Origin of the sequence: Gordonia sp. SMJS1 (genome assembly GCF_029866425.1) — a bacterium.
Classification (GTDB): domain Bacteria; phylum Actinomycetota; class Actinomycetes; order Mycobacteriales; family Mycobacteriaceae; genus Gordonia; species Gordonia hongkongensis.
In genome coordinates, this window is the sequence record NZ_CP123381.1 from 1,320,656 (window position 1) to 1,435,998 (window position 115,343).

The window sequence follows — 115,343 nt, forward strand, 5'->3', positions numbered from 1 at the left end:
GATCGTGCTCGGGCTGATCGCGGCGGGCGGCCTCTACTTCGTCGCCCTGCTGTTCGGACCCGGTCGCGTCCTCGAACACGAACCCGGGGTCGACGAATTCGCGGCGGCCGCAGAATCGGACAGGGCAGAACCGGACAGGGCCGAACCGGACAGAAGCTAGTCGAGACCTTCCTGCGCGCCTCGATCACCGCGTCGGACACCGGCGCGCTGGACGAGGACGATCGTCGTCCCGAGCAGACCGACGGCCAGGCCCACCAGGCAGACCGGCAGCGCGCGGTCGCCACCGAGATCGGTCAGGGCGACGATCACCGTCGCCACCACCCACCCGATCATCCCGACCACGATGACCGGCTCCGGGGCGCGCAACGCGCGGGGGAGTTCGGGGATCTCGAGTGTCGTGGACATGGACAACAGGGTAGCTTTCGGAACGTGCCACACGATGAGCCGAGTGAGTCTCGCGATCTGAGGTCCTCCGACACCCCGGGTGCGGACATGTCGAAGGGGAACCTCCCCACGGAGCCCGACTTCCCCGCGACCACCCCGGGGCCGGATTCTGCGGTCCCGCGCGGCCCGCTCGACCGGTTCTTCAAGATCTCCGAACGCGGTTCGACGATCAACCGCGAGTTCCGCGGTGGCCTTGTCACGTTCTTCACGATGGCCTACATCGTGGTGCTCAACCCGATCATCATCGGCGGTATCCCGGGCGGGGACAAGAACACCGACGTCCTGGGCAACGTCCTGCCGCTGGCGCAGGTCGCCGCGGTCACCGCGCTCGTCGCGGGCGTGATGTCGATCCTGTTCGGCCTGGTCGCCAACTATCCGTTCGCGATCGCGGCGGGTCTCGGCATCAACAGCCTGCTGGCGGTGTCCATCGCGCCGCAGGTGACCTGGCCCGAGGCAATGGGTCTGGTGGTCGTCGACGGCATCATCATCGTCCTGCTGGCCGTCACCGGATTCCGCACCGCGGTGTTCAACGCGGTGCCCCCCGAACTGAAAGCCGCGATCGCGGCGGGGATCGGTCTGTTCATCGCCTTCATCGGTTTCGTCGACGCGGGATTCGTCAAGCGCATCCCCGATGCCGCCGGCACCACCGTCCCGGTGCAGCTGGGCAGCGACAACTCGATCTCCACGATCCCCACACTGATCTTCGCGGTCGGGGTGCTGCTGATGGGCGTCCTGGTGGTGCGTCGGGTCCCCGGTGGCCTGTTGATCGGTATCGCCATCACGACGGTGCTGTCGATCGTGCTGGAGCGGATCTTCGATTACGGGTCCAGCGTCGACAGCCCCTCCGGCTGGGGTCTCAGCGTGCCCGACATTCCCAGCGCCCTCGGCGGTCTGCCCGATCTCAGCCTGGTCGGTGACGTCGACCTGTTCGGCGCGTTCACCCGGATCGGTGTGCTCGCGGCATCGGTGCTGGTCTTCGCGCTGGTGCTCTCCAACTTCTTCGACGCCATGGGCACGATGACCGGCCTCGGCAAGGAGGCCGGGCTCGCCGACGAGAAGGGCAACCTGCCCGGTATCGGCCGAGCGCTCGTCGTCGAGGGGACCGGCGCCATCGCCGGCGGTGCCGCCTCGGCGTCGTCGAACACGGTGTTCGTGGAGTCTGCGTCCGGTATCGCCGAAGGTGCGCGCACCGGCCTCGCCAACGTGGTGACCGGAATCCTGTTCCTGGTGGCGATGTTCCTGACACCGCTCTACGAGGTGATCCCGCTCGAGGCGGTCGCCCCCGCGCTGGTGGTCGTCGGCGCCATGATGATCGGCCAGCTCACGTCCATCGATTTCAAACGGCTCGACTACGCGCTGCCGGCCTTCCTGACGGTCGTCTCGATGCCGTTCACGTACTCGATCGCCAACGGTATCGGCATCGGCTTCATCAGCTGGGTCGTGATGGCGACCGCGGCGGGCAAGGCCCGCACTGTGCATCCGTTGCTCTGGTTCGTCGCCGCGATCTTCGTCGCCTACTTCGCGCGCGGACCGATCTCCGACCTCATCGGCTGACGAACTTGGTCGTCTGTCCGGGTTTGCCCGTTTCGGTGTCGTCCACCCGGTTCAATTTCGTCGCGGACGGGCAGCGAGGCCGATTTCCTGGCCTACGATTTGGCAATGCATGCACCTTGTGGTGACGGAAGTCTGTCCGGCGACCTGTCCCTCGCCGTGGTGCGCCTGGCGCGCCGACTCCGAGGTCGGCGGGAGAACAAGCTGGTCTCGCTCACTCAGCTGTCCGCCCTCAACACGCTGCACCACGAGGGCCCGATGACACCAGGTGCGCTCGCGGCCGCCGAGCGGGTTCGCCCGCCGTCGATGACCAGGGTCATCGCCTCGCTGTCGGATCTCGGGATGATCAAGCGCGAACCCCATCCCACCGACGGCCGTCAGGCCATCGTGACGTTGTCCCCGGAAGGCGTCGAAGTCGTGACCGACGAACTCGCCGCCCGCAAGGCATGGTTGAGCGACCGCCTCGCGGAACTGTCCGCCGAGGAGCGGGACATCCTGCGCGAGGCCGTGCGCATCGCCAACAAGATCCTCGGGCAGGCCGACACCGACGTCCCGCGCTCACGCGCGATCTAATCCCGCTCCCTGAGGAGTCCCGGAGCTTGCGGAGGGACGTCTCTCCGCTCCCTGAGGAGTCCCGGAGCTTGCGGAGGGACGTCTCACCGCTCCCTGAGCCTGAATCTTTCACGGGTGGGTAGGGTTTCGCCGATCGGTTGTCGGTGTCGCCTTTTGATGGTTGGTGCTGGTGTGTGGGCAGGGTGGATCGCCAGCGTTGGGTTCGCTGGTTGTTCGGGTTCTGAGGTGGGGTGGGCGGCGGTGACGGGGCGCGGTGACCGAGGGGCTGGTTAGGCGGTGAGGCGTTGCCAGCCGTGGCGTATGTGGTGGTTGTAGGGCCAGTCGGTGGGTAGTCGCAGGGTGGTGGTGCGGGCGTGGGTGATGATCTTGCCGCCGACGGTGAACAGGCGGTGGCGCAAGCGTTTGGGTTCCCAGCGGCGGATGGGGTCGTGGCGGTGGTAGCCGAGGGTTTGAGTCCAGGCAATGAGGTCGGAGGCCAGGGCGACGATATCGAGCCACAGTTGGTTTTTGGCGAATGAGTCGAACGGTAGGTTGGCCATGCCGGTGTCTTTGAGGCAGCGGATACGGTCTTCGGCGCGGGCACGTTGACGGTGACGCAGTTCCAGGATCGGCAGTGTCCAGCCGCGGCCGCGGGTGTTGGTGGCGAACACGGTGTAGCGGCGGCCCTCGATGTCGGTGATGAGGTGTTGGGCTCCGTTGTGGGGATATTCGCGGCGCGCGATCAGCCGCATCCCGGGTGGCCAGGGCTCGTAGGCGGTTTCGGTGTCACGGACCGAGCGCGGCATGTGGTCGGTGATCTCGGCGACCTGGGCATCAGCTCGTGGATCGGCGTCGTCGGTGTTGATCGCGGTCACCCAGGCGGCCTCAGGCAGCACGTCCAATGCGTCTTTGACCAGTTCGGAGATGGTGAACCCGACCGAGTACTGCAGGCGTTGCTCGGCCAGGTGGGCCAGGAACTTTTTGGCACACCCGGCCGAATCGGTACGTATGAGCACCTGGGCGCGTTCAGCGGCGGGCAGCTGGGCCAACGCCGCCTCGAGGGCCGCGATGTGCATGTCCGCACCTTTGGGTGAGGCACCTCCACGCCGCAGGTCCAGGTTCAGTGTTTCCCCGGTGCCGAAGGCGCTGAACCGCCCCGGGTCTGTCGGAGGCTCTCGAACCTGTGAAGGATGGAGAGCATGGCAGCACCACGCAAGTACAGTGAGGAACTCAAGGACCGGGCCACCCGGATGGCATGTGAAGCGCGACAAGATCCCGATTCGTCGAGAGGTGCGATCAAGCGGATCGCCGATCAGCTCGGAGTCCATCCCGAGGCGTTGCGCAATTGGGTTCGTCAGGCCGAGATCGACGGCGGGGTCCGCCCGGGCACCACGAGTGAGGACGCTGACCGCATCGCGGCGTTGGAGCGGGAGAACCGTGAACTGCGGCGAGCGAACACGATCTTGAAGCAGGCTTCGGCTTTCTTTGCGGCGGAGATCGACCGCCCACAGCGCTGATCGTGGAGTTCGTCGCGGCTCACCGCGATGAACACGGAGTCGATCCGATCTGTGCGGCATTGCGCGATACGTCCGCCCAGATCGCTCCGTCCACGGTACGAGCCCACCTGAGCCCCCAGAAGACCGAGGCGCCTCGTGTGGTGCGTGACCGGGAGCTCCTTACCCAGGTCCGCGCGGTGCATGCCGACAACCTCGGCGTCTACGGTGCCCGCAAGGTGCATGCCCAATTGCGCAGACAGGGCCATAGTGTTGCCCGCTGCACCGTCGAGCGATTGATGAAAGCCGATGGGCTGCAAGGGATAGCGAGACTCAAGACACGCAAGACCACGCGCAGCGAGGGAGCTGAAACACCCCGGCCGGCTGACCGGGTCAACCGTCAGTTCACCGCGGCGGCACCGAACGCGTTGTGGGTGGCGGACCTGACCTACATCCGCACCCACTCGGGCTGGGTGTACGCGGCGTTCGTCCTGGACGTGTTCTCGCGGATGGTCGTCGGCTGGCAGGTCTCGACCACCATGCACACCGACCTCGCCCTCGACGCCCTGAACATGGGATTGTGGGCACGGTCGCGTGCCGGCCACGACGTGGCCGGGCTGATCCACCACTCCGACCGCGGAGTGCAATACCGAGCCATCCGCTACACCGAACGACTGGCCGAAGCCGAAGCGGTGACATCTGTTGGCTCCAAGGGGGATTCATACGACAACGCGATGGCTGAGGCGTTCAACTCGCTGTTCAAAGCCGAATGCATCCGTAACCCCGTGATGCGCCCGCGAGGCGGCTGGGCAGGTGTGGGCGAGGTCGAGATCGCCGTCGCTGAGTACGTCGAATGGTTCAACCACCGCCGCCTGCACGGCGAGATCGGACACGTCCCACCCGTCGAGTACGAGAGCGCCTACTGGTCGACCCACACCGTCACCAGCTACCGTGAGAACCCGGTCCCCGCAAACGCTGGAACCAACTAACCGAGCCTCCAGCAAACCCGGGGCGATTCACGCCGTGGTCGACGAACGAACACATCGGGGAATGCCCGAACACCCGCTTATACGTTTTCTGGGCCTGTTCTTTGGCCGAGCCGGCGGTCACGGTCGTGGCATCGAGATCAACGATCACCAGCCCGCCATCGATGCTGCCCGCAGTGCCCTCCAACGGGCGGGCAATGCCCCACACCCGCTCCCGCGCCGCGGCGCGAGCCGCGCTGATCGCGGTACTGACCGCCTCGACATCGGTAGCCAGCCTGCTGATCACCCGCGAAATCGTCGGATCAGAGGCCACCTGCCCGTACAACTGTGGCTGAGCCCGGACTGTGGCCACATCGGCCACACAGTCACCACCGGTCGCCAAGGTGAGCGCCAGATCCAGCACGATCTTGGCCGGATCATGGACCGTCGCCGCGGTCCGCCACGGCGCCATCGCCGCGGTCAGCTCGGCTCCCAGGCCCGAGACCTGCACGGTTTTCGTCAGCAACACCCCGCCCGAGGTCGTCAGCACCGACTCAGTGCGCGTAGGGTCCACCATCAACTCGGGATACACGTTATTCTTCACCTGCGAGGTGCCTTTCTTCTTGTGACTATTTGTTTGTGGTGAATCAATAATCACAAGGCAGACAGGCACTTTCGCGTATCACACGCCGAACACCAGCAACATCAGTGAAATATCCAGGCTGAGGAGTCCCGGAGCTTGCGGAGGGACGTCTCGAAGGGTCAGAAGAACGTGCCCGAGAAGGGGGCGCGGTCGGTCATGAACGCGTGGTCCAGCGCGCGCAGCGTCGCCGGGGAGTCGACGCGCAGGCGTCCCGCCGCCGCGAAGGCCGAGGGTCGGATCCCGCCGAGGTAGATGCTCGACAACACCGAGATGTCGAGCGAGACGGTGGGCGTCGCTCCCGACTTCGCCGGCGCGACGATCGCCCCGCCCTCGCGTACCGAGATGTCGAAAACGCCTCCGTGTGCGCGGAATTCGTCGGTCACCTCGATCACGGCGTCCAGGTCGGCGGCATAGTGACGGGCGCCGAGGGCGGCTGGGACGTCGAGGATGCGCAGCCACATCGTGTCGGCGGTCCCGGTGACCGACACCGACCGCGGATTCACGAGTTTCTGCGACAGCGGGTCGTCGACCGGGATGGTCGCGGTGAGCGAGGGAATGAGGTCGAGGCTGATCAGGACGCGCCACAGATCGGTGTGTGCGTCGTCGGTGACCGCGAAGACCTCGTTGACCTCGCCGCGCACCGCGCCGGTCTCGTCCTTGTAGATGCGGTAGCTCGCGTAGCCGTCGGCGTGCAGCAGGTAGTGCAGACCGCTCGCCGACAGCGGCCGCTCCGACGCCCGGTCGGCCAGGATGGGATTCCACCAGGCGGGGGTGCGGGTGAGCGCGCCCGGGGTGGTCAGCGTCCACCGTGCGTGGAGGTCGGGGATCGCGGCGGCCACCGCGTCGGCGTCGGCATACCGGACGGTGGCATCGTCGGGCTGGGCCGCGCGCATCTGGGCGCCCGGGCTCAGCGACACCGAGTTCGCGAAGCATGCCGGTCCGAAGCCGAAGCGTTCGTAGATGGTGCCCTCACTCGCGGTGAGGATTCCGAAGGTGTACTTCTCCGATTCCCACTGCTCGACGAGTTCGGTGAGCATGCGGCGGAGGATGCCACGCCGCCGGTGGGTCGACGCCACCGAGACCCACGACAGTCCGGCCGCGTCGGACACGCCCCCGCCGGGCAGTGACATCGACATCCGGTAGAACATCGCCACCCCGACGAGGGGCCGCGTGTCCAACCCGGTGTCGCGCACCAGTACGACGTCGTCGTCGGCGACCTTGCCGCGCAGATCGGCGACCTCGTCGTCGGGCAGCGGGTTGCGCATGGCGAACGCGCGGGCATCGGTGGTGATGATGTCGGCCCAGTCCGCGTCGGTGGCGCGGGCGAGGGACAGACGTGACATCGGAGTCGAATCGCTGGTCACGCCCTCCACAGTTTCACACCCGTGCGCTGCCGGTTTCGTCCGGGTGGCAGACTGTTGCGGTGCCCGGGCTCGCAGTGAACGTGATCGACATCGACGACTCGGAGGACCCGCGCGTCGACGACTTCCGCGACCTCAACTCCGTCGACCGACGGCCCGATCTCCCGGTTCTGCCCGGCGGCGCCCGGGCCGTGGTCTGGTCATCGCCGAAGGTGTTCTCGTCGCCCAGCGGATGATCGCGTCACGGTTCGCGACCCACGCCTTCCTCGGTGTCGCGAAACGCCTCGAGGAGCTCGACGCCGATCTCCGTGATCCCGGGCTGGCCGGTGTCCCGTTCTTCCGCGCCACCGCCGAGGTCATGGCCGAGATCGTCGGCTTCCACCTCAACCGCGGCGTGCTCGCCGTGTCGCGCCGACCGCCCGTGCTCACGGTGCCGGAGGTCCTCGAGAGCGCGCGGACCGTTGCGATCCTCGAAGGTGTGAACGACCACGAGAACATCGGGTCGATCTTCCGCAACGCCGCCGGATTGGGCGTCGACGCAGTGCTTTTCGGTCAGGGTTGCGCCGACCCGCTGTACCGCCGATGCGTTCGGGTATCGATGGGCCATGCACTGCTCGTGCCGTTCGCGAGATTCGACGACTGGCCGCGCGGCCTGGACCTGGTGCGGGAACGTGACTTCCGGCTGGTCTCGTTGACGCCCGATCCCGCCGCCGTGACCCTGGCCGAAGCCGTCACCGCCGAGAAGGTCGGCTTCCTGGTCGGTGCGGAGGGCCCCGGTCTCACCGCGTCGGCGATGGCGGCCACCGACGTGAAGGCGCGCATCCCGATGAGCCGGGGCACCGACTCGCTGAACGTGGCGACCGCTGCGGCCGTTGCGTTCTACGAGCGCGCCCGGTCGGGCACCATGGGATCGTGACCGTCGAGCGGGAGGGTGTCGAACCGACGCCGTGGGCCCTGGGGCTGATCGTCGGTGCCTCGTGCGCGCTGTTCGCCGCATTCGTCTTGGTCGGCGTCTACCTGCTCATCGGCGAGATCCTGCGGTTCCTCGGAATCGCCGCCGTATTGGTCGTCGCAGGCGGACTCGGATGGACCCTCTGGGAGTTCCGGGCGCGGCCCGTGTGGCGGTGGGTCGTGTGGGGACTGCTGCTCGGCTTCCTCGCCGGGGTCGCGTCGTCGATCGCGCTGCTGGCGATGGGACGCCCCGCACCCTAGAACCCGAAGTACTCGCGGATACGCCCGCGCTTGCGAGCGTCCTGACCCGGCGATCCCGTCCGCTCCCGGGCGCGCGAAGCCGTTGCGGCGCGGTAGTTCTCGTAGTCGGCCGCGGTCGGTTCGTATTCGGCCGGGTGTAACGCGAAGCAGGTGACGGTGATCTGGGCCGGGTCGAGATCGGACTCCGCGAGCGGGTGGGTGTAGCGGAACCCGAGCCACGCACGGTTCGATTCCTCGGCGAGGTGCGCGGGATGGAAGGGGAGCGACATGGGTGCGGTGGGCACGCCCTCGGCGTGGCTGAGCGGGTGTTCGCCACCCCAGAACGGCTTCTCGAACGTGAACGGCAGGCCGTGGTCCTCGTGGATGGTGACCGGGTCGGCGGCGAAGGAGCGTCGGAGCGTCCCCGACTCCCACCGGGCGAACACTCCGAGTGAGGAGTCGGGCTCGGTGTAGAGGAGGGTCGTGGTCGCGCTGGGACGGATCCGCGCGAGCGCGCGGGTCAGCGTCGACGGCGTGGTCGTCTCGAACAGCGAACACGACACGACGGCGAGCGGGCCGTAGAACCCGGCGTAGACGTGGGTGTCGCGGACCGCGGCAGCGGACGCGAGATCGGTGTCGACGAGCGGGACCAGGACGCTGTCACCGAAGACGGTCGTCGCGACCTGCTGGGCGTGCTGGGAGTCGTTGGCCGGACGCGAGCGGAGAATCGCGGCCGGGTCGTCGGTGTCGATGAACCAGACCGTCGCCGCGCGCGCGGAGGACACTCAGCTGTTCCCGTTGCTGCGCACGCCGAGCAGGACATCCTCCCACGCCGGGACCGCCGGTTTACGTGCCTTCTTGCGGCGCGGACGTTCGGGGCCGGACGACGGTGCGGGCACCGATTCGTCGGCGTCGGCGTCGTCGGCGTTGGAAGTGGCCGCCGCGTCGTCCGTGTCCGAGGCTTCGGCGGTGGCGGCGGACGGCTCGTCGTCGAATCCGAAGTCGAACGGCACGGCGCCGTCGTCCTCGGCCGCGGTGCGGCGGTCGTGCCGGGCGCGCTGCGCACCGATGATCGAGGCTGCGTCGATGGTGACCTCTTCGCGTCCGTCCGGGGTCGTCTCGACAGCGACTTCGGGGGTGGCGACCGGGGTCAGCCGACGACGGGGCGCGATGGTCTCGGGATGGGTGAGTTCGTCGGCCAGGTCGTCGAGCGGGTCGACGCTGCCACCGTGCGATCCCGGCTGGTAACGCCAGTGCGCCAGGTTGTCGGTGCGTCCGACGCTCCACGCGACCTGGACCACCCAGTACCCGTCGTCGCCCTTCCATGCGTCCCAGTCGGCGTCGTTGGGATTCTGGCCGTAGGCGAGAAGTCCCTCGGCGACCGACTCGACCAGTGTCGCCACTGCCGGGCCGTCATGGCGGATGGGATGCGCGGCGCCGGCGAGTTCGGTGGCGCGGCTGCGTTCGAGGAGCACCGGGTGGGCGAAGCGTTCGATCTTGTCCACACCCACCCCGGCTGCGGCCGCCACCTCGGCGACGGTCGCACCCGCTCGGATTCGTGCCTGGATCTCGCGTGGCCGCAATGCACTCTCCATCTCGATCTCGATCTGTCCCAGTCGTGAGATGTCGCCGCGGGCGGCGGCGCGGAGGCGTTCGTCGGAGGCGATCCGGAATTTCTCGCCCGATTGCGGGTCCTGGCAGATGACATGGGAGCCGTCGGTTTCCACCCCGACGACGCGGAGCTCACGCATCTGCTCCTCCTCCGGTCGGTGCACGCATTGGGGTCACATTAACTCACCGATCTGCCGGTTCACTGTGGGACACGCGGCAAAACCGCAGTTCAGCACGCGTGGGGCGCAAGCGACGCCAGCGATCGATGCGTCGTATGTGGTCTGTGGGAACCAGGCTACCGGTTCGGTGAAGCACCACCGGCGCGCCGCAACGATCTGTGCGGCGCGCCGGCGGCGAGGTGTCGAGCAGGGGATCAGAGGCGCTCGACGATGTAGTCGATGCACTGGGTGAGCTTGCTGACGTCCTCCGGCTCGATGGCCGGGAACATGCCGATGCGCAGCTGGTTCCGGCCGAGCTTGCGGTACGGCTCGGTGTCGACGACCCCGTGCGCGCGAAGGATCTCCGCGACGGCCGCGGCGTCGACATCGTCGTGGAAATCGATGGTGCCGACGACCTGGCTGCGGTTGGCCGCTTCGGTGACGAACGGCGTCGCGAAGTCGCTGGCCTCGGCCCACTGGTAGAGACGCGAGCTGGAATCGGCGGTGCGCGACACGCACCAGTCGAGGCCGCCGTTGTTGTTCATCCACTCGATCTGGTTGGCGAACAGCAGCAGCGATCCGACGGCCGGGGTGTTGTAGGTCTGGTTCTTGCTGCTGTTGTCGACGGCGGTCGGCAGCGACAGGAACTCCGGGCACCAGCGATCGGTCTCGGCGATCTCGGCGATGCGTGCGAGCGCCCGCGGGCTCATCAGTGCGACCCAGAGCCCGCCGTCGGCGGCGAAGCACTTCTGCGGCGCGAAGTAGTAGACGTCGGCGTCGGCGACGTTGACGGGCAGGCCGCCCGCACCCGAGGTGGCGTCGATGGCGATGAGCGCGTCATCCGAACCGGCGGGACGGACGACGGGCACCGCGACGCCCGTCGAGGTCTCGTTGTGGGCCCAGCCGATGAGGTCGACGCCGCCGAAGTCGTCGACGGTCAGCGCGGCCGGGTCGGGCGCGGTGCCGGGGTCGGTCGAGATGACTGCGGGGGAGTCGAGGAAGGGGGCCTTCTTCGAGACCGTCGCGAACTTCGACGAGAACTCGCCATAGGTGAGGTGCAGCGAACGCTGCTTGATCAGGCCGAACGCCGCGGCGTCCCAGAATGCCGTGGTGCCGCCGTTGGAGATCACGACCTCGTAGCCCTCGGGCAGCGAGAACAGGTTCGACAGCCCCTCGCGGATCGAGCCGACGACGTTCTTCACCGGTGCCTGACGGTGGCTGGTGCCGAACACCGACGCGCCGGTGTCGACGAGGGACTGCAACTGCTCGGGGCGAACCTTCGACGGCCCGCAACCGAAGCGGCCGTCCGACGGCAGCAGGTCGGCGGGCAGGGTGATGGATGCGGTGGCGGCTTCGCTCATGACGGCAATTCTAGGGAGTGGCCCTCGCCACCTGTGGGGGCGCCTCGGGTTAGGTGTCGGCAGCCGGGTGGTGCAGCGGCGATCTCTGCGCCGGTGGCCCCATGCAGAATCGCTGTTTCATCGAAAGGTGCGCTACCTGGAAGTAGCGCACCTCTGGGTCGAGTAGGGCTTCTGGGGCGGGCACGTCAGACGAGTCCCGCATCGCGGAGGGCACCTGTGATGAGGCCACGGAAGTGATGCGGGTCCAGGAGGTCCTGCCACGTCCACCGCACGACGAGCCGCCCCGTTCGCCGGATGGCGTCCTCACGTCGTTTCTCGTCGACCACCGTTTCCGACGCGGGCGTGCCGAACTGTCCCGAGTACTTGACCTTGCCGTCGAACTCGCCGATGACCTTGTCGTCCCAGCCGAAGTCGCCGCGGGCAACGAACCTGCCGTCGCCGTCGAGGATGGTCACCTGGAGGTTGGGGAGCGGGAGTCCGACGGCGATCATCGTTGCGCGGCTGAAGGATTCGCCTACGCTTTCGGATCGTGCGTCGGCCATCGAGAGCGCCTGACGCAGTTGTCGGATGCCCTTCATCTTGATGCTCGACGCCACGACGGCCTGGATCTCGGCGTGTGTGATGCCGGAGCGGAGACCACTGTCGAGGCAGCAGACTGCCTGTTCGAACGTCCCCAGGCGGGCCACGTCGGCGACCGTGCGGGCCGGCGTCGTCACCCGGACGTTGTCGACGGACATCACCTGCTCGTCCGGCAGGTTGTCGCGGTGTATGTGGATCTTGTCCCCGGTACGACCGGTCTTGGACGAGGTGAAGTGGACTGTGGTCATGTCCGGTCGGAGGAGGGGGATGCCGTGGAGCGCGGCGGCGGACTCGTGGCTGACCACGCGTCCGTTCCCGCCGACGGCCACGGCGCCGCGGATCTTCAGGCGATAGCGTTCGAGCTCGTCGTCGGGCGCGGGTCCGAGGTGCACCGCACCTCGCCATACGCTCCGCAGCGCGCCAGTCTCCTGACGCAACCGGATCTCGTCCTCGCCGAGACGGGCTGCGAGAGCGGACCGTCGGATCACGTGATTGTCGGGCATGCGCTCGATGGTGAGGCCGCCCCGGTCCGATTGCGGGTGCCTCGGCGTCCCTGTGGAATTCACTCAGACGTTGTCCACAGCCGATTGGCCTCCACAGGGTCGCTACCTCGACCACAGATTCGCTATCTGTGAATAGCGAATCTGTGGGGGAAGTAGCGATTCTGGTGGAAGGGACCTACAGGCCCGGCTTCACCACGTCGCCCCAGCCCTCGACGTCTTCGGGGCGCCGGGGGCTCGGACCGGTGTAGATCGCGGCCGGGCGGACCAGCTTGCCGAGGCGCTTCTGCTCGAGGATGTGCGCACACCAGCCGGCGGTCCGGCCGCAGGTGAACATCGCCGGCATCATATGCGTCGGCACCTCGGCGAAGTCGAGGATGACCGCCGCCCAGAACTCGACGTTGGTCTCGATGGCGCGGTCGGGGCGTCGTTCCCGGAGTTCGGTGAGCGCGGCCTGCTCGAGTGCGGCGGCGATCTCGAAGCGGGGGACGCCCAATTCCTGGGCGGTGCGGCGGAGCACGCGGGCACGCGGGTCCTCCGCGCGGTAGACGCGATGCCCGAAGCCCATGAGCTTCTCCTTGCGGTCGAGGATCCCCTTTACGAGTCCCCGTGCGTCACCGGTGTTCTCGACCTCCTCGATCATCGGCAGCACGCGTGCGGGGGCGCCGCCGTGGAGGGGGCCGGACATGGCGCCGATCGCACCCGACAGCGAGGCCGCGACATCGGCTCCGGTGGAGGCGATCACCCGTGCGGTGAACGTCGACGCGTTCATGCCGTGCTCGGCGGCGCTGACCCAGTAGGCGTCTATCGCGGCGATGTGACGCGGATCGGGGTCGCCCTTCCAGCGGGTCATGAAACGTGCGGTGACGGTGTCGCATTCGTCGATGACGTGCTGGGGGACCGCGGGCTGGTGGATGCCGCGCGCGGACTGCGCCACGTACGACAACGCCATCACCGACGCGCGGGCGAGGTTGTCGCGGGCGGTTTCGTCGTCGATGTCGAGCAGCGGCTGGTAACCCCAGATCGGGGCGAGCATGGCGAGCGCGGCCTGGACGTCGACGCGCACGTCACCGGTGTGGATCGGCAGCGGGAACGGTTCGGCCGGCGGTAGGCCGTCGCCGAACTTGCCGTCGACCAGGAGGGCCCACACGTCGGCGAAGGTCACCTTGTTCTCGACCAGGTCCTCGATGTCGACGCCGCGGTAACGGAGGTTGCCGCCGTTCTTGTCCGGTTCGGCGATGTCGGTCGTGAAGGCCACCACGCCCTCGAGTCCGGCGACGAAATCCTCGGGAACTGTGTTGGCCATGGCAACCCACCTCACTCGACGTCCGTGTCGTGCATCCACGAGGATGCAATCCACGACGAACTGTAGATCAGCACGACGCCCCGCGTGTACCCCGGAGTAACGAGCACGGTCGGAGTAGCGTCAGGAAAGTGCTGGACGAGTCGCGCGACCCCATCGACCTGCCGAACATGCGCGTCGGATACGGCGGCGGCATCCCACCGAACATCGGCGAGGGCGACCGCGCCGCCGGTGCCGACGGCATCCGCGAGAACCTCGACCCGAGCTGGCTGCGCGGCGACCCGCCGTGGCTCGATCTCTTCCACGTCTGGCTCCGCGAAGCCGTCGACGCTCGGATCGCCGAGCCCAACGCGATGGTCCTCGGCACCGCCGACGCCGAGGGCAGGCCGTCGACCCGCACCGTCCTGTGCAAGGGGGTCGACGCGAACGGCGTTGTCTTCTTCACCGGGTACGACTCCGACAAAGGCCGACACCTGGCCGCGAATCCGTATGCCTCGGTGACGTTTCCCTGGATCGCGCTGGAACGGCAGGTGCACTTCCGCGGACCGGTCGAACACGTCAGCGCCCTGGAGATCCAGGCGTACTGGGAGCTTCGACCCCGCGGGTCGCAGCTCTCGGCGGCCGCGTCCGAGCAATCACGGCCCATCGGCAGCCGCGTCGAACTCGAGCAGAAGGCCGCCGAACTCGCCGAGGCCTACGGCGGGTTCGACGAGGGTGCCGAGGTCCCGGTCCCGTCCGATTGGGGTGGGTACCGCATCGTCCCGGTCGAGGTCGAGTTCTGGCAGGGGCGAGCGAACCGCCTGCACAACCGGGTTCGGCTGACCCACGTCGATCACTCCTGGCGGGCCGAACGGCTGCAGCCCTGAGCGTCGACACCCGTTCTGCGGGCCGTCAGCGGTAGTCGAGGCGGTTCGGGTCGAGTCTGGCGATACCGCACTGCGCCTGGGCGAAGATCGGTGCCCGGTACACATGGTGCGCGACGCGTACGCCGTTCACCCAGATCGTGCAGCGGGCATAACCGCCCCACGACGTGATGTTCGCGGCTGTCTGCTGTCGCTGCTTGTGCGAGGTGAAAGTGGTTGTGGTCGACCACAACCGGGTCTTCGGATCGTAGTCGCGCAGGCTCATGCCCACGCGGCCCCCGCGAGGTGACATCCGGTTGTGACCGTCGACCCACCAGAAGCCGTACGCGCTCTGCTGATCCGACGCGACCTGCACCGTGATGCGATCGCCGGCCGTCGGATACCGCGGACCGGCCTGTGCCGTCCCCGGAACCGCGAGGCCGAGTACGACGGCCACCGCGACCGTCACCACCGTCATCCAGCGTCGAACACCCATGTGCATCCCCTTCTCCGAGCCCCGACCAAGGTGCAAGGTGCGCCTCGGGCGGAATGACCATAGCGGAGGGCAGCGACCACGCGACGGCACTGTCCACAGGCGGCCTTGTGGAGTGCCTGCGTGGCCGGACGTCGGCGGGCGGTCCTAGCATCATGGAAATGCCCCGCCTCCTCGCCGACACCGCGCCGCTGCGCAACCAGTACTTCCGGCGACTGTGGCTGGCGAACATCGTCACCGTCATCGGCGCGCAGTTGAGTGTGGTCGCGGTGCCGGCCCAGATCTACGAGGTCACCGGTAGCTCTGCCTACGTCGGACTGACCGGTGTCTTCGGCCTGGTGCCGCTCGTCGTGTTCGGGCTCTGGGGTGGGGCGCTGGCCGACGTCGTCGACCGCCGGACCCTGCTCATCATCACGACCGTCGGCCTCATCGTCTGCAGCGCCCTGTTCTGGGCGCAGGCCGCGGCGGGTGGGCAGAACGTGTGGATCGTGTTGGTGCTCTTCGCCGTTCAGCAGGCGTTCTTCGCCGTGAACCAGCCGACGCGGACGGCGGTGCTACCGCGGCTGCTCGACGCCAAGGACCTGCCCGCCGCGCTGTCGCTGAACATGACGGTCATGCAGGCCGGCGCCATCGCCGGGCCACTCGTCGGCGGCGCCCTGATCCCCGTCCTCGGCTATTCGCTGTTGTATTTCGTGGACACGATCTTCCTGCTGCCGACGCTCATCGCCGTCGCGATGCTGCCGTCGCTGCGGCCGGAGAGCGATGCCGCGCCCAAGGTGGCCGGCCTGCGTTCGGTCCTCGAAGGGCTGCGGTATCTCGCCGGGCACAAGATCCTCCTGGCGTCGTTCCTGGTCGACCTGATCGCCATGATCTTCGGCATGCCGCGGGCGCTCTTCCCGCAGATGGCCCACGAGAACTTCGGCGGCCCCGAGGGCGGCGGCATCGCCTTCGCCCTGCTGTTCACGGCGATCTCCGCGGGAGCCGTCGTCGGTGGGATCTTCTCGGGCTGGGTCGCCCGCGTGCAGCGCCAGGGCCTGGCGGTCATCGTGTGCATCATCATCTGGGGTCTGGCGATCACCGGAACCGGGATCGCGGTGTCGTTCGCCGACGGCACAGCCATGCCGATGCTCCTCGTCGCGGTGGTGTTGCTGATGATCGGCGGTGCGGCCGACATGGCGTCGGCGGCGTTCCGGCAGTCGATCCTGCTCACCGCCGCGACCGACGAGGTCCGCGGCCGACTCCAGGGCGTGTTCATCGTCGTGGTCGCCGGCGGGCCCCGGATCGCCGACGTCGCCCACGGCGCCGCGGCCGCCTCGATCGGGGTCGCCGCCGCGACCGCGTTCGGCGGTATCGCGGTCGTCGTCGCGACCATCATCGCGGCGTTGCTGATCCCCGCCTTCGTGCACTACCGCGCCGGTCAGCGCACCTGAGAACGGGTTCCGCCGACCAGCGCGGTCTCGCGATCGGTGCCACCATGGACGCCATGACCGCCGCCGCCACCGGATTCGACGTACCGCTCATCGACATCTCGCCGTACACGCGGAACGGTGACCCGGCCGATCGGGCCGTGGTGGCGGCCAGGTTCGACGACGCGGCGAGTTCGGTCGGCTTCATCCAGGTCGTCGGGCACGAGATCCCCGCCGCCGTCATCGACGAGTTCACCGCCGCCATGGACGTCTTCTTCGCGCTGCCACTGGAGCTGAAGAAGACCTACCGCACGCCGCCGGAGATCAATCGGGGATACGCGCCCCCGAAGTCGGAATCCCTGTCGTTGTCGCTGGGGGTCGAGTCCGCGGCACGCATGAACGACTTCTTCGAGGCCTTCAACGTCGGCGTGGAGGCGACGCAGTACCCGGAACTCGATCTACCCGCCGACCACTACGCGACGAACACGTGGCCGGCCGTCGAGCATTTCCAGGCGGCGGTGTCGGCATACTTCAACGAGGCACGACGCGTCGCCCACACGCTCACCAGGATCTTCGCCGATGCCCTCGACCTACCCGCCGACTTCTTCGAGGGATTCACCGACCATTCGCTCGACGTGCTCCGGATGAACAACTATGCGCTGCCGCCCGGTGAGATCGAGCTGGACGGCGATCCCACCGGCATGGGGGAGCACACCGACTACGGCATCGTGACCGTGTTGTGGGCCGACCAGGTCAAGGGTCTGCAAGTTCTCGACCAGCACGGTGACTGGCACGACGTGAGTCCCGCCGACGGTGCGTTGCTGATCAACCTGGGTGATCTGATGGCGCGCTGGACCAACGAGCGGTGGATGTCCACCTTGCACCGGGTGAAGCCGCCCGTCGTCGACGGAACGGTGGAGCGGCGTCGTTCGGCTGCCTATTTCCACGACGGCAACCTCGACGCGATGATCTCGACCCTGCCGTCGTGCGTGGGGGCGGGCAGCCGCTATTCGCCGATCACCGTGGGCGAACACATCGGTGCGAAGCTCGCCGGCTCCCGAGCGGGCCGTCCGAACCCGCACGCCCCTCGGGAGGCCGGACGTGTCCGGCAGGCGATGCGCCGAAGCCAGGGGCAGCAGTAGTCGTTCGGGCGTATGTCAGTCCGCGGTGAGCACACCCGGGTACGACGCCCGCCGTGCCGCGGTCACCGGGCAATAGTGCATCGGGTTGCCGCGCTCGCTCTGCGGCGGGAGATTGCGCGTCGGCGTGTGCACGATCGGTGCATCCACGGCGACCTTGCCGTGCACGCGATCCCACGCATCGCGCGGTCGGGGGTGGCGCAGCGCCCGCTTGGGTAGGAGCTTGTGCATCACGAGGTTGATGCCCTGACCCACCAGACGGAATAGACGTTCGTCCTTGTCGGTCCACTCGAGCCCGAGGATCTCGCGGATCGGCTCGTCGTAGAACCCGGTGGTCAGCCACATGAACAGTTTCTGGTTCTGCGGCACCAGGTACCGGTCCCACAGCCACGTCGGGATGAAGCTCAGGAACGGCGGGGGCGGCAGTTGGGTGATGTCGAGGACCGTGCGGACCGATACGTGATCACGAAGCACGTTGCGGCACATGTGGTCCCAATACTCCAGGAAGTCCTCGTAGGTCTCCGGGACGGGACGCATCGAGACGCCGTACTGGGCGTACCAGGCTTTGGACTCCTCGAAGAGCTGCCGCTTCTGGTCCTCGGTGAGGAAGGGTCCGAAGCGTTCGCACAGTCGGACGTTGCCGTACCAGAACGTGGCGTGGGCCCAGTAGAAGACGTCGGGATCCAATGCGTGATAGCGGGACCCGTCCTCCATGGTGCCCTTGACGGCGAGGTGGTAGTCGCGCACCTCTTCCCCCGTCCGGGCACCCGGGATGACGGAATCGAAGACGACGCCGCTGATCGGATACAGGGAGCGCATCAGGCGCTGCCACCGTTCGCCGAAGAAGTCCGAATGGTCCCACACCGCCGCACCCAGCTTGGGATGCATGTTCTGGATCGACCCGGCCCACAAGCCCTGGAACATTCCCGTCCAGGTCCCCCAGATCTGCCAGGTCAGCGAATCCGGGCCAAGGGGTTCGTACCCGTGTGTCGCCGACGACGCCGCGCCGGCCGGGCAGGTGGCCTCGGCCGACGCGGCGTCGACGGGACAGGTGTCCTGGGAAGCGTGCAGAACCTCGGCCATGAGACGAAACGATAGGTTCGTCTCACTCGGGTGTCAACCGAGGTCTGCCGGGAGTCACTCCGGATTCTCGTGGGTCACCGCCCGGTACCCGCGCGCTCCGGCGCGGTCGACGGCGGCGCGAACGAGACCGAACACGAGTCCTTGCAGCGCGGCGGCCACGAGAACCTCGGTGTTGCTGCGCTCGAGATCCTTGGGATCGGGCGCCGACTCGTCGTCGGAGATCCGCTTCCAGATCTGCCCGAACACCGCGCCGGCGGCGATACCGCCGAGCACGCTGGTCGCGAGGGACATCGGTTTGTACATCGCCTTCGATACGGCACTCATGACAGCTCCTTGTTCTTGGCTCGACTACAACCGCCCGACGGCGGCCTCTCAGCGACGACGGCCGGTCAGCGACGACGGCGGCGGATCACGATGAACGCGCCCAGCGCCACCACCGCGGCGACGGCCGCACCGATCAACACGGTCTGGTTCTCCTGGGCCTTCACCTGCGCGGTATGCGCGGTTTTCGACGCCGCCTCGTTCACCCGTGCCGGGACATCCAGCTTGGCCGCGAGAGCGTCGACCGTCTCGGCCAGCTCCTCCCGCTGTTGTTCGATCGGCGGCGGATTGTCGGTCGGATTCTGGTCGGGATGTGTCTCACTCATCTACAGGTGCTCCTTCACAGTCGCCACGTCACGCTGGACACTCTCGACGGTTCGCTCCGGTGCCGGGGGCACAGCGGATTTGGCGCGCTTGGCGCCGATCGCCGCGGCGGCCCCGCCGATGACCAGCAGCACGACGCCGACGATCACCGCTGCCAGCCACGCCGGCACGGCGTTTGCCAGTCCGAGCACGGCCGCCGCGACCAGCGTGCCGAGCCCGAACAACACCAGCAGCGTGCCCGCGCCGGAAATCCCCGCACCCACCCCGATGCGGGTGCCCTTACCCTTCATCTCCGCGACGGCGTGCTGCAGTTCGGTCTTCACCAGGGTCGTCGTCTGCTGTTGCAGACGTTCGACGAGTTGCACGGTCGACAAGTCGTTCACAGACGGATCACTCACGCTCGTACCTCCTATCGGGACGCTCGTATGCGTTCCCGCGGCCGTCGAATCCGAAACGTCGGATTCAGCGCGATCAGCATCGACGGAATCGGATCTCCGATCAGCACCGACGAAATCGGATCTCCGATCCGGGTACAAGCTGCGCGGCCAGGTCCACCGCGCCCGCGGCGAGGACCGCCACCACGGGGTAGCCGCCGGTGACCGGGTGATCGGCGAGGAAGATCACCGGACGGCCGCTGGGCGGGACCTGGACCGACCCGTGGGCGATCCCCTCCGAACGGAGCTCGGCGGCGCCGGCGCGATGGGCGAGGAGCGGCTGCGCCGACCCCTCCGCGCGGTCGATCCGCACCCCGACCCGGTTGCTGTCGGACCCGACCAGCCACGTTCCGACGAACAGATCGGACGGCGACTCGAGATGCCCGGCCCGCGGACCCTCGTGGCACTCCAGCACGACGACAGGCGGGTGGTCGCGGTCCGCGGGGGCGGACAAAGCGGTGGGCCAGTCGCCCGCCGCATGGCCCACGGGCAGACGGTCGTCCGTGCGGAGAGGTGGCGGTCCGAGCCCGGACAGCGTATCGGTCGACCGGGAACCCAGTACGGGCTCGACGTCGATCCCACCCCGCACGGCGATGTAGTTGCGCAACCCCCAACCGGGGGTGTCGAGGGCCAGCTCGTCACCGGCGCGCAGCACCAGTGCCGCGGCGAGCCCCGCGGGGACCCCGTTGTGGCGCACCACGGTATCCGCCCCGGTGACCGCGACCAGGACGTCGGCGTCGACGCGTGCCCGGAACCCGCCCATCGTCGTCTCGACGACTGCCGCCCACTCCGCGTTGCCCACAAGGCGATTGGCCAGCGCGAGGGCCCCACGATCAGCACCGCCGGAACCGGGGACACCGAGATCGGCGTAGCCGGGTCGGCCGTGGTCCTGAACAGTCGCGAGGGGTCCCGTCGCGAGAACGGTCAGCGAGGTCATGTGTCGTCGCGTCCGGCGTCGACGAAGCGGACCACCCGGCCCGCAGCGAGCCGGGCGGGGGGATCGGCACCGGCATCCCACAGCCGAACATGGGTGCGGCCCAGCAACTGCCACCCGCCGGGACTCGACCTCGGGTACACCGCGCTGTACCCGGCGGCAATCGCGACCGACCCCTCCGGAACATTCGTGCGGGCCTCCCGGCGTCGGCCGACGGCGTCGAACGGATGCGCTGCCTCGTCGTCGGCGACGAGATACCCGAAACCCGGTGCGAAGCCCATGAACTGGACGCGCCATCGGGTGCGACAGTGCAGCCCGATCACCTCGTCGGTCGTCATCTCCAGTGCCGCAGCGACATCCGGGAGGTCGGCGCCGTCGTACGCTACCGGGATGACGATCTCGTCGGTGCTGTGGGTGTCGGGATCGGCCGCGCTCTTCCGACGCCGGAGCGCCCGGCGGACACCGAGTTCGTCCAGCCCGCGGCCGGGACGGGCCTGGACCAGGACGGTGTGCGCGCTGGGCACGAGGTCGGTGACCTCGGGGAGTTCACCACCCCGGATCGCTTCGCGGAGCGCCGCGACCGCGCTGAGTACCGCGGCCGACGGTGAGTCGTCGGCCGAGAAGTCGAGGACCACCGCGTCGGGGCCCGCCGGCAGCTCGTGCATCCAACGAACTTACCCCGCGCGACACGGTGTCCCACCGATTGAACTCGGGCGGAGGGGCCTGCGTCCGGTGGCAGACTCAGAGAGGACGGGCGCGGGATGGCCGACGCGGAACGTGAGGAGAGACAGTGAGAGAGATCGTCGTCTGCGGTGAGGCGCTCGTCGATGTCGTACAGCAGGGCGGTGGCCGGCACGACACGACCGCCGGCGGTCTGGCGCCGTTGCAGCCCGCCCTCGGTGGTGGCCCGTTCAATGTGGCAATCACGCTGGGACGGTTGGGGAGTGCGGTCTCACTGCTGTCCGCGGTGTCCACCGACACCTACGGCGATGCGGTCCTCGACGCACTCCGGGCCGCCGGCGTGGGAACCGCGTTGGTCCAGCGTCGTGACGAGCCCACCTCGTTGGCCCTGGCGACCATCGCCGACGACGGTTCGGCGCACTACTCCTTCTACGTGGAGGGCACGGCAGATCGTGCGATCGACGATCCCGGCGCACTGCCGCCGACCGTCGCGGCGGTGACCTTCGGGACCCTCTCGCTGGTCCTGGAACCCGGTGCCACGGTGTACGAGAACCTGATGCGCAGATGCCGGGCCGAGGGCCGAGTCGTGGTGTTGGACCCGAACATCCGGCCCGCGGTCATCGCCGACCCCGAGGCCTATCGACGGCGCTTCCGGAGCTGGATGTCGTCGGTGGACGTGGTCAAACTGTCCGACGAGGACGCGGCCTGGCTCAACAAGGGGTCCGCGGGGAGTTCGACGACAGACTGGCTGGCCGACGGCGTCGCCGCGGTGGTCACCACGGCGGGAGCCGCGGGCATCACCGTTCGCACCGCGGCCGGTGAGGTGACCGCACCGGCTCCGGCCGTCGATGTCGTCGACACGATCGGCGCCGGGGACAGCGTGCTCGGGGGCCTCGTCAATCACCTGGACCGGCGTGGTCGACTCACGCCCGGAGCAGTGCGTTCCCTGACCCTCCAGCAGTGGCGGGAAGCGGCTGAATTCGCAGCTCACGTGGCTGCGGTGACGGTCTCGAGGCCCGGCGCCGACCCTCCGTGGGCGGGCGAGCTGAGAAGCGACTAGGTTGTACCTGTGTGTCCTACCCGGTCACTGTAAAAATCTCTGATCTGAATAAGGGGTTCGTGTGTCTGCTGAAACAGTCCCAGCCGACCAGGCGTCCGACACGGCCTCAGCGACCTTCACCTACCCCGGTGGACAGCTGGAGCTCCCGATCCTGAAGGCCACCGAGGGCACCGACTCGGTCGCGCTCGGCAAATTCCTGGCCGAGACCAATCTGACCACCTTCGACGGTGGCTTCGTGAACACCGCGTCGACCAAGTCGGCCATCACCTACATCGACGGTGACGCCGGCATCCTGCGCTACCGCGGAATCCCGATCGACCAGCTGGCCGAGAAGTCGACCTTCATCGAGGTGAGCTACCTGCTCATCTACGGGGAGCTCCCGACTCCGTCGCAGCTCGAGGACTTCACCACCAAGATCCAGCGCCACACCCTCCTGCACGAGGATCTCAAGCGCTTCTTCGACGGATTCCCCCGCAACGCGCACCCGATGCCGGTGCTGTCGAGTGCGGTCAACGCGCTGTCGGCCTACTACCAGGACTCGCTCGATCCCAAGGACGACGAGCAGGTCGAGCTGTCGACGATCCGCCTCCTCGCGAAGCTGCCGACCATCGCGGCGTACGCGTACAAGAAGTCGGCGGGACAGCCGTTCCTGTATCCCGACAACTCGCTGAGCCTCGTCGAGAACTTCCTGCGGATGACCTTCGGCTTCCCCGCGGAGCCCTACGAGGTCAACCCCGAGGTCGCCAAGGCCCTCGACATGCTGTTCATCCTGCATGCCGATCACGAGCAGAACTGTTCCACCTCGACCGTCCGCCTGGTGGGCTCGTCGCAGGCCAACCTGTTCACGTCGATCTCCGGCGGCATCAACGCGCTCTGGGGCCCGCTGCACGGCGGCGCCAACCAGGCCGTGCTCGAGATGCTCGACGACATCCGGGCCGACGGTGGCGACACCAAGGACTTCATGAAGCGGGTGAAGAACAAGGAGGCCGGCGTCAAGCTGATGGGCTTCGGTCACCGCGTCTACAAGAACTACGACCCGCGCGCCGCCATCGTGAAGAAGACCGCCGACACGATCCTGGAATCGCTTGGCGTGCAGGACGACCTGCTCGACATCGCCAAGGGTCTCGAAGAGGTCGCCCTCAACGACGACTACTTCATCGAGCGCAAGCTGTACCCGAACGTGGATTTCTACACCGGTGTCATCTACCGTGCGATGGGCTTCCCGACGCGCATGTTCACCGTGCTGTTCGCGCTGGGACGCCTGCCGGGATGGATCGCGCACTGGCGCGAGATGCACGAGGACCCGACCACCAAGATCGGCCGTCCGCGTCAGCTCTACACCGGCTACACCGAACGCGACTACGTGCAGATGGGCGATCGCTGAGCGACCGTTCCGACGCACCGCCTGACCGCCGAACACCCGACTCAAAGGAGAGTCCAGTGACCAGCACCGAGAAGCCAGTGGTCGAGTTCCAGGCGGGACCCCCGCCGGCCGACCTCACCATCTCCGACCTCATCGTCGGCGAGGGCGAGGAAGCCGCTCGCGGCGGCATCGTCGACGTCCACTACGTCGGGGTCGACTACGAGACGGGCGAAGAGTTCGATTCGTCGTGGGATCGCGGCCAGTCGGCCAACTTCCCGCTGGACCGGTTGATCCCGGGCTGGCAGGAAGGCATCCCCGGGATGAAGGTCGGCGGACGCCGCCAGCTGACGGTTCCGCCCGAGCTGGCCTACGGCTCGGCCGGTGCCGGACACCGTCTCTCGGGACGGACCCTCGTGTTCGTCATCGACCTGCTCGGAGTGGGCTGACGTCCGCCACCGAACTGGTCTGGCTCAGGCGCGATCTACGCCTGAGTGACCTCCCGCCGCTCGCCGCGGCCGCCTCGAGGACCGATTCGTCGGTCCTCGTGTGCTTCGTGGTGGACCCGCGGCTGGAGAAGTCCGCGGGCGAGCGGCGGCTCGCGTTCCTGTTCGACTCCCTGCGGGAACTGGACGACAAGCTCGACGGCAAGCTGCTCGTCGTGCGGGGCCGACCCGAGGTCGAGATCCCGAAGCTGGCCCGGGCGGTCGACGCCGAACGGGTGCACATCTCCGAGGACTTCGCCCCGTTCGGCCGCCGACGCGACGAGGCCGTCGCCGACGCGCTCGGCGACATCGAGCTCGTGGCCACCGGGTCGCCGTACCTCGTCTCACCCGGTCGTGTCACCAAAGACGACGGCGAGCCGTACAAGGTCTTCACCCCGTACTTCAAGCGGTGGCGTGACCACGGCTGGCGTGCGCCCGCCGACTCGTCGGTGCCTGCGAAGAAGATCGTCGATCCGTCCGAGCTGACGAAGACCGGGCGCATCAAGATACCGAAGTCGCCGACCGGGTTGTCGTTGCCCGCCGGTGAGGACGCGGCGCTCGAGCGGTGGGCCGAGTACGTCGACGACGGTCTCGCCGACTACGACTCCGGCCGCAACGATCCCGCGGGTGACAGCACCAGCCGGATGTCGGCGTATCTCAAGTACGGCAACATCCATCCCCGCACGATGGCCGCCGATCTCGGCAAGTCTGGTTCTGCTCCCCGAGGTGCGAAGGAGCGCAGCGACGGAGCCTCGAGGGGGCCGCAAGCGTATCTACGCGAACTCGCCTTCCGCGACTTCTACGCCGACGTGCTGTTCCACTGGCCACATAGCTTGTGGCACAACTGGAATCGACAGTTCGACGGCATCGACCTCGACACCGACAAGAAGGCCTACGAGCGTTTCGACGCGTGGAAGGCAGGGCGTACCGGTTTTCCGCTCGTCGACGCCGGGATGCGTCAGCTCGCGGAGACCGGGTACATGCACAATCGGGTGCGCATGGTGACCGCGTCCTTCCTCGTCAAGGACCTGCACCTGCCGTGGTGGTGGGGAGCGGAATGGTTCCTCGAGCAGCTCATCGACGGTGACATGGCGTCGAACAACCACGGCTGGCAGTGGGCCGCCGGTACGGGAACCGATGCGGCGCCGTACTTCCGGGTGTTCAACCCCGAGGCGCAGGCCAAGAAGTTCGATCCCGACGGCGAGTACGTCCGACGCTGGGTCGGTGACGTCGAAGCCGACGACTATCCCGAGCCGATGGTCGATCACAAGGCCGAGCGTGAGGAAGCGCTCCGCCGTTTGGCCAGATCTAGCTGATCTCAGAGGACGAGTCCGTCAGAATGGTGGCGGGTTCTCGAGGAAGTCGCGACGGTCGGCTTCGAGTTCGGCCTCGCGTCGTTTCTTGTTGCGGGCGCGTTCTTGTCGCCGGCGGGCCAGTTTGGCGTCCAGTCGGCTGTGTGTGCGCTCTGGGTTGTCGGTGGTGATCACCCGTGGGGTGGGTGGGGCTTGGGCGGCTTGTTCGAACCGGATCCGCCGAAGGTTCGCCGAAGGTGTCTTCGAGGGTTTCGGCGTCGCCGGGCAGGGTGACCCCTTCGGGGGTTTCGTATTCGGTGACCAGGCGACCGTCGTCGTCGCGGTATTGCACATCGACCCAGTCCCCGTGGGTTTTGAACAGGTGACCGGGGCGGCATTTGGCGTTGAGGTTCTCACTCGACGTTGCCCCACCCCGGGCGGGGTCGGTGTGGTCGTACTCGGTGACGTGATCGAGATCGCACGCGAACGCTGAACGGGTGCAGCCGGGTTCGGTGCAATATCCGTCCCGCACCCGCACGAAATCAGCACACGACGCGGTGGGCCGATACCCGTTGCCGGGGTGCGTAGCCGGATACACCACCGCGACACTCGCGGTGGTCTCGACGGGTCGATCGGGTTCGGCTGCGTCCGTTTTATTTCCGCCGCGGGTGCCGGTCGTGGCGTCGTCGGCTCGGGTGTCCTCGGCTGGTGCCGGGCGCTGGGCGGTCCGCCGCTGGTCATCGTCGTTGGTGCTGGGGGCGGCGTAGGTGGGTTGGGTGCGGGCGGGGGTGACCGGGGACAGCGTGGCGTCCGGGCGGGCGGCGAGGTCACGGACGTGTTCGTCGCTGATGATGCCGTGTTCGTCGAGGAACCCGACCCCGGGTGCTCCGGCCAGGGTGGAGGCATCGGTGACGACATGGATCACGACCTCGGCGCGGACCGCGTCGAGGACGCTTTGCGGGTCCGGGATGTCGGCGGTGCACGGCTGTTCATCGTCGCACTGGCAGTCGAAGCTGGTGCGGGTCAACAGCGCGAACATCGCATCGGATCGTCGTATCCCCTGGGTGCGGCCATCCCGCTTACAGACCGTGTCGGCGAGGATGGCGACGGCTTTGGCCGAGATCCGCACGTTCTCCGCCGACATCACGGCGGTGAGTTCGGCGGTGCCGTCGGGCAGTTCGTGGGTCCACACCCCACGTTGATCCATCGCGTCTTTGCGGCGTTGGCGTACCGCGTCGGGGTCGTGGCGGAACACGAGGCGGTCGACCATGTCGCGCAGGCGCGCTCGGTCCCACACACCTGTGCGGCGGCGCACGGTGTCGGCGATCTCGGCATCCAACGCGGGGGTGATGGGGTCATCGGTGGGGATCAGTTCGGTGCGGGAGATGACCAACCGGATCTGCCACTGCGACAGGACCCCGTCACGCAGCGTGTCCGCTACCTCGGGTAGCCGATCGCGCAGTGCGATGGCCTCGTCGATGAGGGTTTCGGCGTGGCGGCGGGACACCCCGGCTTGGCGGGCGATGCGGGCGACGCAGTCAGCATGGCCGTCCATGACGAACCCGGACGCGCTGGTGGTGATCAGGCGGTCGGTCATCGCCGCGATCGTCTGATAGCGGTGCCAGGCGAGGTAGGACTCGCCGCGTCGTGTGGCGTCGAGGCCGGCCATCAACATGACCATGTCGGTCTCGGCGGCGTGGGCAGGATCGACCCCGGCGATGTACTCGCCCGGTAGATCGGTCCAAGCCTTCACAACGCCCCCCGACGCTTGTTTCGTCACCCGCCCCGAGCTGGGTGAGCTGTTACCAACCAATCTAAACCCGACCACCGACAAAACCTGGATGAGTCTCCACAGCAGATGACATCGTCGTAGACGAAATGTGCGCTGGGCGTTGCGGTATGGTGCCGTCCGGGTCGGTGGTGGCTGAGATCGTCGGGTCGCCAGGTGGTTTCGACACGGCGACTCGCCTAGCGGCTCGTTGCCGGCTCAACCAGCGGGGGGCGACTCGCCTAGCGGCTCGTTGCCGGCTCAACCAGCGGGGGGTGGGCGACTCGCCTAGCGGCTCGTTGCCGGCTCAACCAGCGGAGGGAGGGGCGCCTCAACCAGCGGAGGGCGCGGCGAAGGGTCCTGCCACGCATCGCAACAGGACCCTTCGTGACGCTCGCAAGCTCGCTCCTCAGGGATCGGAGGGTGACGCTCGCAAGCTCGCTCCTCAGGGGCCGGAGGGTGACGCTCGCAGGCTCGCTCCTCAGGCTCAGCGGGCGAGCTTGAGTACCTCGCCCCAGCCGATCCGCGAGCCGGTGCGCAGGATGGACCGCTGGTAGATCCGCGCGGCGATCCAGGTGGCCGCAGCACAGGCGGCGCCCATCAGGCCGAAGGTGACGATGATCTGGACGGCATCGGTGTCGCCGGTCGCGATGCGCATCGGCATGAGCGCCGCGCTGAACGGCGGTATCCAGCTGAGCACCTCGATCAACGTCGAATCCATCGCCTGCACACCGAAGATGCCGGAGTACAGCACCGCCACCGCGAGGAACGTCAGCGGCGCGGACGACGAGTTCAGCTCCTCCTGCCGGGAGACGATGGCCCCGGTTGCCGCGTAGAGCGAGGAGAAGAACAGGAAGCCGAGGAGGAACCAGGCGATCACCGCCGCGAACATCCCGATGGCGGCGCCCGGAAGGGTGAGGATTCCGGTCGCGGTGCCTGCGATCAGCGCGGTGGCACCGAGCAGTACCACCTGCCCGAGGGCGACCACACCGATGCCGATGATCTTGCCCCACAACAGATGCAGCGGCTTGATGGTCGCCAGGAGCAGTTCCACGACGCGCGACGTCTTCTCCTCGACGACGCCGACGGCGACCATCGTGCCGCCCATCATGATCGCGGTGACGAGCAGCACCACGCCGACCATCGCGATGAGCAGGCGCTGTCCCTCGTCTGGGTTGTCCGGTTCGGTCTGCGAGACCGAGATGTCCACGGTCGGCAGGGCGGCGGCGTCGACACCGCGTTCGGCCAGTGCCGCAGAGAGATTCGCCTGCGACACCGCGGTGCGGATCGGGCCCTCCACAGCCGGTTCGAGGCTGTCCTTGGTGATGATCACATACGATCCCGGCGTCTCTCCGGGCACCAGCGCGGCCTTCACGTCGCCGCTGTTGACCCGATCGCGTGCCTGTTCGACGGTGTCGGCCGGCTCGGTGGCGATCGTCGTGCCGGAGGCCTCACCGACGGAGACGATGGATTCGGTGACGGCGGCCGGCTGACCCACGACGGCGACCTTCTCGACGTCGTCGCCGCCGGAGAACAGGTTGATGATGATGGACCCGGCGACGATCACGATCATCAGCAGCGCGGTACTGACGACGAAGGACTTGGTCTTGGCGCGCGTGGTGATCTCGCGGCCGGCGACGAGTCGGATCGCCTGTGCGGCAGATGCTCTCGGATCGGAACCGGTGGTGGAAACCGGGGTGTCGGGTAGCGTGGTCATGCGGAAACCACCTCTCGGAACAGGTCGGTCAGGGACGGGGTCGAGGTCGCGAACCGGTGCACCGGCCCGTTCTGGAGGGCGGTCGCCAGGATCAGCTGATCGTCGGCGATCTCAGGGTCGATCAGCAGGCGGGTCGTCTCGCCGTAGTCGACGCCGCGGACACCGGGCAGGGAGTCGGCCCACGCGACATCGGCACGCGGCCCGGTGATCTCGAGCGTGATGCCCTCGCGTGCACGCAGGTCGTCGACCGTGCCGAGGGCGCGCATCTCACCGCGCGCGATGATGCCCACCCGGTTGCAGAGTCGCTGCACGAGGTCGAGTTGGTGCGAGGAGAAGATCACCGGGATGCCCTCGGCAGCCTTCTCTTTGAGCACGTCGCTCATCACGTCGACGGCGACGGGGTCCAGGCCCGAGAACGGCTCGTCGAGCACCAGAACGCTGGGATCGTGGACCAGGGCGGCGGCGAGCTGGACCCGCTGCTGGTTGCCGAGGCTCAGGTCGGCGACGTTGTCGTCGTAGCGGGCGCCCACGCCGAGGCGATCGGTCCACCGCTGGACGGAATCCTGCGCCTCGGCCGCCGACATCCCGTGCAACCGGGCGAGAAAGGTGAGCTGTTCGCCGACCTTCATCTTGGGGTACAGACCGCGCTCCTCGGGCATGTACCCGATCCGCCGACGCAGGTCGAGGTCGATGGGCTGTGTGCCCAGGCGAACCTCTCCGGCGTCGGCGGCCAGCACGCCGAGGATGATGCGCATGGTGGTGGACTTGCCGGCGCCGTTGCTGCCGACGAACCCGAAGATCTCGCCGGGGTCGACGGAGAAGGTCATGTCGCGCAGCGCGATGAGGTCTCCATACCGTTTGTGGAGCCCGTCGACGATCAATGGTGCGGTCATTGCGCGCTCTCCTCACTGGGAATGGTTGTCGTATCCGATGGCAGTGCTTCGAGATCCTCGGGGTCCGGATCCGCCATCCACCACGCGGTGAGCATGGTGGGCACGCAGATCGCGGCGAGGACGAGCGTGATGAGCAGGATGGCCGATCCGTAGACCGCCTGGCCGGACACCTGGTCGTCGAAGCTGAGGACGACCAGCACCGCGTACGGGATGAACATCAGGCTGTACAGGACGGTGAAACCGATGGAACGCGCCGAATTGCGTTGCGCCACCTGGATCTCGTCGAGAGCGGTGACCGGCGTGTCGGCGATCGACCCGGTGACGATCCGCGTCAGGTACAGGGTCGTGATGATGCCGGCGAGTCCGACCAGGAAGGGCACCAGGAAGATTCCGGTGTCGAAGAACGCGAGAGTCGAGCTGAGGATCAGCAGGATGGCGAAGAACGCCTGCACGAGCACGAGTCGTCGATAGGTTCGCCGGGTGCGCCACGAGGTGAGGCGGTGGGCGTTCTTGTCGTTGAACTCCTGGTGCCGGCGGCCCCGCCACTCCTCGTAGCGGCGCCAGAGGGCGGGTGTGGCCTCCTCGGGGATGGCCGAATTGGGGTCGTTCATCGTTCACCTCCGGACTCGTCGGTGTGGGTGGCTGGATGCAGGTCTTGACGTGGCGACGATTGGCGCCGGTACAGCGCCGACGACATCGCCCCGAATTCGTGCCGGCTGAACACCGCCTCCACCGGTAGGTCGAAGACGTCGCAGATGCGGAACGCCAGGTCGAGGCTGGGGTAGTTGTCGCCGCGCTCGAGTGCGCCCACCGATTGGACGTTGATGCCGACGACTGCGGCGAGTTCGGCCCGCGACATCCGACGCTCCGCCCGCAGCACGCCGATGCGGTTGTAGATGGGGAGCTTTTCCCCACGGCGTATTGGACTCACCTGACTCAGTGTTGTGAAAACACAACAACTTGTCAAGTGGTGGCAACTACGCCGTGTTCCCAGAAGAGCGTGAGGGCACCCCGAGCAGCTCGGCCGCGACCCGTGCCGCCTCCCGCCCGGCGCGATTGGCCCCGATCGTCGAGGCCGACGGGCCGTAGCCGAGCAGTTGGATCCGGGGATCGGCGTCGACGACCGTCGCGAGGCGGCCGGACATCGTGATGCCGCCCCCCGGCGCGCGCAGGCGTAACGGGGCGAGATGGTCGATGGCGCTGCGAAAACCGGTGTTCCAGAAGATGACGTCGACATCCAGGTGCTCCGGGACGTCCGGGTGATCGGGGGAGTCGCCGGATGGTCCGTCGCAGTCCCAGCACACCCCGGTCTCGGTGATGCGGGTGAACATCGGACGCCACGCGAGGATTCCGTCGCGCTGCGCGGCCGCGATCGCGGGGGTGAGTGCCAGCCCGGTCACCGACACCACCGAGGTGGGCGGGAGCCCGGCGCGCACCCGCCGTTCGACGCGGGCGACGGCCTCGCGCCCCTGCTCGGGGGTGAACGGTTCCGGGTTGAAGACGGGCTCGCGCCGGGAACACCAGAACGTCTCGCTGCCGGGCGCCTCCCGGGCGATCTCGATCAGCAATTGGACGGCGGAGATGCCCGCGCCGACGACCAGGACCCGCTTGCCCTCGAACTCCGCGGGCGATGTGTAGTCGTGCGTGTGCAGCTGCCGGCCGCGGAAATCGGCGGCTCCAGGGATATGTGGGATGAACGGACGGTCCCAGGTGCCGGTGGCGTTGACGATGAGTTTCGAGGTGACCGACCCGCCGACGCCCAGCTCGGCGCGGAAGCCGTCGTCCTCGCGGCGCACGGCGCGCACGTGCACGGGTCGATGCACGGTCAGACCGAACTTCTCCTCGTACCGCCCGAAGTACTCGGGGACGGCGGTGGCCGCCGGGAGCTCGTCACAGTCCAGGCCGAGAGCCTCGACGAGGCCCCACCCCGGCAGGTCGTGGACGCGGTTGGCGGTGGCGAGGGTGAGCGTCGGCCACCGGAACTGCCAGGCCCCGCCGGGCCCGGGGGCGTGGTCGAGCATCTGGTAGCGATCGCCGAGGCCGAACCGCTCGAGAAAATAGGCCGCCGACAGTGCGGCCTGTCCGCCGCCGATGATCAACACATCCGAGTGCGGTGCGGGCGCTGCGCCGGCCGGGGAGATCTGCACGTCCCCACCTTGTCACGACGTGTCGAATGGGTGCGGTGGGTAGGTTGGGGCCCATGATTCACTCCACTACCGACGGGGCGGTCGTCACGATCGAGCTGGACCGGGCCGACAAGCGCAACGCCCTGAACGACGAGATGCTCGCGGGCCTGTCCGATGCGTTCGACGCCGCACTCGGGTCCGGCGCACGCGCCATCGTGGTGACCGGGCGGGGGCCGGTGTTCAGTGCCGGCGCCGACCTGTCCGGTCCCGTGTACGAGAAGGGCTTTCTCGACACCCTCGTCGGGACACTGAAGAAGATCGAGTCATCCCCGGTGCCCGTGCTCGCGGCGCTGAACGGCTCCGCGATCGGCGCAGGATTGCAGCTGGCGATGGCCGCCGACCTCCGGGTGATGGCACCGGATGCGATCGCGGGCATACCGGCGGCGAAACTCGGTGTCGCCGTTGACGAATGGACCATCCGACGCCTGGTGTCGCTGGTGGGGGCGGGGCAGGCCCGGGGGATGCTGATCGGGTGCGATCCGCTGACCGCCGACCGTGCGCACGCACTCGGGTTCGCCAACCGCATCGGCGACCTCGCCGACGCGCAGCACTGGGCGGAGACGATCGCCGGCCTCGCCCCGTTGACGCTGCAGCATTACAAGCTCGTCCTGAACGGCGACGGTGCGCGCGACGCCGCGCCCGAGGATCGGGCGGCGGCATGATGCGTGCGTGGGAGAGCGACGACCTGCGGGAGGGCCGCGCGCCCGGGCTGAGAAGCGTCCGCCGCGGTTCACCGGGTCCTGACCCGGAGGCCGACGCTACCGGCGGTGGATCGGTCCGTCGCCGGCGTGCAGCGGTGCGCCGGTGGCGCCGTGCCGCTCGGCGATGAGTTGCGCCGCGATGGCGACTGCGACCTCGCCCGGGGTGTGCCCGCCGAGATCGAGGCCCAGGGGTGAGCGCAGCCGGTCGAGTCGGATGTCGTCGACGCCCGCCTCGCGGAGGCGTTGGTCGCGATCGGCGACCGTCCGCCGCGACCCGAGTGCACCGACGAAGCCGAGTTGCCGGCAGCCGAGTGCCACCTGCAGGGTCGGTACGTCGAATTTCGGGTCGTGCGTCATCACGCAGACCGCCGTCGACGGACCCGCCCGGCCGTCCCGGATCTGTTCCGCCAGATAGCGATCCGGCCAGGAGACGACGACCTCGTCGGCGTCGGGGAAGCGTTCGGGGGTGGCGAACACCGGTCGTGCGTCGACGACCGTCACCCGCATACCGAGACCGGCCCCAATCGAACTGAGTGCACGCACGAAGTCGTTGGCGCCGACCAGGATCAACCGGGCCGGCGGCCCGAAGGTCTGCACGAAGGTCCGGGGACGTTCGTCGGACGGGGCATCGCAGTCGTCGATGCCGATGAGGCCGCTCCGGCCGGTGGCGAGGAGGTCGGCGACGTCGCGGTCGAGGCGGCGCCACGGCTGCTGTGAGGCGGCGGTGGCGAAGTACCAGTCGGTCTCGTCGGTGAGGGTCGTGGCCCACGAGACGGGTTCGCCGGCGTCGATCGCCGCCGCGAGTCGGTCGAGCTGGCCGCGCCGACCGCTGCTCGGTGCGACACGTTCGACGAGAACTTCGATGTGCCCGCCGCAGGTCAGACCCGGCGCGGGACTGTCGGGATCGTCGATGCCGTACTGTTCGACGATCGCGACCCCGTCGGCGAGGACGTCGCGGGCGGTGTGCACGAGAGCGGATTCGACGCAGCCACCGGAGACCGAACCGATCACGGTGTCGTCCTCGGTCACGATCATGGCCGCGCCGAGCTCGCGGGGTGCCGATCCCGACGCGCCGACGACCCGGCAGAGTGCGACCGGACGCGCGTCGTCGCCGTCGAGGAGTTCGGTCAGGGACCGCAGGACGTCGCGCATGTACTCCAGTGGACCAGATCTCCCCGACTGCGGCCACGTGGGCGGCGGCCGGCCGACGTCACGACTTCTCGATGATCCCGGGGGCGCTGGCCGAACCCGCCGCACGGTAGCCGAACATGCGGCTGAGATCGTCGGCCGCAGAGACGACGGTCGCGGTCAGCTCCTCCGTGTCGTCCGGGTCGAGCCGATAGCGCGGGCCGGAGACGCTCAGGGCCCACACGATGGTGCCCGTGTGATCGCGTACCGGTGCGGCAATCGCCACCAGGCCGACCTCGAGTTCCTCCACCGCCATCGCCCAACCTCGGCGCTCGACCTCGCGCAGGTCGGCGACGAGGTCGTCGATGTCGACGACCGTGTGGTCGGTGAACCTGGTCAACCCGCCCGCGAAGGTCTCGCGAACCTCGTCTTCGGACAGACCTGCGAGCAGGACCTTCCCCGAGGACGTCGCGTGAGCGGGGGAGGCCTGGCCCACCCAGGTGCGGAGGGCGACCGCGGACGGCCCTTTGGCCTCGACGACGTTGATGGCCTGCGACTCGGCGAGGACGGCGAGATTGGTGGTCTCACCGGTCTGCGCGGCCAGCGCGTCACAGGTGTCCTGCCCACATCTGGTCATGTCGAGGGTTGCCATCGTCGACCCGGCGAGGCGGACCACCGTGAGGCCGATCCGGTACTTGCGACCGTCCGGTACCTGCTCGACGAAACCGCGTGCCTCGAGTGACGAGACGATTCGGGAGACGGTGGATTTGTGAACGCCGAGCTCGAGGGCGAGTTCGGTGATGCCGGCCGACCCGGCGGACCCGATGAGCTCCAACACCTGCAGTGCCCGATCGACCGCGCCCCCCGGACGTTCGGTCTCCGCTCTCTGCTCAGTCATCGCAGCGCCCAGGGTACCGGTCGGGGCGGGTGGGACCGGAACCGCGTCGCGAACCGCGGCAAGCCGTCCCGGGCGGGTCACGGGCGTCGGTGGGTACCCGGAACCGCTCATCTCCGGATCCGGGTCATCTGGGGATCGACCACCGGGTCGGCGATGACGACGGCCGTGTGATGGGTGGTCTGGTAGGCGACGTCGACCGAGGTGTCGTCGGGGAGTTCGGCGGGCAACCAGGCGTAGGCCAGGCACGCGCCGACCGTCGCCGACCACCCGGCGCTGGTGACGTAGCCGACGACCCGGCCGCCCATCGATACCGGCTCCTTGCCGAGGACGACCGCCGCCGGATCGGTGAAACGCAGGGTGCGCAGCGTGTTCGGCGCATCACGCTCGGCCAGGGCGGCGCGGCCGAGGAAGTCGTCCGCGGTCTTGCGGATGGCGAAACCGAGCCCGGCAGCAGCGGGCGTGTGCTCGGTGGTCATGTCGGAACCGGCCGCCCGGTAACCCTTCTCGATCCGCAGGCTGTTGAAGGCGATCCGGCCGGCCGCGATGATGCCGTGGGGATCGCCCGCCGCTGCCACCGCGTCCCACAGCGCCGGTCCGTCGGCCGCGGAAGTGTAGATCTCCCAACCGAGTTCGCCCACGTACGAGACACGCATCAGGGTCACCGGGATTCGGGCGACGGTGGTGGTGAGCGCACGGAAGTAGCGGAGGCCGTCGTTGGTGAGGTCGGCCGGCGTGAGCGGTGCCAGCACGTCGCGCGCCAGCGGGCCCCAGAGACCGAGACAGCAGGTGGCCGTGGTGATGTCGCGCAGGACGACCGAGCCGTCCGCCGGGAGGTGCCGGCTGATCCAGTCGAAGTCCAGCGGACCGTTGGCGCCCACCTGGAACACGTCGTCGGCGAGCCGGGCGACGGTCAGATCCGAACGGATGCCGCCCTTCTCGTCGAGCATCAGCGTGTAGGTCACCGAGCCGACGGACTTGTCCATCTTGTTGGTGGTGAGGTGTTGGAGAAGGGCGAGCGCACCCGGACCCGACAGCTCGAACCGGGTCAGCGGGGTCATGTCGTACATCGCGACGTGGCTGCGGGTGTGCGCCGCCTCGGCGACGGAGACAGGCGACCAGTGCCGGGCCGACCAGCTGTCGCGCTCCGGTACGACGAGCCCGTCGGCGAGCTTCTGATCGAGCAGCGGACGGTTGGCCTCGTACCAGGCGGGTCGTTCCCAGAGTCCGCTCTCCCAGAACTCGGCGCCGAGTGCGGCCTCGCGGTCGTGGAACGGGCTGAGACGCACGTTGCGCGGGGCCCTGCGCTGATCGTGCGGGTGGATGATGTCGTAGACCTCCACGAAGGCCTGCGAACTCGTGGTGAGGATGAAGTCGTCGGTGAGTGCGTCGTCTTCGAAGCGGTACAGGTCGGTCTCGTGGACGTCGACACCGGGAGTGCCGTCGATCATCCACTCCGCCATCGTCTTCGCGACGCCCGCCGAGTGGGTCACCCACACGGCCTCGGCGACCCAGAAACCGGCCAGGTCGCGATGTTCGCCCATGACCGAATGGCCGTCGGGGGTGAACGAGAAGATCCCGTTGAAGCCCTCCTCGACCTTGCCGTTGCCGAGTTCGGGTAGCAGGGCCACCGAGTGCTGCCACGCGTCGTCGAAGTCCTCCGGGGTGAACATGAGCTTGGAGGGCATGTCCGCCAATGTGATCGCGGTGTCGTGGTCCAGATCGCCCACGTCCGAGGGCATCGGCCGGTGACCGTAATAGCCGATGCCGATCCGGTCGCCGTGTTCGCGGTAGTACAGGTCGCGGTCCTGGTGGCGCAGGATCGGCAACGTCGCCTCGGCCAAAGCGGAGTTGACGCCCCTGCGAGAGGCGACGGGGGTGGTGATCGCGTATTGATGGGCCATCGGTACCAACGGGATGGTCAGTCCCACCCGGCGGCCGAATTCGCGGCCCCAGAAACCGGTGCAGCACACCACGATGTCGGCGTCGACGACTCCGGTCGAGGTGCGCACCCCGCGCACCTCGCCGTTGGCCTCGACCACGTCGATGACCTCTTGTCCGCCACGGAACTCGGCGCCGCGCGCCATCGCGCGGCGGGCCTGGGCCTCGACCGCGCGCAGCGCTTTCGCGAGGCCGTCGTTCGGCGTGTGCAAGCCGCCGAGGACGGCATCGCGTTCGAGGAGCGGATGCATCGCAGCGCATTCCGCGGGGTCGACGAGTCGGTGTTCGATGCCACGAGCGGCCGCCCACCCGGCCTTGCGATGCAGGTCCTCCCACCGTTCCGGGGTGGTGGCCACTTCCAGTCCGCCCACCGGGTTGAAGCACCAGCCGTCGGGATGAGCGAGCGCGGAGAACTTCTCGATCGTGTAGGAGGCGAGCGCGGTCATCGTCTTGGACGGATTCGTCGCGAAGACGAGGCCCGGCGCGTGCGAGGTCGACCCGCCGGTGGCGAAGAGCGGGCCGCGGTCGAGGACGGTGACGTCGGTCCAACCGCGCTGGGTGAGCTCGTCGGCGAGTGAGGTACCGACGATGCCGGCGCCGACGATCACGACTTTCGGTGCAGCCATGGGGAACAATCCTTTTCGGGCAGGTGTGGGTCAGGGCTTGGTCAGGTGAAGACCACGGTGCTGGTCCCGTTCATCAGCACCCGGTACTCGCTGTGCCACCGCACGGCGCGCGACAGGGCCAGCGCCTCGGCGTCGCTGCCGACAGTGGCGAGTCGGCGCGGATCGTGGGTGTGGTCGATGCGGATGACCTCCTGCTCGATGATCGGGCCCTCGTCGAGGTCGGGGGTCACGTAGTGCGCGGTCGCGCCGACGTACTTGACTCCGCGCTGATGTGCCTGGTGATACGGCTTGGCGCCCTTGAAGCCCGGCAGGAACGAGTGGTGGATGTTGATGGCCCGGCCGCGCAGTGCCGAACAGGTCTCGTCGGAGATGATCTGCATGTACCGGGCGAGGACGACCAGATCGACGTCGTAGGACGACACCAGGTCGAGCATCGCGTTCTCGGCCGCCGGCTTGGTCTCCGGGGAGACCGGTAGATGGTGAAACGGAAGGCCGGCCGATTCGGTCATCGGGGCCAGATCGGTGTGGTTGGAGGCGACGGCGACCAGCTCACCGCCGAGGGTGCCCGAACGCCAGCGGAAGATCAGGTCGTTGAGGCAGTGCCCCAGTCGAGAGACCATCACCAGGATCCGCTGCGGTGTCTGGTCGTTGATCGAGTATTCGGCGCCCAGACCGGTGGCGAGATGATCGAAAGCCGCCGACAGCTGCTGTGAGCCGGACTCGTGGGCGGACGCGAATTCGGTACGTACGAAGAGGGTGTGGGTCATCGGGTCGTCGTACTGCTGATGGTCGAGCACCTCGCAACCGTGGCTGTAGAGGAACGAGCTGATCGCGTGCGTGACGCCGCTGCGCGACGGGCATCGCAGGGTGAGGGTGAATCGATGAGACATGGGGTTCCTCTACGGCAGCGGGGAAGGAGCGGGCACGATGGCGTACTCGGTGGCGGCGTCGACGAGCCACGCGGCGAGGTAGTCGGCGTAGGAGCTGCGGACGAGGACGGCGAATCCGTCCGGAACGCGATGCACGATCACCGCGGCCTGGGCCAGCAGTGTCTGGGCCACGTCGTCGGGCCCGAAGCTCCTCGGCGACAGATCGATCGCGCAACCGTGGGCGAGGATCGTCTCGGCGTGCGGGCCGCCGAGGACCAGGCGGGTGCGCTGGCCGGAGGCATCGGCGACATACGCGCCGCCCTGCGCACGGTCGGCCATCGCCGCGGCGAACTCGTGCGGTGCGATGCCGGCCGCGTAGGCGAGATACTCGTCGGGACCCAGCCAGACGACCGTGGTGTCCCCGTCGCGCGTCATCCGGCAGGCGCCGGGCAGGTCGAGCCGCTCCGCCGCGGCGGGTTCGGTCGGTCGGATCACCGTCTGCGCCACCGGGGTCGGGCGCAGCAGTACGGCCGGGGCCAGTTCGGCGAATCGCGCCGACCAGTTCTGCAACGGTGGGACCGGTTCGAGCGCGCCGGTGTCCGGCAGAGAATGCACGGTGGTGTCAGCCATCGCGTCGGGCTCCTTCCGCGTCGACGAAAACGGTTGTGGTGATCTCGACTTCGCACAGCGTGTCCCCGATGGGGACATCGAGCCGGCTGCCGATGAGGTCGCGACCGCCCTTCACCAGCGCAAGGGCGAACGGGCGGTCCAGCTCGGCGCTGCGGTAACTCGACGTCACGTGCCCCAGCATCGGCACCGGCGGCGGTGGCAGGGTGCGGTCGACGCGGTGGGAGATGATCTGCGAACCCTCGGGGAGCCGGGTGCTGCCGTCGACCGGCAGCAGTCCGACGAGGTGCTTGCGGTCGGGTGCCGTCGCGGATTCACGCGCGAATGATCGCTTGCCGATGAAGTCCGGCTTCTTCTTCGAGACCGCCCAGCTCATCCCGAGGTCGTGGGGCGTGACGGTGCCGTCGGTGTCCTGGCCGATGATGGGATAGCCCTTCTCGGCGCGCAGGACGTGCATCGTCTCGGTCCCGTAGGGGGTGATGGCGTGCGGTTCACCGGCGTCGATGAGTGTCTGCCACACCGCCTGGGCATAACCGGCCCCGACGTTCACCTCGTAGGCGAGTTCCCCGGAGAAGCTGATCCGCCCGATCCGCACGGGCACGCCGCGAAAGGTGGTGTCCCGCCACGTCATGAACCCGAACGCATCGTTCGAGACGTCCAGATCGGGGAACACGGTGCCCACCACGTCGCGCGAGCGTGGGCCGACCACCGGGAACGTGGCCACCTGGTCGGTCAGCGAGGTCATCCACACCCGGAGGTCCGGCCACTCGGTCTGATGCCATTCCTCCATCCAGTCGAGGACGGCCGCGGCGTTGCCGGTCGTGGTGTACAGGGTGTAGCGGTCGTCGGCGATCCGCATCACGGTGCCGTCGTCGAACACCATGCCGTCCGCGCCGCACATGACGCCGTAGCGGACCTTGCCGACCGCGAGGGTGCTCATCATGTTGGTGTAGAGCAGGTCGAGGAAGGCCGGGGCGTCGGGACCGGCGACATCGATCACGCCGAGGGTGGAGCCGTCGAGGATGCCCACTCCCGTTCGCACGGAGGCGCATTCGCGGAGGGCCGCGTCGTGCATGTCCTCGCCGCCACGCGGGTAGTACCGCGGCCGTTTCCACTGGCCGACGTCCTCGAAGACGGCGCCGCGCTCGACGTGCCAGTCGTGGATCGGGGTCCGCCGCACCGGGTCGTACCGGTCGCCGCGATCACGTCCGGCGAGCGCGGCGAAGGTCACCGGGGTGTACGGAGGACGGAAGGTGGTGGTGCCGGCGTCGTTCACGGGGATGCCGAGCATCTCCGCGACGATGCCGGAGGTGACGATGCCCGAGGTCTTGCCCTGGTCGTGCCCGGTGCCGATGGTGGTGTAGCGCTTGACGTGTTCCACCGATCGCATCCCGGCACCCAGCGCCCGGGCGATGTCGGCGACGGTCGCGTCGCGCTGGAGGTCGACGAACGAGAGGGTGTCGTCGTCGGGACTGCCGGGCACGTACCAGCAGACGGCCGGCGCGGCCGGAATCCGCTCGGTGACGCGCGGGATGGCGCGCAACTCCGGTGGCGCCATACCGAGTCCGGCGAGGGTCGCCACCGCGCCGCGTCGACCGTCGGCCAGGCTGTCGCCCAAGGTGGTCGAACCCGCTGCGGCACCGACGATCTCGGTCTTAGACACGGTTCCCGTGGGCAGGAAGGTCGCGGCTCGGTCGTCGAAGGCGATGGTTCCGCGCAGTTGACTCCAGAGGTGCACCGCCGGATTCCAACCGCCACTGACCAGGACGGTGTCGCAGACCAGGGACGAGCCGTCGCTGAGGTCGATCCCGGTGACCGCATCGGTGCCGTGCGCTCGGATCACGGTCGTACCCGCGAGGATCGGGATGCCGCGCCGGCGGGCGTTCTCGCCCAGGTCCGCGCTGACGGCCGGGCGGACGTCGACGACGGCGGGAACCGAGACCCCGGCGTCGACGAGCGCGAAGGCCGCGGTGTAGGCGGAATCGCATGCGGTGAAGACCACGGCCGTCCGGCCGACCCGGACGCCGTAGCGGCTGAGGTAGTCACCGCCGGCGCCGGCCAGCATGACCCCGGGCACGTCGTTGCCGGCGAAGACGATCGGTCGCTCGTGGGCGCCGGTGGCGAGAACGAGACGACGAGCCCGGATACGGTGCACCCGTTGCCGGGAGAGGTGTGCGGGGGCGTCGCTGCCGAGGTGGTCGGTGCGGTGCTGGACGGCCAGGACGAAACCGTCGTCGTAGGCACCGAACGCAGTCGTACGGGTCAGGTGCGTGACGTGCGGGTGCGAATCGAGTTCGGCGACGGCTTCGGCCACCCAGCCGACGCCGGGAGTACGGCCACCGGGTTCGCTGCGCTCGTCGACCAGGAGAACGTGGGCTCCGCCACGGGCGCAATTGAGGGCCGCCATCAGGCCCGCGGCGCCCGCACCGACGACGAGCACGTCCGGATGGTGGTGCAGCGAGTCGTATCGGGCGTCGTCGACGGTGCTGCTCAGCTTTCCCCAGCCCGGTACCCCGTGGGCGACGAGGCCGGGACACAGGGCGACGGTGGTGGCCGGCACCATCGGTTCCACGAACGGGGCGTCGATGCCGACCTGCGCGGTGGCGTCCTCGGCCCAGGCTCCGGTGACGCCGCGCGGGCGCCCGAGGTTGACGCTGGTGGTGACCACCCGCACCCCGTTGGCGAGCAGGGCCGACGCGAGGGTGTCGCCCGCGTAGCCGCGGTAGGTGACCCCGTCGAACACGAAGTCGATCGGCGTGCTCCGGTCGATGCGTCCACCGGCTCCGGTCCGGAACGGCTGAGCGGGAGTGGATTTCGGGTCGGTGGTGCTCATCGGGCTGCTCCGGGTTCGGCGGGGGAGGACGGCGTGTCGGCACGGGATCGCGAGGGAGCCGATTCGTCGGTGAACGCATAGGTGAGGGTGTCGCGCCCGACGGTGAACCACTGGCGGCACCCGGTGGTGTGGCACCACCGTTCGGTCATCGACCCCTTGGGATTGGGCCGGAAGAACAAGTAGTGTGCCCACGCGGTGTCGTCGAGGTCGGCGGGTCGCTCGGGATAGGCGACACCGGCCGCGGCACCGTAGTGGAACTCGGTTTCCTCGCGGGGCCCGCAGTGCGGGCAGCGGATCATCTGCATCGTGGTGTCCTCGGCGGTGGCGGGTTCAGTGGGCGACGGCGGCCGCGCCGTGCTCGTCGATGAGGCGGCCGGTGACGAACCGGTCGAGGGTGAACGGTGCGTTGACGGCGTGCGGGCTGCCGGTGGCGATCGTGTGCGCCAGCGCCCAACCGACGCCCGGAGTCGCCTTGAATCCGCCGGTGCCCCAACCACAGTTGAGGTAGAGGTTCTCGTACGGGGTGGCACCGACGATGGGCGAGGCGTCGGGGGTGACGTCGACGATCCCGCCCCATGTCCGCAGGAGGCGGGCCCGCCCGAACACCGGGAACAGCTCCACCGCGGCAGCCATCTGACGCTCGATGATGTGGAAGGCGCCGCGCTGCCCGTATCCGTTGTAGGAGTCGACCCCGGCGCCCATCACCAGCTCACCCTTGTGGGCCTGGGACACGTAGACGTGCACCGCGTTCGACATCACCACGGTCGGGTGGATGGGCTCGAGGAGTTCGGACACCAGGGCCTGCAGCGGATGACTCTGGATCGGAACCCGGAAACCGAGCTGGTCGGTGAGCGTCGAGGTGTGTCCGGCGGCGCACAGCGCGACGGTGCCCGCAGCGATGCGGCCGCGGGTAGTCTCGACGCCGACCACCCGGTCGCCGTCGGTGACGAACCCGGTGACCTCGCAGTTCTGGATGATGTCGACGCCCGCATCGCTGGCGCTGCGGGCGAAACCCCAGGCGACGTAGTCGTGTTTGGCAATGCCGCCACGGGGTTGAAAGGTCGCGCCCAGCACCGGATAACGGATGTCGGAGGAGGTGTTGACGATCGGGCACACCTCCGCGACCTGCTTGGGATCCAGCCATTCGGCATCGATGCCGTTCAGCCGATTGGCCTCCACCCGCCGGATGCTGTCGCGCACATCCTGTTCGGTGTGGGCGAGGTTGAGTACGCCGCGCTGGCTGAAGAGGATGGGGTATCCGAGCTCGTCCTCGAGACCCTCCCACAGCTTCAGCGAGTGCTCGTAGATCCCGGCGCTCTCGTCCCAGAGATAGTTGGATCGGATCAGGGTGGTGTTGCGCGCCATGTTGCCGCCGGCCAGCCAACCCCGTTCCAGGACGGCGACATCGGTGATGCCGTGGACGCGGGCGAGGTAGTGGGCCGTGGCGAGACCGTGGCCGCCGCCTCCCACGATGACGACATCGTAGGAGGACTTGGGTTCTGGTGCGCGCCAGAGGAACTCGGGGTGGTGGGGGAGGTGGGCGCCCGGGGGCGCCAGGCCCGCGGGACGCGGTGTCTTCTGGCTTGTCATCGTCGGGTCTCCCTCAGAAATCGATCACGACCGGGGACAGGGGTTCGGCGCAGCAGAGCAGGATCTTGCCCTGCGCGATCTCTCGTGGGCGGATACCGCCCTGGTGGTTCATGACCACGTCGCCGGAGACCTTGCGGACCTTGCAGGAACCGCACAGGCCCACACCACACGTCGATGGCAGGGTGACGCCCGCTTTGGCGGCGGCGGCGAGGATCGTGGTGCCGGGACCCACGGTGACCCGCCGGGCGCGTCGGGAGAAAGCGACGACCACGCCGGTGTCGGACTCCGACTCGTCATCGGTGGGCAGGCTGAACCCGAAGCTCTCCTCGTGGATCCGAGCGAGAGCCGAGCCGGCCGACACCAGTGCGCCGCGCACCTCGCTGCGAAAACGCCCGGGCCCGCAGAGAAACACCTCGCGGTCACCGAGGTCGGGGCAGACCCGTTCGAGCATCGCGCGGTCGATGCGCCCGCGGTGTCCGGTCCAGTCGGGGAAGTCGCCGGCGGCCATGCGCGTCGCCGCGAACGCCAGTGTCACGTTCGGATGCCGACGGGCGAGTTCCTCGAGTTCGTCCCGGAATGGGATGTCGTCGACATTGCGCGCACTGTGCACGAAGGCGATGTCGAGCGGGGACTCGCTGTCGGTGACCGATCGGAGCATGGACATCACCGGCGTGATGCCACTCCCGGCCGAGACGAACAGGTACTTCTCGGCCGGACGGGCGGTGTAGGTGAATCGACCCAGCGGTCCGGAGGCGGTGATCATCATGCCTTCGACCATGTTGTCGTGCAACCAGTTCGAGACGTGACCCCCGGCCACGCGTTTCACCGAGATCGACAGGCCCCCCGGCCGGGTCGGGGGTGAGGAGATGCTGTAGCAGCGCTGGACGGGCCGGCCGTCGATCTCCACGGTCATCGCCAGGAACTGACCGGGGGCGAAGACGAAGGTCCGGTGGTCGTCCGGGTCGCCGGCCGGATCCCCGGCAGCGGAGCGCGACGGCGACCCGCCCGCGACCCGGAAGGTGAACGTCGCCATGTCCCGGGTGGTGTCGGTGCGGGACACGCACTGGAGGAAGATGTTGTCGGCCATGGTCGCTCTCAGGCTCCCGCCGCGTCGAAAGGGCCGTCGGCGGCCGGGATGTCGAGTCGGCGGCGCAGCATCGTGACATACCAGTTGACGAAGGCCTCGACCTGGATCTCCGACGTACTGTAAGGGCCGGGAACGTAAGCGGGATCGCTGATGCCGCTGTGCGCGAGCGCAACGAGGTCGGCGTCCTGCTGATTCGTCTTCTCCCAGACCCCGGTGAGCTGGTCGAGGTCATAGTCGACGCCCTCCACGGCGTCACGATGGACGAGCCAGGTGGTGCGCACCAGGGTCTGATCGGCGGAGACCGGGATGACCGCGAAGAGCACGGCGTGGTCGCTCGTCACGTGCAGCCACATGTTGGGCTGCAGGTGCATCGACAGCCGGCCGAGTCGCGCGTCGGGGATGTCGGTGAGGAGGCGGCCGCAGGCCGCGGAGCCGTCGAGGGTGAACGACTCGCCGGCGAGGTCGAGTGCGTCGCGCTCGATGTGGAATCCGGTTGCGCGCGTGTCGAGTTCTACGACCCGGGTGTGGGGTAGGCCATGCCGGTCCCAGATCTCGGTCTGCTCCGCGGTGGCGCGGTGGAACCGGTCGAACGCCGGCGCCAACCGGCTGGGGATGGCGTCGGTGTCGCTGTATCCCCAGGTCGGGAAGAACACGTTGAGGAGTTCCGGATGGCCACCGCAGTGGTAGCACTCGCGGTTGTTCTCCATCGTCAGTTTCCAGTTGCCGTCTTCGACGATGTCGACCTGTTTGGCCACCTTGGCCTCGGCGAGACGGTGTGGCGTCAGATAGGGCTCGACGACGGCGGCGACCTCGTCGATGTCGGCCGGCGGGTCGTCGGCCAGGCAGATGAACACCAGGCCGCCGATCGTGCGGACATGTACCGAGCGCAGCGAGTAACAGGACTTGTCGAAGCCGGGCGCCTGGTCATCGGCGAACTCGAGGCGCCCGTCCATCCCGTAGGTCCACGAGTGGTAGGTGCACACCAGGGTCCCGGTCGATCCGCTGGGCTCGGTGAGCAGGCGGGCCCCTCGATGCCGACACACGTTGTGGTGGGCCCGGACCCGGCCGTCGTCGTCTCGGACGACGATGACCGACCGGGTCGAGAAGGTGATGGTGACATAGTCACCGGGATCGGTGATCTCGGCTTCGGTGGCCACGAAAATCCATGACCGAGAGAAGATCTCGTTGACATCGAGGTCGAAGAACTCCCGGCTCACATAGAACTCCGCCGGCAGGCTCTCGCCTGCGCGGCGGTCGGCGATCAGAGCGCGGGTGCCGGTTTCCGGTGCCCTGGTGGCGGCATGCGCGACGAATGGTGCAGTCATCAGCAGTGCGGGCCTCTCTGCACGGTCGGTGACGGATCTGTCGGGATGGCGGTTACATCGAGATCAACTGCATTGCAGTCGATCTCGAGACAGTCGGACGGCACGTGGATTCGGCCGGGCCAAGCTGGGGGAGTGTTGATTTGTTGCGTCATACGCAACGACGCGCATGCTATGCAACAAGTGTGCGTCTCGGGTCTTGCGGTGTCAAGCGGGACGTGCGACCGTTTCTCCACGAGCCACACAGGCGTCGAGGGACCGTCGCGAGCCAGGCTCGGCCGCTCTACCCGACAGGGGTCGCATCATGACCGTGCGCGAACGACATCGGTTGCCATCCGCGGGTCATCCGTCCGCGGCACCCGAACGCGATGGAACTGCGGGCATCCACTCGGGGCGGTGCGCGACTGCCTGCTGAACGGTATTACTCGGTCGGCGGCGGTTTCGTCGTGACCGACGCGAGTCCGACAATCCGTCGGTCGGTACGGACGTACCATTCGGCAACGGCTCCCGACGACGTGACCGTCCGGTTCCTGTTGGCCGCGGGTGCGATCGGCGGGCTCATCAAATCGGGGGCGTCGATCTCGGGTGCCGACGTGGGTTGCCAGGGCGAGGTGGGTTCCGCGGCGGCGATGGCCGCCGGTGCACTGGCCGAGATCCGCTCAGCGTGGTGGAGTGCTGAAGCCGGACGCTAGTCGCCCAGCACCCGCCGCAGGTAGTCGTTGGCGAACACGCGGGACGGGTCGTATCGGTCCCGGACGGAACGGAATTCGTCGAACCGTGGATAGACGCCGCGTAGATACTCGGCGTCTCGGGTGTGCATCTTTCCCCAGTGGGGCCGGCCGCCGAGACCGGTGAGGATGGCTTCGACGTCGGCGAAGTAAGCATCGGAGTCGGCGGGATCGTCGCGGTGATAACGGTGTACGGCGATGTAACCGCTGGTGCGTCCGGAGGCGGTGGAGAGCATGAGGTCATCGGCCGCGGCGGCGCGGACCTCGATGGGGAAGCTGACGAGGTGGTCGCGCCGGTCGAGGAGGGCGCGGATCTCGCGCAGCGCCGCCGGCACGGCCTCGAGGTCGACGGCGTACTCCATCTCGCGGAACCGGACGTCGCGGTCGGAGACGAAGACCCCGGTGGAGGAGTCGGTGAACTCGCGCGCGGAGAGCGCGCGTCCCGTGACCCCGTTGATCGTCGGCACCAATCGCGGTGCGCGCGCACCGATCTCGCACAGCAGACGAAGGGCCTTGTTGCTCAACAGTTCGTCGTCGATGTAGCGCTTGACGCGCGACGGCCCGGTGACCGGGGCGTCGGGACCGACCCGTGTGTTCGTCTTCACCAGAGCGCAATTGGTGTGCGGGAACAGGTAGAACTCGTGGTGGTCGGTGGTCGCGACGCGCTCGTGGAAGGCGGCGATCGCCGCATCGGCCGTCTCGGGACCCTCGACCGCGTGCAGCCGGAACTCGTCGACACAGTCGATGGTCAGTTCCACAACGACCCCGAGCGCGCCGAGGCCGAGTGCGACGGCCTGCATGTCGGCGTCGTCGGCGGTCACGGTGACTATCTCGCCGGAGCCGGTGACGATGGTCGCGCCGACGATCTGGGTGCTGATGCCGCCGAAGGCGAGCCCGGTGCCGTGGGTTCCGGTCGAGGTGGCGCCGGCGATCGTCTGACGATCGACGTCGCCGAGATTGGTCATCGCGAGTCCGAAAGGTGCCAGGATCCCCGGGATCTCGTGCAGGTGTGTGCCGGCGCGCACGGTGACTCGGTGGCCGTCGGCCGCGACTAGACCACGCAGGCGCGACAGGTCGAGTTGCACGTCGTCGGCCACGGCGATGGGGGAGAAGCTGTGTCCCGCGCCGACAGTCTTCACCGTGCCGCCGCGCGCGGCCGTCTCCCGGACGATGTCGGCGATCTCGGCGGCACTCGCCGGGTGCCGCACCCGGTTCGGCGTGCAGGCCGCGGTGCCGCCCCAGTTGCGCCAGCCGGGCGCCGAACGCGCAGCGGTCCTGCTCACAGGAAGCACCTGCCCTCTCCTCGGTAGGTCGGTACGACCTCATCGACCACTGCGTGCCCGGCGTCGTCGCGGCCGATGATCGCGACCTCGCGCGCTCGTTCGCACACCTCGCCGGACTTGGTGTGCCGGAACCACACCCGACTCCCGACGGCGATCTCGTCCGCGACCGCACCTCGCAGTGGGGTCTGCACCTCGCCGGCGGCCTCGGTACCGACGTAGGTGAGTCCGTGCGGCCACACGGGTGTGGGCAACCGGTCGGCAGCGGGCGGGCCGGACGCGATCCAACCGCCGCCCGCGCAGGTCACGACGCCGGGCGCCGGGCGGCGGACGACGTCGAGACCGAAGGACAGCGCGGGGGCGGGACGGAACCGCGCGTACCCGTCGAACAGATGGCCGCCGAACAGACCGCTGCCCGCGGCGATGTCGGTGACCGAGCGGTCGCGCGCGGTCTCCTCCAGGGAACCGGTGCCGCCTCCGTTGACGAACTCCAGGTCGGCGATCCGGCGCACGTCGTCGATCACCTTGCCGCGGCGACGGCGCAACTCGGCCATCGAACGTCGCTGCATCGCGCGAATCGCCCGGTTGGCCAACGCCTTACCGGGCGCCGCATCGGCCACCCCGGCCACCTGCGCCTCGTAGGACATGACCCCGACGAGATCGAAGCCGGGACGTGCCACGATGATCCGTGCCAGCTCCAGTGCGTCACGACGGGAGTGCACCGGCGAGCGGCGAACCCCGATGTGCACCCGCCCGCCCAGTAGGCGGTACGACGCGTCGAGGTCGATCGCGACGCGGATCGGCGGCCGGGCGGACGGAGGCACGACGGCGTCGATGAGGTCGAGTTGGTCGACGGAATCGACGAGCACGCTCACCCGACGGGTCGCGACCTCGTCGGCGGCCAAGGCCGCCAGCGCATCCCGCCGCACACTGGGGTATCCCATCAGCACGTCGTCGATCCCCGAGGTCGTGGCGAGCCAGTGTGCCTCGGCCACGTCGTAGGCGAGCACCCCCGCGAAACCGGCGCGCGCGGTGATGTCGTCGATGACCGAGCGGACACGGACGGATTTCGTGGCCAGGCGGATCGGGACACCCGCCGACCGACGGGTGAGATCGGCGACGTTGTGCTCCAGGGCGGCCCGGTCGAGTGCGAGGACCGGTGCGTCGAGTCCCGCATCGGCGACCGCTTGATCAATTGCCGCCCAATAGGATTCGGGATCACTCAGCCACGGCGCGGGCGTCGGCGTCACCGGTGCCGCGTCGGGCGCCTCACCCGAAGCTGACATGGGTCATGAGCTGATCGGTGATCGAGCGGATGATCGCGTCGACGACCTTGTCGTCGGCGGTGCTGAGGTAGACGAGGGTGATCGAGTTCGTCGCCGCGATGATCAGCGGACCGAGGTCCTCGACCGGCGTGGTCCACTCCATGGGCGTCAGGTCGGCCATCGACCGCAGCCCGGCCGAGGCCACCCGGTAGAGCTGCTCGTACATGTGCTTGCCGACCTGCTGCAGCTCCGGGTGATTGTGCGCATAGATGCCGAGCGCGATGGTCGCCTGCATCCGGCCGGGATCGGCTTTGAGCAGGTCGTAGAACGCGTGGAACTGGCTCACCATGCTCGACCGCATCGTCTCCACGCCCGGCTCGGGTCCGTAGTCGGCGGCGGGCAGCACCGCGTGCAGCATGCGCTCGATGTCGGTGGGGACCGCCGTCTCCATGACCGCGCACAACAGTGCGGTGCGACTCTCGAAGGCATAGTGGAAACTTGCGAGCGGCATGCCGGCGTGGGCGCAGATGCGACGCGTGGTCGCGCCCTCGACCCCATGGTCGGCGATCACACGGTACGCCGATTCGAGAAGCGCGCTTCGACGTTGGTCGACGGACATCCGTGCCACTGCGGTATCTTCCTGACCACATGCGCCGGCGCATGCTCGGGTGGACAATATCGCCGCAGCCTATCAGTGCCGGTGAGGCGCACAATGCCGTTCACCCGGAAGAAATCGCAGATCACACCGGGGACACTCGGGAGGCGTGCACCGCGCGGCGCGACCGCCGTCTGCCCGGGGTGACGCCACCGAACGCACTACTGTGTGAACGTGACCTCCACGACCGGTAGAAAAGGCACCAACGACCTGCGCCGCGACGTCCTCGCGCGTGCGGGTTCGGCGGGAGTGGCGGTGGCCGACGCCGTCGTGGCGCGGCTCGCCGCCGAGGGACTCGGTCCCGCCCGCGCGCTGGGCGCCTCCCGCGACCAGATAGCGCCGCACGTGCGGCGGAGCCCGCATCTGCGGAACGGCGCCTTCGTCAACCCGGAACCCCCGTCGATCGCCGATCCGAGCCTGCAGGTCCTCACCGACATGGCCCGGCGGCCCGGCCGGCCGCGCCGACCGGTCATGGTGACGGTCCCACGCTTCGAGGCCCCCGGCGACCTCGCCGTCACCTGGCTCGGCCACGCCACCGCCGTCGTCGACATCGACGGCGCGCGGGTCATCACCGATCCGGTCCTCAGCCGCCGCTGCTCGCCCAGCCAACTCGTCGGGCCCGGACGCATGCACTCCGCCCCACTGGCGCCGTCACAGTTGCCGCCACTCGACGTCGTCCTGATCAGTCACGACCACTACGACCATCTCGACATGGACACCGTCGTCACGATCGCCGACACCCAGCCCGACGCGGTGTTCGTCACGACGATCGGGGTCGGCGCGCATCTGGCCTCCTGGGGGATCGCGGAAGATCGCATCCGGCAGGCGGATTGGTGGGATGAGGTGGTGGTGCCGACCGGCGCGGGCGAGCTGCGGTTCACCTGCGGTCCGGCGCGACACTTCTCGGGCCGGTGGCTGGAGCGGAACCTCACCCAGTGGGGCAGCTGGGCGATCACCGGACGGGATCACAAGGTCTTCTTCTCCGGGGACACCGGACACAGCGAGCGCTTCGCCGATGTCGGCGACCGACTCGGCCCGTTCGACCTCACCCTCATCGCCGTCGGCGCCTACGACGTGATGTGGCCGGACATCCACGTGAACCCCGAGGAGGCCCTGTCGATCCACCGGATGGTCTCGCCCGGTACCGGATCCGACTCGGTGTTCATCCCGATCCACTGGGGCACGTTCAATCTCGCGCGCCATCCCTGGGGGGAGCCCATCGCGCGGTTACAGGCGGACGCCGGGCCGGACAAGCCGACGATCCTGGTGCCGCAACCGGGCGGTTCGATCGACCTGACAACGCGGACCGGTAGCGGTGTGGCACAACCCAATTGGTGGGAGGCTTCGACGTGAGCTCGCCGACGGAGATCGCGGACGCCGGCCTGACCGCGGCCGAGGTGGCGCAGCGGGTCGCGGCCGGCCAGGTCAACGCGCTGCCCGACCGGTCCGGCCGCAGTGTGGCCGACATCGTCCGCGCGAATGTCTTCACCCGGATCAACGCGATTCTCGGGGTGCTGTTCGCGATCGTGGTGTTCACCGGATCACTCATCAACGGCCTGTTCGGACTGCTGATCATCGCCAATTCCGGGATCGGCATCATCCAGGAGGTCCGGGCCAAGCGGACGCTCGACAAGCTCGCGATCGTCGGCCAGACCCGACCCCGAGTCCGGCGCGACGGCGAGGTCACCGAGGTACCGCCGGACGAGGTGGTGCTCGACGACATCATCGAGATCGGTGCCGGCGATCAGATCGTCGTCGACGGCGAGGTCGTCGAGGCCATCGCCCTCGACGTCGACGAGTCACTGCTCACCGGCGAGGCCGACCCCATCGACAAGGACCCGGGAGACGCGGTGCTGTCGGGCAGCTTCGTGGTCGCCGGCGGTGGCGCGTACCGCGCCACCAAGGTCGGCGCCGATGCCTACGCGGCCCAGCTCGCGGCCGAGGCGTCGAAGTTCACGCTGGTCTCCTCCGAGTTGCGCTCCGGCATCGACCAGATCCTGCGGGTGATCACCTGGTTGCTGATCCCCGCCGGCGTCCTGACCATCGTCAACCAACTCTTCGTCAGCGACAACGGGTTGCGGCGGTCCCTGCTCGGCATGGTCGCCGCGCTGGTGCCGATGGTGCCCGAGGGGCTCGTCCTGATGACCTCGATCGCCTTCGCGGTGGGTGTGGTGCGGCTGGGTCAGCGGCAGTGTCTGGTGAACGAACTCCCGGCCATCGAAGGGCTCGCGCGCGTCAATGTGGTCTGTGCGGACAAGACCGGCACCCTGACGGAGAACGGGATGCGGCTGGCCGAGGTGCGTTCCCTCGGGACGGTGCCCGCCGAGACCGCGGGACAGGTGCTGGCCGCGCTCGCCGCCCACGATCCGCGGCCCAACGCCAGCATGATCGCGATCGCCGAGGCACATCCGATCCCACCCGACTGGTCGGTGGCGGCCATCAAACCGTTCACCTCGGCCACCAAGTGGAGCGGGATGTCGTTCCGCGGGAGCGGGTCCGGCCCGACCGCCGGCACCGACGACGGTCACTGGCTCATCGGTGCGCCCGACGTCCTGCTGGACCCGGAGGGCGAGACGGCCCGCCTCGCCTCCGACATCGGCGCCGCCGGACTCCGCGTGCTGCTGCTGGCCTGCACCGACGTGGCCGTGGACACCGAACCCGCGCCGGGTCAGGTCGCTCCGGGAACCGTCTCGCCGGTGGCCCTCGTGGTCCTCGAACAGCGGGTCCGGCCCGATGCGCGCGACACGATCGACTACTTCGGACAGCAGCACGTCGCGGTGAAGGTCATCTCCGGAGACAACGCCCGGTCGGTGGGGGCGGTCGCCGCGTCGCTGGGCCTCGGATCGGCCGAGTCCTCGGTCGACGCGCGCGAGTTGCCCTCGGAGACGGGCGAACTCGCCGACGTCGTCGAACGGGGCGTCACGTTCGGGCGGGTCCGGCCGGATCAGAAGCGGGCCATGGTGAAGGCGCTGCAATCGCGGGACAACACCGTCGCGATGACCGGCGACGGAGTCAACGACGTCCTCGCGCTCAAGGACGCCGACATCGGCGTGGCGATGGGCTCGGGCAGCTCGGCCGCCCGGTCGGTGGCGCAGATCGTGTTGCTGGACAACAAGTTCGCGACCCTGCCGTATGTGGTGGGCGAAGGTCGGCGTGTGATCGGCAACATCGAGCGCGTCTCCAATCTGTTCCTGACCAAGACCGTGTACGCGGTGTTGCTCGCACTGTTCGTCGGCGTCGGCGGACTTCTCGGCGCACTGTTCGGGTCCGACCCGCTCAGTTATCCGTTCCAGCCGATCCACGTGACGATCTCGGCCTGGTTCACCATCGGCATCCCGGCGTTCGTCTTGTCGCTGGCCCCCAACAACGAGCGGGCCCGGCGTGGTTTCGTACGGCGGGTGCTGCTCAGCGCCGTGCCCAACGGCATCATCGTCGGCCTGTGCACCTTCGTGACCTACGTGATCGTCAACCCCGGCGGCGCCGGCGTCGAGGTGGGTGGTGACGCCGTCGAACTCTCGCAGCCTCAGACGCAGGCCGCCACCGCGGCGCTGATGACGCTGATCGCGATCGCGGTCTACGTCCTCGCCGTGGTCGCCCGTCCGTACAACTGGTGGAAGGCGGTGCTCCTCGCGGTCTCCGCCGCCGCATACGTGCTGATCTTCGCGTGGCCGTTCACCCAGGACCTGTTCCGGCTCGACTCGTCGAACTGGGGGATGAACACGGTGGCCCTGCTCTCGGCGGCGGTCGGCATCGCGTGTGTCGAGGTCGTCTCGCGGGTGGCGCCCCGATGGGTCGCCACGCATGACAACGATCAGCACGGGGACGAAGCGCAGGTCAGCGGGGTGCTCACGTCCGACCGATAGAATCTGCGGCAAGTGGCCGGAAGGTGTCCGGCACGTCGATCAGAGGAGACGTCATGGATCTCAAGGGACTCGTCAACAAGGCCAGGGCCACGCTGCAGAAGAATCCGAGCCTGATCGAGAAGGGCGGCGACGCCATCGACAAGGTCACCAAGAACAAGTACTCGGGTCAGGTGGACAAGGCGCAGGACGCCGTGCGCAAGGCCGTCGGCGCGCCGGGACAGGGAAACCCGGGACAGACTCCGCCGACCAATCCCACCAACCCCGGGGAGCCGCTACCGGGTCAGCAGAGCCCGCAGCCCCAGAATCCCCGGCCGCAGAACCCCCAGCAGCCGCAGCACCCGCAGCGGTAGTCCGAGTAGTTCTCAGAGCTGCGCCCGCGGATGTCGGCGATACGCCGACACCGTGGGATCGGCGTCGATCCAGAACCGCCACGCCAGGTCGGCAGCGCGGCGGACCCCGACCCGAGGCCCCGCGACGACGCGTTCCCCCGGACGCGGTGCCCCGGGGTCGAGGGTGACCGGGGTCGACGGGTCGGCGAGATCGGTGTCGAGGTCGGCCATCGTGAGCCCGAGGGCACGGCACAGGTTGCCCGGCCCGCTGGCGAGCTTGGCGTCGGGGACCGGCCCCGAGCGCGTCGCACCGCGCCGGGCGCGTGCGAGGTCGACGCCGTCGACCACCGCGCCCGCGCGCAGCAACACCGCAGCAGCGGGTCCCGGCCCGGCGACGACGACGTTCGCGCAATGGTGGCCGTGGATGCGATAGACGTACAACCGTCCCGGGGGCCCGTACATGATCTCCGAGCGGGCGGTTCGGGTGTAGGCATGCGACGCCGGGTCGTCGGGACCGGCGTACGCCTCGACCTCGGTCAGCCGGATCGTCACCCCGTGCCCGGTCACCCGCGAGCCCAGCAGCGAACGTGCCTGTTCGGCGGCGGAGGCGGGGGCACTACTCTCTTGGGTCATGGCGAAGACGAGTGACTCCATCGGCGTTGATCTGTCACCGGAAGATACCTGGGCCGCGGCATCGGATCTCTCGCGGTACAGCGAATGGCTGGTGATCCACGAGACGTGGCGCAGCCCGATCCCAGCGTCCGCCGACCTTCGCAAGGGCACCGAGGTCTCCTCGATCGTGCGGGTCAAAGGCACCCGCGTCCGCTTCGACTGGGTGGTCGAGAAGTTCGAGCCGGTCTCGCACGTCCGCCTCAAGGGCAACGGCAAAGGCGGGGTCAAGGCGAAGCTGGATCTGGGCATCGCTCCCACTTCCAGCGGATCGGAAGTAACCTTCACTGTTGATCTGGGTGGGCTGCCGCTGATCGGGCCCGTGGGTAAGACCGCGGCCATGGCGGTGTCGGGGGATCTGCGTAAGTCGCTGCTGAAATTCCGCGAGGTGTTCGGCTGAGCCACGCGTGAACACGCGGGCCGCGACCGCCGATGCGTCGATGCGTCGTGCGGCGACCACGCGAGAGGCGGGTCTGCAGACCGCCGCCGTACGAGGGGAACGGGAAAAGAACAATGGGGCGTCACAGCTCCGGCGCCGATCGCGCCGGAAACGAGTGGAACGGGAACGACCGGTCGGGTGGGGCGGTTCCGCCACGCGCCCAGACTTCATCGGACAGAGGCAGGTCGAACGATGCCCGGTCGGGAAGCGATGACGACTTCGGCTTCGAGCACCGCAACACCGATGGGGGCCGCCGCGGGGGATGGCTGTGGGCGGGTGCGGTCCTGCTGGTCGTCGTAGCCCTGGTCACCGGCGTCATCATCTGGCAGACGGGTGCGGGTGGCTGCGCGGACCGGACCCGGGTCGCCGTCGCGTCGGACTCGGCGATGACCGGTCCGCTGCGCGAGGTGGCGCGGCAGGCGTCCGCGGACTCGTGTTTCGACTACGACGTGCAGACGGCCGCGGGTGCGGATGTGCCCGGCCTGCTCACCCAGGGTGCAGCGGCTCCGGACCTCTGGGTCGCGGACTCGCAGGTGCAGGCCCGCCGGGTGACGACCCAGGTGCGTCGTGACCTCGATATGGTGTCGCCGTCGATCGCGTCGACCCCGACCGTCGTCGCCGGCACCGACGTACCCGAGCTGGGCACCTGGGTCGAGGTCATGAAGTTGCCTGATCTGCGAACCGGCAGCCCGGTGGACACCAGCACCGGCGACGCCCCGATCATCGGTGCTCTCGCCGCGGTCGACTCCGGCGAGCTCGCCGACCAGGACTTCACCGAGGCGATGACCATCCTCGCCATCCAGCAGAACAATGCGCGCCTGGCCAACGACAACGAGGGCACGCGTCTGAACCTGGCCAACACCTCGGGCGTCCCGGTGGTCACCACCGAGCAACAGTTCGATCTGTTCATGCGCACGCACCAGGGTTCGCAGTTGACGTCGACGATCCCCGCGGCGGGCACGGTCATGCTCGACTATCCGCTGGTCAACACGGCTCCCGCGGCGCGCCAGCAGGCGGCCGCCGACGCCGGGGCGGCCCTCGTCACCGCGCTGAACACCGATGCCGGGCGCGCAGCGCTGGCCGACTCGGGATACCGCGACGCCGACGGAAACGGCGTCGGTCAGCCGGTCAAGGAACTGGAGCTGCGCGACCCGTCGTCCGTCGACAAGGCATTGCGGCAGTGGCAGGTACTGGGTGTGCCGATCCGCTCGCTGATCGTCCAGGACACCTCCGGCTCGATGGAGACACCGGCCGGCGGCACCACCCGGGCGGGCCTGCTCATCGACGCCTCTCAGACCGGACTCAAGCTCTTCCCCAACAACACGATGATCGGCGGCTGGGCGTTCAGCGTGAACAAAGGCGGGCCCGGACAGGACTGGGAGGAGCTCGCCCCGATCCGCCGCCTCGATGCCCGCTCGGGCAGCGGTACGCATCGGGACGCGCTCGGCCGGGCCGTCGAAGAGGGGTTGTCGGACCTCGGGGGCGGGACGGGTCTCTACGACACGACCCTCGCCGCATTCAAGAAGGTGCAGGACACCTACGACCCGAACTACTCCAACAGCGTCATCATCATGACCGACGGACAGAACGAGGACCCCGACAGCATCACGCTCGACAATCTGCTCGCCGAACTGAAGCGCCTGGAGGATCCGGCACGACCGGTGCTGGTGCTGACGATCGGTATCTCCGACGACGCCGACTCCGATGCGCTGAAGCAGATCGCCGAGGCCACGGGTGGCACCACCTACGTCGCGGAGAACGCGGCCGACATCCGCACCGTCTTCGTCGACGCCATCCAGGCGAGGGTCGCAGCCGCGGGACGCTGAGACCGTTCGGAACGCCCCGCGGCCGTCGCCGGGACCAATGGCCGCGCAATCGGCACAATTGGTGCATGACGCACACCCCAGAGCCAACCGAGACCCTCGACCCGAGCACGATCGCCGAACCCGGCCCCCGTTCTTCGCGCCCGTCCCGCAGCCCGCGGGGATCGTCCGTCCTCGCCCGCACCGGCGGGGTGGTCGCGGCGATGGCGGTGGTCGGACTCGTGGCTGGCGCATGCTCGTCCGAGGACTCCGGGTCAAACGACTCGGCCACCGGCACGACGACCGGCGCCGCGACGGGCAGCTCCGCTGCCACCGAGGCCGCCGACGCGGGCTCCGGCGAGTACGAGGACGGCGAGTACACGGCCCGCGGTGAGTACATCTCGCCGGGTGGTCCGCAGAGCGTCGGGGTCACCGTCACGTTGTCGAACTCGGTCATCACCGCCGTGTCGGTGGACACCAGCCAGACCAAGGGCCCGTCGCTCGAGTACCAGGGCAAGTTCGCCGGCGGCATCTCCGACGTCGTGGTGGGCAAGAACATCGACGAGATCGAGGTCGACAAGGTGTCCGGCTCGTCGCTCACCTCCGGCGGTTTCAACGAGGCGATCGAACAGATCAAACAGGAGGCGCAGGCCTGACCTCCGTCGGCACCGGGCACCACTGGGCGTTCGAGGCGATCGGCACCCGGTGGACGATCAGCACCCCGGAACCACTCCCCGCCGATGTCGTCGACGCGGTGAACACCGAGATCGACCGGATCGACCGGGCCTGGTCACGGTTCCGGGACGATTCGACGGTCGCGCAGATGGCCAGGGAGGCGGGGCGATACCCGATCGCCGACTCCGACCAGGCGCTGGTCGACTGGTACCGCCGTCTGTACGGCCTCACCGGCGGCGCGGTGTCGCCGTTGGTGGGGCGCACGCTCGCCGAGGCCGGTTACGACGCGGCGTACACGCTCCGCGCGTCGGCGCCGGTGCCGACGGCGCCGGCCTGGGAGGCGGTGATCGGTGAGCATGTCGGTGCGCTGGAGATTCGCGAACCGGCTCTGCTCGACGTGGGTGCGGCCGGAAAGGGATTCGCGGTCGACCGGGTGGCGGAGATCGTCGGCGGCCACGTCGACGACTTCGTGGTCGACGCAGGTGGGGACATGGTGATATCGCCGCGTTCCCGCGGACTGCGGGTGGCGCTGGAGCATCCGCTGGACACGACGAAGGCGATCGGCGTCGTGTCCGTTGCCGGCGGCGCGATCTGCGCCTCGGCGAGCAATCGGCGGGTGTGGGCCGACTGGCACCACATCGTCGATCCGCGTACCGCCTCGCCCGCGCGGGAGGTGCTGGCGACCTGGGTGATCGCGCCGTCGGCGATGGAGGCCGACGGCTTGGCGACGGCGCTGTTCTTCACGCCCGCGGCGTTCCTGCGCGGCGATTTCGACCATCACCGTGAGGGCTTTCATCACGTGACCATCCGACGCAACGGGAGTGTCGAACACACCGCCATCCCCGGATTGGGATTGTTCCTGTGACAACGCTTCTGCCGCAGCTGCTCTCGCCGATCGACGCGGCCCGGCGGCACCTGACCCCGTATCGGGCGGTGCTCTGCGGGCTGGTGGTGCTGGCCGCAGTCGCTTTCGTCGTCTCGGCGACCGATGCCGACTTCGGTTACGGTCCGGACGAATTGGCGGTGTGGCTGGTCGTCGCGGTCGGGGTCAGCGGGGTCGTGAGCTACGTCTGCGCCGGAGTGCTGCGGGTGCCGCCGAACTCGGATTCGTGGCTGATCACGGGACTGATTCTGTTCTTCGTCCTGCCCGGCGGCTCGGAGGACACCGCCGTCGCCACCGTCGCGGTGGGCACCGCCATCGCCGCGGCGTCGAAATATGTTCTCGCATGGCGTCGTCGGCTGATCGTCAATCCCGCGGTCGCGGGTGCGGTCGGTTGTTACGCGCTGGCATACGCCGGTGTCGAGGGCATCAGCTTCCCGTTCTGGTGGGTGGCCGCCGATCCGCTGTTCGTCCCGATGGTCGTGATCGGTGCGGTGGTCGTGACGTTGATCCGCGAGTGGCGACTGGCCCTGGTGTTCATCGGCGCCTCCCTTGTCACGATCGGGGTCGTCGAACTGGTACGCGGCGGCCAGGATCTGTCCACATGGGTGGTGTCGAGTCCGATGCTGTTCGTGGCGGCGATCATGCTGCCCGAGCCGCTGACGTCGCCGGCCACCGAGCTGCACCGACTGGTGTATGCGGCGTTGGTCGGTGTGCTCATGCACTGCCAGTACACGATTGCGATCACCGACGCGTACACGTTGGCGTTCGTGCCCGAGGTGGCGTTGCTCGTCGGATGCCTGTACGCGTTCCTCGTCCGACTGGTGTCGGGCACTGCGCGCCGGGTGCCGCTCGACGTCGTCACCGTCCCGGTGGCCGACCGAACCTACGTGGTGCGCGGTGAACCGGTCGGTGGCGCAGCGGTGTTCCGGGCGGGGCAGTGGTCGAGTGTCAGTGTGCCGCGGTGGTCGGCGCCGGTGTGGTCGGGTTCGCGGCGGGTCTTCTCGTTCGTGTCCGCGCCCCGGCAGCAACCGGTGGAGTTCGGCTTCACCGTCGCCGCGGCGCTGTCGACCTACAAGGCAGCGCTGGTCGACGGCAGCGTACGCCGGGTCTACGTCGACGAGATCGGTGGGGACTTCGTGCTGCCGCGGTCGTTTCCGGCGACCGGATCGGTGGTGTTGATCGCCTCCGGGATCGGGATCACTCCGTTCGTGTCGATGGTGCGGGAGCTGGTGCAGTCGGGCCACGATCTCTCCGGCCTGACCATCGCGCACGTGCTGCGAGATCAGGGGCGTGCCGTATACGCCGATGACCTGGAGAGCGCCCGGGCCGCGAACGCGCGCATTGCGACCGTCGAGGCGCCGGAACTCGCCGACGGGATCGACGATCCCGCCCGGCTCGCCGAACTCATCGGTCCCAGGGCTGCCGGCGCCCACTACTACGTGTCAGGTACGCCTGCGTTCGTCGAACGGACGTCGGCGGCGGTCCGCCGCCTCGACGGTACGACGCGGTCCCGGCCGTGGCGTGTCCACACCGACTCGTTCTCCGGATACTGAACGCGGCTGATGGAGTTCGAATACCACTGCGACATAGTCACATTCGTCGTCTCGCCGAAGCACGCCTATTTCGGTAGGCCGAAGGACGGCCCGGCCGACGAGGTCGAGACCCGCACCCCAGCCTCGGTGGAGATCGTCGCCGACAAGGGGATTCGTGGTGATCGCTTCTACGGAATCCGGGCCCACACCGAGGCGGCCGTGACGTTTCTGGCGCTCGAAGCATGGATGGCGGCGGCGGCTGACGCCGATCCTGTTCTGGCCCGCCGCAACGTCGTCGTGCGTGGTGTCGAGCTCGATCCCTTGCGGGGACGGGAGTTCGAGCTGGACACCGGGTCGGGTCCGATCCGGTTCCGCGGCGGACGCCCTGCTCATCCGTGTTCGTGGATGGACACCGTTGCCGGGGACGGGGTGCGCAAAGCTCTGATCGGACGTGGTGGACTTCGGACGCAACCGCTGACGTCGGGGACGCTGAGCGTCGGCCCCGCGGTCATGCGCACCGACGTCGAACTCGACGCCGCCCGCGCCGCCGACCAGGTGCGGCGGGCGCAGCCGATGTAGCGAGGGGCGACGATGGTCTGCCCCGCGGACTCCGTTCCCCTCTACATGTGGAGGGGAACGGAGCCGACTGCTATGTCTCTGTGGAGTTGTCAAGGGACGGATGCGGTCCCGGGCGGGCGCCGGGTGCGAAGGTGCTACGCGAACGCCTGGTGGTCTGTCGCGGCAGCGGTCAGGCGGCGTCGTCGAGTCGCATGGTGCGTCGGTTGTAGGCGGGTAATGATCGGCGCTGTGGGTCGATGGTCGCGGGTGGGACGAGCCAGGGGTGTCGGTCGAAACCCATGACAATGTCCCAGCCGTGGTGGTGGACTTGGGTGTGGCAGCGTTGGCAGAGCAGGCAGCCGTTGTCGAGGTCGGTGGGTCCGCCGTCGGCCCACGACTTGATGTGATGCACCTGCGTATGGGACGGCGGTGCACCACATTTGATGCAGCAGGCGTCGCGGACGATGATCGCTTTGCGTAAGTGTGACGGATACAACCGGCGGGTGTGACCCATCTGTAGTGGTACGCCCTCACTATCGAGGATTATCTCCGTGAGCGAGCCGTCGCACGAGACCTGTTTCGCGGTGGCTTGGCTGACCGATCCGGTCCACGGCAGCGTTGCGAGGTCTCCGGTCGCGGGGATCGTCAGCATCAATTGAGTGCGCGGGGAACCAACGGTATCGACGGTAGCGCCGATCGCGGCTTGGTCGAGGATCAACTCGAAGGCGTCGGCGCGGCGTTGCTCGGCGGTGCGTCGATCTTCGGAGCCGTCGGGTTCGGGTCGTGGGCAGGACCGTTCGTCGATCATCGTCAGGAACTTCTCGCCCACGACCTGGGTGAGGTCGGCGCGGATTTCGACGCGGCCGTCGTCGGTGGTGTGGGCGTTGACCGCGTTCAGCGATGTGTCGTCGGCGGCGGCGAGGCCGGCCTCGGTGTCATCCACCAATGTGTTGCCGATGGCCCGCGCGTGCTTGCGCACGTCTGTCGGCGTCGCACCCGAGAGCGCTTGGGCAATCAGTTCGATCTCATAGCGAGAACGTTTATCCTCGGAAAAAGCGTCGCCACAGTGCTTCTCGATTTCATTCATGCCTCGCACGATGGCATCGACGATCTCGCCGGATAGTCGCCCATCGGCGGCGTGACGCGCCACAGCGGGCAGGTTGGGTAGGGCGTCGACACTTCGCATGGTGCGAAGAGCGGCGGCAGGTGCATGTCCTGACTCGATCAGCAGCTTCTTGGTGGTGCTGCCGGTTTTCTGTGCGACTCCGAGGGCGTCGAGTTGCGCTGCGTGGGTGACGATCTGGTGGTCGACGGTGTTGCGGATCAAGCGCAGCGTCTCGAGCGCGTCGAATGGTGATCGGCCCGTGGGGTCGTCGGCGGGTGGGGTGGTCTCGATGAGTTGATCGAGGAGAGTGGCTAGCTCTGGCATGAGTCCAAGATACCGGAACATTCGTGGCTCTTCTGACCCTGAAGTGGGCTACTTTTAGCGAGCCTAATGCACGCAACGCCCAGTCTCGCTTAGGTTTTGACTTGCGAAGAAAAAGACCTAGAGGAGTGGGCGTTGCGCACTGTCAGAGTACTGCAGAAGTTGCTTGGAATCGAGCGTGCCCGTGTCGTGGGTGTCAGGTTCGATGAGGATGATCGCGGGCACGTCATGGTGGCGACACTAGAACTGCACAAGAACGCACGATCACGGTGTCCGCAGTGCAAGAAGCGCTGCCCGGGTTACGATCAGCCGCCGGCACCGCGGTTGTGGCGGCATCTGGATATGGGCGGCTGGCGGTGTTTCCTCGAGCTGCCCGCGACGCGTGTGCGGTGCCCTCGCCATGGTGTGAAGACTGAGTTGGTTCCGTGGGCACGTCCGGAAGTGAAGATGACCAGGGCGTTTGACGACACCGTCGCGTGGATGTGTGCGCACGCCCCGATGACCGCGGTGAGCGCCTACCTGCGGGTCTCCTGGCGGACGGTGTCTCGTATCGTCGAGCGTGTGGTCGACGATCATGTCGGACTCACCAAACGCTTGAACGGGTTGCGGCGCATCGGTATCGATGAGATCGCCTATCGCAAGGGCCGCCGGTACTTGGTCGTCGTGGTCAACCATGACACAGGGCAACTGGTGTGGGCTGGTGAGGGCGCCAAGAAGGCGACCATCGAGCGGTTCTTCGATGAACTGGGTGATGTGCGAGCCGGCGAGATCACCCACATCAGTGCTGATGGCGCCGAGTACATCGGTGCGGTCCTCGCCGAGCGGGCGCCGGGAGCGTACTGGTGTATGGACCCATTTCATGTGCTGCAGTGGGTCAATCAGGCGCTGGATCGATGCCGGTCTCGGGTGATGAGCCGGATAGCTGGCTTGTCAAAGGTGGAACGCGGCCGATTGAGGTGGGCGTTGTTGAAGAATCCTGACAACCTCACCGAGAGTCAAGAGCGGCTGCAGTCCATCGTGGTCGCCGATGCCAACAGTGTGCTGGCCCGTGCGTATCAGATGAAAGAAGAAATAAGGCACATACTTTCAGGTGCGTACTCCTCATGTTGGGCGCCGTTGCGGCGCTGGTTGAGGAAGGCAGAGGCCTGCGATATACCCGAGATTCGCACCTTGGCGCCGAGTATCCGTAAACGAGAGGTGCAAATCTACAACGCGGTCACGTGTCAGATGAGCAACGCTCGAGTCGAGGCGACGAACTGCCATCTGCGGTCATTGACAAAGCGGTCATACGGATTTCACACTCCCGATGCTTTGATCGCGATGGCCAACCTCACCAGGGGCGGCGCATGCCCGGAACTCCCACATCGAAACTGACCGAAAACCGCCCACTTTCAGGTCAGGAGATCCACATTCGTTCGATTTCGAGGGTTTTCCACAGGCGCGAGACGCGCGAATTCGTCCGCTGTGCAGTGTTTTTCGTTGACAGTGCGTCGATTCGCGTTGACTGTGCAGCAATCGTCGACAGTGGTCGCACTTCAGTCACGCATGATCTCGGATCCTGGCTAATATTCGATCGAGGCAGTCCGAGGGGATTCGGGCTGAGTTTCGTCGCGCGCCGGCGGTGAGGCGCTGTCAAGGAGCGCAGTCGACCTCAGCCGGTGGGACTGTCTGGCGTATCTGCCCCGAGGTGCGGTCGCCGGCCCACCGCTCTCAATAGTTGCCTGCTCGACCCGCGGGGCGGCTTTCCGCACTCCGGCAACCGCAGATCCAGCGGTTCGGAACAGGAAGCAGTGGCCCACTGCCGCACCGTCGACGGGTTGGGGGCCTCACCCGGCCAGCGCGCGCAGAAAGAACCCCAGGTTCGCCGGACGTTCGGCCAGGCGTCGGACGAGGTAGCCGTACCACTGCTCGCCGTAGGGGATGTAGACCCGGACGCGTGCGCCCGCGGCTGCCAACCGGCGCTGCTCGTCGGCCCGTATTCCGTACAGCATCTGGTGTTCCCAGCTGTCCGGCGCGCGACCGAATTCGTCGGCGAGGATTCTCGCGGCGTCGATCATCGTGGGGTCGTGGCTGGCGACCATCGGATAACCGGAGCCCTTCATCAGTATCCGGAGGCACCGCTGATAGCTGTCGTCGACCTGGCGGCGGTCGGTGAACGCGACCGCGGGCGGTTCGGCATAAGCGCCCTTGCACAACCGGATTCGGGCGCCCGACGCCGCGAATTCGGCGCAGTCGTCCTCGGTGCGGCGCAGGCAGGCCTGCAGCACGGTCCCGGTCTCCGGGAACTCGGAGCGCAACGACCGCACGATCGCCAACCGCTGGTCGACGGTCGTGTGATCCTCGGCGTCCACGGTGACCACGACGCCCAGGCCCTCGGCCGCCTCGACGATCGTGCGCGCGTTCTCCTCGGCGATCTTCGCGCCGTGCTCCGGCAGACCCAACCCGAGCGCGGTGAGCTTCAGCGATACCTCCAACGACCCGGCTGATGCCGAGTGGCAACTCGACAGCGATTCGAGCAGAGCCAGATACGCGGTCACCGTGGCGTCCGCCTGGGATTCGTCGAGGGTGTCCTCGCCCAGGAAGTCGACCGAGACGGAGAGTCCGTCGGCGAGTTCGGCTCCGACGGCGGTCATGGCGGCGTCGAGCGATTCGCCCGGCACGAATCGGCGGACCACTCGTTCGGTGATAGGCCACCGCTGGGACGCGTCCTTGATCCGCTCGCTGCGCGATGCGGCGACGATCGCGGGCCGCAGCACCGTGTCGAAAACGGACCCCATCACAGCGCCGTCCAGTCGGCGACCATGTGCGGGTACGACGAGGTGGTGGGAGGTGAGAACGTCTCCTTGATCGTGCGGGTCGAGGTCCAGCGCATCAGGTTCTGCTTCGACCCGGCTTTGTCGTTGGTTCCCGACGCCCGGCCGCCGCCGAAGGGTTGCTGCCCGACCACCGCGCCGGTGGGCTTGTCATTGACATAGAAGTTGCCCGCCGCATTCCGCAGCCGGTCGGAGGCAAGGGCCACCGCGGCGACATCGGTCGCCATGACCGACCCCGTGAGTGCGTACTGCGCCGTCGAATCGACCAGGCCGAGAATGTTCTCGTAGTCGGCGTCGTCGTAGACGTGAACCGCGAGGATCGGACCGAAGTACTCCGTGGCGAACGCCTCGTCGGTCGGGTCGTCGGACACCAAGACCGTGGGTCGGACGAAGTACCCCTCGGTGTCATCGCAGACGCCGCCGACCGCGACGGTCAGCGACGCCGACGACTTGGCCCGGTCGATGGCCGCGACCTGCTTGTCGAACGCGCGTCGATCGATCACCGCACCACCGAAGTTCGTCAGATCTCGGACGTCGCCATAGGTGAGTTCGTCGGCCTCGCCGAGGAATTCGTCACCCATCCGCTCCCACACCGACCTGGCGACGTACGCGCGCGACGCCGCTGAACACTTCTGTCCCTGGTACTCGAAAGCGCCGCGCGTCAACGCCGTTCGCAACGCATGAGGTTCGGCCGAGGCGTGCGCGACGATGAAGTCCTTGCCACCGGTCTCGCCGACGAGGCGCGGATAGTTCCGGTAGTGCTCGATGTTGGCACCGACCTCACGCCACAGATGACGGAACGTCCTCGTCGACCCGGTGAAATGGATCCCGGCCAGATCCTCATCGGCGAGAACGACATCCGAGACCGCGGCACCGTCGCCGTGGACGAGGTTGATCACCCCGGGCGGCAATCCGGCGGCCTCGAGCAGCGCCATGGTCAACTGCGCCGAGTACGCCTGGGTGGGGGAGGGTTTCCAGACGACGGTGTTGCCCATCAACACGGGGGCGGTGGGCAGATTGGCGGCGATGGCGGTGAAGTTGAACGGGGTCACGGCGTAGACGAACCCGTCCAGCGGACGGTGGTCGAGCCGGTTCCACACCCCGGGCGACGACTCCGGTTGCTCGGCGAGGATCTCACGCGCGAAGGCGACGTTGAACCGCCAGAAGTCGACGAGCTCGCACGGGGCGTCGATCTCGGCCTGCTGCACCGACTTCGACTGGCCGAGCATCGTCGCCGCCGCGATCCGCTCGCGCCACGGCCCGGCCAGCAGCTCGGCGGCGCGCAGGATCACGGCCGCGCGGTCGTCGAAGCTCGTGTGAGCCCAGTCGGCGGCGGCGGCGCGGGCGGCGTCCACCGCGGCGCGGGCGTCGTCGTGGGTGGCATTGGTGATGAAGCCGAGTACCTCGCGGTGTGCGTGGGGCTGGACGACGTCTATCTCCTCACCCGCCCCGAGGCTCAGGTGGCCGCCGATGATGTGCGGGAACTCGCGGCGGCCGGCATGCGACTGTAGCGCCAGCTCGTCGACGATGCGCGCACGCTCGGGCGAACCGGGGGCATAGCTGTGGACGGGTTCGTTCGACGGTCGAGGGGGAGTGGTGATGGCATCCATGACCTCAGTCCACCGTCCCCTTCGACGTCGCGATATGGCCGATCAGCCGAGGTGGGGCTCGTAGTCTTGTCCGTATGGACAAGACTGCCGGTATCGCGCTCGGGCGGTTGGTCCTCGCCCTTGACCAGACCGTCGCGACCCTGGTCTCGTCGCCCCGCGGTCTCGACGCGCCGGTGTCGACGATGGCGATGGTCGACGCCGACGACGTGCACTACGGGCTCGGGCATGCCGCCCGATCGGCCGACCTGTTCCTCCTGGTCGGACTCACCGATGACGTCGTCGTGGAGTGGCTCGGCGGCCTCGGCGCGCACCGCCCGGTCGCCGTACTGGCCAAGAACCCCGCACAGACCCTGGTCGGCCTCGCCGATCGACTGGGCATCGCGGTCATCGCCATCGATCCGCACGCCCGCTGGGAACGCATCTACAACCTCGTCACCCGGGTGCTCGACGCGGCACGCGGCGCGGTCGGGAGCGGCGAGTCCATGGAGTCGGGAAGCACCGGCGACCTGTTCGAGCTCGCCGCGGAGGTCGCCCGCCGGACCGGTGGTCTGGTCAGCATCGAGGACGAGCACGCGCACGTCCTCGCCTACAGCTCGGCCGGTGAGGAGGCCGACGAATTGCGCAGACTGTCGATCCTGGGCCGCGAGGGGCCGCCGGAGATGCTGGCCTGGTTGCGGGAGTGGGGCGTGATGGACGCGGTCCGGAAGTCGTCCGGAGTCGTGATGGTCGACGCACGCACCGATCTCGGACTTCGGCCGCGTCGCGCGGTCGCCATCCGTCCGGCGTCGGGCCCACCCGGCGATCGCTCCGACGTCCTGATGGGGGTTGTCTGGCTGCAGGAGGGGTCGCGCCCGCCGGCCCGCGACACCGACGAGGTACTCGTCGGCGCCGCAGCTGTTGCGGCCCGGGTGATCTCGCGACGGCGTTCGGCAGGCTCCGACCACGATCAGCGGGTCCGGCGACTCCTCGGTGTCGGCGGAGTCCCGGTCGACACAGACCACCTCGCCGCCCAGCTCGGCATCGCGCCGACCGCCACGGTGACGGTCGTGGGGTTCACGGCCCCCGACGGCATCCGCGCCGGGCAGGTCTCGGCGCTCATGCTGCACGCCAGCGCTTTCAGTCCGCTGTCGGTCACGGTCACGATCGGTGACCGCGCGTACGTCGTGCTCCCCGGCGTCCCGCTCGACGACGCCGTCACGTGGGCGCGGATCTCCGTCGACGCCGCCGACCGCCAGTTCGCCGTATCGGCACGCGCGGTCGTCGCCGGCCCCGACACCATCGCCGCCGCAACCGATCTGCGTTCTGCGATCGATCGTGTCCTCGACGCCGCCGGTCGCGACGCCGACCTGATCGACGACGTCACCACCGTCGAGCGATCCCGCACCGGGGTGCTGCTCGCCGAGATCATCGGATTGCTCTCGGAGAACCCCGATCTCGTCGACAGCCGGGTCGCCGGGCTCGCGGATCTCGACACTCGCAGCGGCAGCGAGTTCACCGCGTCGTTGCGCACCTACCTCGACCATTTCGGTGACGTCCGCGCGGCAGCGGCGGCGCTGCACGTCCATCCGAACACCTTGCGCTACCGCATCCGTCGCGTGCAGACCCTGACCGGGATGGATCTCGACGACCCGGCGACGCGTCTCGTCGTGGCACTGTCCCTGCGCGTTCGGTGAGAGTCGCTGCGCCCCCGAGTCCCACCGCCGGCCGAGTGCCACCCCGCCCGGTCATCCGGTGGGTACCGTGGCGCCCATGCCCTCATCGTCGAAGTCCCTGTCCGACCTGACCGGCTCGCGGGTCGTCGTCACCGGTGCGACGAACGGTATCGGGATGGCCACCGCCCGCGCGCTCGCCCGGGCCGGTGTGCAGGTGGTCCTGGCCGTCCGCGACACCGATCTCGGCGCCCGGCGCGCACGGGAATTCGGCGGTGACTGCGAGGTGATCCGGCTCGATCTCGCCGACCTCGCCTCGGTGCGGACCTTCGTCGAGGAACTCGACGGCCCGATCGATGTGCTGGTCAACAACGCCGGCATGTTCCCGCATCAGCATCGGACGACGCGGGACGGATTCGAACTCGGCATGGGCACCAATTTCCTCGGGCCGTTCGCCCTGACCAATTTGCTCCTGCCGCGCATCAGGCGGCAGATCGTGTCCGTGGGTTCGGAGGGGCATCGCCGAGCACGTATCGATCCCGCCGACCTGGACCTCCGACGCGCCCGGTGGTCGTCGCCGCGGGCCTACACCGGGTCGAAACTCGCGGTGATGCTGTGGGGCCTCGAACTCGACCGACGGTTGCGCGACGTCGGGTCGCCGGTGACCTCGATGCTCACCGATCCCGGCTGGGCCGCGTCGAACATCTCGAACAAGCCGGGCCTGGGCGTTCTGCACCGCGCGGCGCAGGGCCTGGCGGGTGTCGTCGGCAACGATCTCGACGCCGGCGCGGCACCCACCCTGCACTGTCTGACCGAGCCGATCCCGCCGGGCAGCTACGTGGGGGTCGACGGACCGTGGGGACTGCGCGGCTGCGGGGCGGCGTCGGCCGTCGGAATCGCCCGACGCCCGCGAGGGTGGGTGACCCCCTCCGCGACAGACGTTTCCGTTACCTCACGAAAGTCGAGACGCCGATGACGGCCGAGGTGCTGACTCCTGCCCGACAACAGTCGGTGCTGGCGACCCTGCGCTCCCCGCGGCGCCTGCGTACCGAGGTCCTCGCCGGTCTCGTGGTCGCGCTCGCGCTCATCCCCGAGGCCATCTCGTTCTCGATCATCGCCGGGGTCGACCCGCGGTCGATGACGTTCGGCGCTGTGGTCGTCGAGGCCGACGATGGTGGCGGTCTTGCCCTTGGCTGCGTACTTGGTGGTGACGGCATCGAGCGTAGCGACCGTCGACGCGTCCCAGATGTGTGCGCCGCTCATGTCGATGACGACGTCGTCCGGGTCGCCGACATAGTCGAACTGGTACACGAGGTCGTTGCTGGACGCGAAGAACAACTCGCCCAGCACCGCGTAGACGCGGGTTCCGGGTTCGGGATCGGCGACATCGACCACCTCCGTGAAGTGGGCGACCCGGCGCGCGAACAGGACCATCGCCGTCAGGACGCCCACGATCACCCCGTACGCGAGATTGTGGGTGGCCACGGTGACGACGACGGTCGCGAGCATCACGGCCGTCTCGCTCTTCGGCATGCGCCGCAACGTCTTCGGGTTGACGCTGTGCCAATCCATGGTGCCGACCGACACCATGATCATGACGGCGACGAGCGCGGCCATCGGGATCAGCGCGACGATGTCACCCAGCCCGACGACCAGGATGAGCAGGAAGAGTCCGGCCAGAAACGTCGAGATGCGGGTGCGGGCCCGGGACTCCTTGACGTTGATCATGGTCTGGCCGATCATCGCGCACCCGCCCATGCCGCCGAAGAGACCGGTCACGATGTTGGCGATGCCCTGACCGGTGGCTTCACGCGTCTTGTCGGAGTGGGTGTCCGTGAGGTCGTCGACGAGCTTGGCGGTCATCAGCGATTCGAGGAGGCCGACGAGTGCCATGGTGAAGGCGTAGGGAGCGATGACCGTCAACGTGTCCCAGGTCCACGGAACGTCGGGGATGAACAGGCTGGGCAGACTGTCGGGCAGGTCGCCCTCGTCGCCGACGTCGGGGACGGAGAACCCGACGGCGAGTGTGACCGCGGTGAGCAGCACGATCGCGACGAGTGGTGATGGGATCGCCGTGGTGAGCCGCGGCAGACCGACGATGATCGCGAGCCCCGCCGCGACGAGGGGATAGACCAGCCACGGCACCCCCAGCAGGTGGGGGAGTTGAGCCGTGAAGATGAGGATGGCCAGTGCGTTGACGAATCCGACCATCACGCTGCGCGGGATGAACCGCATCAGACGGGCGACACCCACTGCGCCGAGGACGATCTGGATGACCCCGGCGAGGAGCACCGCGGCGATCAGGTGATCCAGGCCGTGACTGGCGACCAGGGGCGCCACCACCAGCGCCACCGCCCCGGTGGCGGCGGAGATCATTGCCGGACGGCCGCCGACGATGGCGATCGTCACCGCCATCGTGAACGAGGCGAACAGGCCCACTCCCGGTGCTGTCGGGCCGGTCGCTCACGGCGTGCGACTACGAACTGGCCGGTCGACTGTGGACGGAGGCCGAGGCCCGCACCGGTACCCGGTGGCCGCTGGGGTAGTGCTTACGTCGCCCTACCGGCGGACGCGGGATCGGTCAGTCGATCCGACAGCTGGGCGGTGAGTTCGTGCGCATACTCCAGTTGCCGCTCGAGCTTCTCGCACGCCAGTCGTGCGCGCTGCCGGAACTCCGCGACCTCCTCGAGTGCCGCCCGCCGGTCCGCCGGCGCCGCGTCGGAGTCGTCGAGGACACTCTCGGCGTGCAGGAGTGCGCGCATGTCGTCGAGGGTGAAACCGAGAGGCTTCATCCGCCGGATCACGAACAGCCGATCGATGTCGGCCCGGGTGTACAGCCGGAAGCCCCCGGCCGAGCGGGCGGACGGGACGACCAGACCGACCTCGTCGTAGTGGCGGATCGTCTTGATGGACAACCCGGTTTCCGTTGCCACCGCGCCGATCTGCAGGTGCTCGGCGGTGTCGGTCCCGTCGTCGGTCACGACCTGTCCTCTCTGCCCGGTCAGCCCTCGCCGCCGAGCTGCCCGCTGAGACGAGGACGGACCAACTCTACCCTCACGGGAGGGTAGAGATGCTAATGCGGGTGCGCGGATGGGCGTCACGCCACACAACTCCAGGCGCGCAGCAACACGCCCCCTGCGCGATGCGCAAGGGGCGTGTCGACGATGCGGGATCAGAGAATCGTGAGCATCTCGTTGTAGGTCGGCAGCGGCCACAGATCGTCGGCGACGATGGACTCGAGGGTGTCGGCGACCTCGCGGACCGCGGCCATGGCCGGGACCAGTTTTTCCAGCGCGTACTTCGACTCCTCGAAGGTGGACTCGCCGTGCATGCCGGCGATACCGGCATCGAGGGCCGTCAACCCGTCGTGCAACGTGCTGATCAGTCCGGTCAGTTCCTCGAGCAGCGGTGTGGGAGCCTCGATTCCGGCCATCTTGAGCGACGCCGCGGTCCCGGCGAGCTCACCCTGGTACCGGATCGCGGCCGGCATGATCATCGTCTTGGCGATCTCCGCGGTCTCCTTGGCCTCGACGAGGAGGGTGAGCGCGTAGTACTCGAAGATGACGTCCTCGCGGGCCTCGAGCTCGCGGGCCGACAGCACGCCGTACTTCTCGAAGATCTCGACGACCTCCGGCGAGGTGTACTCCGTCACCGCGTCGACCGTCGTCCGCAGGTTCTTCAGTCCGCGGGCGGCGGCCTCTTCCTGCCATTCGTCGGAGTAGCCGTTGCCGTTGAAGATGACCGAGCCGTGGGCATTGACGATCTCCTGCAACACCTTCTGGACGGCGTCCGCGAGTTCGAGACCGTCGGCGAGGAGCTTCTCGAGGTCCGAGGCGATGAAGTCGATGGAGTCGGCGAGGATCGTGTTGATGGCGACCATGGGATCGGAGATCGACTGATTGGAACCCGGTGCGCGGTACTCGAACCGGTTGCCGGTGAACGCGAAGGGGCTGGTGCGGTTGCGATCCCCCGGATCGGCTTTGAGGGGCGGCAGGGTGTCGACCCCGAGTTCGATGACCCCCGCGGCCTTGGAACCGGTGGCGCCGCCCTTGGCGATCTGCTCGAAGACGTCCATCAGCTGGTCGCCGAGGAAGATCGAGATGATCGCCGGCGGAGCCTCATTGGCGCCGAGACGATGATCGTTCGACGCCGACGCGACCGCCGCGCGCAGGAGCCCGCCGTAGAGGTGTACCGAGCGGATGATCGCGCCGCAGAAGGTCAGGAACTGCATGTTCTCGTGCGGGGTGTCGCCGGGATTGAGCAGGTTGCCCTGATTGGCGTTGCCGAGCGAGAAGTTGACGTGCTTGCCCGAACCGTTGACGCCGGAAAACGGCTTCTCGTGCAGCAGGCATTTCATACCGTACTTCTCGGCGACGGCCTTCATCGTGGTCATCATCAGCTGCTGATGATCGTGGGCGAGGACCGACCGCTCGAAGACCGGTGCGATCTCGAACTGGCCGGGCGCGACCTCGTTGTGCCGGGTCTTCGCCGGGATCCCCTGCTTGAACAGCTCGCGGTCGAGTTCGATCATGAACGACAGCACTCGTTCCGGGATGGCACCGAAGTAGTGGTCGTCGAACTCCTGGCCCTTCGACGGCGGTGCGCCGAACAGGGTTCGGTTGCAGGTCATGAGATCTGGTCGCGCATAGAAGAAGTGCTCGTCGATCAGGAAGTACTCCTGCTCGGCGCCGGCGTAGGAGACGACGGTGTCGACGTCGTCGTGGCCGAAGAGGCGGAGCAACCGCATGGCCTGCTTGCTCATGGCCTGTTGGCTGCGCAGGAGCGGGGTCTTCTTGTCGAGGGCCTCGCCGGTCCACGAGATGAAGATCGTCGGGATGCAGAGGGTGTTGCCGTTCGGGTTCTCCAGGATGTACGCCGGGCTGGTGACGTCCCAGCCCGTGTAGCCGCGGGCTTCGAAGGTGCCGCGCAGACCGCCGTTGGGGAAGCTCGACGCGTCGGGCTCGCCCTGCAGCAGCGTCTTGCCCGCGAACTCGGCGAGCGATGCACCGGTGGAGTCGGGTTCGAGGAACGAGTCGTGTTTCTCGGCCGTGAAACCGGTGAGCGGGTAGAAGACGTGGGCGTAGTGGGTGGCGCCCTTCTCGATGGCCCAGTCCTTCATGGCCACCGCGACGTAATCGGCGAGGGTGGGGTCGAGCGCGCACCCGGTGTCGACGGTCGCGGCGACCGCCTTGAAAACGTGCTTGGGCAGCCGCTTCTTCATGACCGACAGGCTGAACACATTGCGCCCGAACGTGTCTGCGAGGGGTTCGGTGAACCCCGGCGCCGACACGTCGTAGGTCGTCACGGCCTCGATCGCCTGTCGGCGGGACATGCTGCCACTCATGGACACTCCTGGATGATCTGGGCCCCCTGTGCGCGGGGGCGCACGACGACGTCGCTACACCGTTTGTCGCAATTGCGAGCGCTTCGACGCTATGAGCTGGGTGTATGCGCCCGATTGCCCCCATGTGACGCCGAGGAAAACTAGTGCCCCTCGGAACCGATCGGAGCAACGCCGTTTTCCGAGAACCCGTGGCGCGACGGTCTACCGCAGCGTCGCGTTGTCGCCCATCACCGCGCCCTCGCGGCGCGGATCGGCGCCGCCGATCCAGCCGCCGCCTTGTCGCAGCAGGGCGCTGAGCCCGCTCGACTGTTCCTCGACCGACACCTCGGCTCCGCGTTCCCGGAGGCCGCGGACCAACGGATCGTGTGCGCCGTCGTCGGTGGTGTCGACGAGCGGGTGTTCGCCGCCGACGTTGGAGGTCGGGGTGTTGGCCGAGCCGAAGTCGATCATCGATACGGCCTGCTGGGGATCGAGGCCCCAGTCCAGCATCCCGACGATCGTCTTGATGACGAACTGGATGATCACCGACCCGCCGGGGGAACCCAGGGCCGCGACCACCTCGGCGGGCGCTCCGTCGGCGCCGGGCTGCAGAACGAGTGTGGGCGCCATCGACGAGCGCGGCCGCTTGCCCGGCGAGACCCGGTTGGCGAGCAGCGTCCCGTCGTCGTCGCGGGGTTCGGCGGAGAAGTCGGTCAACTCGTTGTTGAGTAGGAACCCGTCGACCATGTGGTAACTGCCGAAGGCGGATTCGATGGTCGTCGTCATCGTGGCGACGTTGCCGTACCGGTCGGCGACGGTGATGTGACTGGTTCCGTGTTCGGTGCCCGGGTGCGACCCCAGGGGCACCGGTCCGAGGTCACCCGCCGGCGCCTCGCCGAGCGAGGAGTCGGGTGAGATGAGCGCTGCCCGAGACCGCAGATAGGCCGGATCGAGGATGGTCGCGACCCCGCGCCCGGGCAGCGGGACGAAGTCCGGGTCGGCCACATACTTGTCGCGATCGGCGTAGGCGAGGCGTTCGGCCTCGGTGACGAGGTGCACGGCGGCTGGGTCGGGACGCCCGCCGTCGGCGTCGAGATCGGACGGCGGCATCGACGGCAGATCGAAGTTCGCCAGGATGCCCAGCGCCGACGCGACGGCGATCCCGCCGGACGACGGTCCGGGCATGGCCACGATCTGTCGCCCCCGATAGGTGGTGACCACCGGCTCCCGGGCGATGGCACGGTAGTCGCGTAGATCCTGCTCGGTCATCAGGCTCGGTGTCATGCCGCCCGCGGTGCTGCCGGCCTCGGCGACGATGGCTCGGGCGAGCGGCCCGTCGTACATCGCGCCCGCGCCGTCGGCGGCGAGGGTGCCGAGCGTCTTGGCGTACGCGGGGTTGACGAGCCGGGCGCCGGCCGGCTTCGCGGCGCCGTCACTCCCGAGGAAGTAGGAGCGGGCCTCGTCGTCGGCGCCGAGTTCGGCCGCCGACGCGGCGATCGCGGTCGCCAACCGCGGGCTGATGTCGAACCCGTTGTCGGCCAATTCGATCGCCGGATCGAACAGATCTCGCCACGGTTGTCCGCCGAAGTCGGCATGGACCATCTCGAGCATGCGCAGCACGCCCGGCACGCCGATGGACCGTCCCGAGGCGCGGGCACTCGGCACGGGTGGGGTGGGATCGTCGGGGGCGATCCGGGTCAGGTAGGTCTCGGTGGCCGCCGCCGGCGCCGTCTCGCGACCGTCGAAGGCCCGCACGCTCTTCGACCCCGCGTCGTAGTAGAGCGCGAAGGCGCCTCCGCCGATCCCGGAGGACTGCGGCTCGACGAGTCCCAACACCATCTGCGCGGTGACCAGGGCGTCGGCGGCCGTCCCGCCGTCGCGCAGCACCTCGCAGGCCGCGCGGGTCGCGAGCGGATTGGCGGTTGCCGCTGCGTAGGTGTCGGTGACGACCGGTCTCATCCCTGTTCGGAAGCCGGACGCGACTTCCGGTCTGGTGGCGATGTCGGTGGGTGCGTCCGTCATCGTCTGGGCGTCGATCATCTCGCCGTTGGGGATCTCGGCGCAGGTGACCGGACTCGCTTCCGGCTCGGCTGGATCCGAGCCGCAGGCAGTCGCGAGGAAGGTGGTGGCCGTCGCGACGACGAGGACACGTACCACTCGAGAGACTCCGGACCCGGCCGTCATCGGCCAAGCGTACTGACCGAGTGGCCGTTCGCGACGCGAACTGGGTCGAATGTTCAGGACAGCGGCCGTGACCGCATAGGGTCGAGGCGGAGGGCCGCACCGGCATGGTCGGCCGGACGAGACGAACGGGGAGAATCGTGGGAGTGGTACGGCATCAGGCGAAGATCGACAGGCCGCGCGAGCGGGTCTTCGACTACATCGACGGTTACCAGAACGTCCCGGAGTACCTGCTCGGGGTCACCCGGTTCGAGCCGACGACGGAGAAGACCAGCGGACTCGGCGCGAAGTTCGCGGTCTCGATGGACGTCGGGCCGAAGACACTGAAGTCGGTGGTCGAGTGCACCGAGTACGTCGAGAACGAGCTCATCGAGTTGAAGGCCGTCGAGGGTTTCGACGCGAACACGACGTGGCGGTTCGCCGACGCGGACGGTGGATCGGGCACCGAACTCGACGTCGAGATCAACTACAACCTCCCCGGCGGTATGGCGGGCAAACTCCTCGGCAAGGTCGTGGGACCGTTCGCCGCTCAGGCGGTGCGGCACACAGAAGCGACGATCAGGAAGAAGATCGACTAGGAGCCGGATTTCGGCTCGGGCTCGGCCGACTGCCGTTCGAGCGCCGGGCCGGGTTCCGGTATCCGGTTGGGCAGGTGCCGCGAGAACAGCAACGCCAGCACGAGCAGGCCGAAGACGACGAACAGCGACTGCTGCAGGGCCGCGATCTGCGAATCCGAATAGGCCTGTGACACCGCCTGTGCGGACTCCTCCGAGCCGCCCGCGTCGAGGACGAGGGTGCGCGCCTCGTCGGCGGAGATGATCGGCACTCCCTGCTCGTCGACGGCGGCGATGATGCGTTGTTGGTCGGTGGGGGAGAGGTTCTCGGCGTCGTTGACCGCCGACACGAAGCCCGACGACAGCATGAGCAGGAAGACCGATCCCGCGACCGCGGTGCCGAACGACGACCCCAGGTTCTGGAAGGTGCCCTGCAGGCCGCCGACCTCCGAGGTGTCCTTCTCCTCGACAGCGGACATGTTGACGTTGCCGAGTTGTGAAGCGAGCAGACCGAAGCCGGCACCGACCACGAACATGCCCGCGGCGAAGGCGGCGTTGCGCAGATCGATTCCCACCGAGGCGATGACGAGAAGCGTCCCCAGCGCCATCGTGATCTGTCCGCCGCGGGCGATGAACCGTGCGGAACGCCGTGCGGTGAGCCAGGATCCGAGGATCGAGAACAGGACGAGCCCGACCGAGAGCGGCAGGATCTTCACCCCGGTCTGCAGTGCATCGCGTCCGAGCATCGTCTGCAGGTACACGGGAACCACGAAGAACAGGGCGGCGATCGCGAAGTACTGGGCGAGGAAACCGCCGAGTCCGCTTCGGAGAGCAGCGATGCGGAAGAGTTCGACACGCAGCAGCGGTTGGCGGCCGGACGTCGCCAGGGTGCGCTGCCGCAGGACGAACAACCAGAGCACGACGACCCCGGCGAGCAACAGGTACGCCACGGGGGAGACACCCAGCGGGGCGATCTCGTCCCCGCCGAGCTCCGGCGGATGCTGCGGCTTCAGCCAGCCCCACGTCTTCGATTGCAGTACGCCGTAGACGATCAGCGACAGCCCGCCGGCGGATGCCACGACGCTGAGCGGGTCGATGCGTACCTCCGGGTCGCGGGGTACGTCACGAATCAGCTTGGCCGCGAACAGGACCGCCACCATGACGACGGTCTCGGCGACGAACACGTAGCGCCACGACAGATAGGTGGTCATCACGCCGCCGAGCAGCGGGCCGACAGCGGCGGCCAGTCCGGTGACCGCGCCCAGGATCGAGAATGCGGTGACCCGGGCCTTGCCCGTGTAGTTGATGGCGGCCAGCGATGCGATCGCGGGGATGACGAGCACCGCGCCCAGCCCCTCCACGAGTGACCAACCGATGAGCAGGACGGTCAGGTTGGGACTCAGCGCCGTGGTCAGCGAGCCGATGCCGTAGATGACCGCACCGATCTTGAATGCTCTTGCGCGCCCCATCAAGTCGCCGAGCTTGCCTCCGGTCAGCATGAAGGCGGCCATCGTCAGCGCGTAGAAGGTGATCGCGGCCTGCATGCCGGTGATCGAGGTCCCGAGGTCGTCGGCCACGACCGAGATGGACACGTTCATCACGGTGCTGTCGAGCACCATCACGAACTGTGAGACGGCCAGGATGATGATCACAGACCAAGAGCGCATCGTCAGTCTCCTCAGATGTGGTGAGCGCTCTGATCTTTACAGGTTCGGCGGTTTACTGCGCGGGATTGAGCATCGGTACGAGGAACTGGCGCGCCACCGTGGCGAGCTGCGCGTCGTCGGTGATGTCGACGACGCGGCTGGGCACGGTGAGGAACGACGCGGAGATGCGGACCATCATCTCGGCCACGAGATCGACGTCGAGTTCGTCGGAGATGTTGCCCGCCAGCTGTTCCCGGCGCAGCTGGGCGGCGACGAAGTGCTGGACCGTCGCGAGCAGCATGCCGTCGCCGCCGATCATCGATTCGATCAGCATGCTGGGCTCGGCGTCGCTGATCTCACCGATCAGCGGGTTGCCGGAGATCGCCCGCAGCGAACCGACGAACCCGACCACGACGCGGTCGGCCACGGTGTCGGCGCGGGGGATCTCCGCGCGGAACCGGTCGAAGTACCGACGGAACTCGCGGAGCACCACCTGGTCGACCAGGGCGTCCTTGGTGGCGAACTTGCGATACAGGGTGACTCTCGTGACGCCGGCGCTCTTCGCCACCTTCTCCATCGGCGTCCGTTGCACGCCCAGCCGGCAGAAGAGTTCGAAGGCCGCGTCGAGCAGACGTTCGGCGGTGGGATCGGCGGCCTCGTCGGATTGAGCCGCGGATTCGAGAAACGCCCGCTGGAGAAGCGAGCTGGACAGCGAAGCGCCGGACGGCTGCGTGGTCACTCGCCTCACCCCCTTCCTCACATCATGACCGCATGAGCTTCCATGATCGCAAATTTCGCGAAAGAGGTGTGTTCTGGACCACGCGGTGGTAACAATGATACAAGGATACGTTGTTTGTCACATTGATACATGGAAGTGATGGGACGGGGTCATGGAAGATCTGAACAGGCGGAACCTGATACGCGCGGGCGGTGTCGTCGGCGCAGCCGGTGCGGTCGCGGCGCTCTCGCAGACGACGCCGTGGACGTGGTCGCCGGCGAACTCGGTGCCCGGCCGCGGTCGCGGCGCGGACCCGCGGCAGCTGTGGGACGACGAGGCCGACCCGGTGATCGCCAAGGTCATCGACAGCGGGCAGGTGCGCAACGTCAATCGCCTGCTGCGCACGTGGCATCGTAACTCGCAGCCGCTGCCCGCCGGGCTGCCCTCGGAACTGCGCGACTTCATGGAGCACGCTCGTCAGCTGCCCGCGTGGGCCGACCAGGCCAAGCTGGCCGACGCGGTCCGATTCAACCAGAAGCGCGGAACCTACCTCGGCGTCCTGTACGGCTTCGCCAGCGGCATGATGAGCACCGTCATCCCGCGCGAGGCCCGGTCGGTCTACTACTCCAAGGGCGGATGGGACCTCAAGGACCGCATCACCAAGACCGCGAAGCTCGGATACGACATCGGATCGCTCAACGCCTATCAGCCCGGCGGCGAGATGATCGTGACCTGCGTGAAGACCCGTATGGCGCACGCCGGCGTGCGACACCTCCTGCCGCAGTCGCCGCACTGGGTGCACGGCGCGACGGAGAAGAAGCCGATCAGTCAGGCCGACATCATGGTCACCTGGCACAGCCTGCCGACGACCGTCATGCGCAACTTCGACATGTGGAACGTCCCGATCGCGGCCGACGAATCCGCCGGATTCCTGCATTCGTGGCAGATCACCGCTCGCCTGCTGGGCGTCCAGGACGAGTACATCCCCGCCTCCTGGGCCGCCGCCGACTCGCAGGCGCAGCAGGTCCTCGACCCGATCCTGGCGCCGACCCCCGAGGGTCGCAAGCTCGCCGACATGCTGCTCGACCTCGGCATGAACCTCGACCTCTCGCTGATCTCGCGCGGCGTCCTGGGGGCGCTCACGCGATTCGTGCTCGGTGACAAGGTCGCCAACTGGTATCAGATCCCGCGGGAGCCCGTGTGGAGCCCGCTGCTCGAGACGGCGTGGGGTCCGTACGTACAGATCCGCGAGGGCCTGCTCAACGTCGGCATGCCGCGTGAGGCGTACTGGCTGTTCGACGAGTTCCTCCGCCAGTTCGTGCTCTTCTACATGTCCGAACTGCGGATGCCGATCAACATCGAGATCCCGGTGATCAACAACCCGAAGTACAACTAGCCAGAAACTAGCCGGCGGACTCCTTCTCAGCCCCCGCCGACTGACCGACTTCCACCGCCCGGTTCTGCTTCTTCTTGTTCCGCTTCGGCAACAGGGGGATGCGGGGCCGGGCGGTGAGCCATTTGCTGAACGGTAGGCGTAGGAGGACGTCGACGAGCGCCAGCGAGGCCGTCAGTACCAGCACGACCAAGATGATCGAGCGCAGGATCGCCGAATGCGGGAACCAGTCGAAGAGGCCGCTGAGGAATCCGACGCGTCCGAGGACGTCCAGGATCAGCGGGTGTACCGCGAAGACCCCGAAAGCGCGCAGGGTCGCCTGGGAGACCAGTTTTCCGCCGGCGGGCCGGCCGGCGGCGCGTCGGTCATCCCAGACGAGGCCGATCAGCCACAGCAGGACGAAGCCGCCGATGAACCAGGGGAGCGACACCGGGTTCCAGGCGGTGTTGGCCTTCCACGGCACGTTGCCCGGCGATGTCGCCAACAGGTATCCGGCAACGGTGAAGGCCGCGCAGCCCGCCGCGACCAGGACGACCATCGCCATGTGGTCGCGGAGCCAACGATCGACCGCCTCGCGATGCTGCGCGGCCAGCACGCCCATGGTGATGAAGAGCGCGTACATCGGCAGCGTCTTCCACAGGTGCTGGTAGGCGACGTCCCACACCTGACCCGACGGTCGGGGCAGGTACTGGTAGATGACGAACACCAGGAGCTGGATCGCGGTTCCGCCGGCCAGCATCAGCCACGGTCGGCCGCGGCCCCGCTCGAACAGCCACGAGATCAGTGGGAAGAACAGGTAGATCTGCATCGAGATCAGCAGGAAGTACAGCTGGTACTTGCCCTCGCCGACGAGGAGGTCGTGCGCGAGGCGCGGCGCCATCTCACTGATCGGCGGGAACGGATTGTCGGCGATGATGATGTGGTCGGTGATCGTGTAGATCAGCGTCCATGCCAGGTAGGGGCCGACGACGAGCCCGAAACGACGCCGCCAGAACTGCCACGGCGACATCTCCCGACCCTGCATGCTCAGCACGAGGACGTAGAGGGTCACCGCCACGAAGCCGTATCGGGTCAGGTGGCACAGGGTGCCGACGAGATTCGCGCCCCTGATCTCGTCGGCACCGCCGTTGATGGCGTTGATGCTGTGCGCGACGACCACGAAGGTGAACAGGACGACCCGGACGAAGTCGGCGGTGTGCGCCCGACCGCGGGGCTTGGTCGTGGGCGCGGGAGGGGCCGACTCGGCGGGACGGGGTGCCACGGTGGCGGAGTCCGGCGACTCGACAGCGGTGGCCGTGGTCTCGTCGTCGTCGGCGGTGCGCGCCGATCCTGATGCCGCGTGCACCAACGAAAAGACCTCCCCGGGTGAAACGGTAGAACGTATGCGGTAGGCAGTGTACGGACACAGGCTGGCAGGAACCTCAACGCCGGGGTGTCCTCAGTGGTGACGATCACAGCCGGAAATGTCCGGTTCGCACCCGGGTTCGATCGTACCGGCGCTCGCAATGCGACGCCGGGCGTCACACATCGTCGGGGATGTCCCGGCGGCTCCCGATGCCGAGCTTGCGGAAACTCTTGGCGACGTGGTTGCGCACCGTCGTGGTGGCGAGCCCGAGTTCAGCGGCGATCTCTTCGGCGGTGAGTCGTCTCGCGTACATCCGCAGCACCTCGCGTTCACGACCGGTCAGGCCGGCGACCCGGGGATCCGAGGATCTGCGATCGCGGAGCTGCCGCACGATCCGCGCACGTGCCGGCGTGGCGGTGGCGGTGTGGAACGCGGCGAGGTGGCTCGGCGGCGCCGCCAGTCCGGCGACCACCCACAGCGACACCGGATCGGCGATCCCGTGCCGTGCCGCCCGGTCGTAACCGGTGGCGACCCATTCGGCAGCTGTTCGGGGTCGGCCGCGGTCCCATTCGATCAGAGCGCGGGCCGCGTCACCGTGGTGGTCGCCGATGACCGCGGCCGCGGGCAACCGTTCGGCATCGACGAGCGCGACCTCGGCATCGTCGAGGGCGCCGGAAGCCGCCAGAGTCAGCGCGAGCCAGTGCCGGGCGATGCGTTCGTCGCTGCGGTGTCTGCTCCTGGCGAGCAGGCCGGCGGCCCGCCCGGCCTGAGTCGCCGCGGCGGGGAAGTCCGCGTCCTCGAAGTGCAGCTCGGAGCGGATGGTCGCGAGCCACGCGCGCATGCGGAGGTCGCCGAGTGATGTCGTCGACGCGGCGAGCGCGAGTTGCCGCCTCGCCGGGTCCGGGTCGCCGCTCGAGAGCAGGGCGCGGGCGCGCATCGCGTGGAGCTGCGCGTCCGCCAGCCCTTCCGCGGCGATTCGCCCGGAGTCCGGCAGCCGGGTGGCGAGGTTCGGGTCTCCGGCCAGATCGGACGCGAGGAACCACGCGGCCCATGCGGCGCCGCGCGAGACCGGGTCGGCGCTCTCCTGCAGTACGTGCCAGGGTGTCGCGGCGTCGGCCGGCCCGTGTAGGTGTCCAGCAGGGCTGCCGCCACCTGGCCGAGCGGATGGTTCTGTTCGCTGATCGTCCGCAGTTGTCGTCTCGCACCGTCCGGATCGGCATCTTTCAGAAAGGTCGAGACTGCCGCGGCGACGGCGATCGAGGGCGTGTCGAGTGGAGAGGTCGCGCGTATCCCGGCGAGTCGGGACCGGATCTCGTGGCCGGGCCGAGTGCCGAGCGCGAGTGCGTGCGCCCACGTGAACCCGGTGTCGGGGGTCGGATCCGACGCCCACGCGGAGCCGGCGAATCGTTCGGCCGCGTCGGGATCGCCGGATCGGAGGTGAAAAGCGCTGGCGGCCAGGAGGTCTGCGGAGGTCACCGGTTCGCCGACGACGAGGCCCCAGGTGGCACGCATGACGGGTGTCGTGGCGGCGGCATGAAGACGTTCGGCGAATCGCCGACGGCGTGCGGGCGTCACCGACCGCTCGACCGCGCCGGCGACGAGCGCGGAGATCGGGTGGGCGCCCGTCGCATCGGTGACGACGAACTCGTGGTCCTCGAGGAGGGTGATCGAGTCCAGTGCGTCAAGACGGGCGATGCACTCCCAGTCGAGCAGACCTTCGAGGACGACGAGCGCGAGGGTGTCGGCGCAGTCCCGGGGGAGAGCGGACAACCGGCGTCGAACGGCATCGACGACACCGCGTCCGGGCACGTTCTCGCGCGCCAGGGCGCAGATCAGCTCGGGGTTCCCCGCCGCGGCCGCGACGTCCGATCGGGCGCCGACCATGCGTCCCAGGACGGCCGCGGCCGAACCGTCCAACGGCCCCAACGCGAGGTTCGCCCATCGGCTGGTCCGCAGATGCCTCGTGATCGAGCCGGGCACGGCATCTTCGGTGGGCGCGGCAGCGAGGAGTCGTACCGGGCCCAGGTCGGTGAGTGCCATCAGGAACTCGAGGACGGTGGGGTCGGCGCGGTGGATGTCGTCGGCGATCACGAGGGTCGGCAGCTGTTCCCCGGCGATCAGGTCCCGCCGAAGCGCCTCGACGGGATCATCTGCGCCGGAACGAGCGTGGAGCGCGTGGAGTGACGTCGGTACGGTCACGATCTCGCGGCGCCATGGCTGCCTGCCCCCGAACTCCGCGAGGAGCCGGGATTTGCCGACGCCGAACGATCCGGTGACGAGCACCGCATCGTGTGTGTCGAGCAGACGGGTGAGCTCGTGGATCTCCGCGTCGCGCCCGACGAACGGCGGCGGAACGTGACCGGGGCCGGCCAGCCCGGCGAGGCGGATGCGACCGTCGGTCTGGTGCAGGCAGTCCGCGGGAAGGCGTTCGCGGAGGCGACTGAGGACGGTCCGTAAAGCGGCGTCGGGGTGTTGCGGCCTGGTCATGGGCCAGATCCCGGCAACCAGGTCCTTGCGGGTGATGCCGGTATGCCGGTGCCGGAGCAGCAGGACGAGCGCTCGATGTGCGGCGGGGCGTAGCGGAACCGGCCGGCCGTCGGCGTCGAGCAGCGTCACGACCGGCATCGTGCTGAACGCGACGGCTCGGCGATCGGCGTCCATGGGTGTCCGTGCTCCTCGAAGGCGTTTCCGATTCGGGCTTCTGGTTGATCAACAATTGATCATGACACCCGTTCCGCCGTCCAGCAGGGTGACCGGCATGAAGAAGATGATGATTCTCATGGTGTGTGCCGGGCTCTGCGCGATCGGTTGCATCGTCGGCGCGGGACTGGCTCTCACCTGGAACACCGGGCAGTCGGCGCTGATCGCCGGGGTCGGTGCGCTGGCGGCGGGCGCGCTCGCGGTCGTGTTCGTCGGTCGGGTGCGGGCCGAGAACCGGCGCCAGGGGACGAACTACACGATCTTCACCATCTGAGGTGTGTGGTGTGGCCGGGTGAGGTCGCTCGCGTAGACTCCCGCTGTCGGGGAGCCGCGCCACCGTGGGCTCTTCGCGGTCCGCCTTCGTAGCTCAGGGGATAGAGCAACCCTCTCCTAAAGGGTAGGTCGTAGGTTCGAATCCTACCGAGGGCACCAGCCTGGCCGTTCCACTGCGCGAGTCCCGTCTGGCGGGGTTTCGGCTAGGAACTCGCGCCGGATTTCGCGAACCGCCGACGGTAGACGAGTGGTGAGACGCCGACACTCGCGGCGAAATGGTGTCGCAGCAGCGTCGCCGACGTGAAGCCGACCTGGCGTGCCACCTCGTCGACGCTGGCGCTGGTCGTCTCGAGCAGGTTCTTCGCCGACAGCACTCGCTGTTCGGTCAGCCAGCGGCGAGGCGAGATGCCGACCTCGTCGACGAAGCGACGCGCAAAGGTACGTCCGGACATGTGCATCCGGGACGCCATGTCGTCGATGCTGATGTCGCGGTCGAGGTTGGCCGTCATCCACGCCAGGAGCGATCCGAAGCCCTCGTCGGTGCACGCCGGCATCGGGGCCTCGACGAACTGGCGTTGTCCGCCGTCGCGGTGTGGCGGCACGACCATGCGCCGCGCGATGCGGTTGGCGACGGCCGGTCCCCAGGATTCGCGGACCAGATGCAACGACGCGTCGATCCCGGCGGCTGTGCCGGCGCTCGTGGTCACGGGTCCGTCGTCGACGAAGAGGACGTCGGTGTCGACCTGCGCCTGGGGGAACATGCGCGCGAGATGGTCGCCGTAGCGCCAGTGGGTGGTGCACCGACGGCCGTCGAGGAGTCCGGCCGCGCCGGCGACGAACGCGCCCGAGCAGACGGTGAGGACACGTCCGCCGTTGTCGACGACCGCACGGATGGTGTCCAGGATCTCGGCGGGGTAGTCGCCGCTGACGCTTCCGCCGGGGATGACGACGAGATCGACGTCGCGGCACTCGTCCAGAGTGTGCGACACCTGGATCGACACCCCGTTGCCGACGGCCAGCGCGGTATCGGGGTCCGGTGTGGCGACCCGGAAGTCGAAGGCGGGGACGTCGTCGTCGGTGCGGTCGAGGCCGAACACCTCGTGCACGACACCGAATTCGAAGAGCGCGACGTGTCCGTACAGGAGGACACCAACCGAATGCAGCACCTGACCAGTATGGCAGATAATTTGCGAACATTGGCTATGCTGCCACTGGTGGCGGAATCGATGTGAGCGAAGGATAACTGCCATGATCACTGCATTCGTCGTTCTCGCCGTCCTGCTCACGCTGTCTGCCGCGGCCCTCACCTACGTCCAGCGACGCACGCCCGCGGGATGCCGCACGCCCGTCCAACGTCTGGTCGACTGGCTCGGTCGCACCCCCGACCGGCCCTACGGTCCCGACACCGAGCGTGTGGCAGCAGAACTGAGCATCCTCACCCGCCGCTACGACAAGCTCATCTGACCCGTCGGCCGCTGCGCTACCGTTGCGGGCGTGAGTTCACAGACTGTCCTCGTGACCGGCGCGACCAGTGGCATCGGGGCCGAGGTCGCCCGCCAGTTCGTCGCGAGGGGACACCGCGTCTACGGCACCACCCGCAATCCGGATTCCGTACGCAACCCGATCCAGGGCGTCACCTACGTCCGGCTCGACAACGCCGACTACGAATCCGCCGAGTCCTGCGCGGCCCTCGTCGGCGACGTGGACATCCTGATCAACAACGCCGGCGAGTCCCAGGCCGGTGCGCTCGAGGACACCTCGATGGCGGCCGTCGAAGATCTGTTCCGGGTCAACGTCTTCGGGCCGATCGCGCTGACCAAGGCGGTGTTGCCCGGCATGCGTCTCCGGCGCCGGGGCACGGTCGTGATGGTCGGGTCGATGTTGTCCAGCTTCCCGGTCGCCTTCCGGTCCAATTACGCCGCGACCAAGTCGGCGCTGAAGGCCTTCGCGCTCGCGTCGCGACGCGAGTTGGCGCCGTACGGGATACGGATGATCAGTGTCGAACCCGGCACGATCGCCACCGGCATCGGTGATCGCCGCAGCATTCACATCGGCGACGACTCGCCCTATCGCGCCGAGTACGAGACGCTCGCCGCCGCCACCCGGCGCAACGAGGACGCGGGCATCAGTGCGGCGAGCATGGCCACCCAGATCGTCGACGCCGCCCTGGCTGAGCATCCGAAGCCGTTCTACGCCAAGGGCAATCAGGCGGGGGTGGTCTTCCTGCTCCGGCGGCTCGCGCCGCGACAGCTGATCCTGGACATGACCGCGCGCAAGCACGGACTCCCGAAGGTGAAGATCTGACCGTGCGACTCACCTTGCGAGTCATCGGGATCGGGCCCGGCGGACCGCGTCAGATCACGCTGCAGGCGATCGACGCGATGGCCGACGTCGATGCCTTCCTCGCGCTGGAGAAGGGCACGGCGAAGAGCGGCCTGCTCGACGCACGCCGCGCCATCCTCGACGAGCATGCGCGCCAGGGGCATTCGCTGGTGGAGATCCCCGATCCGCCACGCGACCGGGAGCCGGCGGACTACGACGCCGAGGTCCGGCGCTGGCACGCCGCGCGCGCCGAGCTGATCGCCGGCGCACTGCGCGACGAGGTCGGCGACGGGGGGGTGGCCGCTTTCCTCGTCTGGGGCGACCCCGCCCTCTACGACAGCACGCTGCGGATCGTCGACGATCTCGCCGCCCGCGACGACCTCGAACTCGCTGTCGAAGTCATCCCCGGCGTGACCAGCGCGAGCGCGCTCACGGCGGCCCACGGCATCGTCGCCAATCGCGTCGGCGAACCGATCCACACGACCACGGGCCGACGCCTCGCGGAGACGCCCGCGGGCGCCGACGCGAATCAGATCGTGATGCTCGACGCCGACCTCACCTTCCGGCACACCGCCGACCCGGACGATCACATCTGGTGGGGCGCCTACGTCGGTACCGAGGACGAGATCCTGATCAGCGGCGAGGTCGGTGAGGTGACGGACCGGATCGTCGAAGCGCGCGCCGAGGCCCGGGACCGGATCGGCTGGATCATGGACATCTATCTGCTGCGGAAGAGTCGCCGCTAGCTGGGAGCGGGAGTGCTCACAGGTGTTCTCGCGCCACCAGTTCCACCGTCACGAGCATCGCGATGGAACTCACCGCGAGCAAGGCGATCAGCACGAACATCTGCATCGCCGCGGCCGCCCACACCGACGCCCCGCCGAGGACCATGCCGACGAACGCGCCGGGGATCGTGACGAGTCCCACCGACTTCGTCTGATCGAGGCCGGGAACGAGCGCGGTCGCCGAGGGCGGCCCGGCGATCTCCATCCGAGCGTCCCGCGGGTCGAAGCCGAGCGACAGCGCGGCTTCCACCTCGCCGCGGCGGACCGACAGCTCGTCATGCGCCCGGCGTCCGGCGAGCGAGGCGGTGACCATCGCGCCGCCGAGCATGATGCCGGCGGTGGGGATCACGGCGATGCCGCGAGCGGGAAGCACACCGACTGCCACCAGAGCGGTGACGATCGCGATCGTCGGCGCCGCCACCGGCCCGGCACACCACGCGGTTCCCGCCAGGCGGGGACCCCCCGGTCGCACGCGTCGGGCCGAGGTCGAGGACGCGGCGGTCGCCATCACCGCGACGAACAGCGCCGAGGCCCACAGGTGGGGGATGACGGCGGCGAGCACGGCAGCCAGCGCCGCGAGTTGCGCGCCGGCCCGGAGCGTGGCGACGACGGTCTCCCGGGCCAATCCGCTCCGACGGTTCACCAGCACGGCGACCACGGCCAACAGGACGACGGCCACCACCAGTGCAGGCCCGATGCGCACCACCGCGTCGCCGATGCCGTTCACCGGTTCAGTTCACCAGATCTGACGCAGCGCGCCGAGCATCTCCTCGCGGATCTCGCTGCGGCAGATGACGAAGTCCGGCATGTACGGATGCCGGTTGTTGTACACGATCTCCGACCCGTCGAGGCGACTGCAGTGCAGTCCGGCCGCCAGCGCGACCCCCACCGGCGCCGCGTTGTCCCACTCGTACTGACCGCCGGCGTGGACATAGGCATCGGCATCGCCGCGGACGACGGCCATCGCCTTCGCGCCGGCCGAACCGACCGGCACCATCTGCAGACCCAGTCGGTTCGCCACGTAACTGGTCTCATACGAGCCGCCCCACCGGGAGGTGACGAGACGCCGGGTCAGTTCGCCGGTGGTCTCCGCGACGGTGTCGGAACGGAACAGTTCACCCGTCGCGGGCAGCGACACCGACGCCTCGGTGACGATCCCGCTCTCGGTCAGCGCGACGTGTACGGCCCAGTCCGACGAGCCGCCGGCGAATTCCCTTGTGCCGTCCAGGGGGTCGATGATCCACACGCGCGACGCGGTGGCCCGGTCGCCGACGTCGGCGGCTTCCTCGGACAACACCGCATCGCGTGGCCGGTGTTTGCGGAGCACCGTCGAGATCCACGCCTGCGCAAGCGCATCGCCCACATCGCCGAGCATCGCGCCGCCGAGCAGGTCGCCCGAACGGATTCCGAGGAGTACTTCGCCGGCTCCCTGCGCGATCCGGGCGGCCAGCTCGGCGTCGGAAAGTCGGGAGTTCATCCCACAACTAGAGCACACTGGTGGCATGCCTGAGCTCCCAGAGGTGGCCGCCATCGCCGACTACGTCGACGGCCGTGCGGCCGGACTGCCGGTCCGCCGGGTCGACGTCGCGTCGTTGTCGGTACTGAAGACCGCGGACCCGCCCTACACGGCGCTGATGGACCGGATCGTCGAATCCGTCGGCCGGGTGGGGAAGTACCTGGTCATCCGTACCATTCCCGGTTCGGCGGCCACTGTGTCAGAGCCGTTGCTGCAGCTGGTCATCCATCTGTCGCGGGCGGGCTGGGTGCGGTGGAGCGAGGACCTGTCGCCCAAACCCCTGCGGCCGGGCGGGAAGAGCCCGATCGCCCTGCGCGTGCACTGCGGCCTACCCGGTGAGGGGTTCGACGTCACCGAGGCCGGGACGCAGAAACGACTCGCGGTGTGGCTGGTCCGCGACCTCGCCGACGTCGAACGGATCGCCGGTCTGGGACCCGACGCGCTCGAGCTGACGTCCGAACAGTTCGCCGAGATCCTCGCCGGCACCACCGGCCGGATCAAGAACGTGCTCACCGACCAGCACACCATCGCCGGGATCGGCAACGCCTACTCCGACGAGATCCTGCACACCGCACGCCTGTCGCCGTTCGCGTCGTCGAAAACACTGAAGGCCGACCAGGTCGCGACCCTCTACGACGCCATGCGCGGCGTGCTCACCGACGCGACCGGGCGTCTGGAGGGGCAGGCCGTCGCGCGGCTGAAGTCCGAGAAGCGCACCGGTCTGCGCGTGCACGCCCGCACCGGCCTGCCCTGTCCGGTGTGCGGCGACATCGTCCGCGAGGTGTCGTTCGCGGACCGGTCCTTCCAGTACTGCGCCACGTGCCAGACGGGCGGGAAGGTGCTGGCGGACCGTCGGATGTCGCGGTTGCTGAAGTAGGTCGCGCCGGGCGACCGGGAAGGCAGAACTTACCGGCCGGTAGCCTGATCCTCGTGACGACACGGCAGAGGATTCTCATCACGGGTGCGAGTTCGGGGCTCGGGGAAGGCATGGCCCGACGATTCGCCGCCCAGGGACGTTCGCTCGCCCTCGCGGCGCGCCGCCGCGAGAAGCTGGACGCGCTGGCCGGCGAACTGCGGCCCACCGCCGCACAGGTCGAGGTCGCGACGCTCGACGTCACCGACGTGGACGCCGTCCCCGAGGTCTTCGGGAGGCTGGCCGACGGTCTGGGCGGTCTCGACCGGGTCATCGTCAACGCCGGACTCGGCAAGGGCGCACCCCTCGGCACCGGCAAGGCCGCCGCGAACATCGAGACGGTGCAGACCAATCTCGTCGGCGCGCTGGCCCAGGCCGAGGCGGCGCTGGAGATCTTCCGCGCGCAGAACGCCGGGCACCTCGTGCTGATCAGCTCCATCTCGGGTGTTCGCGGCATGCCCAAGGCGCAGGCCGCCTATTCGGCGTCGAAAGCCGGGCTGACGGCGCTGGGGCAGGGACTCCAGGCCGAGTTCGCGTCGTCGCCGATCACGGTGTCGGTGGTCGCGCCGGGTTACATCGAGACCGATATCAACCGGGGCGTGAAGACGTCCCTGATGGTCGAGACCGACAAGGGCGTCGACGCGCTGGTCAAGGCGATCGAGGCGGAGAAGGACTGGGCCCCGGTGCCCGCGTGGCCCTGGACACCCATCGCGGCCGCGCTGAAGTTCCTGCCGGCGTCGGTCAGCCGCCGACTGGTCTGACTTCTGTGATTCGTTCAGACAGCCGATGTTTCGCGTTCGACCCGCGGGCTACCGTCACGGGATGCCTGTTCACCGATTGCCGCGGCTGACGGCTGTCGCCGTGGCAGGTGTTGCGGGGTTCGGCTTGCTCGCTGGTTGTGCTCCGTCGGTACCGGTCGATCGTGACCCGATCCCCTCGGTGTCGACGTCGGCGCCGGCGTCGACCAAGATCGTGACCGCCGGACCACAGCGCGACGAACGGCCGGTGATGAGACGGTTCCCGCTCCTGCTGGGGTCGGGGGTCGAGGGCTGGGCGGCCGGCACTCTCGGGGACGACTCATCGGACAGAGTTCCTGGACCATCCACGTACTGGTTCGACGCGGTCGTGCACGTTGGTACCGAGCGCGCGGCAGAGTGGGCGGGGCGGTACGGCGCCGACCCGGTGGCCCCGCCTGACTCGGTGGCGGGCGCGTTGCGCGACCTGGTGCCGCCCGGCGGCTTTCTCGGCGGGCCCGCCCTCGACCGTGCGTTTTCGTCACCGGAGTGGCGCGCGACGGTGTACCTGTCGCTGACGACGGGTCACGTGGTCGTCCTGGGTATCGACGACTGACCTGCGTAAGGTGGCCGTCGTGGCGAACAAGCAGGGACAAATGGTGGCCTCTGGCGCGTTTCAGGTGTTCGGCGCTCGACAGCGGGATCAGGTCGGCGAACTGCTCGGCGAGATCTTCGACCGCACGGACATCGCGGCGATGGGCTCCGACTGGCGGGGCATCGTCTACTTCACCCTCACCGACGACGAGACCACCGCCGCCGACACGGTTCTCGGCTTCGACCCGTCGAGCGGGACCTCGGGTGAGCTGGCCACCGTCGACGAGGTGTCCGAGGCCGTCCGGACCGGTGAAGTCGCCGAGGCCGTCGACGTGGCGAGCTTCGATGCGTGGCGGGAGGCGACCGGTACCCGCGCCCTGGACATGGGTGGCTGCGTGCCACCCGCCCTGTATGAATTCCTCGGCGGTGATCCCGCCGAACGAGACGTCGAGCCAACCGATCTCGTCACCTACGTGGCGACCGCGGCCGCCATCATGGGCCGCATCCAGTCGCTCGGCGTCGAACCCGGGGACGAGATCCCCGATGCGGTCTTCGACGAGGAGTACTGGACCTAACCGCCGGTTGAGCTTGTCGAAACCCTCAGACCGCGCGGCCCCGTCGTTCCCGGTACCACGTGACGAGGGCGTCGGTCGACGAATCGTCGTGCGTGTCAGGCGCTTCGGGTCGGGTGATGGTGCCGAGCAGTTCCTTGGCCTGGGTCTTGCCGAGTTCGACACCCCACTGGTCGAACGGGTTGATGCCCCAGATGGCGCCTTCGACGAAGACCTGGTGCTCGTAGAGCGCCACGAGCTGGCCGATCACCGACGGGGTGAGCTGGGGGGCGAGGATCGAGGTGGTGGGGCGGTTGCCCGGCATCACCTTGTGGGCCACGACATGTGCGGGTACGCCCTCGGCGGCGATCTCGTCGGCGGTCTTGCCGAAGGCGAGCACCTTGGTCTGGGCGAAGTAGTTGCTCATCAACAGGTCGTGCATGGAACCCGAGCCGTCGGGAGCGGTCGGCAGGTCGTCGGTGGGTTCGGCGAAACCGATGAAGTCCGCGGGCACCATCCGCGTGCCCTGGTGCAGCAGTTGGTAGAAGGCGTGCTGGCCGTTGGTTCCCGGTTCGCCCCAGAAGATCTCGCCGGTGTCGGTGGTGACGTGGTGGCCGCCGGCGGTGACCGACTTGCCGTTGGACTCCATCGTCAGCTGCTGCAGGTAGGCGGCGAAGCGGGCCATGTCGTTGCTGTACGGGAGCACCGCGCGAACGCCGACATCCCAGAAGTTGTTGTACCAGAGGCCGATCAGGCCGAGGATGACCGGCGCATTGCGTTCGAGGGGCTGGGTGCGGAAGTGCTCGTCGACCCGGTGGAAGCCGTCGAGGAACTCGGCGAAGCGTTCCTTGCCGATCGCGGCCATCACCGACAGCCCGATCGCGGAGTCGACCGAGTACCGGCCGCCGACCCAGTCCCAGAAGCCGAACATGTTGTCGGTGTCGATGCCGAACTCGGCCACTTCGGCGGCGTTGGTGCTGACGGCGACGAAATGCTTTGCCACGGCGTCGGAGTCGGCGTCGAGCGCCTGCAGGAGCCAGGTGCGTGCGGCGGCGGCGTTGGTGAGTGTCTCGAGAGTGGTGAAGGTCTTCGAGGCGATGATGAACAGTGTCGTCTCGGCGTCGAGGTCGGCGAGGGTGCCGACCAGGTCCGCGGGGTCGACGTTGGAGACGAAGTGGCAGCGGATCCCGGCGTCGACGTAGTGCCGTAGCGCCTGATAGACCATCACCGGACCGAGGTCGGAGCCGCCGATGCCGATGTTGACAACGTCGGTGATGGGTTTTCCGGTGTGGCCCTTCCACTCTCCGCTGCGGAGGCGGTCGGTGAACTCGCCCATCCGGGTGAGGACCTCGTGTACGTCGGCGACGACGTCCTGGCCGTCGACGGTCAGTGTCGCATCGGCCGGCAGGCGCAACGCGGTGTGCAGGACGGCGCGGTCCTCGGAGGTGTTGATGTGGGCGCCGGCGAACATGTCGTCGCGGATCTCCTCAAGACCGACCTCGCGGGCCAGGCTCATCAGGAGTTCGAGCGTCTCGCGCAGCACCCGGTGTTTCGAGTAGTCGATGTGCAGATCGCCGACGTCGACGGTGAGTTCGCGCCCGCGCGTGGGATCGATCGCGAACACCTCACGCAGGTGCATGGCGTACACATGCGGCTGATGAGCCGCGAGCGCCTGCCAGGACTGCGTCGCGGTGATGTCGCCGTGGTCGGTGCCGGTGAAGTCGCTGCCAGGTGCCTGGGTGCTCATGACCACCAACCTTATGTGCTCGGCGTCGTGCCCGCGACGGTCGTCACACGTGGCGCGCAGGCGTCACCGGATCACCGCGTCGTCGGTGTCCCGGGGCCGACAGGTCAGCGGCCCAGTGGCCCTCGCCCCAGACGCAGCAGCAGCATCGCGAGGGTGTGCCCCTCCTGGCCGAGATCCTGGAAGCGCTCGAGCACCTTCACCTCGCGGCTGTGGACCAGGCGAGGGCCGCCGGAGGCCATGCGTGCGGCACCGATCTTCTTCGACACCGCCGACCTGCGCTTGATCGCGGCGAGGATCACGGCGTCGAGCCGGTCGATCTCGAGCCGCAGCTGGTCGATGTCGTCGGGCAGGTCGCCGACCTCGGACGAGAGCTCGTACTTGTCGAGGTCGATCGAGTGCTCGAACGACGTGCCGCCGGACGGGCGGGGGTCCTGAGCGCCGGGGCTGGGGCTGCGGTCGGTCACGCGCCCGATTTTGCCACGACGCCCCGCGACGACCCGCATGCGGCCGAGTCACCCGACCCGACCACGACGCCGCTCGCGGCACATGGAAACTGGAGCGCATGCCCAACGCGCGGATGGTGTCCCTCGTCGCCCTGTCCCTGATCGTGGGTCAGCTGATCATCCGCGGCTGGCTCGTCGCGACGGGCAACTTCTACTGGGACGATCTGGTCCTCGTGGCACGCGCGTCGTCGAACCCGATCCTGTCCTGGGAGTACCTGGGCCACAGTCACGACGGGCACTTCATGCCGGCGGCGTTCCTGCTCGCCGGGGTGGCCACGTGGCTGGCGCCGCTGAACTGGGTGCTGCCGGCGCTGATGCTCGTGGTGATGCAGGCGATCGCGTCGGTGGCGGTGTGGCGGATGGTGCGGGTCATCGCGCCGCGCGCCCGCATCGGCGCACTCGTCGCGCTCGCGTTCTATCTGTTCAGTCCGATGACGGTGCCCGGCTTCGCCTGGTGGGCGGCCGGCCTCAACACCCTGCCCCTACAGGCGGCGATGGCGTGGATCGTCGCCGACGCGGTCCGCCTCGCGCGCGGTGACGTCGACGACGCGCGACGCCGGCTGGTGTGGGTCCGCTCGACGATCGTCTTCCTGATTGCGCTGGCGTTCTTCGAGAAGTCGTTGTTCATCCTCCCGGTGGCGCTGGTGGCCGCGGTCCTCGCGAACGGCGGCCCCCGCGCGACGACGGTGACGCTGCGGTCCGCCCGGGAGTTGTGGCTGGCGCTGACCGTCGTCGCCGCGTCGTGGGTGGCGGTGTACTTCGTCACCACCGACCCGACGTCGGGTGAGCATTCGGTGGCGCAGACCGCGCGCCTGGTCTGGCGGTCGGTGACCGATGCGATCGTGCCGTCGCTCGTCGGCGGGCCGTGGGAATGGGAGCGGTGGACGCCGAGTCCGCCGACCGGCTTCCCGCAGATGTGGATGATCGTCGGCGGCTGGCTGGTGCTGGTCGCGGTGACCTGGTGGGCGGTGGCCCGCAGACGCGGCGGCGCGGCGATCGTCGTGTGCGCGCTGATCTACGCCGTGGCCGCCCAGATCCCGGTGATGTGGAACCGGTCGAGCCCGCAGACGGCGATCGAACTCGCCCAGCACATGCGCTATCTCCCGGACACGGCGCTGGTGTTCACCATCGCTCTGGCCCTGCTGTGCGCCGCGCCGGCCCGGACCACCGAGGTGGGCGGACGGCATTCGCGCACGTCCGACGCCGCGGCCGGGCGAGATGAGGAGCGGTCGGCCGCGCTGCCCGCGTTCGCGTCCGTCGTCGGTGCGCTCGTCGTGGTGTCCGCGCTGGTGTCGCTGGTCTCGTTCTCGTCGTCGTGGCGGGACAACCCGACCGGCGACTACCTCGAGACCGCGACCGCGTCGCTGCACGACGCCGCGGCGCAGGGGCCGGGCGGCGTGACCATGCTCGACCAGTCCGTGCCCCTGGAGATCCTGCAACCCTTCGTCTACCCCGACAACCAGATCAGCCGCATCTTCGGCCGCGTGGAGCCCCGCCCCGACTTCGGGGTGGCCACCGACCGGTTGTTCGTGCTCGACACCGCGGGAAATCTCGTGCCCGGCGGCGTGACGCAGCGTCGCACCATCTACGCGGGGGCGGGGACCTGCCGGACCCCGGAGGTCGCCGGACCCACCCGACTGCGACTCGACGGGCCGCTCTTCTCCTGGCCCTGGACGATCGCGCTCAGCTACTGCGCGACCCGGGACGGCGAGATCGAGATCGCGCTGGCGGACGGGGAAGCGGTCCGGGCACCGGTCCGCGCGGGCCTGGGGTCGGTGTATGTCCGGGTCAACGGTGGCGGCGACCACGTCGATCTGCGGCCCCTGACGCCGGGGCTGCGGCTGCACACCGGTGCCGGCCGGGTGGGCGAGGCCGCCGAGGCGCGCTTCGCCGGCGGCTGAGTTTTAGTGGTGTGTCTCGGAAATAAGCGACTGGTCTCCGGCGCTCGATCGGCGCCTGGCTGCGTTGTCGTCGGTCGAGATAGCTCCGCTATCCCTCCCTCCTCCGCCTTGCCAGACCACCGATCGCTCCACCGGATACCGGCCACCTATTTCCGAGACACACCACTAGTCGTAGTAGAACGCGGAGATGTTGTCGCTCTGGTTCTCCGCGGCGATGAGGGCCCGCAGCGCCGACGCGGTCTCCTCCTCGGCGACGAAGTAGACGACCTGCGCGTCGCCCGCCGCGGCGACCTGCTGCTCCATCTGCTTGCGGAGCACCTCGGTGCCTTCCCAGGACGGATCGAAGGTGCCGCCGACGATGTGGTCCTGATACCCCTCACCGAAGGTGATGTGCATGTTGCCGTCGGTGCCGATGCCGTCGAAGACGTAGTCGCCGCGCTTGATCGCGTAGTAGCTCGGCAGGCCGGTCACGCCGGAGCCGAACCGGGCCTGTGCCGGTTCCTTGTTGCCGGTGCGGACGTAGACGATCTCGGTGTTGGTCTGCTTCTCGTTGTTGTCGATGAGATCGTTCAGTTCGTCTGTGGTCGCGTCGATGAACGCGAGATAGGTGAAGGTGTACCGCGACGCGATGTTGGTGTCCGGCGGGAGGTTGGTCGCCGCGCAGCGGGTGGTTCCGTTGCGTCCGAAGTCGACCCGCAGGACCACCTTGCACTCACCGCCGACGGCGCCGGGCGGGCGGTTGCCGACCGCGAAGTTCAGCGTCAGGCCGTAGTTGAAGTGGCCGCGGACGTCGTCGGCGTACGGGCTGCCCTGCACGGTGTAGTCGAAGGCGCAGGACGAGGTGGTGCACGCACCCGTCTGGCGCGAGGACACCACCGGCTGCTCCATCCAGAGGCCGGGGGCGGGCACCGACAGCAGATCCGAGACGAGTGCACGCTGGTTCGCGAACACCTTCTGGGCCTGGTCGGCCGGCTGCAGGCTGACCGCGGCGTCGATGTCGTAGGTGACCGGGCCCTGCACGCTCTGACCCTTGACGTTCGTGACGTTCTTCGTCTCCGGGTCGAAGGTGACCTCCCACGCCCCGATCTTCACCTTGTCGTCGCCGACGAACTCGATCGGCGGGTCGGTGGTGGGCCAGCGCCGGGCGTCGGGGGTGCCCTTGTTGGGCGCCGGGAGTTCCGCCCCGAGCTGCGGCGCGTCGCCGTTCTCGATGTTGCCGATGTCGCCGGCGAGGTTGTCCGGGCCGAGGATCGTGCCCAGGCGCGGCAGGCTGGTGAAGCGGGTGGAGGCCCACTTGTTGTCGAGCGGGGCGGCGTCGAGATTCGTCTTCTCGGCGTCGACGAGGAGTTCGTTCCACAGAGCGCCGGGGGCGCTGAGGAACGGGCTGTTGCCGATCTGCCGGTACTCGCCCTGCTGTGAGCCCAGGGTGATCGTGCCCTCGGCGGTGTTCGACGTGGTGACGATCAGGTCGTCGAACTCGACCGTCCCCTCGCCGCGCTCGTCGTCGTACTTGTAGGTGACCTTGCCGGTGAACTTCGCCGCCGGGCTCGTCGCCATCTTGAACAGCACCTCGTCGAGGCTCTTCTGCGCACGGAAGGCGGGGGTGGGCTCCACGGTGCCGGCGCTGCTGAACGGGACGAACGACAGGACGAGCGCGATGACGAGGGCCAGTGCTCCGACACCGAGGGCGATGGCGGCGGGGACGATGGACGGTCTCTTCATGGCGCCTCTTCCTGCTCGCCGGGGCGTCGTCGCCGCGTGCGAGTTGTTCGCAGACAGGGCACCCCGAGCCGGTGATACCGCGTCATATTAGCCGCGGGACACGGCGATCGGGGCCTCAACCCACGGGGCCGGTCGGCTGTTCGGTCGACCACGTGCCGGGGTGGAGCGGACCGGCCGACGGGGGTCTGTCGGCGGTGGCGGGTAACCTGGACAACCGATGAACAGCTCTTTTTCTGCCCCTCTTCTCGCCGGTCGCGCGGGCGCCGCTCCCTCGGGTGCGGCCGCCGACGACCGGGTCGCGCGCCTGCTCGACGGTCTCAACCCGCAACAGCGCGCCGCGGTGCTCCACGCCGGCGCGCCGTTGCTGATCGTGGCGGGCGCGGGCTCGGGCAAGACGGCGGTGCTGACCCGCCGGATCGCCTACCTGCTCGCCGCGCGGGACGTCACGCCCGGGCAGATCCTGGCCATCACCTTCACCAACAAGGCCGCCGCGGAGATGCGCGAGCGGGTCATCGACCTCGTCGGCCCCCGCGCCGCCTACATGTGGGTCTCGACCTTCCACTCCACATGCGTGCGCATCCTCCGGGCGCAGTCGGGGTTGCTGGAGAAGATGAACTCCAACTTCTCCATCTACGACGCCGACGACTCGAAGCGGTTGTTCGGCATGGTCATCCGTGACCTCGACCTCGACCCCAAGAAGTTCAGCCCGCGCGGCGTCTCGGTGGCCGTGTCGAACTTCAAGAATGAACTGATCTCGCCCGACGAGGCGCTGGCCGCAGCACCCGAGGACGACCCGACGTCGACGACGATCGCGCATATCTACGCCGAGTACCAGCGCCGTCTGCGCGCCGCGAACGCCTTCGACTTCGACGATCTTATCGGGGAGACCGTCGCTCTGCTGCATCGGCATCCGCAGGTCGCGGAGTATTACCGGCGCCGGTTCCGTCACGTCCTCGTCGACGAGTACCAGGACACCAACCACGCGCAGTACGTGCTCATCCGCGAACTGGTGGGGGAGCAGACCACCGCGAGTGGCCTGGAGCCGTCGGAGCTGTGCGTCGTCGGCGACGCCGACCAGTCGATCTACGCCTTCCGCGGCGCCACCATTCGCAATATCGAGGAGTTCGAACGCGATTTCCCGTCCGCCGAAACCGTTCTGCTCGAACAGAACTACCGGTCGACACAGACGATCCTGTCGGCGGCCAACGCCGTCATCGCGCGCAACTCGAACCGGCGCGAGAAGAAGTTGTGGACCGATTCCGGGGACGGCGAACTCATCGTCGGCTACGTCGCCGACTCCGACCGTGACGAGTCGACGTTCATCGCCAAGGAGATCGAGGAACTCACCGACTACTCGATCGGCGGGTCGTCGAGTCACAAATACTCCGACATCGCGGTGTTCTACCGCACCAACACCGGCTCGCGTGCGATCGAGGAGGTGTTCGTCCGGCACGGGATTCCGTACAAGGTCGTCGGCGGCACCAAGTTCTACGAGCGCAAAGAAGTGCGGGATGTGGTGGCCTACCTGCGGGTGGTCGCCAACCCCGACGACTCGGTCAGCCTGCGCCGGATTCTCAACACGCCTCGGCGCGGTATCGGCGATCGCGCGGAAGCCTGCGTCGCCGTGCATTCGGAGAACACCGGACGGAGCTTCTACGAGTCGCTGATGGACGCTGCCGAGGGCAAGGTCGCATTGCTCAACACGCGGGCGGTCAAGCAGATCGGCGGGTTCGTCGAACTCATCGAAGGGCTCCGGTCGGACTTCCTGACCCACTTCGGCGAGGCCGGCACGGAGGACGCGGATGTGGCCTTCCTCGATGCCACCGAGGAGTCGGCCGACATCGGTGAACTCGTCGACGCGATCGTCGAGCGCACCGGCTACCGCGCCGAACTCGAGGCGTCCAACGATCCGCAGGACGGCGCACGCCTCGACAACATCAACGAACTCGTCGCCGTGGCACGGGAATTCAGTGCCGACGCCGCGCAGGTCGACGCCGATGCCGACGACCCCGACGTCGAGGTGGACCGCGAGGGCGAGCCCGAACCCGGTTCGCTCGCAGCGTTTCTCGAGCGGGTCTCACTCGTCGCCGACGCCGACCAGGTGCCCGACGAGGGCGAGGGCGTGGTCACGATGATGACCCTGCACACCGCCAAGGGCCTCGAGTTCCCGGTCGTCTTCGTCACCGGTTGGGAGGACGGCCATTTCCCGCACATGCGCGCGCTCGGCGACCCGGCCGAGCTGAGCGAGGAACGGCGCCTGGCCTACGTCGGGATCACGCGCGCCAAGCAGCGTCTGTACCTCACCCGGTCGGTCACCCGCGCCTCCTGGGGGCAGCCGGTGTCGAACCCGGAATCCCGCTTCTTGCAAGAGATCCCGCAACACCTCGTCGACTGGCGCCGAACCGAACCCAAGCGCTCCATGCGCGGCTTCGGCGGATCGTCGGGCGGCGTGTTCGGCCGCGACGGGGCATTCTCCGGTTCGGGTGGTTCGTCGATGGGCCGTGGCCGGTCGTCGTACTCGTCGGATCCGGCCCGCGGACGCAACAAGCAGGTTCAGCTCGACATCGGCGACCGACACAACCATCCGAAGTACGGCATGGGCAAGGTCGTGGCCAAGGAGGGCAGCGGCGCCACCGAACGCGTCACCATCGACTACGGCGGCAGCGCGGGACGCGTCACACTTCTCACCGCGGGCGGGATTCCCGGGGACAAGCTGTAAGGCTGGATTAGCGTGGAGCGCGCGCCCGATCCCTGATCCGAAAGAAGTGACCCCTACTGCTCCCTGAGGAGCGCCCGGAGCTTGCGGAGGGCGCGTCACGAAGGGTCCTGGTGAGATGCGGTTGTGTCGTTCTTCCGGATCAGGGAGCGGAGTGAAACGCTCGCCAGCTCATTCCCCGGTTCGATTGGAAATTCTCGTCCCCGTCAGCATGGCCGAAGGGCAATGTGCCCTTCAATCATGCTGAGATGGACGAGAATTTACGTCAGTTCGCAATCCGGCCAGGTATCACTACGGATGCGCAGCGTGAGCACGCTGGAATGGCGCCACCAAGCAACAGGAGGTGACCTGTGGAGCCTTCTGCTAGCCGGTGTAACCGGAGAGCTTCACGCCCTTGGCGGCGAGCCAGGGCACGGGGTCGATTTTGGTGTTGCCGTTCTTCCACACCTCGAAGTGCAGGTGCGGGCCGAACGAAAAGCCCTCGTTGCCCACCAGGGCGATGACGTCGCCGGCGGTGACGCGCTGGCCTTCGGTGACCAGGACGCCCGAGGAGGCCATGTGGCCGTACATGGTGACCGTGCCGTCGGCGGCCTGGATCTGAACCCAGTGGCCGTATCCCGACGCGGGCTCGGCCTTGGTCACGACACCGTCGGTGGCGGCGTGGATCGGGGTTCCGAGGGGAGCGGCCATGTCGATGCCGCCGTGCATGGTGCCCCAGCGCATCGCGAAGGCGGAGGTGAAGTCGTAGCTGCCGAGGGGGATCGGCGAGGTGAAGAGCGGGCGCCGGGCCAGGGCCTCGCGACGATCCTGGTCGGCCGCCATCTTGGCGCCCACACCCAGCTGGTTGGTGAAGACGTTCATCTGGTCGGTGTGTGCGGTCGCAGCAGCGACGCCGGGGCCCAGTTCCACGGGTGCGGCGCCCGGAGCGGTGGCGTCGTTGACGGCCGCGGCGTTCACGGGTGCGGGCGCCTCGTCGTTCGTGCCGACCTGAGCGACCGCGGCGACGGCCGCGCCGGCGGCCATGGCGATGAGGGCTGCGCGTCCGCCCTTGAGGGCGTTCGGCGGCGCCGCGATGCGGTGCTTGCCGCCACGTCGGACCCGTTGTCCGGCCGGATTCGTCCGGAAGGGGCGATGCTCGGTGTCGTCATCGAGATCGTCGTCGTCGAGCGAATGGAGTTCGCCCCCGTCGAAGCTGTCGAGCTCGGCGCCCTCGACGTCGAACGGCTCGTCGTGCTCGTACTGATCGAACTCGTGCTCGGGGATCAGGATGTCCTGAGTGATCTCCGAACGGGTGGGACGGTAGTAGCCCTGCCACGACGACGGCGTCCAGCCGGCGTCGGAGTGCTCGCGAGTGGAGGTGTCGGAGTCTGCGAAGTCGAACTCGAAGTCGGTGAGGTCGTACCCGGCCGCATCGTCGGTGTCGACGATGGGGATGATCGTGGTCATCTCTTCCGCTGTGACGTCATCGATCAACCCGCCCGATCGGACGCGGCCCGATCCGCGTGAGACACCGAGTCCCGCCAAATCGTCCACCTCATCTCTTCGCTACCGCATCTCGTCGCCAGCGGATCGAAGTCACCGTCCGTAATCCTTCTGTGACCACCGCTGAGAGCCGACGGTAACGAAATGATTGCGGCAAGTCCAACCGTAGAAAGCGACAAACCGGCATATTGTGAGCTGAGTCACAAGACTGGGTCGCCGAGTATAGAAATTGCCGGATTTTCTGTTCACTACAGCAAATTCAACCTGTGAAGACCGCGCGCCGATGGATTCTGCGGTCGTCGCAGTTCATGGGGTCGGACCGACGCTGTGGACCTCACGTCACGACGTCAATACTGTGAGAACCGACCGAGCGAGTGATCTGTCGCACAAGCGTAGGGTGCGCGCGGGGTGGCGATTCCCGACAGGTTTAAAGTCCGATATGGCCCGCATTACACCCTTGCGCGGGCAAATCTACGAGATGGTGAGCTGAATGGATCTCTTCGAATACCAGGCGAAGGAACTGTTCGCCAAGCACGGGGTTCCCACCACACCCGGTCGGGTGACCGATGATGCCGCCGATGCGCGGGCGATCGCCGAGGAAATCGGCAAGCCCGTGATGATCAAGGCGCAGGTCAAGACCGGCGGGCGTGGCAAGGCAGGCGGCGTCAAGTACGCCGCGACCCCGGACGACGCGCAGTCCCACGCTTCCAACATCCTTGGCCTCGACATCAAGGGCCACGTCGTCAAGAAGCTGCTGGTCGCCGAGGCCAGCGACATCGCAGAGGAGTACTACATCTCCTTCCTGCTCGATCGCACCAACCGCTCCTACCTGGCCATGTGCTCGGTCGAGGGCGGTATGGAGATCGAAGAGGTCGCAGCGACCAAGCCCGAGCGCCTCGCGCGGGTCGCCGTCGACGCCGTGAAGGGTGTCGATCTGGAAACCGCGCGCTCGATCGCCGAGCAGGGCCATCTGCCTGCCGAGGTGGTCGACGCCGCAGCGGTCACCATCGCGAAGCTCTGGGAGGTCTTCGTCAAGGAAGATGCCACCCTGGTCGAGGTCAACCCGCTCGTCCGCACTCCGGACGATCAGATCCTCGCCCTCGACGGCAAGGTCACCCTCGACGCCAACGCCGACTTCCGTCAGCCCGGCCACGAGGAGTTCGAGGATCGCGACGCCACCGATCCCCTGGAGCTCAAGGCCAAGGAGAACGACCTCAACTACGTCAAGCTCGACGGCGAGGTCGGCATCATCGGCAACGGCGCGGGCCTGGTCATGTCGACCCTCGACGTGGTCGCCTACGCCGGTGAGAAGCACAACAACGTGAAGCCCGCGAACTTCCTCGACATCGGCGGCGGCGCCTCGGCCGAGGTCATGGCTGCCGGCCTCGACGTCATCCTCGGCGACGAGCAGGTCAAGAGCGTCTTCGTCAACGTCTTCGGTGGCATCACCGCATGTGACGCCGTCGCCAACGGCATCGTCGGTGCTCTCGAGAAGCTGGGGTCCGACGCCAACAAGCCGCTGGTCGTCCGCCTCGACGGCAACAAGGTCGACGAAGGCCGCAAGATCCTGGCCGATGCGAACCACCCGTTGGTCACGCTCGCCGAAACCATGGACTCGGGCGCCGACAAGGCCGCCGAGCTGGCGAGCAAGTAAGGGAGCCACGGAATATGTCGATCTTTCTGAACAAAGACAACAAGGTCATCGTCCAGGGCATCACCGGCGGTGAGGGCACCAAGCACACCGCTCTGATGCTCAAGGCCGGCACCAACATCGTCGGCGGTGTCAACGCGCGCAAGGCCGGCACCACCGTGTCGCACGTCGACGCCGACGGCAACAACGTCGAGCTGCCGGTGTTCGCATCGGTCGCCGAGGCCATGAAGGAGACCGGGGCCGACACCTCGATCGCCTTCGTGCCGCCGAAGTTCTCCAAGGACGCCATCATCGAGGCCATCGACGCGGAGATCCCGCTGCTCGTGGTCATCACCGAGGGCATCCCGGTGCAGGACTCCGCCTACGCGTGGGCCTACAACGTGGAGAAGGGCGAGAAGACCCGCATCATCGGCCCCAACTGCCCCGGCATCATCACGCCGGGTGAGGCGCTGGTGGGCATCACGCCGAACAACATCACGGGCAAGGGTCCGATCGGTCTGGTCTCCAAGTCGGGCACCCTGACCTACCAGATGATGTACGAGCTGCGCGATCTCGGCTTCTCGACCGCCATCGGCATCGGCGGCGACCCGGTCATCGGCACCACCCACATCGACGCCATCGAGGCGTTCGAGAAGGATCCCGAGACCAAGCTGATCGTGATGATCGGTGAGATCGGCGGCGACGCCGAGGAGAAGGCCGGCGAGTACATCAAGGCCAACGTGACCAAGCCCGTCGTCGGCTACGTCGCGGGCTTCACCGCCCCCGAGGGCAAGACCATGGGCCATGCCGGCGCCATCGTCTCCGGCGGTGCGGGCACCGCCCAGGGCAAGAAGGAAGCCCTCGAGGCTGCAGGCGTCAAGGTCGGCAAGACGCCGTCCGAGACCGCCGCGCTGGCGCGGGAGCTCTACGAGGCACTGTAAGAAGTCACGAGAACCGAAGAACCCGAGCGGGTCTGCCCGCTCGGGTTTTTTCGTGGGCCGACCGACCGGATCGGCGCGTGCGATAATTCGTCGGTGAACTCCCCGGCGCGACGCGGCGCGATCTCCCAGCTGGCAGGGGAGTCGATGCGGTTCGCCGGGGTGGTGGTCGACGTCGCAGAACGTCTACCCCTCGCGGGCGGGGTCGTCGGGTCCGTCCGTGCGCGGCTGGCCGAAGCCGCCGACACCGCTGTCACCGTGGTGGTCTCGACGACGCGAGCCGTTCTGGGCGTCGTCATCCGCGAAGTGGTCGACGCCCTGGTCGAGGAGGTCGACCTCACCGACCTCGTCCTCACCCATGTCGACCTCACGCGCCTCATCGGCGAGGTCCTCGCTCTCATCGACATCGACGAGGTCATCACCACGGTCGATCTCGATCGTGCTGTCGCACAGGTGGACCTGATGGCGGCGATCGACCTCGTCGACCTCGACGCGGTGATCGGAAAGGTCGATCTCGACTCCGTCGCCACCGGAATCGACATCGACGCGATCGCCGCGCGGATCGACATCGACGCCATCCTCGGGCGGGTCGATCTGATCGGGCTCGCCGAGGAGATCATCGACGGCGTCGATCTCCCCGACATCATCCGGGAGGCGAGCACCTCGGTGACCGCCGATGTGATGACCGACGTGCGCAGCACCAGCGAACGTGCCGACGACGCGGTGGCCAACGCGGTCAATCGATTTCTGCGTCGCCGCGGTGCCGCGGCCATCGAGGCAGCTCCCGATGAGGAGGGGCCACGATGACCGCGGAACCGAAACCGACAGAGCCGCTGCAGAACTCGTCCCCGACGACGCCCGGTCTGCCGCCCGTGCACAAGGCCCATGCGGTGCAGGACCGGGACAAGAACGCGGGCATCGTGAGCCGGGGTGTCGCCTCGTTCCTCGACCTCCTCGTCGTGTGGACGATCCTCGGTGCCGCCTACGCGGGCCTGTCCCTGATGAAGTTCGTGCTCTCGGTCAGCGAATTCTCGTTGCCGGAGGTCAATCTGGTCTTCACCACGACCGGCTTCGTGCTGGTGGCGGTGCTCTACCTCGCGACGTGCTGGGAGGTCTCCGGACGCACACTCGGGTCGGTCGTGATGGGCCTGCGGGTGGTCAATTCAGAGGGTGCCCGGATTCGGCCGACCATCGCAGTGCTGCGCGCCCTGCTCTGTACGTTCTTCGCGATCGGTCTGGTGTGGGTGGTCGTCGACCGGCGTCGGCGGTCGGTGGCCGACGTCCTCCTGCGCACCCGGGTCATCTACTCTCGCTGACCGCCTTGAGCTGAGCCAGTCCCTTCTCGAAGTCCTTGCCCAGCATCTTGTCGAAGATGCCGAAGAACCCTGCCACGCGGCTGAACAACGTCTGTGCGCCGACCATCGTCCAGGACACCCGCGTCGCCTGTCCCTCCGGCGCGAGTTCGAAGGTGACGGTGTTGGTGGCCTTCATCGGCTTCTCGAAGGCCAGGTGCACCTCGACCTCGCGCGGCTCGTCGACGCGCGTGATCTCCATGGCGCCGCGACCGGCCTTCTTGTTGCCCGACCACGCGTACTTCGCCCCGACACCGGATTCCGCACCGGAGTAGTCGCGCGTCATGTCGGGGTCGACGCCTTCCCACGGCGACCAGTGCACCCACTGGTGGAAGTCGACCAGGTACGGCAGCACCGCAGTAGGTGGTGCGTCGACGATGGTGGATCGGGTGATGCGGAAGGTGTCGGTCATGCGGGCCCCCGGAAGAGATCGGTCGGATGGTACGGAACGGGTGTCGGGCTGACGAGAGTATGACACCGTGCGCCGACGGAAATCGTCGCGCCGGGGCGTCGCGGAGGGTGTCGACTCAGGCCGGAGCCGCCCGGCCGCGGCGGGATACGGTGTGAGGCATGGGTGAGCGGGCATGGCTGACGGCGACAGACCTGCGCGTGATGATCGTCGACGACGACACGTGGGAACCGTGGGATGCGCCGGTCGGTGAGCCGGCCACGACGTCCGATGGTGCGGACGACACCTATGCCATCGAGCTCGACCGGGCACGCCGAAAGAGCGGTTCGGACGAATCGGTCACCACCGGCGCCGGCGCGATCGGCGGCCGGCGAGTGGCGATCGTGCTGGGGGAGTTCGAGTTCCTCGGCGGGTCGATCGGGCGCGATGCGGGGGCCCGGATCGTCGCAGCGGTCCGACGCGCGACACGCGAACGACTTCCGCTGCTGGCGTTTCCCGCCTCCGGAGGCACCCGGATGCAGGAGGGGACCGCGGCGTTCCTGCAGATGGTCGCCATCACGGGTGCCGTGACCGACCACAAGGCCGCCGGCCTGCCCTACCTGGTGTACCTGCGTCATCCGACCACGGGCGGGGTATTCGCGTCGTGGGGTTCGCTCGGCCACATCACCTGGGCGGAACCCGGAGCGCTCATCGGTTTTCTCGGGCCGCGCGTCTACGAAGGCCTGTACGGGGAGCCCTTTCCGGCCGATGTTCAGACCGCGGAGAATCTGGTACGCACAACGGTTGTCGACGACGTGGTCGATCCCGTCGATCTGCCGGCCCGCCTCGCCGCGGTGCTGCGACTGCTCGACGCGCGTGACCGGCCGTCGTCGGACGGCTCGGTGACGGTACGTCCGCAGCGCGCGCAGACGGGGGAGCAGGAGGACACCTGGGCCTGTGTGCTCGCCACCCGCGAGGCCGGACGCGCGGGCCTGGTCGAGTTCCTGGCCGGCGGGGATTCGGCGCCACTGTCGGATGCCGGGCCACTGCGCTTCTCGCTCAGCGACTTCGACGGTCGGGTCGCGTTGGTCGTCGGCTACGACCGGACGTCACAGGCGGCGGGCGACCTCCCGGGGCCGCGACACCTGCGCGAGGCGCGGCGGGCGATCATGGCGGCCGGCGACCTCGGACTCCCGGTGGTCACCGTGATCGACACCCCGGGCGCGGAACTGTCGGTCGTCGCCGAGGAGGGTGGCCTCGCCGCGCAGATAGCGCGCTGCACAGTCGAATTGCTCAGTGTGCGCGTGCCGACGGTCTCGGTCCTCCTCGGGCAGGGTGCGGGCGGCGCCGCGCTCGCGCTGTTCCCCGCCGACGTCCGGGTCGCGCGCGCCGACGCCTGGCTCTCGCCGTTGCCGCCCGAGGGAGCGAGTCTCATCGTGCACCGTGATCTCGACCATGCCGGTGAGATGGCCTCGCGGCAGGGCATTCTCGCCGGGCGCATGGCCGCGCAGGGCATGATCGACCACGTCGTCGACGCCGGATCGGACGACGAAGCGCTGTCGGCGATCCGCGACTGGATCGGCCGGTACCTCGCGGGATCGCCGGTTCCGGACGACGAAGCACGAACGCGCGTGCCGACGAAAGACGCGCGATGAGCGCGCGCGTCGTCGCCGTCGGGGCGCTCATCACCGACGAGTCAGGACGGATCCTGTTGATCCTGAGGCGGAACGAGCCGTCGGCCGGCCACTGGAGCCTCCCCGGCGGCCGGTCGAACCCGGAGAGTCGCTGGAGCGGGCGGTGATCCGCGAGGTCGAGGAGGAAACCGGTTTGCGGGTGACGGTCGGCGAACCGGCCATCCAACTCGAGATCCCGGTCGGCGACGGACGGGTGTATGAGGTCCACGACTTCCGTGCCGAGATCCGTTCCGGGGAACTACGTCCAGGTGACGACGCCGCGGACGCGGCGTACTTCACACCGGCCGAGGTCCGTCGGGCGAAGGTCACGAACCGCTTGGTGGAGTACCTGGAGCAGGCCGGTGTGTTGCCGCCGGAGTCGCCCTGACGGCGCACCCGCCGACGGTCCCGGTGCAGCGGGGCCGACGTGGTGCACGGACCTGGTTTTGTGCAGGATGGAGGGATGACCGATCTACTGCCCCTGGACCCTGACCAACTCCTCACCACCACCCGCTCGGTGCGCAAGCGTCTCGACTTCGAGCGTCCCGTGCCGCTCGACGTGGTCAAGGAGGCGCTCGAGGTCGCGTTGCAGGCGCCGACCGGCAGCAACAGCCAGACCTGGCACTGGATCGTGCTCACCGATCCCGAGCTGAAGCAGAAGGTCGCGGATTACTACGCACAGTCGTTCGCCAAGTACTACGCCGGCCAGGCTCCGCGGGACGAGACCGGCAAGCGCGTCGCGTCCAGTGCCCAGTACCTCGCCGACACGATGGGTCAGGTCCCGGTGCTCGTCATCGGGGCGATCTACACCGGTGGCGACCTGCCGGCGGGTAACCAGGCCGGCGTATGGGGTTCGCTTCTGCCGGGCGCGTGGAGTCTGCAGCTGGCGTTGCGTGCCCGCGGCCTCGGGTCGGCGTGGACGACTCTTCATCTGAACTACGAGAAGGAGGTCGCCGAGCTCCTCGGCATCCCGGCCAACATCCATCAGGGCGTGTTGCTGCCGGTGGCCTACAGCAAGGGCACCGATTTCAAGCCCGCGCCGCGCAAACCTCTCGACTCGGTCCTCCACATCGACGGCTGGTGAGGGCGGGGTGCCGGGTCACGGCTGATCCGGCACCTCACACCGGAGTGCCGCCAGCGCCATCGCGGTGAGGAGGCGGCGCAGTCCGTGCTGGTCGAACGCGGGCAGGCGAGGCGACGAGTTGAGCAACCCGAACATCGCGTGAACGCGCACGCGGGCTTCCTCGCGGTCGAGTGTGCCTCCGTTCTCGTCGATCACCGCGAGGAGGACGTCCACCCACCGCTCCACGTACCGGCGCTGCAGCAGCCGGACCCGGTGATTGGCGTCCGGGGTCATCGACGGCAGGTCCCGGTCCTGCACCGTGATGAGGTCGGGACGGGTGACGAGGACGTCGATGTGAAAGCCGATGAGCGCCACCAGGGTTTCCGCCGGTGAGCCGCCGCGGTCGGCGACCTCGCTGCCGCCGTCGTGCAGTCGCTGACTGATGTCGATGAGCATCTCGTCGAGTAGCTCGGTCTTGGAGGAGAAGTGGCGGTACATGGCCGGGCCGCTCACCCCGACGGCTCGTCCGATGTCCTCCAGTCGCACGCCGGCGAATCCTCGCTCGGCCATCTGATGGGCGGCGGCGGACAGCAATTCGGCACGACGGGCCGCCTTGGCCTGGGTTCGGCGCGTCGGCGGACGATTCGTGATCTCCGATTCGTCCTCGCGCGGTTCATGCGTCGCGGACATCGATCCCGAACTCTACGCGTTCGCGCGTGCGGACGAGATGCAGCGTGTCCGACGTCGGCGCGCGGATCGCGGGGTGGGTGACCCGGTCGAATGAAAACTGCACCAGCCGGTGCTCACGAGGCCGGGAAGGGCTTAGTCTTGCGCATGATCGCGCGCCGGACGGCGGGCGCAGAACAGCCCGCGAGGGCGGCGGGCCGAGTCCCGCAGCAGCGACGAGGAGCGGATCGTGAATCCAGGCGAACCTCAGCACCCCGGCGGTCAGTGGTCAGGCGTTCCGCAGGGCCCGCCGCAGACCGGGGGCTTCGCCGGCAACCAGGATCAGACGGCCCACGTCCAGCACCCCGGCACCGGGAGTCTTCCCCCTCAGCAGTGGAACACCGGCGCGCCGTACCCGCCTCCCGGTCCCGGCTGGGGACAGCCGGCCCGCGGGCCACGTGCCGACCTGGCGGTGATCTTCGCGCTGGCCTCCGCGGTCGCGGGGGTGGTCACGTATTTCATGGGCTTCCTCGGGTGGATCTCGGTCGGGGTCGGTGCCGAGGAGGAACTCAACCGATGGGGAACGGATTTCGAGGAAGGGCAGGGCGGCATACCCGCGTACTTCTCCTACGAGATCGTCCTGAACCCCGGCAAGTTCTTCATCCTGCTCGGGGTCGTCGGCATCGCGGCGACGTTCGTGCTGGTTCCAAGCTATCGCAAGGCGCTGCCGTTCCTCGCGGTCGTCGGAGTCGCCGCATGGCTGGCCCTGTTCGCCGCGGCACTGATCACGCCGCCGTTCCTCGACCTCGGTGCCGGTGCGATCGTCGGGCTGATCCTGGGATTCCTGCAGGTGGCGCTGCTCATCGCGGCGGCCTTCTTGTACGGTCTGAAGAAGGATGACTCGCCCGACCGGGGATGACGCCCCCGACGATCCGATCGTTCGCCTCCTGCGTCGTGCGGGATGTGTCTTCGCCGACGATGAAGCCGCGCTGCTTCGCGAACACGCCGCCGACGCAACCGAACTCGACACGCTCTGTGCCCGACGCGTGGCCGGCGTACCGATCGAGCATCTGGTGGGCTGGGTGCAGTTCGGCGAGTTGCGGTTGTCCGTGGGCCCGGGCGTCTTCGTGCCGCGGCAGCGTTCCCTGTTGTTGGCGCGCACCGCGATTGCCGCGGCGGGTGCGCGCCGGTCGCCGACCGTACTCGAGGCGTTCTGCGGCGTCGCACCCATCGCCGCGAGTGTTGCGGCCGCGGTGCCCGGCGTCGAACTGCATGTCGTCGATGCCGACGACACCGCCCTCGGCTTCGCGCGCCGAAACCTGCCGGGCGGGACCGGGATTCACCTCGGTGCCGGGCTCGTCCCGCTGCCGGACGACCTTCGCGGCCGCCTGGACGTGATCGCCGCAGTACCTCCCTACGTGCCCGAGTCGGCGCTCGGACTGCTGGCGCCGGAGGCGCGGGATCACGAACCGCGCGGCGCGCTGCTCGGCGGCCCGGACGGCCTCGACCACATCACGGCGTTGATCGCCGACGCCCGGAGCTGGCTCGCCGTCGGTGGCGAGTTGCTGATCGAGATGAACACCGCCCAGTACGACCTGGTCGCCGTCGCCCCGCCGACCAGAGCACACTACGAGTGCACGGTCGTCGCGGGCGACGACGGCCAGACCGCCGTGGCGCGTCTTCGGCGGGCACGCTGAGGCCGGCTGAAAACCACCCTCCAGCGGTGCCCGACGCCTCATGGGCGTCGGGTGCGCTGTGTCGGGCGGTTTTCAGTTGCGCTAGCTCGAAAGCCCTAGATCCCCAGCACCTCCCGCTGCCGTGCGACCGCTTCCCGGTAGCGCTCGACGTTGGCCATCTTGATCCCCTCGTAACCCCGGACCATGTCCGGTAGTTCCGCGAGGTCGACGACCGCGGGCAGCTGGTCCGCGCCGATGCGTCCACTCGCGAGCGCGTCGAGCGCGGCGTCGACGAGTTCCCGGTATTCGATGATCAGCGCACGTTCGGTGCGACGGATCTCGCTGCGGCCGAACGGGTCCAGGCGGGTTCCCCGGAGGCGCTTCATCTTCGCGAGCGCGCTCAGCGGGGTGTCGGCCCACGATCCCAGCGCCAGCTTCTCGCGCATCCCCATACTCCGCAGGGTCGGCGGATGGAGCCGCACCGCGACCTCGGCGTCGGCGCCGAACTCGTCGGCGATGCGCGCGGCGAACGCCGGGTCCTGCGTGAGCCGGGCGACCTCGTACTCGTCCTTGTAGGCCATCAGCTTGAACAGGTTCCGGGCGACGGCGGCGGTGAGCGAGGGGTCGGATGCGACGCGTCGTACGCGGTCGACCGTGTCGAGGTAGGTTCGCGCGTATTTCTCGTCGGAGTGGGCGGTCAGCTCGTCGTACCGGATCGCGATGGTGCGCCGGAGGTCGGCGTCGATATCCCCGAGCGCGCTGACCACCTCGAGGGCGTGGCGGCTCGGTTCGATCTCGGCGACCCCGCGACCGTGCAGTCCGTCGATGGTGCCGGACACGGAGTCGGGATCGGCCACGACCTGCCGCCCGCGCCGGAACGCCTGGACGTTCGCATCCACGGCCACGCCGTTGAGCTCGATCGCCCGCTCGATGGATTCCGCCGAGATGGCCAGCGCCCCGGCTTGATACGCAGCACCGACCATCAGCATGTTGGCGTACTGCTCGTCGCCGAACAAGGCTGTCGACACCGCTCCCGAATCGAGGTACACGGTCCGCGCGACCCGGGAGTCGACCGCGGAGTGGACGGCGGAGTCCGCCGGGAACCCGACCGAGGTGTCGATGACCATCAACCCGGTCGGCACCTGGGTGGTCGAGACGATCGCGACCGTCTTCTCGGGAGCGGTGACCTTGAGGTTGACCGGGTCGGTACCGACCAGCGGGTCGCACACGAGGTACAGGTCGCAGTCCTCGGACGCCACCTTCGCCGCCTGCTCCAGCGGATGCGGGGCCACCTTGATGTCGCTGACCACGGCGCCGCCCTTCTGCGCGAGCCCGGTCATGTCGACGGTCCGGGCCGAGTGGCCGTCGAGGACGGCAGCGGTGGCCAGGACCTGGGACACGGTCACCACGCCGGTACCGCCGATACCCGTGATGCGCAGGGAGAAGGTGTCGCGGATGGCGGGGACCGCGGGCATCGGCAACACGGTGTCCGCCAGATCGGCTGCGCGCGTGCGGATGCGGTCGGTGCCCGGGGTGATCGTGACGAACGACGGGCAGTCGCCCTTGAGGCAGGAGAGGTCGAGGTTGCACGAACTCTGGTCGATGCGCGTCTTGCGTCCGAACTCGGTCTGGACCGGGTGCACCGAGAGGCAGTTCGACTTCTCGCCGCAGTCGCCGCACCCCTCGCAGATGCGTTCGTTGATCAGGACGCGACGAGTGGGGGTGGGCATGGCGCCGCGCTTGCGCTTGCGGCGCTTCTCGGCGGCGCAGTGCTGATCGTGGACGAGCACCGAGACGCCCGCGACGCCCGCGAGTTCGGTCTGTACCTCGAGCAGGTCATCGCGGTGGCGAACCTCGACGGTGTCGGGGAGTCCCAGCGTACGAACGTGTTTCGGGTCGTCGGAGGTGACCACGACCCGGCTGACGCCTTCGTCGAGCAACAGTGACGTCAACCGCGGCAGGGTCATCCCGCCCACCGGATCCTGTCCACCGGTCATCGCGACGGTGCCGTTGTAGAGCAGCTTGTAGGTGATGTTCGCGCCCGACGCCACGGCGGCCCGCAACGCCAGCGACCCCGAGTGCGAGAAGGTTCCGTCGCCGATGTTCTGCACGAAGTGGTCCGCGGACACGAACGGGGCCATGCCGATCCACTGCGCGCCCTCGCCGCCCATCTGGGTGACCCCGGCGATGTCGCCGACCTGCCGGGGATCCATCAGCAACACCATCGCGTGACAACCGATGCCGGCGCCGACCAGGGTGTTCTCGGCGACCTTCGTCGAACTGTTGTGGGGGCAGCCGGAGCAGAAGTACGGCGTGCGCACCGCCAACGGGAGTTCGATGCGGGTGCGGCGAGCGGCTTTGCGGTCGAGCCAGATCCGCGCGGCGTCGACCCCGTGGCGGGCGAGACGGTCGGCGAGTCCTCGGGTCACCGCGTCGACGTCGAGTTCGCCGAAGCGGGAGAACAAGGTCGATCCGTCTTCATGCACCTTCCCCACGATGCGCGGGGCCCGCGGGTGGCGGAACAGGATGTCGCGCATCATCGTCTCGATGAAGTCGCGCTTCTCCTCGACCACGATGACCTCGTCGAGATCGCCGGTGGCGGTGTCGAACATGAAGCGATCCAGGATCTCTCGCTCGATCGGGTAGACCATGCCGAGCTTGAGGATGCGGATTCCGAGCCGGCGCAGATCCTCGTCGTCGATCCGCATCAGTCGCAGTGCTTCCCGGAGATCGAGGTAGGTCTTTCCCGCGGCGACGATGCCGATGCGGTCGTCGGGACTCGAGACCACGATCCGGTTGAGGCCGTTGAGCCGTGCGTACTCCTGCGCACGCGGGAGCCGGGTGGTCAGCTGATTCTGTTCGAGTTCCATGAGATGGGCGCCGAGCAGTCGTCCGCTGGGCACGTGGGGGCTCGTCCCGAGGTCGCCGTAGACGGGCACTATGCGGTCCGGGTCGACGCGTGCGGTCGACGCGCCGTCCGCGACGTGCGCGGAGATCTTGAGCGAGGTCCAGACCCCGCTGGTGCGACTCATGAGCGCCGCATGGACACCGAGATCCAGGATGTCCTGGGAATCGGCCGGATAGAGGATCGGGATGTAGAGGTCGGCCAGCGCCATCTCCGACGCGCACGGGACCGTCGAGGATTTCGCGCCCGGGTCGTCACCGACGAGCGCGACCGCGCCACCGGCGGAATGGGTTCCGATGAGGTTCGCGTGCCGCAGGGCGTCCGTCGCGCGGTCGAGACCGGGCGCCTTGCCGTACCAGTATCCGACGACGCCGTCGCGGGGGAGTCCGTCCGCGGACGGCGTCAATTCGGCACCGCCGATGACCTGTGCGGCGAGCTGTGAACCCATCACCGAGGTCGCGGCGAGCTCTTCGTTGAGACCGGGCCGGTGGATGACGTCGTACGGGGCGAGATGCTCGTGCCGTCGGGCGAGTTCGAGATCGTAACCGGCGAGGGGAGAACCCTCGTAGCCGGAGATGAACGAGGCGGTCCGGAGGCCGGAACGGCGGTCGACGCGAGCGCGGTCGCGGACCATGCGTACCAGGGCCTGGATGCCGGTGAGGTAGATGTCGCCGGACTCGCGGGTGTAGCGGTCGTCGAGCGAGAACCCGGTGGCTGCCGTCTCGGGCGGCGTGCCGGGGGTCGGGACGTGCTCGGAGCGAGCGCGGTCGTCTGCGAGGGTCATGGGGTCACCTGGCCTTCTATGTGCGGTGGCCGGTCCGGGGTTCCGGGGTGTCGGCGCATCGGTTGTGTCGGCCCGGGGGTGGTGGGCCTGCCACAACAGTACGAGAAGACGTGATGCGCGTCACGTAGGTCATGTCGACGCGGTGGATGAACCGGGGCGTGACATGGGCCACTTCATCGCGTACGATCACTTTCAGTTAATAGCCACTAACTGAAGGGTCGACGGTGACCAGCACGCTCGACGGCTTCCGGGCCGCACACCAGCGCAATCTCGACCTGCTCGACGAACGCCTGCGAGAGGTGTCCGCCGGCGGCGGCGCGAAGGTTCGTGATCGCCACGTCGCTCGCGGAAAGTTGCTCCCGCGGGACCGGGTCGACGGGCTGCTCGACGTCGGGTCGCCGTTCATCGAGGTGGCCCCGCTCGCGGCCTTCGGGATGTACGGCGGCAAGGTGCCCGCCGCCGGGGTCATCGCCGGCGTGGGGCGCGTCGCGGGTCGAGAGTGCATGATCGTCGCCAACGACGCCACGGTCTCCGGCGGCACGTACTACCCGGTCACGGTCAAGAAGCATCTGCGTGCGCAGGAGATCGCGGCGGCCAACCGGCTCCCGTGCATCTACCTCGTCGACTCGGGCGGCGCGATGTTGCTCCAGCAGGACGAGGTGTTCCCCGACCGGGATCACTTCGGACGGATCTTCTTCAATCAGGCGACCATGAGCGCCGCCGG

General features: G+C 68.3%; 101 protein-coding genes, 1 tRNA gene, 8 pseudogenes and 1 other annotated feature (2 of these 111 running past the window's edge). Of the genes and pseudogenes, 52 read left to right on the forward strand and 58 right to left on the reverse strand.

Annotated features, from left to right (window positions below; all coding sequences use genetic code 11):
• A protein-coding gene (locus QAD21_RS06010) for an amino acid permease (RefSeq protein ID WP_068972498.1) crosses the window boundary here: on the forward strand, positions 1-160 show its 3' end. Its footprint begins 1,367 nt before the window's first position; 160 of the gene's 1,527 nt are visible here — the last part of the coding sequence; its start codon lies beyond the left edge, outside the window; the stop codon is at positions 158-160.
• On the opposite strand, the gene QAD21_RS06015 is transcribed toward QAD21_RS06010, so the two are convergent.
• Positions 157-405 carry a DUF2530 domain-containing protein gene (locus tag QAD21_RS06015; RefSeq protein ID WP_058251612.1) on the reverse strand — a complete coding sequence of 83 codons (249 nt, stop codon included), beginning with the start codon at positions 403-405 and terminating at the stop codon, positions 157-159. The two genes, QAD21_RS06010 and QAD21_RS06015, sit on opposite strands and share 4 nt — an antisense overlap.
• 24 nt (positions 406-429) lie before the next feature.
• On the opposite strand from QAD21_RS06015, the gene QAD21_RS06020 reads away from it, so the two are divergent.
• Positions 430-1,998 carry an NCS2 family permease gene (locus QAD21_RS06020; RefSeq protein WP_259936063.1) on the forward strand — a complete coding sequence of 523 codons (1,569 nt, stop codon included), beginning with the start codon at positions 430-432 and terminating at the stop codon, positions 1,996-1,998.
• A gap of 105 nt (positions 1,999-2,103) precedes the next feature.
• Positions 2,104-2,568, forward strand: coding sequence for a MarR family transcriptional regulator (locus tag QAD21_RS06025; RefSeq protein ID WP_065630756.1), 465 nt, complete (start codon positions 2,104-2,106; stop codon positions 2,566-2,568).
• Between the two features lie 269 nt (positions 2,569-2,837).
• Here the strand turns inward: QAD21_RS06025 and QAD21_RS06030 are convergent, their stop codons facing one another.
• Positions 2,838-3,818 (reverse strand): IS1380 family transposase, encoded by a 981-nt coding sequence (locus QAD21_RS06030; protein ID WP_280360811.1) that lies wholly within the window; start codon positions 3,816-3,818, stop codon positions 2,838-2,840.
• On the opposite strand from QAD21_RS06030, the gene QAD21_RS06035 reads away from it, so the two are divergent.
• A protein-coding gene (locus QAD21_RS06035) for an IS3 family transposase (protein ID WP_226513891.1) occupies positions 3,747-5,029 on the forward strand; the annotation gives its coding sequence in 2 pieces (ribosomal slippage) (positions 3,747-4,035 and positions 4,035-5,029; 1,284 coding nt in all). The two genes, QAD21_RS06030 and QAD21_RS06035, sit on opposite strands and share 72 nt — an antisense overlap.
• Positions 4,025-4,153 (forward strand) — a sequence feature (AL1L pseudoknot). (Overlaps the previous gene by 129 nt.)
• On the opposite strand, the gene QAD21_RS06040 is transcribed toward QAD21_RS06035, so the two are convergent.
• A complete protein-coding gene (locus tag QAD21_RS06040; RefSeq protein ID WP_280360813.1) occupies positions 4,980-5,678 on the reverse strand; it encodes a transposase in 699 nt (232 codons plus the stop codon). The genes QAD21_RS06035 and QAD21_RS06040 overlap by 50 nt on opposite strands.
• Positions 5,679-5,767: 89 nt before the next feature.
• On the reverse strand, positions 5,768-6,991 hold the full coding sequence (locus tag QAD21_RS06045; protein WP_259936065.1) for a GNAT family N-acetyltransferase: 1,224 nt from the start codon (positions 6,989-6,991) through the stop codon (positions 5,768-5,770).
• Positions 6,992-7,071: 80 nt separating this feature from the next.
• Here QAD21_RS06045 and QAD21_RS06050 point away from each other — a divergent pair.
• Positions 7,072-7,925: pseudogene (locus QAD21_RS06050) on the forward strand (RNA methyltransferase).
• A complete protein-coding gene (locus QAD21_RS06055; RefSeq protein WP_280360815.1) occupies positions 7,922-8,221 on the forward strand; it encodes a DUF2537 domain-containing protein in 300 nt (99 codons plus the stop codon). Before QAD21_RS06050 ends, QAD21_RS06055 begins: the two are co-directional and overlap by 4 nt.
• On the opposite strand, the gene QAD21_RS06060 is transcribed toward QAD21_RS06055, so the two are convergent.
• The 5 genes from QAD21_RS06060 to QAD21_RS06080 form a co-directional block, all read right to left on the reverse strand.
• Complete coding sequence (locus tag QAD21_RS06060) at positions 8,218-8,985, reverse strand: hypothetical protein (RefSeq protein WP_065630759.1); 768 nt, start codon at positions 8,983-8,985, stop codon at positions 8,218-8,220. The genes QAD21_RS06055 and QAD21_RS06060 overlap by 4 nt on opposite strands.
• Complete coding sequence (gene sepH, locus QAD21_RS06065) at positions 8,986-9,951, reverse strand: septation protein SepH (protein WP_065630815.1); 966 nt, start codon at positions 9,949-9,951, stop codon at positions 8,986-8,988.
• A 233-nt stretch (positions 9,952-10,184) separates the two neighbouring features.
• Positions 10,185-11,330 (reverse strand): phosphoserine transaminase, encoded by a 1,146-nt coding sequence (serC, locus tag QAD21_RS06070; protein ID WP_280360818.1) that lies wholly within the window; start codon positions 11,328-11,330, stop codon positions 10,185-10,187.
• A 185-nt stretch (positions 11,331-11,515) separates the two neighbouring features.
• Positions 11,516-12,412 (reverse strand): hypothetical protein, encoded by an 897-nt coding sequence (locus QAD21_RS06075; protein ID WP_065630761.1) that lies wholly within the window; start codon positions 12,410-12,412, stop codon positions 11,516-11,518.
• A 175-nt stretch (positions 12,413-12,587) separates the two neighbouring features.
• Positions 12,588-13,715 (reverse strand): citrate synthase 2, encoded by a 1,128-nt coding sequence (locus tag QAD21_RS06080; protein WP_065630762.1) that lies wholly within the window; start codon positions 13,713-13,715, stop codon positions 12,588-12,590.
• Positions 13,716-13,843: 128 nt separating this feature from the next.
• Here QAD21_RS06080 and pdxH point away from each other — a divergent pair, with 128 nt between their 5' ends.
• Positions 13,844-14,578 (forward strand): pyridoxamine 5'-phosphate oxidase, encoded by a 735-nt coding sequence (gene pdxH, locus QAD21_RS06085; RefSeq protein WP_065630763.1) that lies wholly within the window; start codon positions 13,844-13,846, stop codon positions 14,576-14,578.
• A 25-nt stretch (positions 14,579-14,603) separates the two neighbouring features.
• On the opposite strand, the gene QAD21_RS06090 is transcribed toward pdxH, so the two are convergent.
• Positions 14,604-15,050, reverse strand: coding sequence for a hypothetical protein (locus tag QAD21_RS06090; protein WP_137810790.1), 447 nt, complete (start codon positions 15,048-15,050; stop codon positions 14,604-14,606).
• 158 nt (positions 15,051-15,208) lie between these two features.
• On the opposite strand from QAD21_RS06090, the gene QAD21_RS06095 reads away from it, so the two are divergent.
• Both QAD21_RS06095 and QAD21_RS06100 read left to right on the forward strand, forming a co-directional pair.
• The gene (locus tag QAD21_RS06095) at positions 15,209-16,477 is read left to right on the forward strand and encodes an MFS transporter (protein ID WP_065630765.1); all 1,269 of its coding nucleotides are present in this window, start codon (positions 15,209-15,211) and stop codon (positions 16,475-16,477) included.
• A 44-nt stretch (positions 16,478-16,521) separates the two neighbouring features.
• Positions 16,522-17,595 (forward strand): 2-oxoglutarate and iron-dependent oxygenase domain-containing protein, encoded by a 1,074-nt coding sequence (locus tag QAD21_RS06100; RefSeq protein WP_205334258.1) that lies wholly within the window; start codon positions 16,522-16,524, stop codon positions 17,593-17,595.
• Between the two features lie 15 nt (positions 17,596-17,610).
• Here QAD21_RS06100 and QAD21_RS06105 read toward each other — a convergent pair whose 3' ends face one another.
• The 6 genes from QAD21_RS06105 to QAD21_RS06130 form a co-directional block, all read right to left on the reverse strand.
• The gene (locus QAD21_RS06105; RefSeq protein ID WP_205334259.1) at positions 17,611-18,675 is read right to left on the reverse strand and encodes an oxygenase MpaB family protein; all 1,065 of its coding nucleotides are present in this window, start codon (positions 18,673-18,675) and stop codon (positions 17,611-17,613) included.
• A 54-nt stretch (positions 18,676-18,729) separates the two neighbouring features.
• Complete coding sequence (locus QAD21_RS06110) at positions 18,730-18,999, reverse strand: DUF4235 domain-containing protein (protein WP_058251595.1); 270 nt, start codon at positions 18,997-18,999, stop codon at positions 18,730-18,732.
• Positions 19,000-19,064: 65 nt separating this feature from the next.
• Entirely contained in the window at positions 19,065-19,322 is a 258-nt protein-coding gene (locus QAD21_RS06115) for a DUF3618 domain-containing protein (protein ID WP_068970279.1), read from the reverse strand.
• Positions 19,323-19,718: a phage holin family protein gene (locus QAD21_RS06120; protein ID WP_035718303.1), complete on the reverse strand. Its 396-nt coding sequence runs from the start codon at positions 19,716-19,718 to the stop codon at positions 19,323-19,325.
• A gap of 100 nt (positions 19,719-19,818) precedes the next feature.
• Positions 19,819-20,691: a biotin-dependent carboxyltransferase family protein gene (locus QAD21_RS06125; RefSeq protein WP_165630394.1), complete on the reverse strand. Its 873-nt coding sequence runs from the start codon at positions 20,689-20,691 to the stop codon at positions 19,819-19,821.
• The gene (locus QAD21_RS06130; RefSeq protein WP_165630393.1) at positions 20,688-21,353 is read right to left on the reverse strand and encodes an allophanate hydrolase subunit 1; all 666 of its coding nucleotides are present in this window, start codon (positions 21,351-21,353) and stop codon (positions 20,688-20,690) included. Before QAD21_RS06130 ends, QAD21_RS06125 begins: the two co-directional genes overlap by 4 nt.
• A gap of 125 nt (positions 21,354-21,478) precedes the next feature.
• Here QAD21_RS06130 and QAD21_RS06135 point away from each other — a divergent pair, with 125 nt between their 5' ends.
• The 4 genes from QAD21_RS06135 (at position 21,479) to QAD21_RS06150 (ending at position 25,590) form a co-directional block, all read left to right on the forward strand.
• The gene (locus QAD21_RS06135; RefSeq protein ID WP_159370292.1) at positions 21,479-22,429 is read left to right on the forward strand and encodes a carbohydrate kinase; all 951 of its coding nucleotides are present in this window, start codon (positions 21,479-21,481) and stop codon (positions 22,427-22,429) included.
• A gap of 61 nt (positions 22,430-22,490) precedes the next feature.
• Positions 22,491-23,813 (forward strand): citrate synthase, encoded by a 1,323-nt coding sequence (locus tag QAD21_RS06140; protein WP_078113443.1) that lies wholly within the window; start codon positions 22,491-22,493, stop codon positions 23,811-23,813.
• Between the two features lie 56 nt (positions 23,814-23,869).
• Entirely contained in the window at positions 23,870-24,238 is a 369-nt protein-coding gene (locus QAD21_RS06145; protein WP_058251588.1) for an FKBP-type peptidyl-prolyl cis-trans isomerase, read from the forward strand.
• Positions 24,239-24,252: 14 nt separating this feature from the next.
• Entirely contained in the window at positions 24,253-25,590 is a 1,338-nt protein-coding gene (locus QAD21_RS06150) for a deoxyribodipyrimidine photo-lyase (protein ID WP_280361619.1), read from the forward strand.
• An 18-nt stretch (positions 25,591-25,608) separates the two neighbouring features.
• Here the strand turns inward: QAD21_RS06150 and QAD21_RS06155 are convergent.
• The 6 genes and pseudogenes from QAD21_RS06155 to QAD21_RS06180 all read right to left on the reverse strand — a co-directional run bounded on the left by QAD21_RS06155 (position 25,609) and on the right by QAD21_RS06180 (position 32,091).
• A pseudogene (locus QAD21_RS06155) lies at positions 25,609-27,319 on the reverse strand (DUF222 domain-containing protein).
• Between the two features lie 502 nt (positions 27,320-27,821).
• Positions 27,822-29,051 carry an ABC transporter permease gene (locus QAD21_RS06160; RefSeq protein ID WP_280360824.1) on the reverse strand — a complete coding sequence of 410 codons (1,230 nt, stop codon included), beginning with the start codon at positions 29,049-29,051 and terminating at the stop codon, positions 27,822-27,824.
• A complete protein-coding gene (locus QAD21_RS06165; protein ID WP_265968818.1) occupies positions 29,048-29,944 on the reverse strand; it encodes an ATP-binding cassette domain-containing protein in 897 nt (298 codons plus the stop codon). Before QAD21_RS06165 ends, QAD21_RS06160 begins: the two co-directional genes overlap by 4 nt.
• Positions 29,941-30,555, reverse strand: coding sequence for a hypothetical protein (locus QAD21_RS06170; RefSeq protein WP_280360827.1), 615 nt, complete (start codon positions 30,553-30,555; stop codon positions 29,941-29,943). The genes QAD21_RS06165 and QAD21_RS06170 overlap by 4 nt, the downstream gene beginning before the upstream one ends.
• Positions 30,552-30,875, reverse strand: a complete 324-nt coding sequence (locus QAD21_RS06175) for a helix-turn-helix transcriptional regulator (protein WP_159370296.1) — start codon at positions 30,873-30,875, stop codon at positions 30,552-30,554. Before QAD21_RS06175 ends, QAD21_RS06170 begins: the two co-directional genes overlap by 4 nt.
• A gap of 46 nt (positions 30,876-30,921) precedes the next feature.
• Entirely contained in the window at positions 30,922-32,091 is a 1,170-nt protein-coding gene (locus tag QAD21_RS06180) for an NAD(P)-binding domain-containing protein (protein WP_280360830.1), read from the reverse strand.
• 53 nt (positions 32,092-32,144) lie between these two features.
• Between QAD21_RS06180 and QAD21_RS06185 the strand changes: the two are divergent.
• Positions 32,145-32,874, forward strand: a pseudogene (locus QAD21_RS06185) (enoyl-CoA hydratase).
• A gap of 14 nt (positions 32,875-32,888) precedes the next feature.
• Here the strand turns inward: QAD21_RS06185 and QAD21_RS06190 are convergent.
• The 10 genes from QAD21_RS06190 to QAD21_RS06235 form a co-directional block, all read right to left on the reverse strand.
• The gene (locus QAD21_RS06190) at positions 32,889-33,983 is read right to left on the reverse strand and encodes an XdhC family protein (protein WP_280360831.1); all 1,095 of its coding nucleotides are present in this window, start codon (positions 33,981-33,983) and stop codon (positions 32,889-32,891) included.
• Between the two features lie 58 nt (positions 33,984-34,041).
• On the reverse strand, positions 34,042-34,857 hold the full coding sequence (locus QAD21_RS06195) for an IclR family transcriptional regulator (protein ID WP_280360833.1): 816 nt from the start codon (positions 34,855-34,857) through the stop codon (positions 34,042-34,044).
• 107 nt (positions 34,858-34,964) lie between these two features.
• On the reverse strand, positions 34,965-37,421 hold the full coding sequence (locus tag QAD21_RS06200) for an FAD-dependent oxidoreductase (protein ID WP_280360834.1): 2,457 nt from the start codon (positions 37,419-37,421) through the stop codon (positions 34,965-34,967).
• A gap of 41 nt (positions 37,422-37,462) precedes the next feature.
• On the reverse strand, positions 37,463-38,311 hold the full coding sequence (gene purU / locus QAD21_RS06205; RefSeq protein WP_137810978.1) for a formyltetrahydrofolate deformylase: 849 nt from the start codon (positions 38,309-38,311) through the stop codon (positions 37,463-37,465).
• A 9-nt stretch (positions 38,312-38,320) separates the two neighbouring features.
• Positions 38,321-38,920, reverse strand: coding sequence for a sarcosine oxidase subunit gamma family protein (locus tag QAD21_RS06210; protein ID WP_280360836.1), 600 nt, complete (start codon positions 38,918-38,920; stop codon positions 38,321-38,323).
• Positions 38,913-41,750 (reverse strand): 2Fe-2S iron-sulfur cluster-binding protein, encoded by a 2,838-nt coding sequence (locus QAD21_RS06215; RefSeq protein WP_280360838.1) that lies wholly within the window; start codon positions 41,748-41,750, stop codon positions 38,913-38,915. Before QAD21_RS06215 ends, QAD21_RS06210 begins: the two co-directional genes overlap by 8 nt.
• Positions 41,747-42,055, reverse strand: a complete 309-nt coding sequence (locus QAD21_RS06220) for a sarcosine oxidase subunit delta (RefSeq protein WP_280360840.1) — start codon at positions 42,053-42,055, stop codon at positions 41,747-41,749. Before QAD21_RS06220 ends, QAD21_RS06215 begins: the two co-directional genes overlap by 4 nt.
• Positions 42,056-42,080: 25 nt before the next feature.
• Entirely contained in the window at positions 42,081-43,340 is a 1,260-nt protein-coding gene (locus tag QAD21_RS06225) for a sarcosine oxidase subunit beta family protein (protein ID WP_065630784.1), read from the reverse strand.
• A gap of 13 nt (positions 43,341-43,353) precedes the next feature.
• On the reverse strand, positions 43,354-44,427 hold the full coding sequence (locus QAD21_RS06230) for a hybrid-cluster NAD(P)-dependent oxidoreductase (RefSeq protein ID WP_226512730.1): 1,074 nt from the start codon (positions 44,425-44,427) through the stop codon (positions 43,354-43,356).
• 8 nt (positions 44,428-44,435) lie between these two features.
• On the reverse strand, positions 44,436-45,752 hold the full coding sequence (locus QAD21_RS06235) for an aromatic ring-hydroxylating dioxygenase subunit alpha (RefSeq protein WP_226512731.1): 1,317 nt from the start codon (positions 45,750-45,752) through the stop codon (positions 44,436-44,438).
• A 320-nt stretch (positions 45,753-46,072) separates the two neighbouring features.
• Between QAD21_RS06235 and QAD21_RS06240 the strand changes: the two are divergent.
• Positions 46,073-46,405 (forward strand): annotated as a pseudogene (locus QAD21_RS06240) (L-serine ammonia-lyase, iron-sulfur-dependent, subunit alpha); the annotation flags it as partial.
• A 32-nt stretch (positions 46,406-46,437) separates the two neighbouring features.
• Here QAD21_RS06240 and QAD21_RS06245 read toward each other — a convergent pair.
• The 3 genes from QAD21_RS06245 to QAD21_RS06255 are packed head-to-tail and all read right to left on the reverse strand — an operon-like array spanning position 46,438 to position 49,650.
• On the reverse strand, positions 46,438-47,769 hold the full coding sequence (locus QAD21_RS06245; RefSeq protein WP_280360843.1) for a D-arabinono-1,4-lactone oxidase: 1,332 nt from the start codon (positions 47,767-47,769) through the stop codon (positions 46,438-46,440).
• Positions 47,757-49,043 (reverse strand): alanine racemase, encoded by a 1,287-nt coding sequence (locus tag QAD21_RS06250; RefSeq protein ID WP_137810895.1) that lies wholly within the window; start codon positions 49,041-49,043, stop codon positions 47,757-47,759. Before QAD21_RS06250 ends, QAD21_RS06245 begins: the two co-directional genes overlap by 13 nt.
• On the reverse strand, positions 49,027-49,650 hold the full coding sequence (locus QAD21_RS06255) for a TetR/AcrR family transcriptional regulator (protein ID WP_065630789.1): 624 nt from the start codon (positions 49,648-49,650) through the stop codon (positions 49,027-49,029). The genes QAD21_RS06250 and QAD21_RS06255 overlap by 17 nt, the downstream gene beginning before the upstream one ends.
• A 195-nt stretch (positions 49,651-49,845) precedes the next feature.
• Between QAD21_RS06255 and QAD21_RS06260 the strand changes: the two genes are divergently transcribed.
• The 3 genes from QAD21_RS06260 to QAD21_RS06270 are packed head-to-tail and all read left to right on the forward strand — an operon-like array spanning position 49,846 to position 53,890.
• Positions 49,846-51,030 carry an MBL fold metallo-hydrolase gene (locus tag QAD21_RS06260; protein WP_065630790.1) on the forward strand — a complete coding sequence of 395 codons (1,185 nt, stop codon included), beginning with the start codon at positions 49,846-49,848 and terminating at the stop codon, positions 51,028-51,030.
• Positions 51,027-53,540 (forward strand): HAD-IC family P-type ATPase, encoded by a 2,514-nt coding sequence (locus QAD21_RS06265; RefSeq protein ID WP_280360846.1) that lies wholly within the window; start codon positions 51,027-51,029, stop codon positions 53,538-53,540. Before QAD21_RS06260 ends, QAD21_RS06265 begins: the two co-directional genes overlap by 4 nt.
• Before the next feature lie 53 nt (positions 53,541-53,593).
• A complete protein-coding gene (locus QAD21_RS06270) occupies positions 53,594-53,890 on the forward strand; it encodes an antitoxin (RefSeq protein WP_058251574.1) in 297 nt (98 codons plus the stop codon).
• Positions 53,891-53,902: 12 nt separating this feature from the next.
• Here QAD21_RS06270 and QAD21_RS06275 read toward each other — a convergent pair whose 3' ends face one another.
• On the reverse strand, positions 53,903-54,523 hold the full coding sequence (locus tag QAD21_RS06275; RefSeq protein ID WP_058251682.1) for a DNA-3-methyladenine glycosylase: 621 nt from the start codon (positions 54,521-54,523) through the stop codon (positions 53,903-53,905).
• Here QAD21_RS06275 and QAD21_RS06280 point away from each other — a divergent pair.
• The 6 genes from QAD21_RS06280 (at position 54,501) to QAD21_RS06305 (ending at position 60,448) form a co-directional block, all read left to right on the forward strand.
• Positions 54,501-54,938 carry an SRPBCC family protein gene (locus QAD21_RS06280; protein WP_058251681.1) on the forward strand — a complete coding sequence of 146 codons (438 nt, stop codon included), beginning with the start codon at positions 54,501-54,503 and terminating at the stop codon, positions 54,936-54,938. The genes QAD21_RS06275 and QAD21_RS06280 overlap by 23 nt on opposite strands.
• A 113-nt stretch (positions 54,939-55,051) precedes the next feature.
• On the forward strand, positions 55,052-56,803 hold the full coding sequence (locus QAD21_RS06285) for a substrate-binding domain-containing protein (protein ID WP_280360849.1): 1,752 nt from the start codon (positions 55,052-55,054) through the stop codon (positions 56,801-56,803).
• Between the two features lie 65 nt (positions 56,804-56,868).
• Complete coding sequence (locus QAD21_RS06290; RefSeq protein WP_280360851.1) at positions 56,869-57,435, forward strand: FMN-binding protein; 567 nt, start codon at positions 56,869-56,871, stop codon at positions 57,433-57,435.
• 38 nt (positions 57,436-57,473) lie between these two features.
• The gene (locus QAD21_RS06295) at positions 57,474-58,319 is read left to right on the forward strand and encodes an FAD:protein FMN transferase (RefSeq protein ID WP_280361621.1); all 846 of its coding nucleotides are present in this window, start codon (positions 57,474-57,476) and stop codon (positions 58,317-58,319) included.
• Positions 58,316-59,890, forward strand: coding sequence for an oxidoreductase (locus QAD21_RS06300; RefSeq protein ID WP_280360853.1), 1,575 nt, complete (start codon positions 58,316-58,318; stop codon positions 59,888-59,890). The genes QAD21_RS06295 and QAD21_RS06300 overlap by 4 nt, the downstream gene beginning before the upstream one ends.
• Positions 59,891-59,899: 9 nt before the next feature.
• Positions 59,900-60,448 carry a molybdenum cofactor biosysynthesis protein gene (locus tag QAD21_RS06305; protein ID WP_280360854.1) on the forward strand — a complete coding sequence of 183 codons (549 nt, stop codon included), beginning with the start codon at positions 59,900-59,902 and terminating at the stop codon, positions 60,446-60,448.
• Positions 60,449-60,617: 169 nt separating this feature from the next.
• Here the strand turns inward: QAD21_RS06305 and QAD21_RS06310 are convergent, their stop codons facing one another.
• Entirely contained in the window at positions 60,618-61,877 is a 1,260-nt protein-coding gene (locus QAD21_RS06310) for an HNH endonuclease signature motif containing protein (RefSeq protein ID WP_280360855.1), read from the reverse strand.
• A 204-nt stretch (positions 61,878-62,081) separates the two neighbouring features.
• Between QAD21_RS06310 and QAD21_RS06315 the strand changes: the two genes are divergently transcribed.
• Positions 62,082-63,227, forward strand: coding sequence for an ISL3 family transposase (locus QAD21_RS06315; protein ID WP_226514296.1), 1,146 nt, complete (start codon positions 62,082-62,084; stop codon positions 63,225-63,227).
• Positions 63,228-63,679: 452 nt separating this feature from the next.
• Here QAD21_RS06315 and QAD21_RS06320 read toward each other — a convergent pair whose 3' ends face one another.
• Both QAD21_RS06320 and pruA read right to left on the reverse strand, forming a co-directional pair.
• Positions 63,680-64,630, reverse strand: coding sequence for a proline dehydrogenase family protein (locus QAD21_RS06320; RefSeq protein WP_280360857.1), 951 nt, complete (start codon positions 64,628-64,630; stop codon positions 63,680-63,682).
• Positions 64,630-66,276, reverse strand: a complete 1,647-nt coding sequence (gene pruA / locus QAD21_RS06325; RefSeq protein WP_280360858.1) for an L-glutamate gamma-semialdehyde dehydrogenase — start codon at positions 66,274-66,276, stop codon at positions 64,630-64,632. The genes QAD21_RS06320 and pruA overlap by 1 nt, the downstream gene beginning before the upstream one ends.
• 74 nt (positions 66,277-66,350) lie before the next feature.
• Between pruA and QAD21_RS06330 the strand changes: the two genes are divergently transcribed.
• The 3 genes and pseudogenes from QAD21_RS06330 to QAD21_RS25320 all read left to right on the forward strand — a co-directional run.
• Entirely contained in the window at positions 66,351-67,949 is a 1,599-nt protein-coding gene (locus QAD21_RS06330) for a helix-turn-helix domain-containing protein (RefSeq protein WP_280360860.1), read from the forward strand.
• Positions 67,950-68,025: 76 nt separating this feature from the next.
• A complete protein-coding gene (locus QAD21_RS06335) occupies positions 68,026-68,901 on the forward strand; it encodes an SDR family NAD(P)-dependent oxidoreductase (protein ID WP_280360862.1) in 876 nt (291 codons plus the stop codon).
• Positions 68,898-69,059 (forward strand): annotated as a pseudogene (locus QAD21_RS25320) (SulP family inorganic anion transporter); the annotation flags it as partial. The gene QAD21_RS06335 and the pseudogene QAD21_RS25320, both read left to right, overlap by 4 nt.
• Before the next feature lie 3 nt (positions 69,060-69,062).
• On the opposite strand, the pseudogene QAD21_RS06340 reads toward QAD21_RS25320, so the two are convergent.
• Positions 69,063-70,340, reverse strand: a pseudogene (locus QAD21_RS06340) (SulP family inorganic anion transporter); the annotation flags it as partial.
• Between the two features lie 26 nt (positions 70,341-70,366).
• Between QAD21_RS06340 and QAD21_RS06345 the strand changes: the two are divergent.
• A pseudogene (locus QAD21_RS06345) lies at positions 70,367-70,471 on the forward strand (dehydrogenase); the annotation flags it as partial.
• A 3-nt stretch (positions 70,472-70,474) separates the two neighbouring features.
• On the opposite strand, the gene QAD21_RS06350 reads toward QAD21_RS06345, so the two are convergent.
• From QAD21_RS06350 to QAD21_RS06360, 3 genes are all read right to left on the reverse strand, one after another.
• Complete coding sequence (locus QAD21_RS06350) at positions 70,475-70,906, reverse strand: MerR family transcriptional regulator (protein ID WP_068972453.1); 432 nt, start codon at positions 70,904-70,906, stop codon at positions 70,475-70,477.
• A 191-nt stretch (positions 70,907-71,097) separates the two neighbouring features.
• A complete protein-coding gene (locus QAD21_RS06355) occupies positions 71,098-73,269 on the reverse strand; it encodes a glutamine synthetase III (RefSeq protein WP_058251564.1) in 2,172 nt (723 codons plus the stop codon).
• Between the two features lie 201 nt (positions 73,270-73,470).
• A complete protein-coding gene (locus QAD21_RS06360; protein WP_280360865.1) occupies positions 73,471-75,432 on the reverse strand; it encodes a gamma-glutamyltransferase family protein in 1,962 nt (653 codons plus the stop codon).
• Positions 75,433-75,569: 137 nt separating this feature from the next.
• Here QAD21_RS06360 and QAD21_RS06365 point away from each other — a divergent pair, with 137 nt between their 5' ends.
• On the forward strand, positions 75,570-76,007 hold the full coding sequence (locus tag QAD21_RS06365; protein ID WP_269552545.1) for an SRPBCC family protein: 438 nt from the start codon (positions 75,570-75,572) through the stop codon (positions 76,005-76,007).
• Here QAD21_RS06365 and QAD21_RS06370 read toward each other — a convergent pair.
• Together QAD21_RS06370 and QAD21_RS06375 are read right to left on the reverse strand one after the other, a co-directional pair.
• Positions 76,004-77,650, reverse strand: a complete 1,647-nt coding sequence (locus QAD21_RS06370) for an MFS transporter (RefSeq protein WP_280360868.1) — start codon at positions 77,648-77,650, stop codon at positions 76,004-76,006. The genes QAD21_RS06365 and QAD21_RS06370 overlap by 4 nt on opposite strands.
• Before the next feature lie 52 nt (positions 77,651-77,702).
• Positions 77,703-78,368, reverse strand: coding sequence for a TetR/AcrR family transcriptional regulator (locus tag QAD21_RS06375; RefSeq protein ID WP_068972455.1), 666 nt, complete (start codon positions 78,366-78,368; stop codon positions 77,703-77,705).
• A gap of 151 nt (positions 78,369-78,519) precedes the next feature.
• Here QAD21_RS06375 and QAD21_RS06380 point away from each other — a divergent pair, with 151 nt between their 5' ends.
• The gene (locus tag QAD21_RS06380; protein ID WP_280360871.1) at positions 78,520-79,743 is read left to right on the forward strand and encodes an oxygenase MpaB family protein; all 1,224 of its coding nucleotides are present in this window, start codon (positions 78,520-78,522) and stop codon (positions 79,741-79,743) included.
• 7 nt (positions 79,744-79,750) lie between these two features.
• Here QAD21_RS06380 and QAD21_RS06385 read toward each other — a convergent pair whose 3' ends face one another.
• The 3 genes from QAD21_RS06385 to QAD21_RS06395 all read right to left on the reverse strand — a co-directional run bounded on the left by QAD21_RS06385 (position 79,751) and on the right by QAD21_RS06395 (position 83,746).
• Complete coding sequence (locus tag QAD21_RS06385) at positions 79,751-81,085, reverse strand: acyltransferase (protein WP_280360873.1); 1,335 nt, start codon at positions 81,083-81,085, stop codon at positions 79,751-79,753.
• Positions 81,086-81,260: 175 nt separating this feature from the next.
• Positions 81,261-81,398, reverse strand: coding sequence for a LuxR C-terminal-related transcriptional regulator (locus QAD21_RS06390; protein WP_280361626.1), 138 nt, complete (start codon positions 81,396-81,398; stop codon positions 81,261-81,263).
• A 374-nt stretch (positions 81,399-81,772) separates the two neighbouring features.
• A complete protein-coding gene (locus QAD21_RS06395) occupies positions 81,773-83,746 on the reverse strand; it encodes a hypothetical protein (RefSeq protein WP_280360875.1) in 1,974 nt (657 codons plus the stop codon).
• A gap of 61 nt (positions 83,747-83,807) precedes the next feature.
• Here QAD21_RS06395 and QAD21_RS06400 point away from each other — a divergent pair, with 61 nt between their 5' ends.
• Together QAD21_RS06400 and QAD21_RS06405 are read left to right on the forward strand one after the other, a co-directional pair.
• Entirely contained in the window at positions 83,808-84,059 is a 252-nt protein-coding gene (locus QAD21_RS06400; RefSeq protein ID WP_139104601.1) for a hypothetical protein, read from the forward strand.
• A gap of 82 nt (positions 84,060-84,141) precedes the next feature.
• A tRNA-Arg gene (locus tag QAD21_RS06405) sits at positions 84,142-84,217 on the forward strand.
• 44 nt (positions 84,218-84,261) lie between these two features.
• On the opposite strand, the gene QAD21_RS06410 is transcribed toward QAD21_RS06405, so the two are convergent.
• Positions 84,262-85,224, reverse strand: coding sequence for a helix-turn-helix domain-containing protein (locus QAD21_RS06410; RefSeq protein ID WP_065630810.1), 963 nt, complete (start codon positions 85,222-85,224; stop codon positions 84,262-84,264).
• 82 nt (positions 85,225-85,306) lie between these two features.
• Between QAD21_RS06410 and QAD21_RS06415 the strand changes: the two genes are divergently transcribed.
• Genes QAD21_RS06415 through cobF form a run of 3 tightly spaced genes read left to right on the forward strand, consistent with a single transcriptional unit; the run spans position 85,307 to position 87,126 of the window.
• Positions 85,307-85,522 carry a hypothetical protein gene (locus QAD21_RS06415; protein ID WP_137808953.1) on the forward strand — a complete coding sequence of 72 codons (216 nt, stop codon included), beginning with the start codon at positions 85,307-85,309 and terminating at the stop codon, positions 85,520-85,522.
• A gap of 30 nt (positions 85,523-85,552) precedes the next feature.
• Positions 85,553-86,362, forward strand: a complete 810-nt coding sequence (locus QAD21_RS06420) for an SDR family oxidoreductase (RefSeq protein ID WP_068972458.1) — start codon at positions 85,553-85,555, stop codon at positions 86,360-86,362.
• Between the two features lie 2 nt (positions 86,363-86,364).
• Positions 86,365-87,126 (forward strand): precorrin-6A synthase (deacetylating), encoded by a 762-nt coding sequence (cobF, locus tag QAD21_RS06425; protein ID WP_137808952.1) that lies wholly within the window; start codon positions 86,365-86,367, stop codon positions 87,124-87,126.
• A gap of 16 nt (positions 87,127-87,142) precedes the next feature.
• Here the strand turns inward: cobF and QAD21_RS06430 are convergent, their stop codons facing one another.
• Positions 87,143-87,892, reverse strand: a complete 750-nt coding sequence (locus QAD21_RS06430; protein ID WP_280360878.1) for an ABC transporter permease — start codon at positions 87,890-87,892, stop codon at positions 87,143-87,145.
• 9 nt (positions 87,893-87,901) lie between these two features.
• Positions 87,902-88,642 carry a 3'(2'),5'-bisphosphate nucleotidase CysQ gene (locus QAD21_RS06435; RefSeq protein WP_058251552.1) on the reverse strand — a complete coding sequence of 247 codons (741 nt, stop codon included), beginning with the start codon at positions 88,640-88,642 and terminating at the stop codon, positions 87,902-87,904.
• Positions 88,643-88,667: 25 nt separating this feature from the next.
• On the opposite strand from QAD21_RS06435, the gene QAD21_RS06440 reads away from it, so the two are divergent.
• From QAD21_RS06440 to QAD21_RS06455, 4 genes are all read left to right on the forward strand, one after another.
• Positions 88,668-89,558 carry a DNA-formamidopyrimidine glycosylase family protein gene (locus QAD21_RS06440; RefSeq protein WP_280360880.1) on the forward strand — a complete coding sequence of 297 codons (891 nt, stop codon included), beginning with the start codon at positions 88,668-88,670 and terminating at the stop codon, positions 89,556-89,558.
• Between the two features lie 53 nt (positions 89,559-89,611).
• Complete coding sequence (locus QAD21_RS06445) at positions 89,612-90,355, forward strand: SDR family oxidoreductase (RefSeq protein WP_058251550.1); 744 nt, start codon at positions 89,612-89,614, stop codon at positions 90,353-90,355.
• A 61-nt stretch (positions 90,356-90,416) separates the two neighbouring features.
• Positions 90,417-90,944: a hypothetical protein gene (locus tag QAD21_RS06450; protein WP_137808950.1), complete on the forward strand. Its 528-nt coding sequence runs from the start codon at positions 90,417-90,419 to the stop codon at positions 90,942-90,944.
• Positions 90,945-90,963: 19 nt separating this feature from the next.
• Positions 90,964-91,497, forward strand: coding sequence for a hypothetical protein (locus tag QAD21_RS06455; protein WP_280360882.1), 534 nt, complete (start codon positions 90,964-90,966; stop codon positions 91,495-91,497).
• A gap of 25 nt (positions 91,498-91,522) precedes the next feature.
• Here QAD21_RS06455 and pgi read toward each other — a convergent pair whose 3' ends face one another.
• A complete protein-coding gene (gene pgi, locus QAD21_RS06460; RefSeq protein WP_280360884.1) occupies positions 91,523-93,220 on the reverse strand; it encodes a glucose-6-phosphate isomerase in 1,698 nt (565 codons plus the stop codon).
• A gap of 104 nt (positions 93,221-93,324) precedes the next feature.
• The gene (locus QAD21_RS06465) at positions 93,325-93,684 is read right to left on the reverse strand and encodes a chorismate mutase (protein WP_033203695.1); all 360 of its coding nucleotides are present in this window, start codon (positions 93,682-93,684) and stop codon (positions 93,325-93,327) included.
• A 98-nt stretch (positions 93,685-93,782) separates the two neighbouring features.
• Between QAD21_RS06465 and QAD21_RS06470 the strand changes: the two genes are divergently transcribed.
• Positions 93,783-95,624 (forward strand): hypothetical protein, encoded by a 1,842-nt coding sequence (locus QAD21_RS06470; protein WP_280360887.1) that lies wholly within the window; start codon positions 93,783-93,785, stop codon positions 95,622-95,624.
• 165 nt (positions 95,625-95,789) lie between these two features.
• Here QAD21_RS06470 and QAD21_RS06475 read toward each other — a convergent pair whose 3' ends face one another.
• Positions 95,790-97,346, reverse strand: a complete 1,557-nt coding sequence (locus QAD21_RS06475; RefSeq protein WP_065631784.1) for a hypothetical protein — start codon at positions 97,344-97,346, stop codon at positions 95,790-95,792.
• Positions 97,347-97,563: 217 nt separating this feature from the next.
• Here QAD21_RS06475 and QAD21_RS06480 point away from each other — a divergent pair, with 217 nt between their 5' ends.
• Positions 97,564-100,065 (forward strand): UvrD-helicase domain-containing protein, encoded by a 2,502-nt coding sequence (locus QAD21_RS06480; protein ID WP_280360889.1) that lies wholly within the window; start codon positions 97,564-97,566, stop codon positions 100,063-100,065.
• Positions 100,066-100,425: 360 nt separating this feature from the next.
• Here QAD21_RS06480 and QAD21_RS06485 read toward each other — a convergent pair whose 3' ends face one another.
• Positions 100,426-101,595, reverse strand: a complete 1,170-nt coding sequence (locus QAD21_RS06485) for a M23 family metallopeptidase (protein WP_280360891.1) — start codon at positions 101,593-101,595, stop codon at positions 100,426-100,428.
• Between the two features lie 439 nt (positions 101,596-102,034).
• Between QAD21_RS06485 and sucC the strand changes: the two genes are divergently transcribed.
• From sucC to QAD21_RS06505, 4 genes are all read left to right on the forward strand, one after another.
• Complete coding sequence (sucC, locus tag QAD21_RS06490; RefSeq protein WP_165630366.1) at positions 102,035-103,198, forward strand: ADP-forming succinate--CoA ligase subunit beta; 1,164 nt, start codon at positions 102,035-102,037, stop codon at positions 103,196-103,198.
• 14 nt (positions 103,199-103,212) lie between these two features.
• Positions 103,213-104,115, forward strand: a complete 903-nt coding sequence (sucD, locus tag QAD21_RS06495) for a succinate--CoA ligase subunit alpha (RefSeq protein ID WP_058251543.1) — start codon at positions 103,213-103,215, stop codon at positions 104,113-104,115.
• 93 nt (positions 104,116-104,208) lie between these two features.
• Complete coding sequence (locus QAD21_RS06500) at positions 104,209-104,919, forward strand: hypothetical protein (protein WP_242696992.1); 711 nt, start codon at positions 104,209-104,211, stop codon at positions 104,917-104,919.
• Positions 104,916-105,428, forward strand: coding sequence for an RDD family protein (locus tag QAD21_RS06505; RefSeq protein ID WP_058251542.1), 513 nt, complete (start codon positions 104,916-104,918; stop codon positions 105,426-105,428). Before QAD21_RS06500 ends, QAD21_RS06505 begins: the two co-directional genes overlap by 4 nt.
• Here the strand turns inward: QAD21_RS06505 and QAD21_RS06510 are convergent.
• Positions 105,412-105,876 carry an SRPBCC family protein gene (locus QAD21_RS06510; protein ID WP_165630365.1) on the reverse strand — a complete coding sequence of 155 codons (465 nt, stop codon included), beginning with the start codon at positions 105,874-105,876 and terminating at the stop codon, positions 105,412-105,414. The two genes, QAD21_RS06505 and QAD21_RS06510, sit on opposite strands and share 17 nt — an antisense overlap.
• Positions 105,877-106,034: 158 nt before the next feature.
• Here QAD21_RS06510 and QAD21_RS06515 point away from each other — a divergent pair, with 158 nt between their 5' ends.
• From QAD21_RS06515 to QAD21_RS06525, 3 genes and pseudogenes are all read left to right on the forward strand, one after another.
• Positions 106,035-107,507, forward strand: a complete 1,473-nt coding sequence (locus QAD21_RS06515; RefSeq protein ID WP_165630364.1) for a carboxyl transferase domain-containing protein — start codon at positions 106,035-106,037, stop codon at positions 107,505-107,507.
• Positions 107,504-107,913 (forward strand): annotated as a pseudogene (locus QAD21_RS06520) (NUDIX domain-containing protein). Before QAD21_RS06515 ends, QAD21_RS06520 begins: the two are co-directional and overlap by 4 nt.
• Before the next feature lie 75 nt (positions 107,914-107,988).
• The gene (locus QAD21_RS06525; protein ID WP_165630362.1) at positions 107,989-108,609 is read left to right on the forward strand and encodes a nitroreductase family protein; all 621 of its coding nucleotides are present in this window, start codon (positions 107,989-107,991) and stop codon (positions 108,607-108,609) included.
• A 15-nt stretch (positions 108,610-108,624) separates the two neighbouring features.
• On the opposite strand, the gene QAD21_RS06530 is transcribed toward QAD21_RS06525, so the two are convergent.
• Positions 108,625-109,278 (reverse strand): TetR/AcrR family transcriptional regulator, encoded by a 654-nt coding sequence (locus QAD21_RS06530; protein ID WP_165630361.1) that lies wholly within the window; start codon positions 109,276-109,278, stop codon positions 108,625-108,627.
• 226 nt (positions 109,279-109,504) lie between these two features.
• On the opposite strand from QAD21_RS06530, the gene QAD21_RS06535 reads away from it, so the two are divergent.
• Positions 109,505-110,173 (forward strand): DUF5336 domain-containing protein, encoded by a 669-nt coding sequence (locus tag QAD21_RS06535; protein WP_165630360.1) that lies wholly within the window; start codon positions 109,505-109,507, stop codon positions 110,171-110,173.
• Positions 110,151-110,951 carry a methyltransferase gene (locus QAD21_RS06540; RefSeq protein WP_165630359.1) on the forward strand — a complete coding sequence of 267 codons (801 nt, stop codon included), beginning with the start codon at positions 110,151-110,153 and terminating at the stop codon, positions 110,949-110,951. Before QAD21_RS06535 ends, QAD21_RS06540 begins: the two co-directional genes overlap by 23 nt.
• 95 nt (positions 110,952-111,046) lie before the next feature.
• Here QAD21_RS06540 and QAD21_RS06545 read toward each other — a convergent pair whose 3' ends face one another.
• Complete coding sequence (locus QAD21_RS06545) at positions 111,047-114,619, reverse strand: indolepyruvate ferredoxin oxidoreductase family protein (RefSeq protein ID WP_165630358.1); 3,573 nt, start codon at positions 114,617-114,619, stop codon at positions 111,047-111,049.
• A gap of 224 nt (positions 114,620-114,843) precedes the next feature.
• On the opposite strand from QAD21_RS06545, the gene QAD21_RS06550 reads away from it, so the two are divergent.
• A protein-coding gene (locus tag QAD21_RS06550; RefSeq protein ID WP_277244471.1) for a carboxyl transferase domain-containing protein crosses the window boundary here: on the forward strand, positions 114,844-115,343 show its 5' end (the start). The gene runs 1,078 nt beyond the window's last position; 500 of the gene's 1,578 nt are visible here — the first part of the coding sequence; it begins with the start codon at positions 114,844-114,846; the stop codon falls past the right edge of the window.

Coding starts and splice junctions, on each gene's coding strand:
- QAD21_RS06045 (WP_259936065.1), bottom strand. CDS start 6,991: ATGTCACGTCTGTCCCTCGCCCGCGCCACCGACGCGGACTGGGCCGAC.
- QAD21_RS06110 (WP_058251595.1), bottom strand. CDS start 18,999: ATGAGTGCCGTATCGAAGGCGATGTACAAACCGATGTCCCTCGCGACC.
- QAD21_RS06505 (WP_058251542.1), top strand. CDS start 104,916: ATGACCGCGGAACCGAAACCGACAGAGCCGCTGCAGAACTCGTCCCCG.
- sucD (WP_058251543.1), top strand. CDS start 103,213: ATGTCGATCTTTCTGAACAAAGACAACAAGGTCATCGTCCAGGGCATC.
- QAD21_RS06335 (WP_280360862.1), top strand. CDS start 68,026: ATGCCCTCATCGTCGAAGTCCCTGTCCGACCTGACCGGCTCGCGGGTC.
- QAD21_RS06195 (WP_280360833.1), bottom strand. CDS start 34,857: ATGACTGAGCAGAGAGCGGAGACCGAACGTCCGGGGGGCGCGGTCGAT.
- QAD21_RS06310 (WP_280360855.1), bottom strand. CDS start 61,877: ATGTTCCGGTATCTTGGACTCATGCCAGAGCTAGCCACTCTCCTCGAT.
- QAD21_RS06305 (WP_280360854.1), top strand. CDS start 59,900: ATGGAGTTCGAATACCACTGCGACATAGTCACATTCGTCGTCTCGCCG.
- QAD21_RS06170 (WP_280360827.1), bottom strand. CDS start 30,555: ATGAACGACCCCAATTCGGCCATCCCCGAGGAGGCCACACCCGCCCTC.
- QAD21_RS06210 (WP_280360836.1), bottom strand. CDS start 38,920: ATGGCTGACACCACCGTGCATTCTCTGCCGGACACCGGCGCGCTCGAA.
- QAD21_RS06200 (WP_280360834.1), bottom strand. CDS start 37,421: ATGGCTGCACCGAAAGTCGTGATCGTCGGCGCCGGCATCGTCGGTACC.
- QAD21_RS06540 (WP_165630359.1), top strand. CDS start 110,151: ATGACTCGCCCGACCGGGGATGACGCCCCCGACGATCCGATCGTTCGC.
- QAD21_RS06115 (WP_068970279.1), bottom strand. CDS start 19,322: ATGAGTGAGACACATCCCGACCAGAATCCGACCGACAATCCGCCGCCG.
- QAD21_RS06190 (WP_280360831.1), bottom strand. CDS start 33,983: ATGCGCGACGTCCTGCGGTCCCTGACCGAACTCCTCGACGGCGACGAC.
- QAD21_RS06015 (WP_058251612.1), bottom strand. CDS start 405: ATGTCCACGACACTCGAGATCCCCGAACTCCCCCGCGCGTTGCGCGCC.
- QAD21_RS06395 (WP_280360875.1), bottom strand. CDS start 83,746: ATGGACGCCGATCGCCGAGCCGTCGCGTTCAGCACGATGCCGGTCGTG.
- QAD21_RS06235 (WP_226512731.1), bottom strand. CDS start 45,752: ATGACTGCACCATTCGTCGCGCATGCCGCCACCAGGGCACCGGAAACC.
- QAD21_RS06380 (WP_280360871.1), top strand. CDS start 78,520: ATGGAAGATCTGAACAGGCGGAACCTGATACGCGCGGGCGGTGTCGTC.
- QAD21_RS06525 (WP_165630362.1), top strand. CDS start 107,989: ATGACCGATCTACTGCCCCTGGACCCTGACCAACTCCTCACCACCACC.
- sepH (WP_065630815.1), bottom strand. CDS start 9,951: ATGCGTGAGCTCCGCGTCGTCGGGGTGGAAACCGACGGCTCCCATGTC.
- QAD21_RS06530 (WP_165630361.1), bottom strand. CDS start 109,278: ATGTCCGCGACGCATGAACCGCGCGAGGACGAATCGGAGATCACGAAT.
- purU (WP_137810978.1), bottom strand. CDS start 38,311: ATGTCTCATCGATTCACCCTCACCCTGCGATGCCCGTCGCGCAGCGGC.
- QAD21_RS06130 (WP_165630393.1), bottom strand. CDS start 21,353: ATGCACGAGCTGCCGGCGGGCCCCGACGCGGTGGTCCTCGACTTCTCG.
- serC (WP_280360818.1), bottom strand. CDS start 11,330: ATGAGCGAAGCCGCCACCGCATCCATCACCCTGCCCGCCGACCTGCTG.
- QAD21_RS06400 (WP_139104601.1), top strand. CDS start 83,808: ATGACACCCGTTCCGCCGTCCAGCAGGGTGACCGGCATGAAGAAGATG.
- QAD21_RS06230 (WP_226512730.1), bottom strand. CDS start 44,427: ATGGCCGACAACATCTTCCTCCAGTGCGTGTCCCGCACCGACACCACC.
- sucC (WP_165630366.1), top strand. CDS start 102,035: ATGGATCTCTTCGAATACCAGGCGAAGGAACTGTTCGCCAAGCACGGG.
- QAD21_RS06250 (WP_137810895.1), bottom strand. CDS start 49,043: ATGTCAGCTTCGGGTGAGGCGCCCGACGCGGCACCGGTGACGCCGACG.
- QAD21_RS06470 (WP_280360887.1), top strand. CDS start 93,783: ATGCCCAACGCGCGGATGGTGTCCCTCGTCGCCCTGTCCCTGATCGTG.
- QAD21_RS06330 (WP_280360860.1), top strand. CDS start 66,351: ATGGACAAGACTGCCGGTATCGCGCTCGGGCGGTTGGTCCTCGCCCTT.
- QAD21_RS06270 (WP_058251574.1), top strand. CDS start 53,594: ATGGATCTCAAGGGACTCGTCAACAAGGCCAGGGCCACGCTGCAGAAG.
- QAD21_RS06360 (WP_280360865.1), bottom strand. CDS start 75,432: ATGACGGCCGGGTCCGGAGTCTCTCGAGTGGTACGTGTCCTCGTCGTC.
- QAD21_RS06480 (WP_280360889.1), top strand. CDS start 97,564: ATGAACAGCTCTTTTTCTGCCCCTCTTCTCGCCGGTCGCGCGGGCGCC.
- QAD21_RS06545 (WP_165630358.1), bottom strand. CDS start 114,619: ATGACCCTCGCAGACGACCGCGCTCGCTCCGAGCACGTCCCGACCCCC.
- QAD21_RS06450 (WP_137808950.1), top strand. CDS start 90,417: ATGCCTGTTCACCGATTGCCGCGGCTGACGGCTGTCGCCGTGGCAGGT.
- QAD21_RS06435 (WP_058251552.1), bottom strand. CDS start 88,642: ATGAACTCCCGACTTTCCGACGCCGAGCTGGCCGCCCGGATCGCGCAG.
- QAD21_RS06165 (WP_265968818.1), bottom strand. CDS start 29,944: ATGACCGCACCATTGATCGTCGACGGGCTCCACAAACGGTATGGAGAC.
- QAD21_RS06275 (WP_058251682.1), bottom strand. CDS start 54,523: ATGGAGTCACTCGTCTTCGCCATGACCCAAGAGAGTAGTGCCCCCGCC.
- QAD21_RS06355 (WP_058251564.1), bottom strand. CDS start 73,269: ATGAGTGGCAGCATGTCCCGCCGACAGGCGATCGAGGCCGTGACGACC.
- QAD21_RS06160 (WP_280360824.1), bottom strand. CDS start 29,051: ATGACCACGCTACCCGACACCCCGGTTTCCACCACCGGTTCCGATCCG.
- QAD21_RS06285 (WP_280360849.1), top strand. CDS start 55,052: ATGGGGCGTCACAGCTCCGGCGCCGATCGCGCCGGAAACGAGTGGAAC.
- QAD21_RS06100 (WP_205334258.1), top strand. CDS start 16,522: ATGGACGCCATGACCGCCGCCGCCACCGGATTCGACGTACCGCTCATC.
- QAD21_RS06225 (WP_065630784.1), bottom strand. CDS start 43,340: ATGACAAGCCAGAAGACACCGCGTCCCGCGGGCCTGGCGCCCCCGGGC.
- QAD21_RS06215 (WP_280360838.1), bottom strand. CDS start 41,750: ATGAGCACCACCGACCCGAAATCCACTCCCGCTCAGCCGTTCCGGACC.
- QAD21_RS06475 (WP_065631784.1), bottom strand. CDS start 97,346: ATGAAGAGACCGTCCATCGTCCCCGCCGCCATCGCCCTCGGTGTCGGA.
- QAD21_RS06440 (WP_280360880.1), top strand. CDS start 88,668: ATGCCTGAGCTCCCAGAGGTGGCCGCCATCGCCGACTACGTCGACGGC.
- QAD21_RS06510 (WP_165630365.1), bottom strand. CDS start 105,876: ATGACCGACACCTTCCGCATCACCCGATCCACCATCGTCGACGCACCA.
- QAD21_RS06080 (WP_065630762.1), bottom strand. CDS start 13,715: ATGGCCAACACAGTTCCCGAGGATTTCGTCGCCGGACTCGAGGGCGTG.
- pgi (WP_280360884.1), bottom strand. CDS start 93,220: ATGAGCACCCAGGCACCTGGCAGCGACTTCACCGGCACCGACCACGGC.
- QAD21_RS06090 (WP_137810790.1), bottom strand. CDS start 15,050: ATGGGTGTTCGACGCTGGATGACGGTGGTGACGGTCGCGGTGGCCGTC.
- QAD21_RS06390 (WP_280361626.1), bottom strand. CDS start 81,398: ATGTACGCGAGACGACTCACCGCCGAAGAGATCGCCGCTGAACTCGGG.
- QAD21_RS06515 (WP_165630364.1), top strand. CDS start 106,035: ATGGGTGAGCGGGCATGGCTGACGGCGACAGACCTGCGCGTGATGATC.
- QAD21_RS06220 (WP_280360840.1), bottom strand. CDS start 42,055: ATGCAGATGATCCGCTGCCCGCACTGCGGGCCCCGCGAGGAAACCGAG.
- QAD21_RS06315 (WP_226514296.1), top strand. CDS start 62,082: ATGGTGGCGACACTAGAACTGCACAAGAACGCACGATCACGGTGTCCG.
- QAD21_RS06075 (WP_065630761.1), bottom strand. CDS start 12,412: ATGCCCGACAATCACGTGATCCGACGGTCCGCTCTCGCAGCCCGTCTC.
- QAD21_RS06370 (WP_280360868.1), bottom strand. CDS start 77,650: ATGCGCTCTTGGTCTGTGATCATCATCCTGGCCGTCTCACAGTTCGTG.
- QAD21_RS06280 (WP_058251681.1), top strand. CDS start 54,501: ATGGCGAAGACGAGTGACTCCATCGGCGTTGATCTGTCACCGGAAGAT.
- QAD21_RS06025 (WP_065630756.1), top strand. CDS start 2,104: ATGCATGCACCTTGTGGTGACGGAAGTCTGTCCGGCGACCTGTCCCTC.
- QAD21_RS06125 (WP_165630394.1), bottom strand. CDS start 20,691: ATGACCTCGCTGACCGTTCTCGCGACGGGACCCCTCGCGACTGTTCAG.
- QAD21_RS06320 (WP_280360857.1), bottom strand. CDS start 64,630: ATGGGGTCCGTTTTCGACACGGTGCTGCGGCCCGCGATCGTCGCCGCA.
- QAD21_RS06095 (WP_065630765.1), top strand. CDS start 15,209: ATGCCCCGCCTCCTCGCCGACACCGCGCCGCTGCGCAACCAGTACTTC.
- QAD21_RS06415 (WP_137808953.1), top strand. CDS start 85,307: ATGATCACTGCATTCGTCGTTCTCGCCGTCCTGCTCACGCTGTCTGCC.
- pruA (WP_280360858.1), bottom strand. CDS start 66,276: ATGGATGCCATCACCACTCCCCCTCGACCGTCGAACGAACCCGTCCAC.
- QAD21_RS06105 (WP_205334259.1), bottom strand. CDS start 18,675: ATGGCCGAGGTTCTGCACGCTTCCCAGGACACCTGTCCCGTCGACGCC.
- QAD21_RS06290 (WP_280360851.1), top strand. CDS start 56,869: ATGACGCACACCCCAGAGCCAACCGAGACCCTCGACCCGAGCACGATC.